Source organism: Pseudoalteromonas luteoviolacea (genome assembly GCF_021654285.1).
Lineage (GTDB): Bacteria > Pseudomonadota > Gammaproteobacteria > Enterobacterales > Alteromonadaceae > Pseudoalteromonas > Pseudoalteromonas luteoviolacea_J.
Genome location: NZ_JAKFZS010000007.1, coordinates 1 through 115343 on the forward strand (window position 1 = coordinate 1; position 115343 = coordinate 115343).

88 protein-coding genes (1 of these 88 running past the window's edge) are annotated in these 115343 nt (G+C 40.7%); 45 read left to right on the forward strand and 43 right to left on the reverse strand.

The annotated features are described in order from the left end of the window. Window positions 1-28: 28 nt before the first annotated feature. The 3 genes from L1077_RS07670 to L1077_RS07680 form a co-directional block, all read right to left on the reverse strand. A complete protein-coding gene (locus L1077_RS07670; RefSeq protein ID WP_237136304.1) occupies window positions 29-1858 on the reverse strand; it encodes a S8 family serine peptidase in 1830 nt (609 codons plus the stop codon). Between the two features lie 1058 nt (window positions 1859-2916). Beyond that, window positions 2917-4758, reverse strand: coding sequence for a S8 family peptidase (locus tag L1077_RS07675; RefSeq protein WP_237136305.1), 1842 nt, complete (start codon window positions 4756-4758; stop codon window positions 2917-2919). Between the two features lie 340 nt (window positions 4759-5098). After that, entirely contained in the window at window positions 5099-6940 is a 1842-nt protein-coding gene (locus L1077_RS07680) for a S8 family serine peptidase (protein ID WP_237136306.1), read from the reverse strand. Between the two features lie 342 nt (window positions 6941-7282). Here L1077_RS07680 and L1077_RS07685 point away from each other — a divergent pair, with 342 nt between their 5' ends. From L1077_RS07685 to L1077_RS07735, 11 genes are all read left to right on the forward strand, one after another. Continuing rightward, window positions 7283-8674, forward strand: a complete 1392-nt coding sequence (locus L1077_RS07685) for a TolC family protein (RefSeq protein WP_237136307.1) — start codon at window positions 7283-7285, stop codon at window positions 8672-8674. Then, the gene (locus L1077_RS07690; protein WP_237136308.1) at window positions 8661-9983 is read left to right on the forward strand and encodes an efflux RND transporter periplasmic adaptor subunit; all 1323 of its coding nucleotides are present in this window, start codon (window positions 8661-8663) and stop codon (window positions 9981-9983) included. The genes L1077_RS07685 and L1077_RS07690 overlap by 14 nt, the downstream gene beginning before the upstream one ends. Then, window positions 9980-13084, forward strand: coding sequence for an efflux RND transporter permease subunit (locus L1077_RS07695; RefSeq protein WP_237136309.1), 3105 nt, complete (start codon window positions 9980-9982; stop codon window positions 13082-13084). The genes L1077_RS07690 and L1077_RS07695 overlap by 4 nt, the downstream gene beginning before the upstream one ends. Window positions 13085-13539: 455 nt before the next feature. Next, complete coding sequence (gene betI / locus L1077_RS07700; protein WP_237136310.1) at window positions 13540-14130, forward strand: transcriptional regulator BetI; 591 nt, start codon at window positions 13540-13542, stop codon at window positions 14128-14130. Between the two features lies 1 nt (window position 14131). Beyond that, window positions 14132-15595 carry a betaine-aldehyde dehydrogenase gene (gene betB, locus L1077_RS07705; protein ID WP_237136311.1) on the forward strand — a complete coding sequence of 488 codons (1464 nt, stop codon included), beginning with the start codon at window positions 14132-14134 and terminating at the stop codon, window positions 15593-15595. Window positions 15596-15603: 8 nt separating this feature from the next. Continuing rightward, a complete protein-coding gene (gene betA / locus L1077_RS07710) occupies window positions 15604-17256 on the forward strand; it encodes a choline dehydrogenase (RefSeq protein WP_237136312.1) in 1653 nt (550 codons plus the stop codon). Between the two features lie 171 nt (window positions 17257-17427). Beyond that, on the forward strand, window positions 17428-18645 hold the full coding sequence (locus L1077_RS07715; RefSeq protein ID WP_237136313.1) for a BCCT family transporter: 1218 nt from the start codon (window positions 17428-17430) through the stop codon (window positions 18643-18645). Window positions 18646-18647: 2 nt separating this feature from the next. Continuing rightward, window positions 18648-19343 (forward strand): TorF family putative porin, encoded by a 696-nt coding sequence (locus L1077_RS07720; protein ID WP_237136314.1) that lies wholly within the window; start codon window positions 18648-18650, stop codon window positions 19341-19343. Between the two features lie 147 nt (window positions 19344-19490). After that, entirely contained in the window at window positions 19491-20045 is a 555-nt protein-coding gene (locus L1077_RS07725) for an elongation factor P hydroxylase (protein ID WP_237136315.1), read from the forward strand. Continuing rightward, entirely contained in the window at window positions 20035-21156 is a 1122-nt protein-coding gene (locus L1077_RS07730) for an ATP-NAD kinase family protein (RefSeq protein ID WP_237136316.1), read from the forward strand. Before L1077_RS07725 ends, L1077_RS07730 begins: the two co-directional genes overlap by 11 nt. 13 nt (window positions 21157-21169) lie before the next feature. Beyond that, window positions 21170-21448: a YfcL family protein gene (locus L1077_RS07735; protein WP_063363102.1), complete on the forward strand. Its 279-nt coding sequence runs from the start codon at window positions 21170-21172 to the stop codon at window positions 21446-21448. A 52-nt stretch (window positions 21449-21500) separates the two neighbouring features. Here the strand turns inward: L1077_RS07735 and L1077_RS07740 are convergent, their stop codons facing one another. Together L1077_RS07740 and L1077_RS07745 are read right to left on the reverse strand one after the other, a co-directional pair. After that, on the reverse strand, window positions 21501-22676 hold the full coding sequence (locus L1077_RS07740; RefSeq protein WP_237136494.1) for an NRAMP family divalent metal transporter: 1176 nt from the start codon (window positions 22674-22676) through the stop codon (window positions 21501-21503). A 133-nt stretch (window positions 22677-22809) separates the two neighbouring features. Beyond that, window positions 22810-23694, reverse strand: a complete 885-nt coding sequence (locus L1077_RS07745) for a LysR family transcriptional regulator (protein ID WP_237136317.1) — start codon at window positions 23692-23694, stop codon at window positions 22810-22812. A 124-nt stretch (window positions 23695-23818) separates the two neighbouring features. On the opposite strand from L1077_RS07745, the gene L1077_RS07750 reads away from it, so the two are divergent. The 5 genes from L1077_RS07750 to L1077_RS07770 all read left to right on the forward strand — a co-directional run bounded on the left by L1077_RS07750 (window position 23819) and on the right by L1077_RS07770 (window position 28742). Next, window positions 23819-24787, forward strand: a complete 969-nt coding sequence (locus L1077_RS07750; RefSeq protein ID WP_237136318.1) for an aldo/keto reductase — start codon at window positions 23819-23821, stop codon at window positions 24785-24787. Between the two features lie 38 nt (window positions 24788-24825). Continuing rightward, the gene (locus tag L1077_RS07755; RefSeq protein WP_063363105.1) at window positions 24826-25314 is read left to right on the forward strand and encodes a phosphatase domain-containing putative toxin; all 489 of its coding nucleotides are present in this window, start codon (window positions 24826-24828) and stop codon (window positions 25312-25314) included. Between the two features lie 415 nt (window positions 25315-25729). Continuing rightward, window positions 25730-26782: a hypothetical protein gene (locus L1077_RS07760; protein ID WP_237136319.1), complete on the forward strand. Its 1053-nt coding sequence runs from the start codon at window positions 25730-25732 to the stop codon at window positions 26780-26782. Between the two features lie 179 nt (window positions 26783-26961). Continuing rightward, entirely contained in the window at window positions 26962-28203 is a 1242-nt protein-coding gene (locus L1077_RS07765) for a hypothetical protein (protein ID WP_237136320.1), read from the forward strand. Window positions 28204-28358: 155 nt separating this feature from the next. Continuing rightward, window positions 28359-28742 (forward strand): nuclear transport factor 2 family protein, encoded by a 384-nt coding sequence (locus tag L1077_RS07770; RefSeq protein WP_237136321.1) that lies wholly within the window; start codon window positions 28359-28361, stop codon window positions 28740-28742. 78 nt (window positions 28743-28820) lie between these two features. Here the strand turns inward: L1077_RS07770 and L1077_RS07775 are convergent, their stop codons facing one another. Further along, window positions 28821-30827: a spermidine synthase gene (locus L1077_RS07775; protein ID WP_237136322.1), complete on the reverse strand. Its 2007-nt coding sequence runs from the start codon at window positions 30825-30827 to the stop codon at window positions 28821-28823. A 135-nt stretch (window positions 30828-30962) separates the two neighbouring features. On the opposite strand from L1077_RS07775, the gene L1077_RS07780 reads away from it, so the two are divergent. Then, window positions 30963-32957: a winged helix-turn-helix domain-containing protein gene (locus L1077_RS07780; RefSeq protein WP_237136323.1), complete on the forward strand. Its 1995-nt coding sequence runs from the start codon at window positions 30963-30965 to the stop codon at window positions 32955-32957. Between the two features lie 65 nt (window positions 32958-33022). Here the strand turns inward: L1077_RS07780 and L1077_RS07785 are convergent, their stop codons facing one another. Then, complete coding sequence (locus L1077_RS07785) at window positions 33023-33892, reverse strand: hypothetical protein (protein ID WP_237136324.1); 870 nt, start codon at window positions 33890-33892, stop codon at window positions 33023-33025. 559 nt (window positions 33893-34451) lie between these two features. On the opposite strand from L1077_RS07785, the gene L1077_RS07790 reads away from it, so the two are divergent. Next, complete coding sequence (locus L1077_RS07790; RefSeq protein ID WP_237136325.1) at window positions 34452-35762, forward strand: cysteine hydrolase family protein; 1311 nt, start codon at window positions 34452-34454, stop codon at window positions 35760-35762. Between the two features lie 145 nt (window positions 35763-35907). Here the strand turns inward: L1077_RS07790 and L1077_RS07795 are convergent, their stop codons facing one another. Next, on the reverse strand, window positions 35908-37107 hold the full coding sequence (locus L1077_RS07795) for a helix-turn-helix domain-containing protein (RefSeq protein WP_237136326.1): 1200 nt from the start codon (window positions 37105-37107) through the stop codon (window positions 35908-35910). 154 nt (window positions 37108-37261) lie between these two features. Between L1077_RS07795 and L1077_RS07800 the strand changes: the two genes are divergently transcribed. The 3 genes from L1077_RS07800 to L1077_RS07810 all read left to right on the forward strand — a co-directional run bounded on the left by L1077_RS07800 (window position 37262) and on the right by L1077_RS07810 (window position 39820). Next, entirely contained in the window at window positions 37262-37696 is a 435-nt protein-coding gene (locus L1077_RS07800; protein WP_237136327.1) for a DUF6326 family protein, read from the forward strand. A gap of 71 nt (window positions 37697-37767) precedes the next feature. Further along, a complete protein-coding gene (locus L1077_RS07805; RefSeq protein WP_237136328.1) occupies window positions 37768-39168 on the forward strand; it encodes an FG-GAP repeat domain-containing protein in 1401 nt (466 codons plus the stop codon). Window positions 39169-39484: 316 nt separating this feature from the next. Beyond that, the gene (locus tag L1077_RS07810) at window positions 39485-39820 is read left to right on the forward strand and encodes a hypothetical protein (protein WP_237136329.1); all 336 of its coding nucleotides are present in this window, start codon (window positions 39485-39487) and stop codon (window positions 39818-39820) included. A gap of 356 nt (window positions 39821-40176) precedes the next feature. Here L1077_RS07810 and L1077_RS07815 read toward each other — a convergent pair whose 3' ends face one another. The 3 genes from L1077_RS07815 to L1077_RS07825 form a co-directional block, all read right to left on the reverse strand. Continuing rightward, window positions 40177-41463, reverse strand: a complete 1287-nt coding sequence (locus tag L1077_RS07815; RefSeq protein WP_237136330.1) for a Xaa-Pro dipeptidase — start codon at window positions 41461-41463, stop codon at window positions 40177-40179. 168 nt (window positions 41464-41631) lie between these two features. Next, the gene (locus L1077_RS07820) at window positions 41632-43182 is read right to left on the reverse strand and encodes a response regulator (protein WP_237136331.1); all 1551 of its coding nucleotides are present in this window, start codon (window positions 43180-43182) and stop codon (window positions 41632-41634) included. A 240-nt stretch (window positions 43183-43422) separates the two neighbouring features. Beyond that, window positions 43423-44265 (reverse strand): HDOD domain-containing protein, encoded by an 843-nt coding sequence (locus tag L1077_RS07825; RefSeq protein ID WP_237136332.1) that lies wholly within the window; start codon window positions 44263-44265, stop codon window positions 43423-43425. Between the two features lie 212 nt (window positions 44266-44477). Between L1077_RS07825 and L1077_RS07830 the strand changes: the two genes are divergently transcribed. Then, complete coding sequence (locus L1077_RS07830) at window positions 44478-46031, forward strand: AbgT family transporter (protein ID WP_063363117.1); 1554 nt, start codon at window positions 44478-44480, stop codon at window positions 46029-46031. Window positions 46032-46082: 51 nt separating this feature from the next. Here L1077_RS07830 and cmoB read toward each other — a convergent pair whose 3' ends face one another. Both cmoB and cmoA read right to left on the reverse strand, forming a co-directional pair. Beyond that, window positions 46083-47051: a tRNA 5-methoxyuridine(34)/uridine 5-oxyacetic acid(34) synthase CmoB gene (cmoB, locus tag L1077_RS07835; RefSeq protein ID WP_237136333.1), complete on the reverse strand. Its 969-nt coding sequence runs from the start codon at window positions 47049-47051 to the stop codon at window positions 46083-46085. Window positions 47052-47061: 10 nt separating this feature from the next. Further along, complete coding sequence (cmoA, locus tag L1077_RS07840) at window positions 47062-47787, reverse strand: carboxy-S-adenosyl-L-methionine synthase CmoA (RefSeq protein WP_063363119.1); 726 nt, start codon at window positions 47785-47787, stop codon at window positions 47062-47064. Between the two features lie 117 nt (window positions 47788-47904). On the opposite strand from cmoA, the gene L1077_RS07845 reads away from it, so the two are divergent. Beyond that, on the forward strand, window positions 47905-48594 hold the full coding sequence (locus L1077_RS07845) for a DUF3334 family protein (RefSeq protein WP_237136334.1): 690 nt from the start codon (window positions 47905-47907) through the stop codon (window positions 48592-48594). A 48-nt stretch (window positions 48595-48642) separates the two neighbouring features. Here the strand turns inward: L1077_RS07845 and L1077_RS07850 are convergent, their stop codons facing one another. After that, complete coding sequence (locus L1077_RS07850) at window positions 48643-52413, reverse strand: PAS domain-containing hybrid sensor histidine kinase/response regulator (RefSeq protein WP_237136335.1); 3771 nt, start codon at window positions 52411-52413, stop codon at window positions 48643-48645. Window positions 52414-52520: 107 nt separating this feature from the next. Between L1077_RS07850 and L1077_RS07855 the strand changes: the two genes are divergently transcribed. The 8 genes from L1077_RS07855 to L1077_RS07890 all read left to right on the forward strand — a co-directional run bounded on the left by L1077_RS07855 (window position 52521) and on the right by L1077_RS07890 (window position 61559). Then, the gene (locus tag L1077_RS07855; RefSeq protein WP_237136336.1) at window positions 52521-53630 is read left to right on the forward strand and encodes an ATP-binding response regulator; all 1110 of its coding nucleotides are present in this window, start codon (window positions 52521-52523) and stop codon (window positions 53628-53630) included. Window positions 53631-53809: 179 nt separating this feature from the next. Further along, window positions 53810-54652 (forward strand): isopenicillin N synthase family dioxygenase, encoded by an 843-nt coding sequence (locus L1077_RS07860; RefSeq protein ID WP_039609055.1) that lies wholly within the window; start codon window positions 53810-53812, stop codon window positions 54650-54652. A 247-nt stretch (window positions 54653-54899) separates the two neighbouring features. After that, on the forward strand, window positions 54900-55811 hold the full coding sequence (gene nagK / locus L1077_RS07865) for an N-acetylglucosamine kinase (protein WP_237136337.1): 912 nt from the start codon (window positions 54900-54902) through the stop codon (window positions 55809-55811). Continuing rightward, window positions 55808-56932, forward strand: coding sequence for an N-acetylglucosamine-6-phosphate deacetylase (gene nagA / locus L1077_RS07870; protein ID WP_237136338.1), 1125 nt, complete (start codon window positions 55808-55810; stop codon window positions 56930-56932). Before nagK ends, nagA begins: the two co-directional genes overlap by 4 nt. Window positions 56933-56999: 67 nt before the next feature. Further along, on the forward strand, window positions 57000-58127 hold the full coding sequence (nagX, locus tag L1077_RS07875) for a transmembrane glucosamine N-acetyltransferase NagX (protein ID WP_211035817.1): 1128 nt from the start codon (window positions 57000-57002) through the stop codon (window positions 58125-58127). A 254-nt stretch (window positions 58128-58381) separates the two neighbouring features. Then, window positions 58382-59176, forward strand: coding sequence for a glucosamine-6-phosphate deaminase (nagB, locus tag L1077_RS07880; protein WP_237136339.1), 795 nt, complete (start codon window positions 58382-58384; stop codon window positions 59174-59176). Between the two features lie 256 nt (window positions 59177-59432). Beyond that, the gene (gene nudC / locus L1077_RS07885) at window positions 59433-60386 is read left to right on the forward strand and encodes an NAD(+) diphosphatase (RefSeq protein ID WP_237136340.1); all 954 of its coding nucleotides are present in this window, start codon (window positions 59433-59435) and stop codon (window positions 60384-60386) included. Window positions 60387-60389: 3 nt separating this feature from the next. Beyond that, the gene (locus L1077_RS07890; RefSeq protein WP_237136341.1) at window positions 60390-61559 is read left to right on the forward strand and encodes a cystathionine beta-lyase; all 1170 of its coding nucleotides are present in this window, start codon (window positions 60390-60392) and stop codon (window positions 61557-61559) included. A gap of 41 nt (window positions 61560-61600) precedes the next feature. Here the strand turns inward: L1077_RS07890 and sbcB are convergent, their stop codons facing one another. Continuing rightward, the gene (sbcB, locus tag L1077_RS07895) at window positions 61601-63070 is read right to left on the reverse strand and encodes an exodeoxyribonuclease I (protein WP_237136342.1); all 1470 of its coding nucleotides are present in this window, start codon (window positions 63068-63070) and stop codon (window positions 61601-61603) included. Between the two features lie 504 nt (window positions 63071-63574). Between sbcB and L1077_RS07900 the strand changes: the two genes are divergently transcribed. Both L1077_RS07900 and L1077_RS07905 read left to right on the forward strand, forming a co-directional pair. Continuing rightward, window positions 63575-64042, forward strand: coding sequence for a hypothetical protein (locus L1077_RS07900; protein ID WP_237136343.1), 468 nt, complete (start codon window positions 63575-63577; stop codon window positions 64040-64042). Window positions 64043-64292: 250 nt separating this feature from the next. Then, complete coding sequence (locus L1077_RS07905; protein ID WP_237136495.1) at window positions 64293-64895, forward strand: hypothetical protein; 603 nt, start codon at window positions 64293-64295, stop codon at window positions 64893-64895. Window positions 64896-65100: 205 nt separating this feature from the next. Here the strand turns inward: L1077_RS07905 and L1077_RS07910 are convergent, their stop codons facing one another. The 10 genes from L1077_RS07910 to L1077_RS07955 form a co-directional block, all read right to left on the reverse strand. After that, entirely contained in the window at window positions 65101-66114 is a 1014-nt protein-coding gene (locus L1077_RS07910) for an alpha/beta hydrolase family protein (RefSeq protein ID WP_237136344.1), read from the reverse strand. A gap of 221 nt (window positions 66115-66335) precedes the next feature. Continuing rightward, on the reverse strand, window positions 66336-66794 hold the full coding sequence (locus L1077_RS07915) for a DUF2799 domain-containing protein (RefSeq protein ID WP_237136345.1): 459 nt from the start codon (window positions 66792-66794) through the stop codon (window positions 66336-66338). Window positions 66795-66804: 10 nt separating this feature from the next. Continuing rightward, a complete protein-coding gene (locus L1077_RS07920) occupies window positions 66805-68166 on the reverse strand; it encodes a tetratricopeptide repeat protein (protein WP_237136346.1) in 1362 nt (453 codons plus the stop codon). A gap of 4 nt (window positions 68167-68170) precedes the next feature. Then, window positions 68171-68830, reverse strand: a complete 660-nt coding sequence (locus L1077_RS07925) for a hypothetical protein (RefSeq protein ID WP_237136347.1) — start codon at window positions 68828-68830, stop codon at window positions 68171-68173. Further along, complete coding sequence (locus L1077_RS07930) at window positions 68830-69240, reverse strand: ExbD/TolR family protein (protein ID WP_237136348.1); 411 nt, start codon at window positions 69238-69240, stop codon at window positions 68830-68832. Before L1077_RS07930 ends, L1077_RS07925 begins: the two co-directional genes overlap by 1 nt. Then, window positions 69237-69620 (reverse strand): MotA/TolQ/ExbB proton channel family protein, encoded by a 384-nt coding sequence (locus L1077_RS07935; protein WP_237136349.1) that lies wholly within the window; start codon window positions 69618-69620, stop codon window positions 69237-69239. Before L1077_RS07935 ends, L1077_RS07930 begins: the two co-directional genes overlap by 4 nt. Continuing rightward, window positions 69613-70914: a MotA/TolQ/ExbB proton channel family protein gene (locus tag L1077_RS07940; protein ID WP_237136350.1), complete on the reverse strand. Its 1302-nt coding sequence runs from the start codon at window positions 70912-70914 to the stop codon at window positions 69613-69615. Before L1077_RS07940 ends, L1077_RS07935 begins: the two co-directional genes overlap by 8 nt. Then, on the reverse strand, window positions 70911-71699 hold the full coding sequence (locus L1077_RS07945; protein WP_237136351.1) for a DUF3450 family protein: 789 nt from the start codon (window positions 71697-71699) through the stop codon (window positions 70911-70913). The genes L1077_RS07940 and L1077_RS07945 overlap by 4 nt, the downstream gene beginning before the upstream one ends. A 319-nt stretch (window positions 71700-72018) precedes the next feature. Beyond that, complete coding sequence (locus L1077_RS07950) at window positions 72019-74553, reverse strand: TonB-dependent receptor plug domain-containing protein (RefSeq protein ID WP_237136352.1); 2535 nt, start codon at window positions 74551-74553, stop codon at window positions 72019-72021. A gap of 122 nt (window positions 74554-74675) precedes the next feature. Continuing rightward, complete coding sequence (locus tag L1077_RS07955; protein ID WP_237136353.1) at window positions 74676-75596, reverse strand: LysR family transcriptional regulator; 921 nt, start codon at window positions 75594-75596, stop codon at window positions 74676-74678. A gap of 97 nt (window positions 75597-75693) precedes the next feature. Between L1077_RS07955 and L1077_RS07960 the strand changes: the two genes are divergently transcribed. Then, the gene (locus L1077_RS07960; RefSeq protein ID WP_237136354.1) at window positions 75694-76062 is read left to right on the forward strand and encodes a cupin domain-containing protein; all 369 of its coding nucleotides are present in this window, start codon (window positions 75694-75696) and stop codon (window positions 76060-76062) included. A 158-nt stretch (window positions 76063-76220) separates the two neighbouring features. Next, window positions 76221-78269 carry a methyl-accepting chemotaxis protein gene (locus tag L1077_RS27570; RefSeq protein WP_237136355.1) on the forward strand — a complete coding sequence of 683 codons (2049 nt, stop codon included), beginning with the start codon at window positions 76221-76223 and terminating at the stop codon, window positions 78267-78269. Between the two features lie 100 nt (window positions 78270-78369). Here L1077_RS27570 and L1077_RS07970 read toward each other — a convergent pair whose 3' ends face one another. The 8 genes from L1077_RS07970 to L1077_RS08005 all read right to left on the reverse strand — a co-directional run bounded on the left by L1077_RS07970 (window position 78370) and on the right by L1077_RS08005 (window position 90614). Continuing rightward, a complete protein-coding gene (locus tag L1077_RS07970; protein ID WP_237136356.1) occupies window positions 78370-80460 on the reverse strand; it encodes a YcaO-like family protein in 2091 nt (696 codons plus the stop codon). A gap of 2 nt (window positions 80461-80462) precedes the next feature. Then, the gene (locus L1077_RS07975) at window positions 80463-81596 is read right to left on the reverse strand and encodes an amidohydrolase family protein (RefSeq protein WP_237136357.1); all 1134 of its coding nucleotides are present in this window, start codon (window positions 81594-81596) and stop codon (window positions 80463-80465) included. Between the two features lie 47 nt (window positions 81597-81643). Further along, window positions 81644-82288, reverse strand: a complete 645-nt coding sequence (locus tag L1077_RS07980; protein ID WP_237136358.1) for a hypothetical protein — start codon at window positions 82286-82288, stop codon at window positions 81644-81646. Between the two features lie 17 nt (window positions 82289-82305). Further along, on the reverse strand, window positions 82306-83061 hold the full coding sequence (locus L1077_RS07985; protein ID WP_237136359.1) for a phytanoyl-CoA dioxygenase family protein: 756 nt from the start codon (window positions 83059-83061) through the stop codon (window positions 82306-82308). Window positions 83062-83064: 3 nt separating this feature from the next. Then, window positions 83065-87120: a TOMM system kinase/cyclase fusion protein gene (locus tag L1077_RS07990; RefSeq protein WP_237136360.1), complete on the reverse strand. Its 4056-nt coding sequence runs from the start codon at window positions 87118-87120 to the stop codon at window positions 83065-83067. 593 nt (window positions 87121-87713) lie between these two features. Continuing rightward, the gene (locus L1077_RS07995) at window positions 87714-88232 is read right to left on the reverse strand and encodes a hypothetical protein (RefSeq protein WP_237136361.1); all 519 of its coding nucleotides are present in this window, start codon (window positions 88230-88232) and stop codon (window positions 87714-87716) included. A gap of 195 nt (window positions 88233-88427) precedes the next feature. After that, window positions 88428-89213 carry a nucleoside-binding protein gene (locus L1077_RS08000; protein WP_237136362.1) on the reverse strand — a complete coding sequence of 262 codons (786 nt, stop codon included), beginning with the start codon at window positions 89211-89213 and terminating at the stop codon, window positions 88428-88430. Between the two features lie 87 nt (window positions 89214-89300). Beyond that, on the reverse strand, window positions 89301-90614 hold the full coding sequence (locus L1077_RS08005; protein ID WP_237136363.1) for a Na+/H+ antiporter NhaC family protein: 1314 nt from the start codon (window positions 90612-90614) through the stop codon (window positions 89301-89303). A gap of 348 nt (window positions 90615-90962) precedes the next feature. Between L1077_RS08005 and dapB the strand changes: the two genes are divergently transcribed. From dapB to ccoG, 6 genes are all read left to right on the forward strand, one after another. Next, window positions 90963-91763: a 4-hydroxy-tetrahydrodipicolinate reductase gene (gene dapB, locus L1077_RS08010; protein ID WP_237136364.1), complete on the forward strand. Its 801-nt coding sequence runs from the start codon at window positions 90963-90965 to the stop codon at window positions 91761-91763. Window positions 91764-91972: 209 nt separating this feature from the next. Further along, window positions 91973-93109 carry a glutamine-hydrolyzing carbamoyl-phosphate synthase small subunit gene (gene carA / locus L1077_RS08015; RefSeq protein WP_039609524.1) on the forward strand — a complete coding sequence of 379 codons (1137 nt, stop codon included), beginning with the start codon at window positions 91973-91975 and terminating at the stop codon, window positions 93107-93109. Window positions 93110-93127: 18 nt separating this feature from the next. After that, complete coding sequence (carB, locus tag L1077_RS08020; RefSeq protein ID WP_237136365.1) at window positions 93128-96346, forward strand: carbamoyl-phosphate synthase large subunit; 3219 nt, start codon at window positions 93128-93130, stop codon at window positions 96344-96346. Between the two features lie 46 nt (window positions 96347-96392). Beyond that, the gene (gene greA, locus L1077_RS08025) at window positions 96393-96869 is read left to right on the forward strand and encodes a transcription elongation factor GreA (protein ID WP_039609029.1); all 477 of its coding nucleotides are present in this window, start codon (window positions 96393-96395) and stop codon (window positions 96867-96869) included. 166 nt (window positions 96870-97035) lie between these two features. Beyond that, on the forward strand, window positions 97036-98475 hold the full coding sequence (locus L1077_RS08030; protein WP_237136366.1) for a sigma-54 interaction domain-containing protein: 1440 nt from the start codon (window positions 97036-97038) through the stop codon (window positions 98473-98475). Between the two features lie 138 nt (window positions 98476-98613). Beyond that, the gene (gene ccoG, locus L1077_RS08035; RefSeq protein WP_237136367.1) at window positions 98614-99996 is read left to right on the forward strand and encodes a cytochrome c oxidase accessory protein CcoG; all 1383 of its coding nucleotides are present in this window, start codon (window positions 98614-98616) and stop codon (window positions 99994-99996) included. 448 nt (window positions 99997-100444) lie between these two features. On the opposite strand, the gene uspE is transcribed toward ccoG, so the two are convergent. The 10 genes from uspE to ccoN form a co-directional block, all read right to left on the reverse strand. Continuing rightward, window positions 100445-101368, reverse strand: coding sequence for a universal stress protein UspE (gene uspE, locus L1077_RS08040; RefSeq protein ID WP_237136368.1), 924 nt, complete (start codon window positions 101366-101368; stop codon window positions 100445-100447). A gap of 95 nt (window positions 101369-101463) precedes the next feature. After that, window positions 101464-102192 carry an FNR family transcription factor gene (locus L1077_RS08045; RefSeq protein WP_063359918.1) on the reverse strand — a complete coding sequence of 243 codons (729 nt, stop codon included), beginning with the start codon at window positions 102190-102192 and terminating at the stop codon, window positions 101464-101466. A gap of 186 nt (window positions 102193-102378) precedes the next feature. After that, window positions 102379-103050, reverse strand: coding sequence for a sulfite exporter TauE/SafE family protein (locus L1077_RS08050; RefSeq protein WP_237136369.1), 672 nt, complete (start codon window positions 103048-103050; stop codon window positions 102379-102381). Further along, window positions 103037-103210: a cbb3-type cytochrome oxidase assembly protein CcoS gene (gene ccoS, locus L1077_RS08055; RefSeq protein ID WP_063359916.1), complete on the reverse strand. Its 174-nt coding sequence runs from the start codon at window positions 103208-103210 to the stop codon at window positions 103037-103039. Before ccoS ends, L1077_RS08050 begins: the two co-directional genes overlap by 14 nt. After that, on the reverse strand, window positions 103207-105579 hold the full coding sequence (locus L1077_RS08060) for a heavy metal translocating P-type ATPase (protein ID WP_237136370.1): 2373 nt from the start codon (window positions 105577-105579) through the stop codon (window positions 103207-103209). The genes ccoS and L1077_RS08060 overlap by 4 nt, the downstream gene beginning before the upstream one ends. A 5-nt stretch (window positions 105580-105584) precedes the next feature. After that, window positions 105585-106076 carry a FixH family protein gene (locus L1077_RS08065; RefSeq protein WP_063359914.1) on the reverse strand — a complete coding sequence of 164 codons (492 nt, stop codon included), beginning with the start codon at window positions 106074-106076 and terminating at the stop codon, window positions 105585-105587. A 126-nt stretch (window positions 106077-106202) separates the two neighbouring features. Further along, window positions 106203-107168 carry a cytochrome-c oxidase, cbb3-type subunit III gene (ccoP, locus tag L1077_RS08070; protein ID WP_237136371.1) on the reverse strand — a complete coding sequence of 322 codons (966 nt, stop codon included), beginning with the start codon at window positions 107166-107168 and terminating at the stop codon, window positions 106203-106205. Then, entirely contained in the window at window positions 107165-107350 is a 186-nt protein-coding gene (locus L1077_RS08075) for a cbb3-type cytochrome oxidase subunit 3 (protein WP_046355371.1), read from the reverse strand. Before L1077_RS08075 ends, ccoP begins: the two co-directional genes overlap by 4 nt. Window positions 107351-107356: 6 nt before the next feature. After that, window positions 107357-107977, reverse strand: a complete 621-nt coding sequence (gene ccoO / locus L1077_RS08080) for a cytochrome-c oxidase, cbb3-type subunit II (RefSeq protein WP_237136372.1) — start codon at window positions 107975-107977, stop codon at window positions 107357-107359. 12 nt (window positions 107978-107989) lie between these two features. After that, window positions 107990-109423: a cytochrome-c oxidase, cbb3-type subunit I gene (gene ccoN / locus L1077_RS08085; RefSeq protein WP_237136373.1), complete on the reverse strand. Its 1434-nt coding sequence runs from the start codon at window positions 109421-109423 to the stop codon at window positions 107990-107992. Window positions 109424-109976: 553 nt separating this feature from the next. Here ccoN and L1077_RS08090 point away from each other — a divergent pair. From L1077_RS08090 to L1077_RS08105, 4 genes are all read left to right on the forward strand, one after another. Then, on the forward strand, window positions 109977-110207 hold the full coding sequence (locus tag L1077_RS08090) for a hypothetical protein (RefSeq protein WP_237136374.1): 231 nt from the start codon (window positions 109977-109979) through the stop codon (window positions 110205-110207). 376 nt (window positions 110208-110583) lie between these two features. Then, window positions 110584-113649, forward strand: coding sequence for a hypothetical protein (locus L1077_RS08095; RefSeq protein ID WP_237136375.1), 3066 nt, complete (start codon window positions 110584-110586; stop codon window positions 113647-113649). A 56-nt stretch (window positions 113650-113705) separates the two neighbouring features. Continuing rightward, window positions 113706-114782 carry a hypothetical protein gene (locus L1077_RS08100; protein WP_237136376.1) on the forward strand — a complete coding sequence of 359 codons (1077 nt, stop codon included), beginning with the start codon at window positions 113706-113708 and terminating at the stop codon, window positions 114780-114782. Window positions 114783-114792: 10 nt separating this feature from the next. Beyond that, a protein-coding gene (locus L1077_RS08105; RefSeq protein ID WP_237136377.1) for a hypothetical protein crosses the window boundary here: on the forward strand, window positions 114793-115343 show its beginning. It continues 1339 nt past the right edge of the window; only the first 551 of its 1890 coding nucleotides appear in the window; the start codon lies at window positions 114793-114795; the stop codon falls past the right edge of the window.

Below are 115343 nucleotides of genomic sequence, written 5' to 3' on the forward strand. Positions count from 1 at the left end.
GAGCTACTTGCGTAGCTCTTTTTTTGGATTAGTGACCGAAGAACGTGATGCTCCAACCAGTCAACTGACCTGGTTTAGTATTGTTAGGCTGCTCTAGGCCAATACGCTGTGGCGTAACTGTTAATGAGTTTTCAACAAACTTACCTGTGCCAAGATCATATACTCGCTCAGACCAAGCGTCTTTGGCATTAGTGTCAATAATACGCAGCTTCCAATCACCTTTTGCTGACTCACCATAGAAGTGGTTTGAAAGAATAGGAGTGCTTATAAAATTTTCATTCAAGAGATCTGAACCTGCAGCTAAAATAACACTGCGTGTATTGCTTGGTGAGATGAGCTCGATGGATAAGTCCCCAGGACGATTGTGAGCGATGTCTAAATTAACGCGTACACCTTCCACAGTCAGGTTTTCAGTTTGAGCATGAATAGACTCAGTACCAGAGAAATCCCCATCGTAAATGAATGCGTCAGCAGCAACTGGCACATCATACGATTTGATTTTTAAATCGCCAAGGATAGGGCCGGTTAGCAGTGCTTTTTCAACAGCAGCATCAACATTCACTAAACCAAAGCCATAGTTATAGTGGAATGCGTGGCCTGCACCGTTAGTCTGCCAACTTGGAATAGCTTCGTAATCGCCAATCATACGCGGCTCAGAATTCGCGTCCACTTTAGTAGCTGTTGTGATCATCAGATGTCTAACATCACGCCATGAAAGCTGGTGGTTAGCTGACATAATCAAGGCTACTGCGCCAGAAAGAGCCGGTGCTGCAGCAGAAGTGCCTCTCATATTAAACGAGTACAGAGGGTTTTCACAATGCGCTTCTGCAGCGTCTGTACACCATTTGGGTAATGTTGTTGTTACAGTTGCAGGGCTGTAGCGGCCCCTTTCACCAGCAGGTGCGGTAAGTAATACTGCTGAACCTGCGGTGGAGTATGATGCGAGACTACCTTTTGCATTCAATGCTGATACCGTTAAGTTCCAGAAGTTTGCATTAGTTGGATCTGTAATTGATGCATCACGAGCAGGCAATGCATAGCCATTTGGATAGATTAGGGTAAGTAGACCATTGTCTCTATCTAGCCAACGAGAATCAGAGAAATGTATGTTACCTGCTGCTTTAACCGCCATCGCCCCGCGGCCACCATGGCTTTCAGTGACAGCTTTTTTAGTTACATTATTTATGTTATCAAAGAAAGCGGGAAAGAGGCCGTACATGCTAGCTACATTAAATGGGTAACCAAAACTTTGGTTGATAACACGTGCATCATTATGTTTGTTCATTGGCGCGACGGCACCATCCATATTCATCGCTGCGCGGATAGCAAGGGGAAGTGTCAAATAATTACGCTCTCTGCCCATTAAGTTAACACCTGTTAATGTTGCTGCGGGTGCAACACCTCGGCCTCCTTGACCATTGTATGCCGAAGCTGCTGCAATACCTGCGACTTGAGTACCATGATCGTCAACCCTCTGGCGGTATTGATAAATATATGGATCAGGGTTAAGTACATCACCTTGCGCTATATTTTCAGCAAGATCTGGGTGGTAAGTAGCAAGGCCATCATCAATAACAGCAATATTGATCCCTTGCCCTAAAATGCCACGACGATGTGTAAAGTCGAGGTTTAAGTCAATACCAGCTACGCCTGGAGTTATGGCACCTGCATGTTGGCCATTATTTTGAAGGTGCCATTGGTGTATAACAAGCGGGTCCCCACCAGCTAATTGATATGTATATTCCCATACATGCTTTGATGGATCATACTCCTGAACATTATTATTAAACGTTTGCGCATTTGCTTGACCTATTACAAGTAATAAACCAGCAGAAATCATATTTAATTGACTATTCATTTTTTCACTCCTTGTTTTTTGTTTTATTGTTAGCTGACTTCGCTTCTTTTGTACATGCTTTTATTTTTAATTTTAACTGTGCTAATAGTTTTATTTTTATTTTATTTTTTTATATGTTTGTTTTTTGGGGTTTTGTTTTTTGTTTATTATATTTTTAATTTTATTTTTTTGTGCTTTTAGTTGGTGATTTCTTAGCCTGTTAACTTGGATTTAAATGGCTTTGGTTTTTATATTTGAGTCTTTATTTTAACTGTTGATTGTCGGGGTTGTAGGTTTTATAAGGATGGAGTGGTCATGATTTCTTGTGTTTTTATATCTATATTAAAACCTACCTTTGCTAAATTCCAAGTTATAATGTTGTTCTGATTAGTTGGTGTATGTCAAAGCAAAATCAATAGAGAAGTTAAAAGGGGAGATATAAATGCCCGGTTATTTTTCAATAAAACACAAAAGGATGGGCTAAATTAAATATGATTTAGTAATGTTAAGGTCGTTATACTTGTAGGGGGAATGGTTTTATAATCTAATGGCCGTTGTAACGAAAATAAAAATCATCTTCTAGATTGAGTGTGAGAGAGGTAATAACTTGGACTCTGGGTACATGGTGATGTGTAAAAGGAAACAAAGAGTTGAAGCCATATTTAAAGAAAAAGATAGTTATGTATAAGAATAAAAGTACACGCGGAGCGTGATATAGGGTTTTATAATGTAATAATTAAAAGGGTTTAATTATAGAAATGAATTTGCAGTAATAAGCTGGGCCTAGGGTGGCGTTTTTATTCATAAATAGGTTGTTTTAAGGTAAAAGTAACTGTGGTTATTAAGAGCCTCTACTCATAATTAAGGAAAACTAAAAAGAAAAGTTTCATGCTGCTTTTGATTTTTGTTAATTAATTGTTTATCTTAAAGTTATAAAGAAAGAAGATAAGAAATGTTGAAAGGGCGCTTAATTTAATAGCGGAAGGGCCTTTATAATTAAGCTTACGTCATGGTTGAATGTTTTAAAAATGGATGTTTAAAACAGGAAAAAGAGCTACTTGCGTAGCTCTTTTTTTGGATTAGTGACCGAAGAACGTGATGCTCCAACCAGTCAACTGACCTGGTTTAGTGTTGTTAGGTTGCACTTTGTCACTGCGCTGTTGCGTTACTGTCAGTGAGTTTTCAACAAACTTACCTGTGCCAAGGTCATATACTCGCTCAGACCATGCGTCTTTGGCATTAGTATCGATAATTCGAAGTTTCCAATCACCTTTGGCAGACTCACCGTAGAAGTGGTTTGAAAGAATAGGGTTGCCATTAAACTGGTTGCCTTCAATATCAGTACCCGCAGTTAAAATAACACTGCGCGTATTACTTGGTGAGATTAGCTCGATTGATAAGTCACCAAGACGGTCATGATCGATGTTTAAATTAATGCGTACACCTTCTACAGTCAGGTTTTCAGTTTGAGCATGAACAGACTCAGTACCAGAGAAATTACCATCGTAAATAAATGCGTCAGTAGCTACAGGTACATCGTATGATTTGATTTGTAAATCGCCAAGGATAGGACCTGTTAGAAGTGCTTTTTCAACAGCAGCATCAACATTCACTAAACCAAAACCATAGTCATAATGGAATGCATGACCTGCACCATTGACTTGCCAACTAGGAATGGCTTCGTAATCACCAATCATACGTGGCTCAGAATCAGCATCTACTTTAGTGGCTGTTGTGATCATCAGGTGTCTAACATCACGCCATGAAAGCTGGTGGTTAGCTGACATAATCAGGGCAACTGCGCCAGAAAGTGCTGGAGCTGCGGCAGACGTCCCATTCATATTAAATGCGTACAGAGGGTTTTCACACTGGGCTTGTGTTTCATCAGTACACCATTTAGGCAATGCTGTTGTCACAGTCGCTGGGCTATAGCGGCCCCACTCACCAGCAGGCGCAGTAAGTAATACTGCCGAACCACCTGTAGAGTATGCAGCAAGGTTACCTTTAGCATTCAGTGCTGATACCGTTAAGTTCCAGAAATTTGCGTTACCTGGATCTGAAAGTGATGCATCATATGCAGGCAGTGCATAACCGTTCGGATAAATTAGGGTAAGAAGGCCGTTATCTCTATCTAACCAGCGGCCACCTATAAAATGATCATTACCAGCGGACTTAACGGCCATGCTTCCGCGACCACCGTGACTCTCTGTAACCGCCTTTTTAGTAACATTGTCAATGTTATCAAAGTAGGCTGTGTAGTTGCCATAAATGCTTGCATCTGAGAACGTGTAACCAATACTTTGATTGATTACACGTGCATCAGTATGTTTGTTCATTGGTGCAACGGCGCCATCCATGTCCATTACGGCGCGAATTGCAAAGTCAAGGTCAGAGTAGTTGTTTTCCCTACCAATCAGGTTAGCACCAGTTAATGTAGCAGCAGGCGCAACGCCACGTCCACCTTGACCATTAAAAGCTGCTGCTGCTGCAATACCCGCCACTTTGGTGCCATGATCATCTATCGTTAAACGGCCTCTTGATTCGTATTGATAAATATATGGATTTGGGTTGTTCGTATTACCTTGAGCCATATTTGGCGCAAGATCTGGGTGATAAGTCGCAAGGCCGTCATCAATAACAGCAATGTTGATGCCTTGGCCTAAAATGCCACGACGATGTGTAAAGTCTAGGTTTAAATCAATTCCTGCTACGCCAGGAGTGATTGCACCGGCATGCTGCCCATTGTTTTGAAGGTGCCATTGGTGTACAACAAGCGGGTCACCACCAGCTAATTGATAAGTATATTCCCATACATGTTTTGATGGATCATATTCTTGAGCGCTATTATCAAATGTTTGGGCATTTGCTTGACCAAGTGCTAGTAGTAAACCAGCAGTTACAATATTCAATTTATTATTCATTATTTTTTCCGCTTTTGTAAAGTGTTCATCCTGTTAAACTGATTTATTAAAATAAAATAACAATTCTCTTAATAAAATTGATTGCTTGTTTTTTAACTTGTTTAAATCGTATTGTATTTAGCGTGAAGATGAGATTCGTTAAATGATATTTATCAAGTTTGACTTGTGATGAGTGGAAGCGTTTTTAGCTGAACTAACGTACTTTTTATGTGTAAATATTTTTTGTGATAGAAATGTAGGCGCCAGTATAATATAGCGCAATATCGTCTTTATGTGCTGGTATAAACTGCAAGCTTAAAATGAATATAGAGAGCTATTTACATAGCTCTCTATTTTTAGATTAGTGACCGTAGAACGTGATGCTCCAACCAGTCAGCTGACCAGGTTTCGTATTGTTAGCCTGAACTTTGTCACTACGCTGTGGCGTGACTGTCAGTGAGTTTTCAACAAACTTACCTGTGCCAAGGTCATATACTCGCTCAGACCATGCATCTTTGGCATTAGTATCGATAATGCGAAGTTTCCAATCGCCTTTCGCTGACTCACCATAGAAGTGGTTTGAAAGAATAACGTTACCGTTGAACTTGTTACCCTCAATATCAGTACCCGCAGTTAAAATAACGCTGCGCGTATTGCTTGGTGAGATAAGCTCAATTGACAAATCGCCCAGACGGTCATGCTCTAAGTCTAGGTGTACTCTTACACCTTCTACGGTCAGGTTTTCTGTTTGAGTATGAACAGACTCGGTACCAGAGAAATCACCATCGTAAATGAATGCGTCAGCAGCAACTGGTACATCGTACGATTTGATTTGTAAATCGCCAAGGATAGGACCCGTTAGAAGCGCTTTCTCAACAGCGGCATCAACATTTACTAGACCAAAACCATAGTCATAATGGAATGCATGGCCTGCACCGTTAACCTGCCAGCTAGGAATCGCTTCGTAATCACCAATCATACGTGGTTCTGCATCGGCGTCGACTTTAGTAGCAGTTGTGATCATCAGGTGTCTAACATCACGCCATGAAAGTTGGTGGTTAGCTGACATGATAAGTGCAACTGCACCAGATAGTGCAGGGGCAGCAGCAGACGTGCCATTCATATTAAATGCGTACATTGGGTTTTCACACTGTGCTTCAGTTGCATCAGTACACCATTTAGGCAGTGCTGTTGTTACAGTTGCTGGGCTATAGCGACCCCACTCACCAGCAGGTGCGGTAAGCAATACTGCCGAGCCACCTGTAGAGTATGCAGCAAGGTTACCTTTAGCATTCAATGCAGAAACAGTTAGGTTCCAGAAGTTTGCGTTAGTTGGATCTGCAATTGAAGCATCATATGCTGGTAGTGCATAACCGTTTGGATAGTTTAGGGTAAGTAGGCCATTATCTCTATCTAACCAGCGTGCGCCTATAAAATGGCTATTACCTGCGGATTTAACAGCCATTGCACCGCGACCACCGTGACTTTCAGTCACTGCTTTTTTAGTTACATCGTCAATGTTATCGAAGAAGCCACGATAATCGCCATAAATGCTAGCATCAGAGAACGCGTAACCGATACTTTGGTTGATAACACGTGCATCTGTATGTTTGTTCATAGGTGCAACGGCGCCATCCATATCCATGACGGCGCGAATTGCAACGTCACGACCTACGTAGTTACGCTCATTACCAATCAAATTAGCACCAGTTAATGTAGCTGCAGGAGCAACACCACGGCCACCTTGACCATTATATGCAGCTGCAGCTGCGATGCCTGCCACTTTAGTACCGTGGTCGTCAATTGTTAGACGGCCTCGAGAGAAATACTCATAAATATATGGGTCAGGGTTAAGTACATTACCTTGTGCCATATTTGGTGCAAGATCAGGATGATAAGTCGCAAGGCCGTCATCAATAACCGCAATGTTTATACCTTGGCCTAAAATACCACGGCGATGTGTAAAGTCGAGGTTTAAGTCAATACCAGCTACGCCTGGAGTGATGGCGCCGGCATGCTGTCCATTATTTTGAAGATGCCATTGGTGTACAACAAGCGGGTCACCACCAGCTAATTGATATGTATATTCCCATACATGTTTTGATGGGTCATATTCTTGAGCACTATTATCAAATGTTTGGGCGTTTGCTTGACCAAGTGCTAGTAGTAAACCAGCAGTCACAATATTCAATTTATTATTCATTATTTTTTCCGCTTTGTTGAGTGTTCCCTTTATTAAAACAGGCGTTTTCGAAAAAAATAACAATCACATGTAAAAAATTAACTTTTTTTATATTTATTCCTAGCAACTTAATTGCAAGGCTTGTGACATAGTTGTTATGAATCACAAGGTAGTTGGTGTTTTTTTGTCGCTTATGTAGTTAGAAAAACCCTGTTATGAAGAAAGAAGTTGATCTCTATGAGTATCAATTCTGTATCAATGAAGAGCTTAGAATGTAAGTCTATGTAAAGTTTATTGTGGCGTTGCAAACCTGCACAGTAAACTAAAATAGTAATTTAGAGTAAAGCTGATAGGAATATAATAATGTGGCTAAAAACCTCGCTTGTAGCAGTTTTGCCAGCGCTGTTACTAGGCTGTCAATCGACAAGTCGAATTGATAGCGATTACCTCTCAAACATTCAGTCCCCAGAATCATGGCAATACAAATATACTACAGGCGAAGTCAGTATGAATTGGTTGGTGCAGCTTACCGACGCTCAAGTACATGGCTTAGTTTCAATAGCACTAGAAAATAACTTAAGTTTGCTACGCAAATCATTGGATGTAGAAGTTGCAAAACAACAGCTTATCATCAGTGGTAGTGCTTTGTGGCCATCCTTATCAGTTGATTTGGATAGTAGTCGGCGCAAATCAACGTCTGAGCAGTATTCTACAAACCACTCTTTGGCGCTGAAGGTGAATTATGAATTGGACTTATGGGGTAAATTAAGCGATGAAGCGCGTCAAGCGAATTTGAATGTGATGGCGAGCATGGCGGAGTATAAGCAACAAACTTATGAGTTAGTTGCAGACGTGGTAATTAGCTGGTTTGCTGTGATTGAGGGTAAGACGCAACAAACTTTATTGGAACGCCGTTTGGAAGTGGTAGCGCAAAACCTCGATATTATTGAGTCAGGGTATAAGCAAGGTCTCAATAGTGCTTTGGATGTGTATCTTGCTCGGACCGAGTTGAGCAACGAGCAAGCTAAGTTGGCGCAGCAAGAGACGCTTGTAACGACCAGAATACGCAATCTTGAGCGGTTAGTTGGAGACTATCCCAGCGGTTTACTGGCGGTTAATGCGCAGTTACCCTTGCTTGATTCAACCATTTCTCTCGGGGTACCTTCGACACTTCTTACAAGAAAGCCGGCACTTATGGCTAGCTGGTATCAGTTATTGGCGCAAGACGCAGCATTAGCGTATGCCCATAAACAGCGTTTTCCAAGTATTAACATCAGCGCCAGTTATGGTCCTGGTGGTGAGCAATTTTCGGATGCGTTTTCATTCTCTGCCGCTGGTTGGTCTCTCATATCAGGCATATCTGCACCACTTTTCAACGCTGACAACCTCGCCGCCAAAGAAGAGCTCGCTAGAGTTGAGTTAAAGTCCAAAGAGTTGATGTACTTAAATAGTCTTCAAGATGCTTTTGCAGCCGTAGAGAACGGTGTAAGCAAAGAAGCATCTTTGAAGCTGCGATATGAGGAGACGCTGGTTGCTCAGAAAAATGCGCAATTAGCAGAGCAACTGTCGTTTGAGCAGTATCAAAAAGGTCTAGTCAATTACACCACAGTACTTGATGCTCAAAAGCGGTCATTTGACGCACAGAGTAGCCTTATTTCAATAAAAAATGAATTAATTAAAAACCGTGTAGAGCTCCATGTTGCACTTGGTGGAGATTTTCAACAGACAGAGGAAGTAAGCAATGATATTGGCTAAGCGATTGATTTTACCCGCAGCGATACTTGCTGTTTCTGCTTTATTGGTTGTATTGATTTCTTCCAATCCTCCTCAGTCTGCAAGAGGGAAGGGAAAACCGCAGGCGAAAATGGTGGTCGATTTTGTCGAGCTTGAAGCCACGCCGTACACCATGGAAATTGAGAGCTATGGACTGGTTCAGCCTAGAACACAGAGCATGCTGGTGGCACAGGTTTCGGGGGAGATAAGCTTTGTCAGTGACAGCTTTAGAGATGGTGGTTTTTTTGAAAAGGGTGAAGTACTACTGCAAATTGATGAAAGGGATTACGTAGCAGAAGTGCAGGTTGCCAAAGCGACACTATTAAACGCCGAACAGGGCTTACTCGAAGAAGAGGCCAGAGGCAAGCAAGCCCTTGTTGATTGGAAGCGCTTGGGGGATGGCAGTGTAGCCAGTGATCTGGTACTTAGAAAGCCACAATTAGCGGCGCAACAAGCAAATGTATTGTCTGCAAAAGCAAAACTGGCAAAAGCTGAACTAGCACTTGAACGAACGCGTTTGGTCGCGCCTTTTGACGGGCGTATATTGAGTAAAAAAGTCGACTTAGGACAAGTGGTATCGAATAATAGTCAGCTTGCACAAATATACGCAACAGACTATGTAGAAATTAGATTACCTATAAACAACCGAGATTTGGCATTTATACGTTTACCAGAGCACTTTAGAGACGGGGAAATCAATGCACCTGCACCTGATGTGCAGTTACGCTCTGATTTAGTGAAAGAGCAAAGTTGGCAGGGCAAAATTGTCAGAACTGAAGGCGCCATTAGCGAACTCTCTCAACAGCTATATGTGGTTGCACAAATAGATGACCCTTTCTCAGTGAATCAAAAAAGTGACTTTGCAATTAAAATAGGCCAATACGTCACAGCGAAAATTTCAGGCAGAACCTTGGCGAATGCGATAACAATGCCAAGTAGTGCAATCTATCAAGGCAGTTATGTGTATGTGCTTGATGAGCAGGATTTACTAATGCGAAGGGATATTTCTATTGCTTGGCAAAATGATGAATTGGCTATTGTCGACGCGGGTGTCGCAGCAGGTATGCGTTTAGTTACCACACCACTAGGACAAGTGAGTTCAGGTACACAGGTTGCGTTGAATAAAAAAACATCACAAGACATTGAACGGCCTCAAGCTGAAGAGTCCCAGTGGCAACAACTATCAGACAAGCAAAAAAGTAGGCTAAAAAAAATCGCAGCAGAGCGGGGCGTGACGGTTGAGCAAGTGCTAGCAGAGCGAGCGCAAAAAACACAGGAGACAGGGATATGATCGCTTGGTTTACGCGCAATCCTGTTGCTGCAAACTTATTGATGCTATCAATTTTGTTTGGTGGCTTATTTTCTATGTCGACCAAGATCCCACTAGAGGTATTTCCTTCTTTTGAGTTGGATGTGGTGAGCATTAATATGTCATTACGTGGTGCAACGCCTGAAGATGTTGAACAGGGAATTGCTATCCGTATAGAAGAGGCTGTGCAAGACCTTGAAGGGGTAAAGCAAATCTCAAGTCGTTCATCGGAAGGAGCTGCGAATGTGCGCGTTGAAGTCGATAGTGGGTATGACCCAAGGGAAATGCTGGCAGATATAAAAAGCCGAGTAGATGCGATAAATACCTTCCCATCGGATGCGGAAAAGCCTGTAATTTCTTTAGCTGAGCGAAGGCGGGATGTGATCACAGTCACTGTTGCTGGAAGTTACTCAGAGAAAGAAACCCGTGAATTCGCAGAGCAAGTTAGAGATGACTTATTACGTATAAACGGCGTAACCCAAGTAGAGCTAGATGGTGTTCGAGATTACGAAATTGCCATTGAGCTGAGTCAAGACAAACTCAGGCAATACGACCTGACAATTAAGCAGGTAGCGAATTTAATTGGACAGTCTAGTGCTGATATTTCAGCTGGCAATCTCAAATCATCTGGTGGGGACATTCTGCTGCGATCGAAAGGTCAAGCTTATCGTAAAGACGAGTTTGCTGGGATCCCGATTAAAACCAATTCGGATGGTTCAGTGGTGTATTTATCAGATATCGCGTCGATTATTGATGGCTTTGAAGAAACACCAGTGAGAACGCGCTTTAATGGCAAGCAAGCTGCTTTCATTGAGGTATATCGCATCGGCCAGCAAAGTGCAATTGAGGTGGCTGATAAGGTTAAAGTGTATATTGAACAGCGTCAGGATTCTTTGCCCAAAGGCTATGAACTCAGTTATTGGGATGACGATTCTGTGATCGTAAAAAACCGTATTTCAACGCTGACTTCAAATGCCCTGCAAGGTGGTATTTTAGTATTGGCATTGCTGACCTTGTTTTTGCGTCCGGCTATCGCATTTTGGGTGTTTATTGGCATTCCGGTCTCATTTATGGGGGCGTTCTTGGCCATGCCACTATTTGGCGTAAGCCTTAACATCATGAGCTTGTTTGGCTTTATTTTGGTGTTAGGCATAGTGGTCGATGACGCCATTGTAACTGGCGAGAACATTTATACGCATTTAAATAGCGCTGAATCAGGAGAGGAAGCTGCCATAAAAGGCACGCAAGAGGTTGCTACACCCGTAACCTTTGGGATTCTAACCACTGTGGCTGCTTTCTTGCCATTAGCCTTTATCGATGGGGTACGTGGTGCTATTTTTGCGCAAATCCCCGCCGTCGTTATACCTGTTTTATTGATGTCATTGGTCGAGTCAAAGTTCGTTTTACCTGCACATTTAAAGCATTTAAAACCCAGAAAAGCAGCACAGCAGCTAGGTCGTTTTAGCCGTTTTCAGCAGCGTTTTGCCGATGGTTTTGAGCGTGCGATTTTAAAATACTACCAGCCCACATTAAAAGTCGCTATTTCTCATAAAGCGGCAACGTTAAGCGCGTTTGCAGGAGTTTTTATTATCATTTTGACTTTGATCACCAGCGGTTGGACAAAGTTTATTTTTTTCCCGCGTATTCCAAGTGAAACAGTGAGAGCTAACTTAACGCTGCCAACGGGGACACCTTTTGAGGTGACCGCCAAATATATTGATTTGATGTCTGATAAGGCACAGGTTTTAAAAGATAAGTATGTAGATCCAAGTACTGGAGAGAGCGTGATCACCCATATTTTAGCGACTACGAGTGGACGAGGCGGCGCATCTAATTCTGGGCGCGTGCGATTTGAGATAACACCGCCTGAAACTCGTTCTTTAAGCGTTGACTCTCGCCAGCTAGTCAGAGAGTGGCGTGGCCTTATCGGTACGATTCCTGGAGCAGAAAGCTTAACATTTAGAGCTGAGATCGGTCGCTCTAGTGACCCAATTGACGTGCAATTAACAGGTACTTCTTTGGTGGTGCTAAAAGAAGCGGCTCAACAAGTGAAAGCGAACTTAGCGACATTTCCGACCGTATTTGATATCACAGACAGTTTAAGTGATGGCAAAGAAGAGCTACAAATTGAGTTAACTCCACAAGGCAAAGCGCTGGGTTTAACTCGTACAGACGTATCAAGTCAGATCCGAAGCGCATTTTTTGGTGCGCAAGTACAACGGATCCAAAGAGGCCGTGATGACGTCCGAGTGATGGTGCGTTTGCCCTTAAATGAGCGCAGCAACTTAGCAACGCTAAATACCTTGCTGATCACGACTCAAAATCAAGGTGCGGTGCCGCTAAATCATGTCGCAACGTTAACACCTGGACAAAGTCCATCTAGCATTTATCGTATTGATAGGTATCGGACGGTGAACATAACAGCCGATATTGATAAAGAAAATACCAATATGACTGTTCTACAAGAAGAGTTAAAGGTTTATCTAGACCAGCTTGTGGCGCAATATCCGGGTGTCACGCATTCACTTGAAGGGGAAGCTAAAGAGCAGCGGGAATCTTTTGGTTCTTTAGCATGGGCGTTGCTATTTGTGTTTTTCATTATTTATGCGTTGTTAGCCATTCCATTTAAATCATATGTTCAACCCTTAATTGTAATGAGTGTGATCCCGTTTGGCTTGATTGGCTCAGTGATTGGTCACTGGATCATGTCTATGGAGCTGACCATTATGAGCTTACTTGGCATGTTGGCGCTAATCGGTGTGGTTGTGAATGATTCATTAGTACTTGTTGATTACATCAATAAGCAACGCGTCAAAGGCACTGCGTTAATGCAAGCTGTGCTCACCGCCGGAGCTGCCAGATTCAGACCTGTAATGCTCACCAGTATCACCACATTTTTTGGTTTAATGCCCTTATTGTTTGAGCAGCAAACCCAAGCACAGTTTTTGATCCCCATGGCGGTTTCATTGGGCTTTGGAATTATTTTTGCTACCTTGATCACGCTTATTTTGGTGCCGGTGAATTATTTACTGGTCGAGAAGCTCAAGGAGTTTGGACGTAGTTTGAATTATAAACCTGCATAGTTGATTGAAGAGCCAGATAGTTTGTATCGTTTTTAATTTTTCTTTGACACAGACTATTTGGGCTCTACTTTTTGAGGTGAGCAACGTTTTTTAGTTTTTGCGTTGAGGCCTCACCCACTCACTTTTAATTTCTATCATGTCTTCCCTTTGATCATTAATCACGATTAATTTTTCTTGTACAAATTACGAACGATAGTGGCTGAATTTTATTTTGAGGACTTAGTTTTTAGAGGTTTTTATGGCGAAAAAAGGACTAATTTAAAAATAGCTTAAAGAGGTTTTTATATTTTCGTTAATATTGTTAGCTTCTATAAAACAATGGGTTAGGTTTGTATCTGTGTTGAACTTATTTTGTTTTTCCACTCTGTTAACTTAAGCAATGCAGATTTGCACATTGTTCTAATAATTAGAACTCTATATAATTTATATTAATTGAACGTTCAATTAAAAAAGTTATGCCTAAAATTGGAATGGAACCGATACGTCGTCAGCAGCTAATTGAGGCGACGTTAGAGTCAGTTGCGGAGCTTGGTTTGCACGCGACGACAATTAACAGTATTAGTAAACGAGCAGGGTTATCTTCGGGGATAATTAGCCATTATTTTGGTGGCAAACAAGGCCTCATAGAGGCCACGGTTCGTTATTTACTAACTAATTTAAAAACCAGCTTGTTATCAAAAACATATTCGAATTGTGACCCCAAGGCACGACTGATGTTCATTGTAGAGGCCAACTTTTCTGTTGTACAACAGCAAACAAATGCAACGAAAACTTGGCTGAGCTTTTGGGCGCAGTCCATGCACGATGAGCAATTACATCGACTGCAAAAAATCAATTCAAAAAGGCTTTACAGTAACTTAGCATTTTCATTTTCAGCTCTTTTGGACAAAGAAGCTGCGCATAACGCTGCTAAATTGAGCGCAGCAATGATCGATGGTTTGTGGCTTCGAGCAGTGTTAAGTAAAGCTGATGAGGCTGCGTTTATAGAAGCTGAGCAGTTGGCAAAACAATACATCTTATCTCTAATTTCATCTCGTGGAGTCTAAAATGACTACTTTGATTTATCAAAATTTTATCCATGGCGCTTTTGTTGCCAATAAGTCGAAAGAAACGTTTCCAGTTATTAACCCTGCAACCGATGAAGTAATGTATCACGTTGAAGTAGCCGACGAATATATACAAAGGCAAGCGATAGGCAGCGCGCAGCAAGGGTTTGCGCAGTGGTCTGCTATGACGCCTGTTGAGCGTAGTCGTATATTAAATAAAGCGGTTTACTTACTGCGTGAGCGTAATGATGAACTGGCTAAAATTGAAGTATTAGATACAGGTAAACCAATTCAAGAAGCGGATTGCGTAGATATTCAAACAGGAGCAGATGTCATTGAATATTTCGCAGGGCTTGCGCCAACACAAATGGGCGCGCAGCAGCCTGTTGGTGACGATTTTTTTTACACACGTAAAGAGCCGCTAGGGATTTGTGCAGGTATTGGCGCATGGAATTATCCTTTGCAAATTGCTTGTTGGAAATCTGGACCTGCACTAGCGGCTGGAAACGCGCTTATTTTTAAACCTTCAGAAGAAACACCGCTGGGTGCGATTAAGCTTGCTGAGATCTTTATTGAAGCTGGTATGCCCGCTGGTGTATTCAATGTTGTTCAAGGTGCAGCTAATGTTGGGCAATGGTTAACTACGCATCCAGAGATCGAAAAAGTGTCTTTCACTGGTGAAGTAGGTACAGGTAAAAAAGTGATGCAGAGTGCGGCATCTAATTTGAAAGAAGTGACCATGGAGCTTGGTGGTAAATCACCTTTGATTGTTTTTGACGATGCAGATATCACCGAGGCTGTGAGCGCTGCAATGCTTGGTAATTTCTATACTCAAGGTGAAATCTGTACAAACTGTACACGTGTCTATGTGCATAAAGATATTTATCAAGCATTTTTAACTGAACTGAAAACACGAACAGAGCAAAACATCATTGCAGGAGATCCACTTGACCCGAAAGTTAATCTTGGGGCGCTTATCTCAAAGCAACACCAGAAATTGGTACTGGATTATATTGAGCAAGGTAAAAATGAAGGGGCAAAACTGCTAACTGGCGGTCATGCTCTAACGCCTGAGTCGGCTCCAAATGGGTATTTTGTTGCACCGACGATATTTGTTGATTGTACGGATGACATGACAATAGTGAAAGAAGAGATCTTTGGCCCTGTGATGAGTGTACTGGTTTTTGAAGATGAAGATGAAGTTATAGCCAGAGCCAACGATACTGAACTTGGACTCGGAGCAGGTGTGTTTAGTTTGAATATACAACGTGCCCACCGAGTGATCCACCAACTAAAAGCAGGTATCTGTTGGATCAATAGTTACGGTAACTCGCCAGCAGAGATGCCTGTGGGTGGTTATCAACAGTCGGGGATCGGCAGAGAGAATGGTGTTGAAACACTCAATAGTTATACGCAGACTAAGTCTGTTTATGTTGGCATGAGCAAAATTGAAAGCCCATTTTAGGGGGTCATATGTCAACGTTTGATTACATTATTGTTGGGGCTGGCTCCGCAGGTTGTGTGTTAGCTAATCGATTATCTAAAAACCCCAAACACAAAGTTCTGCTATTGGAGACTGGTGGGTCAGATAAAAGTATTTTTATCCAAATGCCAACAGCGTTATCAATTCCTATGAATACTGATAAGTATGCGTGGCAATTTCATACTGAAGCTGAACATTTCTTAGATAACCGCAAAATGCATTGTCCAAGAGGCAAAGTACTTGGTGGTTCGTCCTCTATCAATGGCATGGTTTATGTACGCGGCCACGCTAAAGATTTTGATGAATGGGAAGCCAATGGCGCACAAGGTTGGAATTATCAAACTTGTTTACCCTATTTTAAAAAAGCTGAGACTTGGCTTCACGGAGAAGATGCATACCGAGGTGGAAGTGGCGAGCTAGGCGTCAACAACGGGAATGACATGGTTAATCCTTTGTATGGTGCTTTTATTAAAGCGGGTGAGCAAGCAGGTTACCCTGTTACGAATGATTACAACGGCGAGCAGCAAGAAGGTTTCGGACCAATGCATATGACGGTAAAAGGTGGCTACCGTAGCTCAACCAGTCGCGCTTATTTGGATCCTGTGAAAAACCGCAATAACTTAACTGTTATAACTGGTGCGCTAGTGAGTAAGGTATTGTTAGAAGGGAAAAAGGCTACAGGTGTTGAATATTCGTATAAGGGGGAGAGTGTCACTGCGCAGGCTAACAAAGAAGTTATTTTAAGCGCAGGCCCTATAGGTTCTCCACATATTCTTCAATTGTCAGGAATAGGTGATACCGATACGCTAGAAAAGGCTGGGGTGAAGGTAAAGCATCACCTGCCAGGAGTCGGCTTAAATCTTCAAGACCACTTAGAGTTTTATTTTCAGTACAAATGCAAGCAATCTATTACACTCAACGGTAAGTTGGGTGTATTTTCTAAAGGGTTAATAGGCGCGCAGTGGTTACTGAATAAATCAGGCTTGGGCGCAACTAATCATTTTGAGTCGTGTGCATTTATTCGCTCTAAGGCGGGTATTGAGTGGCCTGATATACAGTATCACTTTTTGCCAGCAGCTATTCGATATGACGGCAAATCTGCATTTGATGGTCATGGTTTTCAGGTACATGTTGGTCATAATAAGCCAAAAAGTCGTGGCTCGGTCTTGATTCAATCTGCTGATCCTAAAGTGGCACCTAAGATCCAGTTTAACTATCTACAACACCAAGATGATATTGAAGGGTTTAGAGCTTGCGTGCGTTTGACGCGAGAAATCATTTCTCAACCAGCGTTTGATACGTTTAGAGATGGTGAAATCCAGCCTGGTGAGCACATTCAAAGTGATGAAGAAATCGATGAGTTTGTTCGCCAATCGGTGGAAAGCGCTTACCACCCATCATGTTCATGTAAGATGGGTGAGGATGAGATGGCCGTTGTAGATTCTCAAACTAAGGTACATGGTCTAACTGGCCTTAGAGTGGTTGACTCTTCAATCTATCCGACTATTCCGAATGGCAATTTAAATGCGCCGACTATTATGGTTGCGGAAAGAGCTGCAGATTTAATCTTGGGCAACACCCCACTATCAAGTCATCATGTCAGTGTACACACCCCTCCAAACTGGCAAGAGCAACAGCGCTAATTAAAGTGGTTTCGTCTGGTACTTTACTTTAAAGGTAAGGCATTCGTTTGCTCAGGCGATTGCATGATTTATATCAATCGATGTAAATCATGCAACTCATGCAAACGACACAATAACAACCTTATATAGGGAACAACATGAGTTATTTTTATTTATTTTGGGAGGGCGATAATGACCATTTGGCTTAGCGCAGGTGTTCTTTTTACCCTATTTTCTATTACATTCATCCTTTACAAATGGGGGAGTGTCCAAGTCGTTGGCACGACACCCGTCAAAACTTTTACTTTTATTGCAATATTATTTACTTCGGGGCTTGATGTCGGTTTAGTCATGTTCCCGTTAACTGAGTTTGCTGGTTACGCAGACATAAACACAAGCCCAGAATATGGATTCACCAACCCACTGGCCATTGAGTTTGGTTATTGGGGATTTTTGATCTGGGGGTTTTATTTCCTAACCTGTTTTTATTTCTGCGTAATTGAACCAAAAGTTCGATTTTTTGAAATTCCATTGGTGAAGCTCGTTAACAATGTTGTAATTATCGGCACTTGTGCGTTTACCGCCTATCTTTTGCTGTCAAATCTACCTTGGTATTTACCCAGTGTCGGGGATGGTGAATCAGTTGTTACTGAATTTTATCTTATTGTCTTTGCTGCCATTTCTTTAGCTGTATATTCAAGTACAAACATCAAATATGTAAAGCTATTAAGTATTTCGACTACCTGGGTGTTTATTGGTCTGATTGCTTTACTCTGGTTAGACGCGTTTATCTTTGGTGACAGTCCTTTAGGAGCCTATTTTAATAACTTAGCAATGATGGGTGATTACTTCGCGAATATGCATCAGTTTGTATTACCACTGAATGATTATCATGAATTTTATTTATTTTGGTGGTTTGCATGGAGCATCATGATAGGCCAGTTTACAGCACGGTTTGTCGGTGGCTTAACGACTTATCAGGTACTTGCTGCAATGCTTGTTTTCCCATCTATTCCAATCGCTGCATGGTTTGCCGTCTTATATCACTATCATGAAGCTGGTATTTCAACCGATGGTTTAATTAACTTTGCCATGGTATTTGTGGGTGTAGTATTTGTGATCAATTCGTTAGATTCACTAATCAGGTTATATACAGACAATTTAAACCTAACGGTTAAGCGCTTAGGTAAGCGCAATTATGTGTTAATTAATATTACAGCGCTTTCGTTACTTACACTCTTATTCCAGTTGAATTTTTTACAGATCCAGTGGGTTGGGGCGGTAGTGATTGCTATTTTCTTTGCGTGCTTTGGATTTATCTTGCTGAAAAAGCGCCGTGTGGTTGCAGAGATAGAGAGTTCACCAAAAGATAATGAAATCGATTTTAACAAAATAAAAACAGTGAGTTAATTATGAAAGCGTCAAATAAAGTATCAGCCCTCTCTTTGCTGATATGTTCAAACTTCGCAATGGCGGACTGGAGTACGACGCTGACTGCAGCGTCAGATTACACTTTTAATGGTGTTAGTCAAACGCAGAACGACCCTGCGATACAAGCAAGCTTAGACAAAGCTTTTGAAGGTGGTGTTTATGCTGGTTCTTGGGCATCTAATGTTGATTTTGGTGATACTGACATTGAGTGGGATTTCTATCTTGGCAAATATGTTGAGCTTGACGAGCAATGGAGTGCTGATTACGGTATCGCTTATTACTCTTATCATGGTGCGAGAGAGTCAAGCGACGGAAATTACCCTGAAGCTTATGCAAAATTTGGCTACAGTAACGCATTAGGTCAGACTGAGTTTAACTTTTGGTATAGCTGGGATTATTTCGGTGAAGGTGCTGGTCATGTAATAGCCATGATCGCACATACAATTGAAGTGATGCCTAATCATGCGCTCAGAGCCAGTGTTGATGTCTCTAACTCGTTAGATGGTGACAAATGGTTATGGCAGAACACAGACAAGTCGTATTATCACTATCGACTTGCTTACCAGACTAGCTTGCATCAATTTAATATCGAAATAGCGGCAGAAAATACCAGCTTAGACTTTGATACAGCTGATGAAAGGCTGGTTGTATCGTTATCGAGAGCATTTTCGATGTAACGCCAAAGTTGATTTACTTGCACCAAGGAGGGTGTTTTTGCTCATTTTAGTCATCAGAGCAAACTTTTTAAATTTGTAGCTTTTTACATTCATATCAAAAGTACGTACAATCAGCGCCCATTGAATGACCGCGCTTTATTGGCGTTTATGCACCAAATATCTGACCTAAAAAATATATTCGATAGACAATTTGCAGACTCTCATAATACCCGTTTAGTGAAAGGGGATGATGAGCCTATTTATCTGCCTGCCAACGACACGTGTTCACATCATCAAGTGGTTTTTGCACATGGTTTTTATGCCAGTGCATTGCATGAAATAGCGCATTGGCTGGTTGCGGGTGATGCGCGTCGGTTATTGGAAGACTACGGCTACTGGTATTGCCCTGATGGTCGAGATAAAGCTCAGCAGGCCGAGTTTGAAAAGGTTGAAATCAAACCTCAAGCAATAGAGTGGGCACTCAGTGTCGCTGCTGGTTTCGCTTTTAATGTATCGGTAGATAATTTAAATGGTGAGCAAACATGCCGTTTTAGTTTTCAAAAACGGGTTTATCAGCAAGTGATGATGTTGCTAGAAGGTGGCTTTAATAAACGTACAGAACAGTTATTAAAAGCCTTATCTGCCTTTTATCAGACAACATGGCCATTGCAAAAAGAACAGTTTTCTTGGGATTGCCCACAGGAGTTAGAAGATGTCATTTAAACTTGGTTTAATTGTTAACCCTGTTGCAGGGTTAGGTGGTTCCGTTGCCCTCAAGGGGAGCGATGGTGCTGATACAGCGCAAAAAGCTTTGTCTCTTGGTGCTGAGCCTAAATCGAATAATCGCACAAAGTTAGCACTTGAACAGCTTTTACCATTTAAAAACGGTATTCAAATATATACAGTTTCTGGTGAGATGGGCGAGCGTATTTCCAATGAGCTTGGCTTCGACACCCATGTTGTATTTACTGCCAGTGAAAATACCACAGCACAAGATACCGAAATCGCGGCGCAAAAACTCATTGAGCAGGGCGTTGACCTTATTTTGTTTGCCGGAGGCGATGGCACCGCGAGAAATATTTGCACTGTGGTTGATGATAAAGCGCCTGTGCTGGGTGTACCTGCTGGATGTAAAATCCACAGTGGTGTGTATGCCATTACTCCAAAAGCCGCTGGCCGCGTTGTCGAAATGCTTATAAAAGGAGAGCTTGTCACGCTTTCTGAAGCAGATGTGATGGATATTGATGAAGTGGCATTCAGAGAGGGGACTGTTAAAGCAAAGCGCTATGGTGAAATGCAAGTCCCCAGTGAAGTGCGCTATGTACAAAGCGTAAAAAACGGTGGAAAAGAAAGTGATGAGCTAGTGCTGGCTGATATTGCGGCGTTTGTGATCTCTGAAATGGATGAAGACGTGCGTTATATCATGGGCTCTGGCTCTACTGTAGAGGCGGTGATGGAAGAGCTGGGGTTAGACAATACGCTACTTGGTGTAGACCTGATCCAAGATCACGAGTTGCTGGGGCAGGATTTAACCGCAGCGCAATTACTTGAGCTCACCGAAGACCAGCCGACAAAGTTAGTTATTACGCTTATCGGTGGGCAAGGTCATATTTTTGGCCGAGGCAATCAGCAACTTAGTCCAGAGCTCATTAGAAGAATTGGAAAAGAAAATATTGTAGTCGTTGCGACAAAACGCAAACTTCAAGCATTAAATGGTCGTCCGTTAATTGCAGACACCGGCGACCAAGCACTTGATGATGAATTGAGTGGATATATTAAAGTCGTCACAGGGTATAATGACCATGTGATGTATGCCGTTGGGCATCAAGATTAAATGAGGAGACGGAATGTCATTTGAAACCTATGTAGAGGCTGCACAGCAGTTTTTTGATGAATTAGTCGATCGTGCAGATGATGATGAACTGTTTGCTGGTGGATATTTACGTGGTCATTTTGATTTAGCTGTCGGCTATGCACAAGTTGAAGAGCTTGAATTGCAGCCTGAAGAGCTGAATACGAAAATTGAAGAAAGTCTAGTAAAAGCTTACCGCAATGGTGAGTTAACAGATGAAGACAAAGAGCACGTTGTTAGCATTTGGGAGCAGGTAAAAGCACTTGCAGCCTAATGTGTGATCACTCATGACTCAGTGTCATGAGTGACTTTCCCGCCGTGGCTGGTCATAAGAACCAGCGCCATACGATAAATAATAAAGAAAACGACACAAGGTATATTAAACCTAGTACAGCAAAGACTTTGACAGCCTTTGGCTGAGAGTCGTATATATCACCCCGTATCAAAGACAAATTAAGCCAAGCAAAAAATGGTGTAGTTAAAAATGACATTGTCATGGCAAACATTAGCATGTCTTTTAAATTTCCCTTGAAGAACAAAATGACTATCATGCCAAGTGCTGACTGTATAGAAATGACCACGGACAGACTGTATTTTTTGTTGTGTGATTTGATGATTTTTAATGATTCATCTAACGTCCTTGCGTAGCCATCTAACACAGTGAGTGTTGTGCCAAACATACACAGAAAAGCGACGACAGCAATCAACCAACGGGACCATTCCCCTATGGTAAGGGCATACATATCAATGAGTTGTTTTGAGAATGCGACACCTGCCAATTCAATTTTTTGTTCCTGACCGTATTGCAGTAATACGCCGAGCGCAAAAAACATCAAAGCAAGTATTAATGTCATGGCATAACCTAAATTGAAATCAAATAAGCTTTGCTGCTTGGTCAGTGCACTGTTTCTAAGTTTGCTTTTAAGCCATAAAGAGTTTATCGCTGAAATTTCAATAGGGGCTGGCATCCACCCCATTAAAGCAACCATAAAGCCGAGTAAGGCCAATTCGTACGGTGAAGGTGCAACCTGTGGAGCAGGGTGTGCAGGGCCATTGGCGAGCGTAACGACAAGGGCTGCGGTTGTTGCGACACACAGCAAAGCCATAATGACTTTACTTGCGCTATCTAACACTTTGTAATGCCCAAAAATGAGGATCCCAAGGCATACAAACAGTAACCCAAAGCTCAGTGTCGTGAGGGCCAAGTCGCCCGGTAAAATATATTGGAGTAAAGCAGCGGTAAGGAGCAAGACACCCGCCGTGTTTACCACTGCTGCGAGTAAATTGATGATAAAAAACAAATAGAATAGGGATGGATTTTTATCTTTATAGCCTTGCACCAGACTCTGCTTACTGTGCAAAGTGTATTCAACGCCAAAACGGAAAAATGGGTACTTTAGAACGTTGACTATCACAATAAGCCATAATAGCTGCCAGCCGAATAGGGCGCCAGCCTGTGTTGCAGCCACTAAATGTGATCCCCCTACGGCAGCGGTGGCCATTAATATGCCAGGCCCGAGCGCCTTAGATTTTGAAATTATGCCTGATAACACGTTGTTTCCTTGTTTTTGTTTGCTATGTTAGCGCGTGTAAAAAATTATCCAAGTGAAAACTTTATAAGTACGGCTGTTTGTTTTACTGAGCAGATAACTCTGTCTTGAAATACAATTTCACAAATTGAATAAATGTTTTTAGCTTGTGCGATGGCAATGTACTTTGCGGGTAGAAAAGATACATGCCATTGCTTTTTCGCTCAGTATATTCATCGAGTACGGTGCTCAATAAACCAGCATTCAATTCTGTCTTGATAAAGTAATCGGCAATTCGAATTAAACCGGAGCCTTGCAATGCATATTGTTTGGCTAAGTTGTTGTCATTGCTAGATAGCCACCCAGAGACAGTGACTTTTTCGCTATTAAATGGCCAACAGGACTGCCCATTAACAACAATGCATTCATGGTTAATCAAATCACTCGGGGATTTGATATTCTGATGCGTTGTTATGTACTGCTGTGAAGCAACGATAATATGTTGGTAATCAAATAATTTCGCTGCCACCATATCGAGTGGTGGAGTGGTTGTTGCTCTAAATGCCAAGTCATAATCTTTGGTATTTAAATTGTGTGTTGTGTAACTGGCATCGATATCAAACTCGACTTTTGGGTGCAGCTTTTTAAATTCAGCACAAAGGGTTGGCAGATATATTTGAGCAAACATACGTGGCGCGGTTAGCCTTATAACGCCCTCAACCTTCTCATTGTTTATGTTACGCTCTAAATTAAATAGCTGGGTTCGAATGACTTTTCCTTGCTCGAATACTTGCACACCGTACTGGGTTAACTTTACATTGCGAGTTGTTCTGATAAGTAAAGGGGTATTCAATACCTGCTCAAAGCGTTTAATTTTCTCAGATAACTGCCCTTTAGAAATCCCAAGCGCTTTTGCGGCCTTAGTGTAATTAAGTTCTTCAGCGAGCTTTACGAAAAGCATCAATAATTCAATTCGTTTGTGTTCATTCACAGAGTTAAGTCCAGAATTTATTGTTTGGTATTTTGAACGCAGAGTTCTTAATTAAACTGTTTTATTCAATATAAAGAACAATATCATATAGTCATCTATATATTTCGACTAGCTGGAATAAAGTATGAAAACAATATTACCAATTCAAAAGTATTTTCCAACCGTGGGTCCAATCGCGTATGGGTGTATGGGGCTTGGTGGCCAAGGGCCACACTTAACAAGAACAGATGTCATGCAGGCACATAGCGTGATTGATTGTGCGTTAGAGTCTAATATCTGTTTTTTTGACCATGCCGATATTTATCGTGATGGTCGTGCGGAGCAAGTGTTTGGCAAAGTGCTCTCAGAAAGACCTGATTTAAGAACGAATATGGTGATTCAATCAAAGTGCGGTATTCGTAAAAAAAATGATGACCACGTTGGTCGATATGATTTTTCGAGCGAGTGGGTGACACACTCTGTAGATGGGATATTGTCGCGCTTGAACATCGAATACCTTGATGTACTTATGCTACATCGCCCAGATCCACTTATGCAGCTTGATGAATTGGCAGAGCAAATTTTTCATCTAAAAAAGCAAGGTAAAATCAGATATATAGCAGTATCGAATATGAACTTGCATCAAATGTCTTTCTTACAAAGCGCTTTAGATATGCCCATAATTTCGAACCAGATTGAGATGAGTTTGGCAAAGCTTGATTGGTTGAATGATGGAGTAATGGTAGGTAGTCAGGGTAATCACTTAGTTGACTTTGTAAGTGGGACTTTAGAGTACTGTCAACAGCATGAAATCCAATTGCAAGCATGGGGTAGCATGGCAAAAGGGCAATTTTCTGAACAAGGGTTATACTCAGATGAGCTAAGAGTACGAAAAACCTCACAATTAGTTAAAAAACTAGCGCACAAATATCATGTGAGTGTTGAGGCCATCGTGCTGGCATTTGTATTACGCCATCCAGCTAAGGTTCAGCCAGTGATTGGTACAACCCAAGAGATACGGATTAAAAATGCGGTAGAGGCGATAGATGTTTGTCTTGAGAGAGAAGATTGGTACAACCTATATGTCTCTTCAAGAGGGAACCCTCTACCCTAAAGAAGATACAGTGAAATCATAGAGTAAGGGGTATAACTATGACAACGCACCCATTTGATAAGTTACAGACAGAGTCAGGATACACATTCTTTTTGACGCCCTGCCCAGGGACCAAAGGTGTCGCGTTATTTTCAAGTTTAAAGCAGCTCAAAGAAGCGAATGTCGCAGGCGTGATCACGTTAATGAGTGATGAGGAACTGATCCAAAGCGGAGTAACTGGTTTGGAAGCTGGGTGCGCAAGTGTTGAGTTATTTTGGTGGCAATTCCCTATCTCGGACGATGGTATACCTACAGAGGTATTTAAGCGGCGTTGGCACAAGCACCTACAACACATATTGCATGTCATTACGCAGGGGAAAACGGTTGCTGTGCACAGCAAGGGGGGCTCGGGCCGAACGTGCTTGATGATAGGGTTACTATTGTTAGCACTTGGCCATACCAAAGCACAATCAAGGCAACTGGTCTCGAGGGTGTGGCCAAACGCATTGAATAACCCTCATCAATCTCAGTTTTTTGAGTGCTTCTAACCCTCTTTTTGTATTAGATGGATTTTTCCATCTAATACTTTCCAATTCGCTAAAGAACGTAATTTCTTTCTTTAACTAAATATGTTTTTTAGTACCCCTCTGTTTTTAATAAAGATTTTTTGTATTTCGACGGTTTTTCAATAACTTTTATAAGTGTAAATCTTTCACTCTGGTCGTATCAGTTGTTTATTTATATGAATTTTAAGAGTTTATTCCAACTTTAAAGGTTTTTTGTTCCTTTTATGAGCTAATACCAAAAGCTCATTTTTAGCACGTTTGCTAGAGCTTTTGTTTAGATATTGGTAATAATAAGTGCAACTTTTGACATGGTCACTAGCTTTAACTAGGTACTTTAGTACTGGTTTTCCAGGGATGCTTGCTTATGACAGCTCGATACACACCACTGGAGTGTTTTATGCAACTATTTGAAACTGATACAACTCGCTTTACTAACGGTGCTCGCCCACTGGCTGCCTATGTACTATTCACCTTGCTGCTTTTGTTGCTCACCCTGTTAAGTTTCCCAAGTAAAGCCATGGTTGTGATGTCAGGGGAGTTAGATAAGCATTTAAAGTCTTATAATTATGGAACAAAGGCGGACAACAAATGGGTTCAACCAAGCCATGAATATCAGCAAAAGTTTCACGTTTTATTTGAGGCTTTTCATCAGCAAAATTGGTTATTAGCTAGCGACTTAGCTAATGAATTAGACTATCAAGTTATCCAATTTAATGATGTCGATACAGACAAAACCTACTTTTTATTGCAAGAGAAGTATCAATTACCAAGTGAAAGGTTCATCGGTGGCGGAACTTATGTGTTAAATACTTCTGGTACTAATGCCGTATTACAAGCGCCACATCCAAAAAGAGATTCGTTTACGGGCACACAGGCAATAGACGCATTTTTATATACGCAGACAAAGTTACTTATGTTAGCAGGTACGCGACGTGACAGCAGCCATGAAGTGAGTGAGTGCACAGGCACGAATTATTCAGCCAGTGATGTTGCGCATCAAACAGAGTCATTATTTCAAGTAGTACATGAATATATGAGTGACTTTGACCAAGCAACTATATTTATTCAATATCATGGTTTTGGTAAAACAACGCGTGCAAAACTTCAAGCACAATGCGGCACTGATAATGATCTGATGCTTAATTTAAGCGAAACGGTGCGTTATTCAACGAACCCCCAAGAGCACAGCATCTTGCACTCAATACGCCGCAATGTAGAAAGTGAAGGTGTTATTAAGGCTTGTGTATATGGTAATGACACAAAAAGCTTAGGTGGTACGTGGAATGTACAAGGGCGTCATAGCAATGATTCTGTAGACAGCTGCCATAAAAGCGCAGATGCATCTTCTAAGCGTTTTATTCATCTTGAACAAAGCTATGGGGTTAGGAAATATCACAGGGCTGCAATGCAAAGACACCTCAAAGACGCACTAGACGAATATTTTCAGTAATCAATCTCCCACCTCAGTAAACCAAGTTGCTAAAGAGAATAGTCGCTCTTTAGCAACTTTTATGATCTAACACTTTGCTTTGAATAAAAAATTCTGTAAAGTTTTCTGGTCTGGAATTTAGGTGCTACAGTGGACATGTATACCAGCCCAGCACTTTCTTTATTTATTTGGAGTAAACAATGAAGTTTCCATTTATTATCTCAGGGCTTGCTTTTGTTACGTTATCAGCACATGCTCAGTTGAATATTCAGTTAACAAGTCAAACAGAAAACCCCTCAATTAGGAAGGAAGGTGGCGTTCTTGAGGTTCAAAAAACGCTAAACAACAACGGTTCGACGAATGTTGCCGTCAAAGTATACAGTCATGTTACTTTCCCTGATGGCAAAACTTTTGTTGATGCGATTCCAACTGAATTATATCTTTCACCAGGAGAAAGCTTTACTGACTCGAATTCAATGTTAGAAGTGCCAGCCAGCTTTCCCCGCGGCAGTTATAGCTATCATTACAGTGTTTATAACCAGGATAATAGTCAAATACTCAGTGACAGTATTACATTTGAAAAGAAAAGTCGCATTATTGATGTGGCTGTGAGCCATGATAGTGCATGCGGTACTGACTTGACAGGTACCTTATGCTGGAAGTTAACGGATGGTCGGCTTTATACCCCGGCGCCTGAGCCAATATACGATATTAAAGATATAGCAATAAACAGTAAAGGTGGCTGTGCGATTGTTGGTAAAGAAGTGAAGTGTTGGAGTAACAGGCATTACAGAACGCATGTTCAGTCATTTTGGAAGGCTTTACCTTCGGCTGTGACCTTTACAGATCCACAAAAAATATTTGTGGCGCACACTTACGATAATTATTGTGCTATTGATGGCGGTGAGATTATCTGTTGGAGTTCTGGAAAGTGGAACCCAGGCGCTGTAAACACTGCTCCACCTAAATACTCTGAGCTAAAAAACCCGAGCAAAATTGAAATTGGTCGAGCTGCTGCCTGTATTCGACATGATGATGGTATTGACTGCTGGGGTGCCAAGAGCTCTCCGACAGTATCGGATGTACCTACCTTTACTAACCCAACGCACCTTATTGTCGGGTTAGATTATGCGTGTGCTAAGGGCGATGAAGGAGTAAAATGCTGGGGTAAGGCGCCAGCTTCTGAGCTCAATGCGCCTGAGTTATTGCCACATACAGAGCTGAGATTCGGCTACCCAGGGATATATTCTTATGATGAACGTGGCATGTCGGGTTGGTCTACTCGTCCTGCACAGATAGGCCCATATCAAATGCAAGAATTGATTAATCCTATAGATATTGACTTTGACTACGGATACGTATGTGCATTGGACGATACAGGTATCGTTTGTGGGGGGCGAAATAACGCTGCTAACACTGTGCCTGAACGGTTTAAATATTAATTTTCATTAAAGCCGTGCTCAAGTAAAGTTGGGCATGGTTTTACGCTTGTTTGGGAGGACAAAGTCCTCTTTTGTTAACCCTCACGTTGCTTTTTATCTTCTATCATGTAGCTTAGTATTTGTTCAATCAAATAAAAATATATAAGAAAGTAAAAATGCGAGAGAGCGAAAAAGCTGCACTCATAAACCAATATATCGAAAGCTATAACGTTTTTAATATTCAAGATATGCTGTCTTTATTTGATGAGAGCATTGTGTTTGAAAATGAAGCTAATGGTGAGGTGAATGTAAGGGCAGAAGGCAAGCAAGAGTTTGAAAGCCTTGCCAAAGAGTCTGCAAAGTTATTTAGCCATAGAAAGCAAACAGTTACGAACTTGATTGTGAACGACACGACTGCCCAAATAAATATTGATTATTTGGGGGGGCTGGCTGTTGATTTACCTAATGGCATGAAGGTAGGGGACGAGCTGACAATACAGGGCAAATCTTACTTTGAGTTTAAAAATGAAAAAATTAGCTATATTAAAGATATAAGCTAAGTACAAAGATACAAACACGACTTGTGTAGTCAAATATAGCATCGGCTACACAAGGTAATATCGAAATAAATTGTAAGCTTATAACTTGATATAGGGCAGTAAGCTGTGCTTTTCATCTGTCCATTGTGCGGTTGATTGGTTTGTAAATGCATATCTATCTATGAGTGTGGATACTGGCATTGACCGTAGGAATTCTTCATTACTTGTCATGATGGCCCATTTTGATCCCAACTGTGAATTCTCATCTCCTTGATAATCAAAAAGCAATAGAGACTTATCAAAACGTAAACTTTGACTTGCCATAATAGGCATGAGATCAATATGATTATTGGAAATATGCATGACTAAAACACCATTATTGTGCATTCTTTGCCAATATAGTTCAAATGCTTCAACAGTGAGTAAATGCGTTGGAATAACATCACTGGTAAATGCATCAATAACAATCGCATCTTGTTGAAAGATGCTTTGGGAAATCTCTTTAGCAACTAATTGTCTGCCATCACCTATTTTCACGTTGATACTAGCTAAACTATTATCTAGATAGCTGAAGTACTTTTTAGCAACGTCGAAAACAGCCGGATTTAATTCATAAAAAGTTATCGTATCATGCTTTTTGCCATACTGTGCAAGTACACCTGCACCTAAGCCAATAATCCCCATGTTTATTGGACCATTCGCTTGTAAGATCTCAATTGCTTTAGCGATACCTGTACTTTGGTGGTAATAGCCTTTATCTGAACTTATATCATTCATAAGTTCGTAACCGTGAATTGTTGTTCCATCTATAAGGCGGCGTTCAATAGTATTATTAATTGTAATGTCTTTAACTGTTAGCATGCCATAGAAGTTCCTTTCGGTTATTACGTTAAGGTTTGTATATGCATTATTTAATAGTCCGAAGCCACAAATAGTTGACATGAATACACTCATGTATCCGAACTTTATGTATTTAGATACAGAGCTTTGGGTGCAGAGATATATATGTAAAGAAAAAATTGCGATCAGGGTAAGAGGGTACTCTATTGGCAGGTTAAAGGTTGCTGGCGCTATAATTGAACTTGTTAAACTGCCAAGTACACTGCCAAAAGCAATGCAAACATAGAAAGATGTCATTGAGTAATGGTTTGGGGCAATTCGTCTTAGCTCTCGGTGGCAGCTAAATGTACAAATTAATAATATGAGTCCGTACATACTAAACTGAGCAACGGCATTAAATTTACTACCTAGGAAATACATTAAAATGCCCGCCAAAGTCGCAAATATTAAAGCGGAGTAGGAATAAAAACTGCGATTTCTCACAGGAAGTGAAAAAGCAATGATAAAGGTGATCAAGTAAATTGCTAAAGGCATAAGCCAAGTCAAAGGCATTGGTGGAATGTTAACGTTAATCATAAATGTGGTAGAGCTCAAAAGCAGCGAACTCAGAGCTGCCAAACTGATACATAGAAAGTGATTATTGAAAATAACTGTGGCCGGCTTTATTTGGTTTATGCATTTTCCTTGAAATATTTTTTGAATGAGCAATGTCTTAAGTAGGAAAAATAACGTCACCAACACGAGCAAAGCTAAAAACCAGAATTCTTTGAGTGTGGTAAGCCCGAAGTAAACTTCAAATATAAAAGGAAAAGTAAGTAGAGCGACAAGTGAACCAAAATTAGAGATCGCGTACCAGTGGTAAGGTACAGGGCTTTGATTTACTAAACAGTACCATTTTTGTAGCAGTACGGATGTGGTGCTTAACATGATAAAAATTGGGCCTATTTGAGCAGCAAGTGCCACAACGACCGACCACGTAGGGGGTAGCATATCGAGAATGCTTTTCTCAACGTGTGTATATGTAACGGTCATAGCCATGATTAACAAAGTTAGGTGTAGTGCAATTTGCCACTGTAGTCGTAAGTGACGGATTAAGTGGATGTATAAGTAGCCCAATAACACGCACGCCTGAAAGAAAAATAGGCCAGCTGACCAAACAGACGCACCTCCGCCAAATTGAGATAATTGTTCTTTAGATAAAATAGGTTGGATTTGAAATAATAAAAATGCACTAAGTAAAATTATTAAGGTAAAGAGTACTGCCATTATTCATTCTTGTAATTTATTGAGTGGAAGGGCAGCGTGCATTAAATCGTTTTATCGATGCTATAAAATCTAGCTAGAGATTGTCTTAAGAAAAGCTTAGTATATGAATTGTAAGCTTATTTAGGAGTCGTTAAGTTGAAGTTCGAAATAGGGAGTTATCACGTAGATGTTAAACGGTGTCAAATTACAGGTTTTGGCGACGTCACTAACATTGAGCCGAAAGTGATGGAAGTGTTGGTTTACTTGTATTCCCATAAAGGGGAGGTGGTAAGTCAGGAAGAAATTTTTAACGCAGTGTGGCCGAAAGCAATATTTAACCCCAGCTCCGTTCAACGTTGTATTGCCATACTAAGAAAGGCATTTGATGACGACGCTAAGCAGCAATCCCTATTAATTACTCACCCCAAAAGAGGGTATAGCTTAGAAGTACCAAACCCTAAATCAAACACGTTTAAATTTGTATTGGTGGGAGGAACCGCTTGTTTGATAATTGCAGCGATGTTTATTTCTCTTTTTTTAAATCATTTTTCTCATAAAAATGACTTTTCTAATTTGTTGCCTATCAGCAGTAGTTCAGGAAATGAATTTGCTTTTATGGCGTCACCAAACGACGTGTATATTGCTTTTATCCGTGCTGAGGAAAACACTAAACATATCTGGATTAAGCAGCTTGATACAGGAATGGAAAAGCGTATTTCACACCAGCCGGCAGATTATTTAAGCTTAGGTTGGAGCCCAAATGGTAATGGGTTGGTTTTTGCAGTGAGAGAGCAGGCTGGCACGTCTTTGCAATTTGCCACATTGGATTTGGTTTCAATGGCACCCCTCGAGCAAGAGGAAGCGTATCGCACCACAGATTATCTGATCTCAAGCCATAGATTAGACTGGAGTAATGATAATACGGTTTACTTTACTGAAAAGCACCGGGAAAGCAGTGATACGCAGCTGGTGTCATATAACCTAATCACAAAGAAAAAGCATGTTTTACACCAATCAAAACAAACTGACTGGCTCTTAATGCAATCATTATCCCCTGATCACACCCACATAGCATTAGGTTTTGAAGCGGGTCAAAATAAGTACCGAGTGGACTTACTCAACCTAGATAGTGGACAACTGAAAACGCTTGTCACGATTGAAGATGGATTAAGTGGGCTAAGCTGGCATCCGGATAAACAAAGCATACTGATGAGTAAGCGCAATGAAATACTTTCCGTTGATCTGCAAGGCCGAGTTTCTAAGTTACCGTTTAAAAATTATCAAATTGTGCGAGATGCAAGCTACTCGTATAGCGGTGAAGAGATTTTTATGGAGCTTGTGAAGGTAGATGTCGATATTCTAAGCGCAGAGCGAGAAAACATTAAGAGCTTAAAACCTTTAGTTAACTCCTCCTCAGTAGACTTTCTGCCTGTATTTTCGCCAGACCCATCTGTGTTTGCATTTGAGTCACATCGTTTTGGCCAAAAGCAGCTATTTATATATGAGCAGGGTCAAGAGCGGCTACTATTTAAAAACTCAGACAATGTTGAGCTGTTTGGGATTGCATGGTCAAAAGATGGTAAATCCGTCTTTACGGCTAGTAAAGATACAATATTCCACATAGATGTTGCGTCAAATAAAATGGAAGCGATCCCACATAAACACAGTTCTTTTTATCTTCGCGAAGCATATCATCATAGTGATGCTTTATTGGTATCTTATCGTTCATCAGATGGAGTTGGGTTCCATGTTGCGAAGTTCGATATAAAAACGGGTGAGTTGCAAGAGTTCGAAGCAAAAGGTGAGAGATTGTCCTGTTATTCAATGGGGTTGGATGAGTCGGATAATATTTACTTCTCTAATGCATCAGAAGTATTTAAGCGCAGCGACACTGGTGAAATTGAACGTGTTTGGCAATCACAAACATCAGGGATTATCGGAGTGACGACGGAGTCAAATATGCTTTTTGTCACTTTGGAGCAGGATAACCACTACAAACTGGTAGAGCGTGATTTATTGTCTGGTGAGACAGATATCACATGGATAGGTAATAAAGATGGCAAAATGCTTATCAATGCTGCACATGACTACTCACAGTTTTTATATCTCACTGAGCCAACTCGTCAAAAACAATTAGCTAGGTTGAGATAAAGTCATATGGCCGCAGCCAGCTGCGGCCATAGTGTGTTTTCAGGCTTTGTTTATCTCAATAGTTATTAACCTTTGGACCTAAGTGTTTCAATAAACTCAGAATCTATCCAATATATGTCACCATTTCCCATGCTCGTCGTTCTATTGAAAAAGAAGTATTTACCATCTGGAGACATATAGCCGCCAGCTTCACCAGCGGTTGTATTCACTGTTGGCCCTAAATTAAGCGCTTTACCCCAACTTCCATCAGACTTACGAAAACTGATATAAAGGTCTGTATCACCAAAGCCTTGGGGTCTTTCACCATCCCATATAATATAGCTGTCATCAGGGGCGATAAAAGGGGGCGCATTCCATTTACCGGTATTAATATGTGCAGGTAATGGTTTTGGCGCTTGCCTAACACCATTTTTTACCTCAGAGATCCTCAGTAAATCACCATTTTTATAATCATCGAGGATATAGGTACCTGAAGACGATGAAGATAAACGCATTATGCCCCAATTCTCGTTATTGAACATTGAACCTAAGCTTTTGACTTGTGACCAGTCGGAGTCTGTTCTACTACTATATTGATTGCCAAGATGTAAGGTATTACCATCTGGTGAAAGAGTGGGGCGGCCAACTCTTGGCGCTAATGTGGAACCATACCAGCGATTGTCTTTTTGCTTGTACGTTATTGTCCACCACTCATTAGTATTGGCGTTCATGCGCGTAAAATAGAGTTCCTTTAAGTCTGGCGTAAACGAAATAGTGTATTCTCGGTCTTTTGGTGTGCTCAATAACCCTGGCGCAAAGACTTTGGCAGTTTTTCCTGGTGGTGTTTGTCCTAAGTAAGGGCCATGCAATCCAGTGTCGACCTCCTTTGCTCCAACTAAGTTGCTGGCAATAATAGTGCTTGTGGCAATCAAAAAGCAGTTTATTGTTCTTATCATGTGTTCTCCGGTTTTGTAGTGTTGATTTCGCTTTCAATAAGGAGAATTTACCTGAGTTGACTTTAATGACTTGAAGAAAGAATGACTTTTGGTTGATGTTAAGATTATTTAAAAGTAAGTTTAATTTTCAATTGGTTATGTTTTTTTGAGGCTTAAGCTAGGAGTAGGTAGGTAAACCTTGCTAGGAAGAAATACAATGTTTTATAAAGATTTGATTTATCACTAGTATTTGAAAATAGATTACTCAAATACCAAACTTTTCAACTATTCCAGATATCTCTTCTATTGTCTTTAAGTTTATCACAGAGCCGCTGAAAATATTTCTGAGCTAGCGTTATTGCAAGATCAAATACAACGTAATGTGCCATTACCCATACTCATTTCAACACGATACCACTTAACCTTTAAAAATTTTGCAATGCCACAGTTATAAGTGCAGATGAAATAATCGCTTGATTTATCCTTGCTTGACTTTGTTAACAAAACGTTTAAGTATCGATGGTTGTGTAAAAATTAACCGTTAACTTGCTTTGAAAAGGATAATTAAATTAGGTGATTTATGAAAAAGTCTTTATTAATACTTTCATTGGCGCTTGGGCTGTCCGCTTGTAACATTGATGAGAGGCTGCAATTAGCTCATGAAACAAAAAAGAGTGAACACGTTCATTTGAGCGCCCAAAATACGGGGTTGCTCATCATTGACGCTCAAAAAGGGTATGTGATGGATAGTGACGACTTTTGGGTCAAAGTCTTCTATCCCGAGTTGGAAATACCGGCGCAAAATGTTGATCCTCAATTACATTCTAGCATTGACCGTATTGCACAATTGGCGCAAAAAGCCAATGATTTAAATATGCCGACTGCGATTACGTATGAAGCATTCGAAACCGATACAGGTTTAGATTATACGCCCTACATAACGCGCATTGAGCAAGTGCTTGACGAAAATACCCAAAGCTATTTCAAGCAAACGTTTAACTCAACATTAGAAGCTGATATTTATGCTGCAATGGAAGCTTGGACAGATACTGGCATTTCTCGCGTGGTAGTTGCTGGTGCTGAAACTGATGTGTGCGTTATGCAAACTGTGTTAGGCCTTAAAAAAATGGGGTTTGATGTCTACCTGGCAAGTGACGCGACGTTTTCGACAGAAATTTATGAGCGGCCCACTTTTAAGCGTTTGCAGCAAGCTGGGATTAAGTTGGCAAAGGCCAGTGAAATTATGGAGTCGATGGAGTCTAAAGACAAATTGGTTTATAGCCCACGCTACGCAGTTGGTAAACGAGATGAATTATATCAAGGTGATCGTCATAAAATGGCAATGATCAATTTTAATATGGATGACACAAGCTTGAGTAAGGCAGAGCACGACAATAAACTTGCAACAGAGCCTAGGTTCACATTTTTAGGACTAGAGCAGGAGTTTTTGTTTAGCTACATGCCGAGTTTTCACGTGAATAAAAAAGGGAAGCCCTACACATCCAAATATCGCAAAAATGCCAATGTTGTGAGCTATAAAAATATTGACCCTGTGATTGCTGACATTAAAGCGTCTGGTAAGACGCAAGCAGTGATTTCAGGTGTGGTCTCTCAGTTAGGCTTGTATGACGCGGTCTATAAATTAATTGCAGCAGATATTACCCCAATTATTCTAGAGGATGCGTTATTAGGAGCAGATGTAGACCCAATTCACTATTTAGATTATATCTATCAACTGGGCGCGGTGCCAAGCACACAAAAGTCACATGGCTATGAGATGTATGTCGAGATACAACTCGGGGACTTTACTGAAGAAGAAATAGCAGCGTACTATGAAATGATATCGCTGAATGAAGCCGTGATCCCTGAAGTGTACCCGCGTTTGCGTTAGGCCTTTTACGTTTTATTTAGAGCGCCAAAGTGCGGCTCGTAATTGGAATTAATTAGTGTCGTATAACGCGATGCTAATTAATTTTATGTAGCGTATTAAAAGCTTGCGTAAACTATAAATTTAAGAATTTCCTCGACGTGGTTTTTTAACTATTCACTTGCTCCTTACGGTACTCGCTTGGGGTTTGCCCTGTTACTTGTTTAAATGCTTTATAAAAAGAGGAGCGCGCGTTAAAGCCAACATCTAAAGCAATATCGAGTACGGTGCTGCGATTTGCCAATATCTGAGGTTTGGCTGCTTCAATACGCCATTGATTCACAAAATCAAAAAAGCTCATGGATAGCGTTTCATTCAATGTCTGAGATATGTAGTTTGGCGAAATATTGAGGTGCTTAGACAGTTGTTGTAGTGATAGATTTGAGTCTAAATAGAGCTTGTCTTGCTCCATTGCTGAATTGATCTTTGTTGCAATCCGCACCGACTGTGTTTTATCTAACGCCGAGCGTTGATATTTTTTGGCTGCAACGGGTTTGCCATTTGCGTTATTTCTGTCTGAGCTGTCGCTATGATCAATGGAAATGCCTTTTGCATCACTACTCTCTAACGTAGCTAACACAGGTTTTTGTTGCAGGCCAAAGTGGCTCATGCACCATATTAGCAGCAAAGATAGGAGCATCTCTGTATTGCTATTAAATAAGGCTTGGTCGAACAAACTCGAAGAAAAAACGGTTACCAAGGAGCATAACCACACACTTACTGCAATTAAAAGCAGCCAATTCATCCAGTTGAGTTCTTTTTTATCGTGATTTGAAAAAATGTCTTTGAGTCTTTTACGGTATTGATTCAGTCGCCGCACAATTTTTATCAAGGTATAGACACATTGAGCTAACCAAAGCAGCATTATGATTAAAAGCCCTATGAATAAAGTACTGACAAAAGGGCTGTTTATTTCTTCGTCATGGATGAAAACAGCAGTATGAACATCGCTTGGCAAAGACAAGATCATGCCAGAAATCAGTAAAGCGGGGAGCACCAAGATGTAGCGATAAAGCTGTTTTTTATGGAACTGCCAAGGAATATCGGCTGTAAGCCCCTCGACATAACACCATAGTGATGGACAAAGCAAAAAAAGGGCAGGGAACGCAATGGCTGTGTACACAGCATAGTATTCAGGTAGTAAAGAGGAGGTCACAGAGTTTAACGCTAAAATACCACTGGCGAATAAAAACAATGCCAGAGGCCAGTTTAGTGCACTTTTCACTGCACGTGATAATAGAATTGGCACACTGATACAAACTTGTCCAACAATCATCATCGTTAGAATTATTTCGATAGGGTCAGCCAAATTCTGTTCCTTTTATTGCGTGTCCTTGAGTGACTTTAATTTAAAAAAGTGTCCGCACTTATAGTCTCGGACGACCTAGCTATTTATAAATTATATCGTTTAGCTTCGTCAACCACCCCATATCATGGGCTTAATTTAAAACAACGGAGCTAATATGAATACGACAAAGGATATCTCCTTGCCTTTTGAGGATTACCAAATAAACGTTAAGTTGAAAATCTCAGCACTTTGGATTGCAGTGATGTTTTGCTATGTCTACGGTGATTATATTGAAGTGTTTGTACCAGGTGTTATGTCTGAGGCGTTGCTCGTCAGCGCAGATAGGAAGGGCATTCAATATGAGTTTTTTGCCGTCGCGCTGCTCATGTCCATACCAAGTGTCATGATTTTTCTAACATTGGCACTCAAACCTAATCTCAATCGAAAATTAAATATCATCATTCCTGGTTTGTTTATTGTGCTGCTAGTGTCACTTAATTTAGAAACCGGGTGGGGTTTTTATTTATATCTCACTGGGCTCGAAATTTTATTGTCTTTGATGACAATCCGGTATGCATGGAAATGGCCAAAGGCAGAAATCATGCGCTAAGCGTAACCGTGATATTAAACTTTATCTAACTATTACAGATGAATAGCACGTATTTTTAATGGACTTATAATATGAAAAAATTACTCACTTTAGCTGTATTTAGCAGCTTAACTTACGCAGGCGACTCAATTGATTTACAACATAAAGCCGATGACAGACTTATTATATCAGACACAGATTCTGCCTTTGTCGCTGGTAATGGTGACTCTGCTTTTTTACAAAAAATAGACCTTAAGACTCAACAAGTCACTTTATTAGCGCTACCCGAAAAGCCGATTATCTATAGTCTTGGCAAACTTAAAAGCCATCAAGGGGCGCAAGCATTTGTGTTAACTGAGCAGGGCATTTTTCACGTTAATGACACTGAAGCACGTAAGCTTATAAATATTGACTCTGTATTTAAAGCTGAGGCTTTTTCGCAATTTCAACATCAAGCATTTACGCTAGATGCGAATGGTGATGGATTGACTGATTTTTATTTACCGGGCATTGAAAAGCAGTATGTTTATATCCAGCAGAAATCAGGCAAATTTTCCCAAACATCACTGCCTTTGCGTGCCAAAACAGTGACGCATTCTACCGAGAAAAATTTGACCATCAGTCACACATTGCCTCAATTTCCAATATTGGCTGATGTGAATGGGGATGGTATCGATGACTTGATGTTCTATGAGCAAAAAAGGGTTCAGTATTTTACATCGACAGACCATGGTCCTAGCGCTAAAGGGCAAATACTCGTTACGTTCGATGAGAGCGGCAAACAGCGTATCGAGAAACTAAGCGACTTTAATAATGATGGCTATCCTGACATCCATACGATAGAAAGCCTGTCAGAGGATACTGGCAAAGAAAAGGACTTGGACAGTGAAAGTATTCATCGGGTCTTTTTTTCACAGCAGACAAGCAGCGGGTTGGTTTTTAAAGATAGCCCTGACATTGAGCTTACGTTGGAAGAAACGAGCGGCATCGCTAATATCAGCGACTTCGATGGCGACGGGCTAGATGATTTGGCAGTGATCTCTTTTGATATTGGTTTTATGGATATTCTTTCAATCGCCAGTGCTGCGATGGACAATAAAGAAGTGATGCTCGATAGCTCAATTAGTATCTTTAAAGGAAAAAACGACAACCAATTTGCAAAAAAAGCGGCGGCAAAGAAAAGCTTTGAAATCGCAATGAATATGAATGAATCAAGCAGCGGTGCAGGCAAAGGCATTATTTTTAAAGATTTCAACGGTGACGGCTTAACAGATCTATTAATTAGAGCTGATACCAATGAACTTAAAGTTTATTTTGGTGATGCTAAAAGAGGATTATCGCGCAGAGCAAAGCGCATAAAGCGCGCTTTGCCAGCATCTTCAACAGATATTTATAGCCATGATATTAATCTTGATGGTAGAGAAGAAATTGTATTGAAGGTAAACGACAAAAAAGCAGGTTTTAGGTTAGATACGATTTTACTTGCTAAGTAGGGGGCTCATAGTGATTAACTGCCTGTTATTGAACTTACAAAAGATCGACGGGCAGTTTTTTATCGTAATGGCGGTTTATATAAATAATTTTTATATTGTTGATTTTATTGGTTATATTTTTTTAATCAGTAGAGATTTATAAGCATGCAGTTGAATTTGTCTTAGATAAATTTACAGGGAAATTCAACTTGTTTTGATTTAACTGTTTACATACGTTGGATATGAAATAAAATTAGCACCCTTAGTGGGTAACTCAGCACTTGTGCTGTGAGAAACCTGTGATGTTGCGTTAATTTACGGTTGAACAAGCAGAAATATGATCAAATTTATTGAAACCACGCCTTGGTGGTTCTTAATACTTCTTTATGTCACAACATTGGCCCTTGGAACCTTAATCGGGGCCCCTCTGGTGATCCAAGCTTATGATTTGCCTAATCCAGTTGAAGTAACTCGACTGTTTGTATTAGTACCGTTAATCAAAGTACACTATTTACTCCCTTTACTGTTGGCGGTCACTTTTGGCTTGAAGTTTGTTAAAAGCAAAGGTCAGAAACCACTCACGCTATCATTTATTATCGCAAGTATTATTCTTGTGCCTGTTGTATTTTATGGCTTACAACTTTCAGATATTTATTTGTATGCAGAAGCCTAAAAAATCATTTTACCTCTTCACGCAAGCGTAAATGTTTGCTGTGGTTATGCTATCGACACTGTACTTTAAGCGTGCAGTGTCATATCTGATATGGTTGCTTGAATTCAATTAAATGGCTTTTCGGCAAAAAGAAATCAATTTTCAGTTATTCGTAAGTCTTCAAGTTACTATGTCACTATTTTGTCAGGAAAGGATCTCACTGGACCTCCATTAATGGGACGCAGCAAACATCATCTTTACAGTGAACGAAAATTAGCGCTAGGTTTTAGAATTAGAGGCCCCATTGGGGATTAATAAAGCGGTTAGGGCGGATAGATACTTCTGATATCTATCCTAAGTTCCTAAAGGTTCAATACTTATTTTAACAAGCGTTTATCCACTTCAACTTTGCCATCTTTTATGACTAAAGTGACATTTTCCATTACTTGGATATCATTGAGTGGGTTACCTGGGACGGCCACAATATCCGCAAGTTTACCGGGCTCTAAAGAACCAAGATGTTCTTGTAATTTAAGTAGAGTTGCCGAGTTTATGGTAGCGGCTTGTAATGCTTGCAACTCGGTCATGCCAAATTGGACCATTCGGCTAAATTGCTTAGCGTTATTTCCGTGTGGGTAAATACCGCCATCGGAACCAAAAACCATATTAACGCCTGCTTTGACTGCTTTAGTAAAACTATCGCGCTGAATTGAGCCAACTTTACGCTCTTTCTGCAGGCTCTCTTCTGGTATACCTGCTTTTGCACCTTCTCCCAATATGTACTCAGTTGTGTATATATCCATAGAGAAGTAAGTACCATGTTTTAGTGCAAGCTGTATTGCCTCATCATCTAAAAAACTGACATGCTCTACAGAGTCAACGCCTGCTCGGATCGCCGATTTGATCCCATTCGTACCATGAGCATGTGCTGCGACTGTCAGCCCTCGCATATGCACTTCATTCACAAGCGCTTCCATTTCTTCAAACGAGTATTGCTGAGCGCCTACTTTGGTACCTGTTGACATAACACCACCAGTTGCGCAGAACTTGATAACATCAACACCATATTTCACATTTTCACGTACTTTATGTCGAACTGCCCATGGCCCATCTGCGACACCTTCTGAGACAACTTTGTGCTCATGAGTAAATGCATTAATATCACAATGCCCACCGGTAATACCTATTGCAGGTCCTGATGCAAAAACCCGAGGTCCAGGGATATCTCCATCATAAATGGCATCACGGATAGCAAGATCTGCATAGCCAGACGCGCCTAAGTTTCTAACTGATGTAAAACCTGCTTCTAGCGTACGCTTTGCGTTTATAGCTCCTGTAATTGCCGAGCGAGGAACAGTTCGTCGCAGCCTTTCATAACCATGCACGGATGCATCACCTGTAAGGTGAACGTGCATATCAAATAATCCTGGCACCAATGTATGGCCTTTTAAATTAATGACTTTGGCATCTGAACTGACGGTATCTTTAGGAGTATGCTGAGAGACTGAAATAATGGCTTTATCCTCAACGACAATAGTTGCAGGGGTGATGAGCTGTCCCGATTTCACATCAAGTGCTGCGTCCGCTTTGAGTATCAGGGTGTTTGCGAACGCGTTGCTAGTAGAAAAAATGAAAGCTGAAGCTAGGAGTGTTTTATTGAACATATTTTCTTCTTATGATTATTTTTTTCAAAAATAGTCTAGGCAGGCTAGCAGAACCCTCGCAAGTATTTTACGACTGAGTGCACAATTTACCTGATGAATTTATAGGCAAGTAAAATGTAAAAAGCTTTTGTAACAGGGTGTTAATGAGAAAATAGGCTTTACTAGTTGTTAGCTTACAACTGTTTGCCTTAGTTTTGATTGCTGTAAATAATGAATGTAGTCTTGCTCTTTTAAACCTGCTTCACGGCTTGAACGCAATAATAAGTCATTCAGCGCTTGGTCATTAATGCCACTTCTGAGCGCTTTACTACACATTTTTATGGTGTCTTTATATTCACCAGAATCAAACAGCCGAGAGGCAAATTGCATATAAGCCTCCTGTTGCTCTGATTCCTCTTGGTAAATTTTAGCAAATACTTCTCTGTGCATTAATCCCGCTAACACATAGTGGCTATTCCTATGTTGCTTGCCAAGTGCTCTATGGGCGTTAAATAGCATTTCTCTGGCGTGTTCCATATCCTTAACGAGGAAGAATAAGTAAGCAACAAGCGTCGCTGCACTTGGATCATCTAACACACTATGGCTAAGTTGCAAAAGCTTTGCGCTGGCATCAGCCTCTTTGCTCTCTAGTAACATCATCATGATCAACAGCAAATTAAATTCATCAGAGCAGTATTTTTGCATGTTTGATGCATGTCGTGTAATGGCAGTTTTCAAATCAGTTTGAATTGATTTAAGTACTTTAGGGTCAATCGCCTCTTTATTGTCTAATGTTTCTAAGAAACGAATTTTAATCGATAAGGCAGATAGTAAAGTAGACAGAGCAGGATCTTCACTGTAAGCACGCTCTTTGCGTCTAATTAAATTATCTATGGCGTCATGCTCTTTGCAAACATGCAAAACCATCAGGCTTAGCCGGAACATGCTCAGTGACATATCTTCAATAGGAAATGCAAGCACTTGAGCTGTCGCAAGATCTCGGTTGTCTGTCTGAAATGCGATGTATATTTGCCAATAAAAAACACGCACAGGGTAATCTTGCCGTGTTTGAGGCTCTGATAAAAAGCTTTTACAGGCTTCAAAATCTTTTAGCTCATAGTTGACATGGAACAGTGACCATTTAGCCCATTGGATGTTGCGCTCAGCCAAAGGTAAAAGCAGTTTCTTTGCTAATGAATAGTGCCCAAGTTTAAGTAGTAAGTTGACAAGTAGTTGATTACGCGACTTTTTTAAATAGTTTGGATACTCTTGATTACGTAACTCTTTGAGTTTTAATAAGGCATTTTTGAATTTTTTTGCCCTAATGAATTGGTAAGCTAGTTTAAACTCTTTAACTTGAAGCGTATGTTCTTTCAGAATGGTCGCGAGGTCTTGTGGAGTATAAGGTACTTCCAGCAGTTGGTTACTGTGAAACGGATACTCACAAGCGTAATCAAATGCACTTTGCCTTTTTGCCATATACACAAGCCTGGTCATGGGTGGCAATGTTTCGTTGTACACGAGCTCGCTGACAAGATCATAAAGGTTTTTTATGGTATCAACTTGGTTATCTAAAAAAACAATATCATAAGTATTTTGCTTAGCCGAACGCTCAAAAGCACTACCAGAGCGGTAAGATCGAACATGAGACACGCCTTGCTTGTTTAGCAAAGCTTCTAAAAATCTAATGTTGTCGCTGTTATCGTCGACTATTGCAATTTTTAGGTCTGAATACTGCACGCTTTTTCCTTTTATCAGCCGTCGGAGATATAACCGATGCTGAAAAAAACACCTGTCTTGTAGTTAAATTTGGAACTCGCTATTCTAATCGTTTTAAACTCATAATCATAGAGTTAAATGCACTTTCATTTACATTTATTTAAAGTTTGGCTGTTGGGGGATAAAACAGGCGGTTTTTGGTTTGGGCTTTGGCATGTATGTGTCAAAAATTAGCACGCAGCATGCCAAAGTCGTTGGCAATTAATTGAATATTTCTTCCACGTCATCTTTTATGTCTTGATATGCGTCTTCATCTAATTCTAAAACATGAAGCACATCTGTTTTTATATAGGCCCAGTCGGGCACTGATACAAAACGTTTATTTACTTGTACCAAATGTTCTGCCATTTTTAGGGTTGCCATAGTGCATACGTGTTCTATATCGTGGTTTTCTTTAAAAAACTCCATATCATGGTGTCTAAGTATGAGCTTGCAGATGGGCTTGGGCAGATTCCAGCTATTGGCAAGAAAATACCCAATGGTTGCGTGATTGGTACTATATATAGCTTCTTCTTGTTCTACCAGTAACATATCATAGTTGCTATTAGCGCAAGAAAGTACATTGGCATAATCATCAAATTTTAATGCCATAGCAGGAATGCCTGCATCATGAAAGAGCCCGAGCATATGCAGACTTTCCAATGGGATTTTAACTGGAATTTTGCGGCCAATGATCATCGCGACTTCAGATATCTCGTTTGCAGTGTCCCAAAACCTTTCCAAGCTTATACAGCAACGAGATTGATCAAATGCTTGTTTTAGCAAAAAGCCTGTAACAAGATGAGTCACACTGTTTAATCCGAGAAACATTACTGCTTGACGGATATCAGTGATTGTCCGTGAAAAACCATATGATGAGGAGTTAATCACTTTTAATACGGCCGCAGAAGTCGCCACGTCTGTGGCAATAAGATCTGCAATTTGGCCAAGTTCTGGCTCGCTTGATTGTAGAAGTTCATGTAAGTGAGTAAGTAATTCTGGTTTCGGCGGAAGGGAAAAACCTTTTTCTACATCATTAAGAACAACATTGTCTATTTCTATCATAGTTCTTCCATCTCGATGCTAAACATCAAATTTAGGTGATTGCACTGACGTTAGATGAGTATAGTAGTACCTGCTAAATTTTGTGCTGATGGTATTAAATTTGTATTTTTTGCCTGTAAAGTAATCAACCAGTTGGTAATTCAGGGACGTTTTATTGCTTTCATTCGCTTTGTTAAGTTAAGGTTAGATAATTTTACTGTTTGGGAATAATTATGAGTCAATCACCAGAAGCGGCAGCGCCGAGTGGGGCAGTTGCACGTTTTCTTAACGGGATCGAACGTGTGGGGAATAAACTCCCTGATCCTGCTATTATTTTCTTGTCAGCGATGCTGCTGATATGGTTCCTTTCTTGGATTTTTTCAAGCACGACTTTTGATGCGATAGACCCGCGTACTGGTGAAGCTATCGTTGTTCATAATCTACTAAGCGGTGATTCACTCGCCAGTTTCTTAGCCAATATGGTTAAGACGTTCACAGGATTTGCACCTCTAGGTGTTGTATTAGTTGCGATGTTAGGTGTTGGTGTTGCTGAGCACTCTGGTTACATTAACACTGGCTTGAAATTAATGTTGAAGCGCACACCTCAAGCTTTATTGACACCTTCAATCATTTTAATTGCGATTGTGAGCCACACAGCAACTGATGCAGGGTATGTATTGGTTATTCCATTGGCTGGTGTAATTTTCTATGCCATGGGCCGTCATCCTCTTGCAGGTATTGCAGCAGCGTTTGCAGGTGTAAGTGGTGGATTTAGTGCTAACTTCATCCCATCAGGTATCGACCCGTTACTGCAAAGCTTTACACAAAGCGCAGCGCATATTATCGATCCTGAGATTGCAATTAACCCGCTGAATAACTGGTTCTTCACCTCAGCTTCTAGCTTGTTCATTATTCTTCTTGGTTGGTACATCACGGATAAAATTATCGAGCCTCGTCTTAAAAATACAGAGATCGATGGTGACACAAACAGCTTACCTTCTTTTGATGAAGTGAACGCAAAAGAAAAACGTGCATTTTTAGCTGCATCTGGCGTGATGCTATCAGGTATTGCGTTATTGGTTTACGCAGCAAGTGGTGAAGACTCGGCTCTACGCAGTCCAAACGGCTCGCTGACTGAATTTACAGCGCCGCTTATGCAATCTATTGTACCGCTTATTTTCTTACTGTTTTGGGTACCTGGTGCAGTGTATGGCTTCTTGGTTGGTACTTTTAAATCATCTAAAGACATGATTGATGCCATGAGTAAGTCAATGGGCAGCATGGCTTACTATATTGTAATGGCATTCTTCTGTGCGCTATTTATCAGTGCATTCAGCCAATCTAATTTGGGTGCATTGCTGGCGATTGAAGGTGCAGAGGTACTTAAAGCGCTCGCATTACCAAGTTCAGTGACGGTGGTAGGTATTATTTTCCTAACTGCGTTTGTGAACTTATTTGTTGGTTCCAGCTCTGCTAAGTGGGCGTTGCTAGGTCCTATCTTTGTTCCAATGCTGATGCAACTTGGTCTATCACCTGATTTGACGCAAGCCGCTTATCGTGTTGGTGACTCAAGTTCGAATATTATCACACCGCTTATGCCATATTTCCCACTTGTTGTGGTTTATTGTCAAAAGTATGTGAAGAACACGGGTATCGGTACTTTGATAGCACTGATGATCCCATACTCAATCGCCTTCTTAATAGGTTGGAGTATCTTCTTGTTGGCTTATTGGGGTTTGAGTATTCCACTAGGTCTACAATCAAGCTACATTTATCCTGCTGGATAAATAAAAAAGCCGCTCAATTGAGCGGCTTTTTAATCTCGATAACTTAGCAGATTATGCTTCAGCTATGAATATAGCGCGCAATGGAGCAGGGTAACCCTCAATCGTTTTGCTTGGGTCTAGTGGGTCTAAGAAATCTGCAAGTGACTCAGTTTCCATCCACTCAGTCTTACGCTGTTCATCTAATGAAGTGGTGTCTTTGTTGACAACACGAACGTTCTTAAAGCCAACGCGCTCTAACCACAGCTTGAGTGCATCACAGCTGGGGATATACCAGACATTACGCATTTTTGCATAGCGATCAGTCGGTACTAGCACAGTATTTACATCGCCTTCGATCACTAAGGTTTCAAGCACAAGCTCGCCACCTTTACGCAGTTGTGCACGCAATTGGCTTAAAAAGTCTATCGGTGAGCGTCTGTGATAAAGCACACCCATAGAAAATACTGTATCAAATGCTTTAAGCTCAGGTAACTGCTCTACGCCTAATGGCAGTAAATGCACATTTGGGTCTGGATTAAAGTGTTTAATCGCTTGGAATTGACTTAAAAACAGATCCGATGGGTCAATACCAACGACAAAGTCAGCACCAGCGCCTTTCATACGCCACAAGTGGTAACCAGAGCCACAGCCAATATCTAAAACGGTTCTACCGTGCAGGTCGCTAATGTGTGGCAGTAGTCTGTCCCATTTCCAATCACTTCGCCATTCAGTGTCAATGTGAATACCATGGATATGGAAGGGGCCTTTTCGCCATGGCATCATACGCTTTAATAAATGGGTAAGCTGCTTTGTATGGCCTTCTGAAAACTCATCGCTTAAGCCAAATTCGACTCGATCAGCGGTGTTGATGTGTGTTGTCGTTGACTCAGGCAAGTTTTTAAGGACCTTTTCCCACTTTGGCCAATCACCATGTTGTGCTTCTTTTTGCCAGTGTGTTAACTGGGTAGGCAAAGTATCTAACCAATGACTGAGCTGGTTTTTAGCAATGGCTGCGTAAAAGTCATTAAACCAAGTATTCATAATATCCTCGTTATTTTATTGCGACCATAGAGCAAAAGTTAAAGCACTGATACCACACTTGCGTGTTTGAAAAACCGACATTGCTCAGCCTTTCTCTATGAGTGCTAAGGGCATCAGTGCGCATGATGTTTTCAATTGCGGTTCTTTTTTGGCTTATCTCTAATTCTGAATAGCCATTTTGGCGTTTGAAATCATGGTGCAGGTCAATCAACAAGTTATCTTTGATATCGTTTTCGCCTTTGATCTTTTCTGATAAAAGCAAAACACCACCGGGTTTTAAGCCTGCATAGATTTTTTCAAGTACAGCTTGTCTTTGATCTTGCGGGATGAACTGCAGCGTGAAGTTCATTGCAACCACACTGGCATTTTCAATTTGGATGTCATTAATGTCACCCAGTTGAACATTAACAGGCACTTCGGATTTAAAGCCTTTTAGGTGTAATTTACAGCGTTCAACCATAGGCGCAGAGTTATCAATGGCGATTATCTGGCAGTTTTCTTTGTCGATGTTACGACGCATACTGAGCGTCACAGCGCCCAAAGAGCACCCTAAGTCATACAAATTTGAATTACTTTGCGCAAACTGACCTGCAAGTTTACCCATCGTACTGACCATTGTGGCGTATCCGGGAACTGACCTTTGGATCATGTCTGGGAACACTTCGACGACATTTGCGTCAAATGTAAAGTCTTTTACTTCTTGCTCTGCGGCATAAATACTGTCTTTGCCAGTCACAATACTACTCTCATACAAAAATAATCTCGCTATTTTAGCATTTTATACTGGATAGTCAGTGATAAATTGAGTAGCTTGGCTACTATTAGTCATAAGAAGTAAAAAATGAGATAAAAAATGGCGAAAAATAAAGTTGTCAGTACAGAAGATATCCTATCAACCTTGTGTCACTCAGTGACTGAAGTGCTTTCATCAGCGAGTGGAAACCAAATTTCATATTCGGCGATGGTTCAAAAGATCACGCGTACCTGCATGCGACCGGATATCGGCTGTTTTGTGTTGTTCGATGGCGGGTTTACAGGGCTTGTTGTGACTAACTTCACAGCTCAGGCAGCGATGGAAATCTACCAAGATTACATGCGCAACATGGGCATGCCGGAGAGTGAAATTGCACAAAGCCACCTATCTGACGATGTATCAAACGTCATGGGTGAATTGATGAACCAAATTGTTGGTGATTTTACAGGTAAAGTAAGAGAGCAATTACATACCTCAATTACGCAAAACCAGCCGAAAATGATGGCAATTAATAAGCAGGTGCAAATCTCGGTTGATACAACCATGGACAGACCACAAGCAAGACGAGTGACATTCACGACGCAAGGGCAGAATATATTCTATCTTGAGCTAGCAATGGATAAGACTGAGTTTATTAAGCTCCATGATTTTGATATTGCAGAAGCGGTAGACCCGGACGATATTATTGCAAACCAGAGTTCTTCATCTGCAAAAGCGAAGGCAGCAAAACCAGCTGAGCCACAAGAAGATGCTGCTGATGATGACTTTATGGCAGAGCTAGGCTTATAAGCTCTTTGGTGTAAGACATCATGTAGTCAAAATAAGCTGCATGATGTTTTATTCGCTCTCTAACTCACCCACCGTATTTTGCAGTAGGTTATATGCCTCTGAGAATTCAAACCTAGATATCATCACTTTGAGTTCTTTAACTGTTTTCTCATCTAGTGCATCGTTGGCTTCAAGTTGTTCAACCATATCCGTCGCTTTTGAGTCATACTCTTTTAATGCCTGAGCAAATTCACCGATTGAAAATGATTGTGTTGGCGTATTCTTGTTGTGACTTTGTTGAAGCAGTAAGGCGGCTTTATTTTTTGTATCACTGATATAGTTTGCCAGTGTTTCGAGCCGTGCTAAGTCGATATTCTCGGATTTAACTTGCTCTTCTATATCAGCTGCTATTTCTGAGAAGTATTCCATGGACAGGTTTGCTCCAGCCCCCTTCATGGCATGGAGTATGTCCAATGCAAGCTCCTTATTCCCCATGCTAATTGACTGCTGTAAGTTGATGACTTCTTCGACTTGCTGTGAAATAAATTTGTTTAAAAGCTTAAAATAAATGGCTTCGTTATTTGCAGCTCTCTCTACGCCTTCTTTAATATTGATACCGGTTAAAACAATATCTATGTCTTTTTCAGAATATTCTGGTATATCTTCAACCTCAATCTCTGGTGTGTTTGATGTTTGCAGGGCAAGTGCTTCAAGAATTGAGTTAATAAGGCCGTCCACATCAATCGGTTTAGCGACATGGCCATTCATACCTGCCTCTAGGCACAATTGAATATCCGGGCCCATTGCATTTGCTGTCATTGCTAAAATAGGAAGGTGGGTATGAGGGATTGATTGGCGGATTGCTTTTGTTGCCTCTACGCCGTCCATAACTGGCATTTGCATATCCATAAGCACGATATCAAATTGATTATCTTGTACTGCTTTGAGTGCCATTTCTCCATTACACGCGACGCTGACCTGTGCACCATGAAAGCTTAAAATCTCTACCGCAATTTCTTGATTCACAGGCTGATCTTCAGCAACCAGTATTTTTAAGTCTTTAAGCGCTTGTTGATTATCAATAGGCTTTTTCGTTGCTTGGCTTACTGTGTTCGCGCCAAAGCACTCCTGTAAACAGTCAAGCAGACTTGAAGGGTTAAAAGGCTTGAACAGCATGCTATCTATCATGCTTTGATGCGCCTCTTTAAAGCCAACCTCATGGCCATGAGCGGTCACTAATACAAAGTAATTTTGTAAGCCGCTTTGTTTTAAGTACTCAATGGTATCTATGCCATTGATGTTGGGCATATGCCAGTCCACGAACATAATGTCGTAGCGACTGGTCGAAGGACTTAACTTGTCTATAAAATGTTTACCGCTCTCATATAACGTCACTTCAAACCCTAGCGATTCGAGCATGGTTTCTAATATATCTCGTGCATCTTCATTATCATCAATAACACTGGCTTTTTTACCACTGAAGGTATGCGACTTTTCAACAGATTTTGAGGCATAATTGTTGATCTCCATTGGTAAGGTAAAATAAAACTGTGAGCCACAACCAAGTTCACTCTCGACGAAAATCTCTCCGCCCAGTAGCTTCACTAATTGTTGAGAAATCGTTAGCCCGAGTCCTGTACCGCCATATTTGCGTGTGGTGGATGTGTCGGCCTGAGAAAAGGATTGAAAGAGCTTAGTTTGTTGCTCTGCACTCATACCAATCCCAGTATCTTTCACTGAAAAAGTTAATTTCACTTGATCTGATTGCATATTTAAAAGAGTAATCGTTAAGGTCACACCGCCTGTTTCGGTAAATTTAACTGCATTTCCAGCCAAATTAATGAGAATTTGTGAGAGCCTAAGTGGATCGCCAATAAAGTTGTTAGGCATGTCTGTTGGCACATTAAATACTAGGTCGAGCTGCTTTTCTTGTGCTTTAAGACCAACTATGGTGGTGACATTATCGAGAACTTTATCCAATTCATATGGAATATGCTCGATTTCGACTTTGCCAGCCTCAATCTTAGAAAAATCTAAAATGTCATTTATTAGCTTAAGTAATTGTTTTGCCGCATAATCGATTTTTGTAACATAGCCGAGTTGCTTCGGATTTAGATCTGAATTGATCGCTAAATGCGCCATACCAATAATGGCGTTCATTGGGGAGCGGATCTCATGGCTCATATTCGCTAAAAACTCGCCTTTAATTTGCGCATTTTTGTCAGCTTCTTCTTTCGCAGTGAGCATTTGTCGCTCTAATTCATTGCGCTCAGTGACATCTAAAAAGGTGCCAACAACACCGCCAACTTCACCCGCACTGTCGAAAAATGGTGCCTCATACACTACTAATTCTCTGGGTTCGTTAAGACTGTTTTCCATTGCAAGCGCAAAGGAGTGTGCGTCTTTTTCTTCAATCGTCCGCTGTGATTTGGCATCTAGATAAGTCGCAGTTTGCTGGTCAAAAACATCATTTAAATGAGAGTCTGTGACTTCGACTTCAAACTTATCAATAAAAGCTAGAAAAGCTCTGTTAACCCCCATAAAAATCCCTTTTTTATCTCGATAATAAGTAGGATTAGGAATGGCGTTAATAATATGAAGGGTTAATTCTAAATGGGCTGCCAGTGCATTTTCTGCCTCTACTTGCTTTTGGCTGTTCTCACTGAGTCGTAACTGAATACTTAAGTCTTCACATAAAAGTTTTAAACAGTGATTTTGCACCTCTTTTGGCGGACTTGTGAATGTAATAACGACGGCGCCTGAAAGTTCTTCGTTGATGACCAAAGGGATATATAAAATAGTGTGCACTTCAAGTGTTAAGCCGTCTTTGTGCAATACTGCGTTTTGTCCATCACTGATAAAAGCTTGCGAACTTTGGTCTGAGACAAGCTTTTTTACTTGAATTGATTGCTCGTCAAAATATGCAGCAAACCCCACTAAGGACTGCTGAATAAAGTGTTCATCTTCATACCGATATATGGCTACACTGGGGCTGTGAAAATGCTCCGCTAGAAAGTTTGCCGCAACGGTTCTCATTTGACTGGGAGAATTGCAATGGCGAATATCTTCGCTGAATACATGTCTTATTTTTGCCGTATCAGCACGTTCATCCAGCTTTTGGTAGGTTTTGGAAACCGCTTGCACAATATCTGCTACTTCACCGCTAAGCTCTGCTGGTAAGGAGATACTGCGACCGTTGTAATTTTTGTCTATACAAAATACGCGATGAAGTAATGTAAAGGGCGTTATTAAGCGCTTGTTTAAGTAATAAAAAATGAAAAGTGCGAATAGCAATAAGGAGATTAAGCTCACCCAAAGATAAAATAAAAGGCTACTACTACCGTCGTGCAGTTGTTGTTTGGCATTTTGTAGCTGATTTTTAGTCGACTTTAGAGCTGTGTTTATGGCCCTTGTTGTTTGTTGGTGGACTTCAAGCAACGCGGTGTTTTGGGCGCTAGCTTTTTTTGAGTCGAGCGCTTCATATACAGACTGCATGACGACATAGGCATTGAATGCTGATGTTAAGTCACTTTGTTCCGGGTAATTCGCTGTTTTTGATTGTAGCGCTCCTAATGATACTTTTGAGCTAATGAGCTGTTGTTTAATTGATATCGATGTTTGTTCGCTTGATGTGCTATTAAGGTAGCGATTGATGTTAAAAAATAAGGAAAGGTTCATCATGTTGAGTTGATTCAACACTTCAAATTGCTCATTGAGCTGCTCAATATGCTGCTCATGAGATCCCATTTCGTTTTCCCAATTAGACATCACTACGAGGCTGATAATAAGAAGAGCGGGGAGTAGTACGAAAAACGAATGGAACATTGTTTTTATTGACATAACTTACTTTCCGAAACTTGACTAATATTAACCATAGTCGTGCTCTCGTAATTAACAAGCGCGGTACTTTGGCTGAGGGAACAAGTTAAATCAAGAAGGTGGCGAAGATGGCAGATATTCTCATTGTTGATGACATTGCTGAAAACTTACAAATACTTCAATTGATATTACGTAATGAAGGTCACAAAGTGTATGCCGCCATTAGTGGTGAAGTAGCAGTGACGATTGCTCAAGCACATTTACCAGAATTAATTATTTCTGACATTAATATGCCGAATATGGATGGATTGGAATTATGTAAATTGCTCAAGAAATCATCAGGTACAACTCATATCCCAGTTATTTTTGTCAGCGCAGAGCGAGAAACAGATCAGATTGTTGAAGCGTTGGAAGTTGGCGGAGTTGACTACATCACTAAACCATTTAAACCTGCTGAGGTACTTGCGAGAGTAAATACCCAGCTTAAGTTAATAGAAGCCAATAAGTTAGCTATAAGACAACAGCTATCTCAAGTGATGAATCAAATGGTGGTGGGCATTGCCCACGAAATAAATACACCTTTAGGTGCCGCAATCACGGCATCGACGCACTTCGATGGCGTATTGACTCAGTTAATTGAGTCATTTGATAACCAAACGCTCAGTGCTGATCAGCTCAAAGATGGATTAGAGGAGTCAAAGCAAGGCGTTGCTTTGTGCGAACGTAATCTTCAGCGCGTAGCAAAATTCGTAAAAGTACTCAAAGATATTGCGCAAATTGAAAGGCCTACTTCACCTGAACCGTTAAATACCATTTCTTTTTTAAACGATTTAAAAAGTGCTTGGTCAAAAAAAGGCGTTATGCTCGAGATAAGTGCAGTAGAGATGAACTTTGTTGCTGATAAAGACATTTTATTGAGTGTATTTGATAGTCTATTAGATAATTCTTTGGCGCATGCAGACTTAGTTGAAGGCAAGGCACTTACCATCGAAGTATCAATAAAGGGTCAGCACATTTGCTTTTTGTATTATGATCATGGCAATGGGCTGCAAGGTATCACGATTGATGAATTGCTCAAGCCTTTCATTACCACCAAGCGTGGCAATAGTGGCCATGTTGGGTTAAGTGCGTCCGTTACAGCCAATTTAATTGACAGTGCCCTTAATGGTACTTATCACCTCAGTGAGCAGGGGAGGGGGTTGGAGTGGCAGATTGAAATTCCAATAAATTCAGGTTGATCTGAATCAAGCTAAGAGAATTATCACTATCAATGAGGACATAAGTCCTTATGTGGGAGGCTTTATTTCACTAAGCTCGCGGGCAAAGATATTATATCTTTGTTCGAGTATTAATTATAAATAATTCTTATGATTAATGTTTTGAATTGAAGTCACGCAAAAAAATTGGTGGAACCATTATGCAACAGCTACCTACAGTTGACTATAAGTCATCTACAGCAGCAAAAGAATTTGTTGAGTCTCTTCGTAACACAGGTTTTGGTGTACTTAAAAACCACCCAATTCCGAAAGAGCTTGTAGAGTCTATATATAAAAACTGGCAAGAGTTCTTCTACACAGAAGAAAAGCACGACTTCCTATTTGACAAGGACACTCAAGACGGCTATTTCCCACCGGAAGTTTCAGAAGTCGCTAAAGGCTTTACTGTAAAAGATATTAAGGAATATTTTCACGTTTATCCAAAAGGTCGCGTTCCTGCTCAGCTTGAAGCTGAAATCAGAGAATACTACCGCCTTGCAAACGAGTTTGCAGCTGAGCTATTAAGCTGGGTTCAAGCGGAAGCGCCTGAAGATGTACGTGCTAAGTTTTCGATCGATCTTAAAGATATGATCAAAGACTCAGATCAAACGCTATTACGCGTTTTACACTACCCACCAATGACTGGAGACGAAGAGCCTGGCGCAATTCGTGCGGCAGCACATGGTGACATTAACCTATTGACGGTATTACCAGCTTCAAATGAACCTGGTTTACAAGTTCAAAGAGGTGACGGCAGCTGGTTAGATGTACCATGTGATTTTGGTTCATTGATCATCAACATTGGTGATATGTTGCAAGAAGCATCAGGTGGTTACTTCCCATCTACAATTCACCGAGTGATCAACCCCACGGGTAAAGCGAGTGATAAATCTCGAATTTCATTACCGCTGTTTTTACACCCTAAACCAGAGGTTGTACTATCAGAGCGTTATACTGCAGACTCATATTTGCAAGAACGCCTAAGAGAGTTAGGTGTTAAATAACTAGCTGATTTTAAAAATAAAAACGGTCTTTTTTAGGCCGTTTTTTTGTATCTGAATATGGCTGTTTTTTGAATTTTTCCTGACAATTAGTTCAAAGTGTGCAATATTAAAATTTCTCAAACTGAGAAAAAATAATAAAAAACTTAATGACAACGCTGTCATTTATTGTGTAACATCAAATCAACATGACTGAATACTGTGTCGCGGATAAATTCGCGTTCATATCTTATTTTTTAGGGGTCGCTTAATGATGGCTAAACAGGTTGAACAAGACCAGTTGTATATAGGTATTGATGGAGGCGGTACAAAATGCCGAGCCACCATCTACTCAATTAAAAACGGCGTTTTGGGAACTGGTCTTGGTGGGCCTGCTAATCCTCTTCATGGTTTTGAAAGAACCATTGAATCGATAATGGTATCGACTCAACTGGCACTGCAGGATGCAGGACTAAGAATTGAAGCAGTTCATAATCTCTATGCAGGCCTTGGCCTAGCAGGTGTTAATTTGCCCGCACTGCATGAAAAAATAATGCGCTGGGATCACCCATTTAAGCAGATGTTTTTAACAACCGATCTTCATACTGCTTGTATTGGCGCTCATGAAGGTGGGGATGGGGCTGTAATTATTACAGGTACAGGCTCCTGTGGCTTTGCAATGGTTGATGGTGTCTCCGTGAATTATGGTGGTCATGGTTTTGCACAAGGTGACATGGGCAGTGGCGCGTGGATGGGGCTTGAAGCTGTTAAATCTGCATTGCTTTCTATCGATAAGCTTGGTCCAACAACCTCATTAAGTGACACACTTAAACAGCACTTTAATACCACAACAGCTATGGGTATTGCCGAGCAAATGGCCGGTAAACCGTCGAGTAGTTACGCACAATTAGCAAGGTTTGTGCTTGCTGCAGCTGAAGATAACGATGAAGTTGCATTGAGTATTGTTCGAGATGGTGCTGACTACATTAGCAAATTGGCGCATAGATTGATGGAAAATAACCCACCACGACTATCTATGATCGGTGGATTATCTGAACCATTACGTAAGTGGCTAGACCCTGAAATTGCAAAGATTGTTGAATCTCCAAAACAGCCTCCTGAGATGGGCGCAATTTTCTTTGCAATCCAAAGTGTCGAGCAGCAGTCTGAAAAGGCGGTATGAGAATGAAAAAATATTTGGCGAGTCAATTTTTTGATGGGCACAAATTAAAAAATAATGTTGAGTTTTTGGTTGTTGATGGAAAAATTTCCTTTGCGACCGAAAGCTGTGAAGAAAAAGCCGAAATTCTTGAAGGGTTAGTTGCTCCTGGCTTGATTGATGTTCAAGTAAACGGTGGCGGTGGTGGCTTTTTTAATGCAGAACAAACAGTTGAATGTTTGAGAACCATTGTTACTGCGCATGCTAAGTATGGTTCGACGGCGCTGATGCCTACACTTATCACAGATAAAGTTGAGGTAATGGCACGTGCAGCAGATGCAACAGCTCAAGCTATTGCACAAGGTGAGCCCGGAGTTGTGGGGATTCATTTTGAAGGGCCGCATTTGTCGCACCCAAAAAAAGGAACTCACAGCGAGCAATACATCAGACCAATTTCTGAAGAAGAATTTGCAATTTACGCGAGACAAGATCTTGGTATAAAAATGGTCACATTGGCACCGGAAACGGTACCGCTTGCAGACATAAAACGCTTAATTGACTTAGGTGTTAAAGTGAGTGTCGGCCATTCAAATGCAGATTATGAAACTACCATGGCTGCACTTGAAATTGGTGTTGATGGCTTTACGCATTTATTCAATGCAATGTCGGCTTACACATCAAGAGAGCCGGGGGTTGTTGGCGCTGCACTTTGGGAAGATAATTCGTGGTGTGGTCTTATTGTGGACGGTCATCACGTACATCCCGCATCTGCAAAGCTTGCTATTCGCTCAAAGCAACGTGGTAAAATCATGTTGGTGACGGATGCAATGCCACCTGTTGGCACTAATGATATGGAATTCGACTTTTTTGATGGTCGTAAGGTCATTAGAACGGGTGATAGATTGAATTCAACAACGGGTGAGTTGGCGGGCAGTGTACTTGATATGGCAAGCGCTGTTAGGAATACAGTTAACACTCTTGATGTGACATTGACTGAGGCTCTTAGAATGGCCTCACTATATCCTGCTCAATACTTAGGGTTATCTGACAAAGGCCACCTTTTAGAAGGGGCTGATGCAGACTTTGTAGTATTAAACAACAGTCAAGAAGTTCTGAGTAACTTCATTGGCGGAAAAGAAATTTAAAGTTCCCTGGGTAAAAAACCCCGCTGCAGTTTAGCGGGGATTTTTTGTTTTTACAGGAAAGGTATTGATGACGAATAAAAAACAACGATTGGCTTCATTGGATGCACTGCGTGGCATGGACATGTTTTGGATCCTAGGCGGTCAATCTATTTTCGCGGCACTGTTTGTGTTGACTGGGTGGCAAGGCTGGAAACTATTTGAAGCACATACTGTGCATAGTCCTTGGCATGGGTTTACATTTTACGACCTAATATTTCCTCTATTTATATTTCTATCTGGTGTTGCCATGGGCTTGAGCCCAAAGCGCATTGACCATTTACCTCTAAGTGAGCGCAAGCCTTATTATCAAAAAGCAGTGAAGCGTTTGTTTTTACTGTGTGGCTTGGGCATTATGTACAACCACGGCTGGGGTACAGGCATTCCTTTAGCGCTTGATGAAATTAGATATTCTAGTGTACTAGGTCGGATTGCCATCGCGTGGTTCTTCTGTGCCATGTTGGTGTGGCATACAAGCCTCAGAACGACGGGTATTGTCGCTGGTGGTATTTTAGTTGGGTATTGGGTACTACTGAACTTTATCCCAGTCCCAGGTGGCAGTGCTGGTCAATTAGCCGCACCAGGTACGCATAGTTGGAATGCTTGGTTTGATCAAAACTTACTACCTGGTATTACTTATCAAAATAGACCGGTAGATCCTGAAGGGATACTGTCGAGTGTGCCAGCCATTGTGAATGCGATTGCCGGAGTGTTTGCAGGGCAGTTGATTGCACGTGCAGATAAGCTTGGGCAGTGGAAAACAGCTGGATGGTTATTTGGTGCAGGTGCATTGAGTGTTGCTCTTGGTTGGTTGTGGCATTTACAGTTCCCAGTGAACAAAGAGTTATGGACAAGCTCTTTCGTGCTTGTAACTGTCGGTTGGAGTGCGATTTTACTCGCAGTATTTTTCGCCTTGGTGGATATTTTGAACGGTCAAAGGTTTGCGTATCCATTTGTGATCATCGGGGCTAACTCGATCATTATTTATTTAGCATCGAGCTTGGTAAATTGGGAATTTGTCAGTAAGAGTGTGTTTGGTGGCTTTATCAATGCGGTAGGGCCTGATTGGCAGCCTCTGTTTGCTGTTATCGCGCTGCTACTTGTGCAATTACTGGTTTTACACTGGATGTATAAACGCAAAATATTTGTCAGCGTTTAACACGTAAAATATTAAGAAAAACGGCCATCTTTTGATGGCCGTTTTTTTATTGGCTCAAAAAAAATACAAATTTTTCTTCACTTTTACTTTACAAAGGCTTTTTTTCTGATAATAATGACAGCGTTGTCATAATGGTAATAACCTAATACAGTGTATCCCAATTAGGTTTAGATCTGACCTTGTTTTGATTGCACGCGAAGCAGGGCTCAGATCCCATTTTTCTTATTTCAAACTCAACAACGAGCTTTAATATCATGCAAATAGTAATTTTAAAAAATGCTGCTGAAGTCGCTGCTTATGGTGCAGATATATTTGAAAAACAATTAAATCGCAAAGCAGAGTCGGTGTTGGGTTTAGCAACAGGATCGACACCTGTTGCTTTGTATCAAAACCTTATCGAGAAGAACAAGCAAGGCGATATCAGCTTTAAAGATGCGATTACGTTTAACCTAGATGAATATTTAGGTTTAGAGGGCACACACCCACAAAGTTACCGCTTCTTCATGAATGAGCAATTGTTCAATCATGTTGATATCAACAAAGACCATACTCATGTACCACCTGGTAATGCTAAAAACCCAGTTGAAGCATGCCAAGAGTACGAAGCGCATATCGCTGCTGCTGGTGGCATCGATGTTCAATTGCTAGGTATTGGTCGTAACGGACACATTGGTTTTAATGAGCCGTCTTCAGGTTTGACCTCAAGAACGCGTGTTAAAACTCTAACCAAAGAAACGATTGATGATAATGCACGTTTCTTTGGTCCAGATGAGTACCAACCGCATCTATCGATTACGATGGGAATAGGTACAATCTTAGATGCTAAAAAAGTTGTGTTATTAGCGACTGGCGAAAATAAAGCTGAAGCAATTAAAGCAACAGTTGAAGGCCCACTAACGGCGTCTTGCCCTGCATCAGCACTGCAATTGCACCGTGATGCAGTTATTGTGATTGACGAAGCTGCGGCCAGTAAGCTAGACAATATTGAGTTTTACAAACACATCGAAGCTGAGAACCAAAAGCTTCAAGCACATCTTGCCTCTCTGTAGTGTGAATTCACACTGTAGTTTAAAGCCCGAAAGGGCTTTTTTTTTGCCTAAATACTTGGCAAACAACGTGACTATTGTTAGCGTGACAGCATAGAAACTAAAATTAGTTTTTGTACATTAATAGTCGTGTTTTCTTTGATTAAATAATGACTGCTTGGCTGCACTTAATATGCTTTTTTGTAGCGCAGGACTCAGTCACTTAATCAAGAATGGGCTTCTGCTTTGATTAGGTAACCCACATTAAAGGACAAAGTGCTTGTTGTACTATACACAAATGACGCTAGATAGAGCGTCAGCTCAGCGTAAAGATAAAAACTGGCTTTTAACTCAATATGGAGAGAAAAGCCGTTGGTTGCTCATTCATCATGATCAAAATCTATTCTCAGCCGACCTAACCGAGTTGGCCTTTATTCAGCAGTCACAAATAGAACACCTTGATAGGCGAGACGCTATTTTTTTAGGTAAAGATGAGCAGTTTTCCTATTTTGCTTTAGATGTGTCCAGCATTGATTTAAGCGAGTTACACAAACAACTAGATGTTTGTACAGAAGACCATAGCGATGGGCAGTATCGCTTTGCTGATATGAGAAAAGTAGGTCCTAAGCTTGAGCGCGTGAGTGGCTCTGTTGGGGTGTTAGCTCGGGGGTTAAGTTATTGGCATAAAACCCATTGCTATTGCGGCCGGTGTGGTCACAAAAATATTCCTGTCGAAGCGGGTCACGCTAGGCTATGTACAAACAAAGCGTGCAAGCATATGACATTCCCAAGAACGGACCCCGCTGTGATCATGCTGGTTACGCATAGATTTAAAGATGGTGTAGAACGTTGCTTGTTAGGTCGTCAAGAGGCTTGGCCAGAAGGGGTATATTCAACGCTTGCAGGGTTTGTTGATCCAGGTGAGACATTAGAGCAAGCCGTCGCCAGAGAAGTAGAAGAAGAGGCGGGTGTTATTGTAGACGATGTACAATATTTGGCATCTCAGCCATGGCCTTTCCCATCGTCATTGATGCTGGGTTTCATCGCAACTGCCAAGACCACAGATATTTTTGTTGAGCAGGATGAACTAGAGCAAGCACATTGGTTCTCAAGAGCCGACCTTGATACTTTTGGTCAATGGGGCGATGAAGCGCCCGGTTTTAAATTGACTAGACCTGACTCAATATCACGTTTTTTAGTTGAACATTGGCGTCAACTTCCAGAAAAAGAGTAACGAATGAAAAAAAATACCAGATTAGCCAGTGCAGGCCGAAAATCTCAATATACTCAAGGAACCGTGAATCCGGTTGTGCAACGTGCATCGACTGTGGTTTTTGATTCTGTTGCGGATATGCATGAAGCGATTAAAGAGCGCGGCAATCGCACTTTGTTTTATGGTCGCCGAGGCACAAACACCCATTATGCTCTGCAAGATGCCATTACTGAATTAGAAAATGGTGCAGGGTGCGCTTTGTATCCAAGTGGTGCGGCGGCCATTAGTCAAAGCTTACTGTCATTTTTAAAAGCCGGTGATCACCTATTGATGGTAGACACTGCTTATGAACCAACTCGTGACTTATGTGACAAGATTTTAGCTGGCCTTGGGATCACCACAACCTATTACGATCCTATGATTGGTGCGGGTATTAAAGCGCTTATTCAAGATAATACCAAGGTGCTGTTTTTAGAATCACCGGGTTCAATTACCATGGAAGTGCAAGATGTCCCAGCACTGGTTAAAGAAGCCAAAGCTCATGGCTTAATGACCATGTTAGATAATACATATGGTAATGGCTGGCATTATCGTCCACTTGACCATGGTGTTGATATCAGTATTCAAGCTGCGACTAAATACATTGTTGGCCACTCTGATGTGATGATGGGTGTTGCGGTCGCCAATGAAGAATATTGGCCTGTACTTAGAGAAAACTCTTACTTGTTAGGTCAGTGCACCTCAGCAGATGATGCATACCTTGCACTACGAGGCCTACGCACGATGCCAGTGCGTTTGCTGCAGCATGAGAAGAGCGCACTCGAGGTTGCAAAGTGGGTGGCGCAGCATCCACTTGTAGATCATGTTCGCCATCCAGCATTGCCTTCAAACCCTGGTCATGAACACTTTATGCGTGACTTTGATGGCAGTAATGGCTTGTTTTCATTTGTAATGAAAGACGGGAATCAAAAAGCCATTAATCGCTTCTTAGATAGTTTGCATCACTTTAAAATGGGCTTTTCCTGGGGTGGGTTTGAGAGCTTAGTGACAGCGAATCGCTCAATGACCGCGTTAAGAACAACCACAGGCTGGGAGCATGGACCTATTATTCGTTTGCATATCGGTCTGGAAGATGTTGAAGACTTAATTGCAGACTTAGAGCAGGCGCTCGCGGTGTATGAATCACACCTATAAATGAATGTAAAAGAGGCTGTTTTTTAACAGCCTCTTTTTCTTTATAAGCTTTGTGCGTAGTGATAAAGCGCTTTGAGTATGGTGACTTTTTTCTCATTGCCTTCATGCTCGTAAACAAGGTTTTCAAGTGTCAGCATAAAGTCTTGCGCATTGATTGATGGGTTGTCCTCACCGTGCATCAACTTGCCTTGGCAATATTTTCTCCATGTGTCTAATTCAGACTGAGATAGGCTTTCAGGCCAGTTTCTCGCACGATATCTAAATAATAAAGTATGGAATTTCGGATCTTCAAATTCGAGCGCTAAGCTGCCTAATTCAACGGGTGAGGCATTGCGAACAATCGCCAGTTTGGCTTTGTCCGCTTTACTGATAAAGCCATTGTAAAGCTGGTAGTCAGGGTTGGTTGTATCACTGAAGTCGCCTTGCTCAGCAAATACTTGAGAGACTTTATCACGCAGTTCTGGGTGTGCTTTTAAAAACTTTAAATGCTCTAAACATTGCTCTCTATCAATACCTAGCCTTGCTGCATTTTCTGGCAGTAAGGTTTTTGCAGGGGCAATGATTGGACACTTGTTTAAATGCACAAGCTTAAGCCCAACAGGCAACATGCCTTCTTCCAGCTCGGCGTGTTTGGTATAGAGTCGCTCACGCAGCTCTTCAACAGATAAGTCAACTAACACGCTGGGGTCATGCGTAAGATTAAAGCACACCACGGCATTTTTATTAACCGGGTGAAAGCTCATTGGCGCAATCCAAGTCGTGCAGCCTTGTGTTGCAGGAATGCGTGATGAGGTATGCACTAAAGGCTGCATGTTAAACACATCAACAATGTCAGTGAGCGCCTTTTTGGTTCTTAAGTTAAAGAAAAACTGATAAAGCTTTGGCTGTTTTTCTTTGATCAGCTTAGCCAGCGCAATGGTTGCAGTGACATCGCTCAAGGCATCGTGTGCTGCACTGTGTTCAATACCATTGGCAACGGTGAGCTCTTCAAGCCTAAAGCTTGGTGAACCATCTTCTTTCAATGGCCATTCAATGCCTTCTGGGCGCAGTGCATAGCAAGCTCTGACTAAGTCAATAATATCCCAACGGCTATTGCCATTTTGCCACTCGCGCTCATAAGGGTCATAAAAATTACGGTAAAGGCTGTAGCGCGTTACTTCATCATCAAAGCGAATGCTGTTGTAACCCGCAACACAGGTATTTGCTTTACTAAACTCGGCGTGAATTTTTGCCATAAATTCGCTTTCAGGCAAGCCGTGTTTCAGTGTGTGTTGCGGTGTAATACCAGTGATCAAACACGCTTCTGGATGCGGCAAATAATCTGGTGCAGGTTGGCAATACTCAATAAGCGGCTCGCCAATGATGTTTAAGTCGTAATCGGTTCTGATACCTGCAAACTGACTGGGTCTGTCTTTTTGAGGGCTAGCCCCCCAAGTTTCGTAATCGTGCCAATAGATTGTGGGGATGTTTTCGTTATTGTTTTGATTCTTCATTTGGTCATTATTTGTCATAAAATCATTGGCTTATATAAAGTATGCTGCTTTACTCAATCTGTTCATCACGCTTACAACATCACATCAGCGTGTATAAATGTGTGTATAAAAAACTTGTAAGTGTGTATATGGCCGTAAAATGCTATTAGATGCAAAATGCGCAAATCTAGTAAATAAGAAAACGACCAGACGGTATTATCTCATAGAGATGGACTAAGGGTAAGGTGTAATAATGATAGTTGTAGGCCTTGGTTCAACATTGGCAAATTACAGACTAAATTAGGTACTTAAAGATCCATATTGGTCAAGGGCCATCAGAAAAGCACCGGTAAGGTTTGGATATTTATTTTTTTAGTCAGAGCCTTCAACGAAGGAGTATCTAAAAAAGCAAAATTCTTGGAGCTTATGCCTAAATAGATAGGGCGTTGGAATACGTTTGAGTGAGTCTAGTTTTATTACATACGAGGTTAATTAAGCAGCAAGTTAAATGTGAATATCGAAAATATTTAGAAGGATACTGACATGAACAATGAGATAAAAGCGGCACTATTAGGGGCTATAGTTGGTGGTGTTTTTGCTACAGCAGGGTCATTACTAACTACATTTATTACGTTAGAGAGTCACATTGAATCTTTAACTTTAGAACATAAGTTAAACCAAGATAGGATGATGCAGAAGGACTTACAAGATGCCTATGTCCGATTTGTAACTCGCTATGGTCATGCTGAGAATGCGGAGCTTGATTTTAGGCGAGGTAATGCTCAATTCTGGGGAGAATATAAAGGGATTCAATTGCAATTTAACTTGAATGGTCATGAAAATGTTGTAAATGCGATGGATGCTCTAATTCAAAATCTAAATGGTATAGATGAGCCGAGCTTGATGCATACTTCAGGACAGTTAAACTTCAGATCCAAATATAATGAGAAATTACCGCCAGTCATTGACAGTATGCAGACCGCACTTTCTAAAGATAAAGCAAAAATTTAAATATTGGAGTAAAGAAGTTTTCTGTTATCAGAAAAATAGGACGAAAGAACTCCATCATGTCTGAAGGTGACAATTGTTCATTTGCAGATTAACGTGACTTGAATACTCATGTAATTACTCATCTTAAAAATTTGGTGATTTCGTCCGTTGTTGCTAGGTAAAAAATTCAGTAAAAATGTCATTGATTCAATTCACCTGAAAACCATACTTTAATATATTTAGATACTAACAAGGAATTAGATAATTGAACGTGTTTTCTTATGTTGTGGCCAATGATTATGGCTTTGCGCCAAATCCATATGGTGGTGTACTGACCCTAGTTACGTGTAAGCCTGTCATTAGAAGGACTGCGAGAGTAGGGGACATAATTATTGGGTTGGGCTCAGTGCGAACGGTAGGAAGTGACAGGCTGTTTTATGCTGGGATCATAAGCGAAGTTGTGACCATGAGGGAATATGGGCAAAGCAAACGATTTGCTAACAAAAGACCTGAAAATATGGAGTCTGGCGATTGTATTTATTATTGGGATGAAACTGGCGTTAAGCAAAGAGCTAATCAATTACATGGACAAGGTGATATTGAACGAGATACGAAAGGAAAAAATGTTCTTATATGTGATAGGTATTGGTATTTTGGAAATAAAGCAAGGTCAATTCCTCTTGAAGTATTGAGCGCGATTAAAATAGTGAGAGGGCATAGGCGGTGTAGAGACGAAAAAGTTATTTCTAATGTTCTTCGGTTTATTGAATGCTTAAATGAAGAAACTGACTTTACACCATACCATGAAATACCCCGTTCAAGAGGTCATTGCACTAGCCAGAAGCTTAAAACAAATACTTGTGGAGCTTGCTAATAATAGAGAAAGTGTACTTATGAAACATGGTATTTAATCGCATCCAGTTAGCCCTATAGTTTAGCGTATTTTTGGAAAGGTTTAATTGCGGATAAAATCAAATGTTCATGACTTTAACTCGGTAATCTCTTTAAATAGGTATTTAGCTGCAATGGTATCAGGAACTATTGAAGCCTGTACTTATTTAAACAATATGCGCACTTAATCATAAATGCGCATTAAACCAATTTACTAACTCCTCGAGTGACTCTTTTTTATTCAATCTCAAATTATGGTAATCGTCTGGGTAAAGAATGAGTTTATGCTCAATATTGTGCAAGGCAAACGCTTTGGCCAATTCGACGGATTGTTCATGGGAGACTCGTCTGTCATCGGTGCCGTGTAAAAGTAGGATTGGCGTATTTTTTGGTAGTGTGTTTGCAAAGTGCAGTACTGAGCGCTGGTTCAGCGCTTGTTGCTTGTTGTCTTTATAATTAGGGATCCTATATTTGTAAACGCGTTCCATTTCAGGTCTTTTTTCAAGCTGTTTTGTGAGGTCAGAAACCCCAGCAATGGCGGCAAGGGCTTTTATGTTGGGCATCTTTTTGACTGCAAGGTAACTTTGCATTGCCCCTCGGCTTGCGCCATACATGCCTATTCGTTGACTGTCAGCACCACGAATATGAGGGATCAGCTCGTTAAGTGCGACGACGTCATTGACATCTGCTCCGCCAAATTCATCTAATGGGGCCTGTGGCTTTTTACTCTGTCTATATTGACTGCCAATGATCACAAACCCCTTATCAGCAATGGGAAATAAATTCGCCACGAGGGGACCCAGAGTCATGTTACCAAAGCTGCCATTACCTCCACGATTGTAGATCAAGACAGGAAGCTTACCTTTGTGGGACTTGGGTTTAATGACATAACCGTCGACTTCTAAGCCGTCGACAGAATACGTAAAGTGCTGGCAAGCCAAGTTACTTTTATATTCATCAAACTGATTTTTTGGAAACCATTTAACAAACCGCTTCATGGCCTTATCAACTTTTTCGTCTGACTTTAACCGCTTGGTGTATTTCTTTTTCATGGTTGCTTGCCACGCTTCATAACTAAAACCAAAACAAGTACTGTGCGCTTTTACATTGCTGTGCTGAATAAGAGGAGAAATTTGTGTTTTAGCCGCATATGAGTTGCCAGATAACATCATGAGTGCAGTAAAGGTGGCGAGCTTTTTCAATTGCTTATACTCCTTTCAAATTGAAGTAGCGAATTATAATGGGCCTAATTAAACCAAAGCTGAATTTAGGTGTTTTATTTTATCTATAACTTCAATCTTGAATGTCGCATTTTTTCTAAAACAGAGAGGTTTTTTTGGGTGCGGAGTTAAGTTATGCTTCGGTATTGAGAGGGCTAGCTGACTAATCAATATTGATCGTCAGCAATTGGTAGCCCACTGAATTACTTCATGTTTGGTTTTGGTGCTTTTCTGGTTATTTCACTTTGTTTATGTCGGTATACTTCTCGTTTTTGTCTCGCGATATATTCTTCAATTTCTGAGCGTTTACGCTGTCCAAGTGCAAACCCTTTTTGATAATCTTGTTGTAAATCAAATGGACAAATATCGGTCTGGGAATTCCCTTCTGTTGCGTGTTTATAGCCATTGTCATAAGTACAATATTCAATTAAACCTGCGCTATAACCACTCACAAATTGATTTTGTGCATTGGGATTTAGGGTATCTCCACAAGTTTGCTTTACAGCATCAAAAAACCTGACATTGTCGCCTGACAGAGCCGTTTTATGGCCAAGTGCTTGCCAGTCTTGTGAACCACAATTGGCGTAGTCGAATGTATACTTAGTCGAGCTGCATCCGGCGATTAATATGATAAAAATAGACCAGAGTGTGATACGAACCATCTTATTCTCCTTATAATGTGCTAGTACTTTGAATATCGATAATATTTGCTAGTAAGTTTATTTTTTCTTGAATACCCAGTGTATTTGGGTATGCGCGTTTTGCATCAATGAGTAATTGGTAAGCGGCCTTTAATTCATCGGTATTGATATAAAGTTGGGCACGTCCTAATAGCGCTTGTAATTTTATTTCCTCAAATGCTTCTGCACGAATATACGCTTGCTCGGCTTTTATATGATGCTTTTGCTGGAGAAGTAGGTTTGCATAGCTGAGTAATGCGTTTTGATTGTTCGCATCTAGATCTAAAGCATTTTGATAATGTGTCAATGCTTCATTAATACGGTCCTTGGCTTGGAGGATCTGCGCTTGTGTTGACAGCAATAGGCTTCTACTTTGCGCACTGAGTGTGCTTTTATCATTAAGTTGTTTAATTAACCATTCGCTATCTTCCCATCTATTTACTTGATTTAACCACAGCAGGTAATTACTTATATCTGTAAATTCGAGACGCTGACTTTTTACTTGTGTTTTAAGTAAAGCGATGGCGCGATCAAACTGTGCTTGTTCAAAATGCAGATTAACCATAGTTAATAAATTTTGTTGGGAAATATCACCAAGTAACAGCGCGAACTCTAAAGATTGCAAAGCCTGATCATAAGTATTTTGCTCAATATGAATTGCAGCCTTGGTTAACCAATATGATTGGTTGTTTTTGTCTTGCTCGATGAGCTCTTCAAGTAATGCAAGTGCTGAAGGGAACATTTTGGCTTGCACAAAGGCTGTTAATAGCCCTTGCTGCCATTGCGTATTTTCGGGTTCGAGGCTATACGCTTTTTGATAAGCATAGACCGCACTAAGCCCGCCATGCTGGTGAAGGTTAAGGTAACCTAAATGCCCATGCACTGTTGCGTTATTAGACCCATAAGCGATTGCTTTTGCAAAATGCTGCCGAGCTTTAACAAAATCTTCTGTGATGAGAAATAGCAGCCCAAGCTCTTCATGTGCGCGAACTAGCTGAGGTTTCCGATTTAGAATGAACTGGTAAAGGTGAATGGCTTGGGGGTATTCCTTGAGTGAGAAGTACACTTGAGCCTTGATCATTAAAAGTGCGGGACTCAGTTCAACATCATAGTAAGTCTCGAGCTCTAATTTAACCTGTTTGAAATCTTTTCTGCCAAGTAGTGACTTTAGTTTTTCAGCAAGCTCATATTCTTCAGGGGCAAGCGAGACTTCCCGCTCTAAATACTGCTCGCTGAATCCAGGGATGACAAATTTTACGGGGTCAAGTTCAAGCTCATAACTTTGCGCATTCGCTTTAATCATGCCTGCCATGAAGATTGAACATAATAAAATAAACGCATTTTTTTTGATCATTATATTATCCATAATTAAAGTTTATGCCGTACAGGTAGACAGCTTGAACGGCTTTGCCTTCTTTTCTGGGTACTTCGAATTTAGCGTACTTTACCCAAGTTTTAATGGTTTCAACCATTTCTGGAAAAGCAGGGTCGATAATTTTCTTGATAAAGGGCTTTCCTGATTGATCGATAATGAGCTCAACGGTGGTCTTGATACGCTTTTGTCCATATTTGCGAACTGATTTTGGTGGTCTCACATAACGTTGTGAGACGACTTTCGGTACTTTGTCTAACTGTTCTACTTCGAGCATTGGGACTTTGGAAGTATAGAGCTCGCTAATTTCAAATCTGTCAAATGAAAACTTGGGCATGGGTAAGTCTTCGATTTTAGGTGTGGCCATTTTATTCTTTACGCCGTAATTTACCTTTATTGAGCCAGTGAGACCCTGCACATTAAGTGTACTGGTGTCGCTGCTGGTATCAGTAGCTTTTTTTGTTTGGGGCGGTGGAGGAGGTGGGGGAGCGACCACCGTCACTTCAAGTTGATTGATTTTTACCTTGTTTGGTGGAGGGGTCGTTGTGTTATCTAACACGATTAATAGACCAAACAAAGCGAAAGACAGGGTCATGGCAGCCAACATCAATGCAAACCGTTCCAATGTGAATGGAGCTGAGTACATTATTGAGTTTCCTCTGTTGCTAAGCTTATTTTGGTGATACCAGCTAATTTCGCTTGGTCAATCACCTTGACGAGCAGCTCAGTAGTCACTGTTTTATCCGCTTGGATGATAAGGGGTCTCTCGTCTTTACGGTTAAGGTGCTCAAGCGTGCTTCGGATCCCATTTATTCCAATATTGGTGCCTCCATAAATAACTTGGCCGTCGTTGGTAATGGCAAGCAAAAACACATTTTTTGCAAGGCTTTTACTGGAGAGCGAGGCCGGTTTATCTATTTCAACGCCTGTTTCTTTGACAAAGACTGTTGTGACAATAAAAAAAATAAGCAAGATAAAAACCACATCCAGCAGTGGCGCTAGGTCGATATCATCGTTTTTTTCGCTTTCAACACGTTGTTCAAATGATGATTTCATGGTTGCGCTCGCTGAGTATGGTATTTAAAAAGTAAAAGCTGACGAAAAATAAGTGCTGGTACGGCTAAAACGAGTCCTAATTTAGTGGTGATGAGCGCACTTGAGATCCCCCCAGACATCACTGCTTGTTGATTTAGCGCATCAAAAATGGAGATGAATTCAAAGGTATCCAGTAACCCTGTTATGGTACCGAGTAAGCCAAGCAACGGCAGTGAAGCGGTAAGTGCTAGCAAGGTACCTTGGCAATTCTTAAGATCATCTCTTTTGTTATCTCGGTGCAAACCCCAGTAAAGATCAAAGATAAGATAGTAAACTGCACTGGCGACACACAGTAGCGCCAACACAACACCATTAGAGAGCAATTCAGTCATATCAACCATATGCTTGCTCCGATTGGTTGATCTCAAGTTTACTTAAGTGCAGTGCCAGTGACTCAATGGAGGATTGAAAGTTTTTGACACGTTTAGTAAGTAATGCACTAACGATGAGTGCAGGTATCGCAACAATAAGCCCTAATTCTGTCGTGATCAGCGCTTGTGATATGCCACCTGATACGACTGACGCATCTCCTGAACCAAAAATGTTCATCATCATAAAGGTATGGATCATGCCAGAGACGGTACCCAGTAAACCGAGCAAGGGCGAAACGGTGGCGCAGGTTGTGATCACACCAATATATTTTTCGTTATGCGCTTTTTGTTTAGCCAGCTCAGCAAGTAACAGATCGTCTCTTTTTTGAGAAATTGCGTTGTGTTGCACAATATCAAAAAGTACACGCTCATTGGATGCGAGAGAGCCATATATTGTTTTTAACTCTGCTTGAGACATCGGTATGTTTGAATATTTAATGATTTGGCTTGTCACTGGGTTGATGCTTGGGAGCTTTGATAGCTGTATGGCTTTTAAAAGGCCAATAATAAGTGCAGCAAGTGCAAATGAGACGATTGGAATGGCCCACGTACCACCTTGTTGAAGGTACTCAATTAAACTAAATTGACTTTGATTTAGTTTGTCAGCATTTCCCAAGGTGGGGTCGAAATGAATAAGCCCATTACCGTTTTTCTTCAATGCATTTAGGTCATCAAATAGTATATCTTGCTGGCTTATCTGTTTTAATAGCGGCGTAGTGTTATTAATATTGAAAGACACTACCCCAGCTTCGATGTCATTAATCGCGTATTCGATCGGCCCAATTTTGATAACATCAAACGTGTTTAGCTTGTTGTCGCTGCCTATCAAATTTTTTTGTTCAAAAGCAGGGGTAAGCTTTTTATTTAAAGCGGTAATAATCTGCTCGATATTAATGGAGCCATCAGCATTAGAAATACGGCTTTGAGTATTCTTTTCAAATGCTGATATAAGTTGTGATTGGTAACTATGTTGGTTTTGCCATTGTTGGTTACGTTTTTCCAACTGATTGATGTTGAGGAGTTGTTCATCCTCTAGACGACGAATATTTTTAGCCTCGTTACGCAGCTTTCTGAGTTTGGCTAACTGCGCGTTAAGTTGCTTGGCCAGCTGTTTGTGCTCTTGATCTATGCGCGCTTGAGTTGCAAGGAGTTGCTGTTTTGCTGTTGCAATGCGGCCAATAAGCTGATCAGCATGATTGGACTCTAGGGCCAACAAGGGAAAACATATAACACATAATAAAATCTGACAAATATGCTTTATCATAGTGCACCACCATTACTTGCGGTAATTGCTAGTGGAAGCTGAACATATTTTGCGCTGGTGGGATTTTTTAAGATGTTAGTGAGTTCAGTTAGGTGTGCTTCAGTAAGCACAATAGACATTTGATCTTTGTGCTGCCATTTAAATATATCGTCTATGCTTTTTCCGTAACCAAGGTGCTGTTTGTTTTTTGAAATATACCAACCGTGGGCTAATCCTAGAAAAACCTGTTCAGCTAAAATAGATTCATGCTCATTTATCTGGATCAAGCCAGTATGAAAAACGACCCGCTGATCAAAATCATGAGCCTGTTTTATCAATTTGAGTGCGGCCTCTAATCTAACAGAGTTAGAATCTGCATCTAGTTTCGACAGAGTCTTTTCCCATTGTTGTTGAAGCGGGTATGGAAGCTTAGTGACAACTGATTTAAGGTACTCGGATAGAGAATTTAATTGCGTGGTTAGCTTTGCATTTGACTGTTCAAGCTTTATCTTTTGAGAGGCGAGTAGCTCACGTTGTTCAGACACGGAAGATTGATTTTTATGATTCTTGGCAATAAGTTGTTTTAATGATGTTTGCTCTTTTGAGAGTAAAATAATTTGTTGTTCTAAGGTCTCTTTTCTTTGTTGCCATGCCGCAGTTAATGCACTTTTCTGCTTTTCAAGGTTTAACCACTGTTCAATCAGCTTTGTTTCATCATTTGCTTGTACTGAGCATGTGCTAAATAGCAGTATTATTATACTTAAACACCTTTGTTTAACGCTCAAAGGAAAAATCTGAAATGTCATATCAAGTACTTTTTGGTTAAGTTTTGTTCGTTTTGTATATTAGGAACAATGACGTTTTTTTGTCAAACAGCCAGATTTGCTTGGATTTTTTAGTTGAAAAATATTGAAGTGATAAGCCGCAGAATTGAATTAAATTGGTAAAAATGTTGATAGTTGAGTATTAGACACTGTGTAATGGTTGTTTATTTAAAATAAAAACTTACTCATTATTTTTTGTGAATATGGCGTTTTTTCAATCAGAAAAATAGTATGAATGAAATATATAACAAATTGAAATGTCCATGTATTGATTAAATGGTCAATACATGGACTGTATTATTTAAAAGCTAAAATTAATTTTTGCGTAGTAGGTCATTCCATCAAAGCCGTATGGTAAAGCCCTGAGTGGATAACGCATTGCGCCGTTGGTGATAAAGTTAAGTACTTCATCTTCGCCTAACTCGTTTGGTGTTTTATCAAAGATGTTGTCTATACCGACCGATAAATCCAAGTTGTCATTAATTTGATATCCAAAGTTCACATCAACTAATACCGCTGACTCAACAACGCTATTTTCTTGCCAGTGATTGGTTGGCGATAAGAAGTCAGGTAGTACAATATGTTTACCCGCAAAGTAAGAGACTTCGGTTTTTCCGAAGTAATTTAAACGCAGTAGCGATGACCATTTATCCTTTTTATAGTCAAAAGTAAGCGTTGCACGTTCTTGCGGCTGTCCGTGGGTCAGGAAAGACTGAGTTTGTTCATCTAATGCGATGTCTTCGGATATGCCTTGTGGTGTATTGATTTTATCAATCGTGGTTTCATTTTTATTTGCAGCAAACGTGACTTCCAGCTCACCAGCAGCAACCTCGGTTGAGTATGAAGCGATTAAATCAATCCCTTTGGTTGTTGAATCAAGTGAGTTAGAGAAGAAATTAGCTTGCACTGCGCCAGATGCTTTAAGCGCGGCATTGGCTTCTGGGAAGTTTGTCAGCGCTTCGCTATCAATACCAATGAAACTGCCTAAATTTATACGGTCATAAATCTTGATTTGATAGAAGTCTAACGTAATGGATAGATCATTACTGGTGTCCCACGCTAAGCCTAAGTTTAAGTTGTCAGAAGACTCAAGCTTTAAGCCATCTATGCCTAAAGCACTTGGGAATGGAGAGCCAGCTGTTGCAGTGAAAGAAGTCGCAAGTGAACCGTCACCACCTAAACTTGTTGTAAATGCACTATAACCAGCTTGTTGTAAAGACGGTGCTCTAAACCCTGTTGATGCAGCTGCTCTAACAGCAAAGTCTTCAGTGACTTCATAGCGTGTAGCGAGCTTCCAAATGGTTTCGTCTCCAGAATCCGAGACATCTTCGTATCTGAGTGCACCACTTACTAACCAATACTCGTTCAGTAGCGTTTCTGCTTCAACATAAATCGCATGGCTAGAGCGGTCAGCTTTGTTAGCGGCATCTGGTCTCAAACCTTGGTAAGCTTGGAATCCACAGTCAGCAAATACTCTTGAGTCTATCACTGATGGGAATGAGCTCGAAGCATTTGACGCGCCACATGCGTAAGATGAGACTTCACCTGGTACAATTTCGTAATTTTCTTTACGATATTCCGCACCAATTGAAATGTAGATTGGCTCCGCATCACCGCGCTCAATTACGCCATTTACGTCAAAATTTGTTGTCCACTGGTCAAACCTAAAGCCACCAGAATATCCACCGTGAGGCCCTGCATTATCTCTGATCTGTTCGTCGCTCGCGTTGGGGTTATTAGCTAAGTACTCAGCTGCAAAGGAGGCGTTGATCGTGTTCGACGACGAGTAATCGTACTTGTTTTGGCCATATACATTAGAAAAGTCAAAACTCCAATCTGGATTGATATCTCCTTTAAGGCCAACGGCAAAAGACATGTCATCCGCTTCGTTATCTATACGAGGTAAAAAGCCGTCAGGGTATACCTGAGGAACGTTACGCTCTGCTTTGTTAAAATCACGATAAAAACCATTACCAAATGCCGTTCTGTTAGAGTATCCGCCAAATGAATACAGCTCTTTATCACCAACAGGCAGTGCGGCGTTAAAAAAGATTGAGGTGAACTCACTGTCAGAGTTGCCTTGTCGCCATCTCACCGTATCGGATAATTCACCTGCTGGGATTGTCGATGAGCCACCAGTATCGCGCTCAGCGCGGTTAGTGCCTTCAGCATCTCTATATTCTAATGATAAGTTGACAAAGCCACCTTCATTACCAATATCAAAGCCTCTGTTTAACCCAAATGCATACGTATCGCCATCACCTTCGCCGGTCGCACTGCCTTGGAAAAAGCCCGTTGTTACGCCAGTTGTATCATTTAAAGATAAGTTAATTACGCCAGCGATAGCGTCTGAGCCATATCGAGCTGCGGCCCCATCTCGCAGGATCTCAACATTTTTAAGTGCCATCATTGGAATTGAGTTCATATCTGTGCCGGCAGCGCCTGCACCGACTGTTCCCGTTAGACCAAAAATGGCTTGAGTGTGTCTTCTTTTACCGTTAATAAGTACTAATGTTTGGTCTGGTTGTAATCCCCTAAGTGTTGCCGGGCGGAATAAGTCAGAGCCATCTGATACTTGCGTTCTACTAAAGTTAAATGAGGGCGCAATTGACTGTAAGCTTTGCCCAAGCTCTGTGTAGCCCCCTTTGTTAAGCTGCTCAGTATCAAGAATATCAATGGGTGATGTTGATTCAGTTGCCGTGCGGTTTGAAACTTTTGACCCTAATACTGAGATGGTTTCGATTTTTGTGTCTGTTGATTCTGCTTGAAGCGCGAAAGATGCTGTGCTTGCTAACAGGGCAAGCGCGATTGGTGATAGTTTGAGAGATCCTGTCATAACTTACTACTCTATATTTTTATTTGTTTTAAAGGCTTAGCCTAAGTTCAAGTTGTCATAAAAAAATCTCAAGCGCAACAGTTTTGTATCTATAATGTAAACTTTATGGTGTTTTTCATTGTTTAGTCTGATTGTGTTGCGATTGCTGCAATCTCATGAAGTGTGTTTTTTAGCCAGCTCAGACCTGGGTCTAAATTGAAAGCTCGGTACCACGCCATATACAAGCGATAAGGTGGTAAAGAGATTGGTGGAGAATAAATATTAACTAGCACCTTGTCATTAGGCGAAATAGATAGCGTTGGAACCGTTGCTATCAAGTCACTAGTTGCTACTAAGTTGACAGCCTGCATAAGGTGGGGGGTGATGGCTGCTATGTGTCTTTTTGTATTAATTTTATTCAACTCAATATCTAAGCTACCATATTCTTGTCCCCAAGGTGATATCAAAATGTGGTGTGCTTGCAAATAACAAGCAAGTGAGAGTTCGTCGTTAATGAGTGAATGATTTTTACGTGCAATTACGCGGTAATCGCCGCTCAATAACATTTTATATTCAATATCGGCGCCAAGGTCATCAGCGTGATTGAAGGTTAAAACGAGATCGATTTCATTGACTGCCAAAGCACCGTGAGGCAACTGTGATTCCAAATCTACCACTTTAATTTTTATGTTTGAGCGTGAGGCGCAAAGCTTGGCAATTAGAGGGTATACAAAAAGCTTAGTTATGAAATCAGTGGTAGCTATAGTGAATTGTCGCTCTGAGGTTGCGACATCGAATTTATCTAAACTATTGGCTACTTGGTTAAGCAATGCCACACCTTGCTGAGCAAGCGGCTGGATCATGAGTGCTTTTTTTGTTGGTTTCATCTCACCTTGTTGGCGCACAAATAAGGGATCATCAAATGCAACTCTGAGGCGCTTTAACGCATGGCTCATAGCTGACTGGCTTAAGTTGAGTAACTCAGAAGCGCCTGACACACTGCGAGTTTGGTATAAGGCGTCTAAAACAAGCCATAAGTTTTGGTCAAATTGTCTTAAGTTCATAACTATGCATGTTGTTCATATCAATCTGAAAAATGTACATTTGATTCATGCTTGTTGGCAACATATTCTTGGTGAAAAGCAATAAAGGGGGTAAGTGATGAAGAACTCAAATGTAATTAATTTTGCGCAAAAGTTGTCATTATTTGATGATTATTGGTCACCCAAAGTGGTGGCGCAAATGAACGACTATCAACTTAAACTTGTGAAAGTCTCTGGTGAATTTACTTGGCATCAACATGACGATACGGATGAGGTGTTTATCGTCATAGAAGGGGAGCTGGATATTCATTTTAGAGATAGAGTTGAGCATTTAAGCCGTGGCGAAATGTACGTTGTGGAAAAAGGCGAAGAGCACAAGCCTGTGGCATCGCAGGAGTGCCATATCTTGATTATTGAACCTAAAGGAGTAATTAATACAGGAGATGCCGGAGGTGAATTAACTGCGGACAATGATGTCTGGATATAATAAACAAGTTGAAATAGCACGTATAAACATGCATTTTCACTGCTGTTTTAAACTATTTACAGCCTAAATTGGTGATTTTATCTCTACTAACTAAACTGTCTAAATAGAGTTTTGATAGTTTCCACCAAAGCATAAAACAAAGCTTGTGTAGGTTTTATGTGTTAGTAGAGGCTGGGTCTGGCATGCTTAGACGGTTATCAATTAAACAGAAAATTATCATGGGTTTTGGCGCGATTGGTGGCTTATTGATCATCGCATGCACACTGGCTTATATTGCGCTATCTCACATCAGCGATTCAAACAAGCAAGTGCGTGAAGTGACGCTGCCCAGTCAACATGCGGTGGAAGCGCTCAAGTTGCAAGAATTAAGGTTGGCAATGCAAGTAGCTCAAACCTTCAATATGCAAACGCACGATGAAGTGACCAATGCCTCTTCTCAAATTCAATCCACTTTAGTGCAAAGGCATGAACTGACGAATCAATTAAACTCAAAATTAGCTCATGCACCTGAATTAAAAGCCTTGCTCGTAAAAACTGAAAAGAATATGTCTAAGCTCGAGCAAGCGGTAAATGATATGTTGTCGCTTAAATTATCGTTGATTGAAACCCAAAACAGCCTTGACTTAACGCTTCAAAAGTTGATAGGCAACAGACAAAAAGCCAGTGACGCCATGTTAAGCATTGAGTTAGTTGAAAATGCGCCACAAGTGCAATTAGAAGAGATGATAGGGACGGGGTTTCGTATCGATGATGCACTGTTCACCCTAGACAATAACATACAGCAAATTATTAACTTGCCAAAAGAAAAAATAGAATCGCACATAAGCGACGTGTCTTTCATCATCAAGGACATTGAAAATAATTTCGTTTTTTTGCAGCGTCAATCACAAGGGGTAGATATTGGCGGGGTGTTTTCTGAGTTTAGTGCAGCGTTAAAATTACTCAATCAGTTGTTAATCAACCCAGGTGAAGCCTATGATTTGCTGAATGAGAGGGCGAGGCTTGAAGCAGACGTGGTGGTGAAGTACCGAGAGGCTGAAAGTTACTCTCAAAGCGTGCTTAATTCACTCAGTAAAATGAGAGATAAAACCAAGCTGTCTTTAACTATGTCGCAGCAATCCACTGAGGAGCTAATTAAGAATGCTAAAACGGGTAGTATCTTAGTGGTTTTAACTCTGGTTGGGCTCGCAATTATTATTGCGACATCGACTAGCAGGGCAATGTTGATACCCTTGTTATCAGTTAATAAAGTATTGAATTACCTCGCTGTTGGTGACTTTTCCCTTGATATCAAAAAACGTAGTGACGATGAATTTGGCAACTTGGTCGATAACATCAAAAAAGTACAAACGAGTTTGAGTGATCTTCTTCATGACATCAACCTTAAAATCAGTGAGTTGAACGCATTTTCTGAGAAGTCATTACAAGAAAATAATGGCCTTGCAGGGCGCTCTTCATCCCAAATGGCTCGCATGGACGATGCGACGAATTTGGCGCAAGCGGTTTCTAAATCCGCTGTGCAAGTTTCACTGAGCGCGAAGCAAAGCTTGGATAGTCTGATGCAGGCCAATGAGTTTGGCGCACAGGCCTCGAATGTGGTGGTAGACAATCAATCTCATATTCAGTCGCTAGAAAATAAAATGAATCAGGCTGTTGAAGTCATGTCTAGCTTAAGTGAACACAGCGATAACATAGGATCTATTTTAGATACAATCGTCTCGATTGCAGAGCAGACTAATTTACTAGCTTTAAATGCAGCAATAGAAGCGGCAAGAGCTGGTGAACAGGGAAGGGGGTTTGCAGTGGTTGCAGACGAAGTTCGCACTTTGGCTTCAAGGACGCAGGATTCAACGGAAGAGATCAATAAGATGATTTCATCTTTACAACATGATACAAAACGCGCAGCCGAGATCATTAATAGCGGGCAGGCAGATGTATCGGAGTGTGTAGCGCAAATAAAAGTGCTAGCAATGGATATTGATCAGATAAGTAATTCGTTGGTAGAAGTTAATGGCTTGAGTAAGCAAGTGGCTGAATATGCGCACTTGCAAGAAGAAGATTGCCAGCGTATCGAAACAGTGATGTTGGAAGCTAAAGAAGTGGCAAGCTGCAATGTGTCATCGACAAAAGCGTTGGCAAAAGACGCTGAGTCTTTAACGAATTTAGCGCGGTTTTTAGCTCAGCTGGTGGCGCGGTTTAAGTTGTAACACCGCTGAGTGGTTTGAGTGAGATTTAACTGCTAAGACTGTGTGTCTATTAATTAGAATTGAATAGAAGGCACTTGCACCAGCGAGTGCCTTCTAGCGTTTAAATGTAGAGGCCTTGTTGGTTAATTGTATTTTCATTTAATTGCTCGTCTCGCAAGCCAAGTTTAACCGGCGTACTATACAGCCTTTGATTACCTAGCTGAGGCCATATATGGCAAAGACCAGGTACAAACACTTTCGCTGTTTTGATTGGGAGCCCTTCCCTTGAATAGTTTAATACTAAAGTGTCAAAGCCCAAAGATTTTAAATGTCCAACAATCGACTCGATGTCTTGTTTTAAATCGCCGGTGTCTTTCAATTTTACAGGTCTGTTTTTTACATCAATGTGAGGGTAAAGATAATTCCCTTTTTGAACAGCATCAAAGTCAAATGGAGCTGCATTTTGATCACGAATTGGGATTAATTGACATAACTCGGTAAGTGCTCGTTGGGCTGCCATTATTGGATTTAAATGACATCCAAACCCAAAAATGTATCCATCATTATCCTTGTGCTTACCGATAGCAGCCATAACTGGTATACCGATATCAGACGTGATGTTTAATACCCAATAATCGTGTGTTCTAGATAGACTATCGTTCAACTTAGTTAGATAAACAGGGTCTATGTTTGATAATTCAAATACTGGACAAATTAATTTATTATACCACCATATGGCGGTTGCATCTCGCTCAATAAGTTCAAACAAGGCCTGTAAAATAGCTTCTTCCAGGTTGTTACCAGCAGCACATCCATTTGAATTCCATTTGCCGAATTTTTCGTCTTCAAAAGGAGTGTTTGCGAAGCAATTAACAGTAGGTACATACATGGTCTTTTGGCATGATAACGACCAAACAGCTTGCCAATGTATTGCCTCACCTGAGTACCGTTCAACAGCTTGTTTACGTTGTGCCTCTGGACTATGGGGATCAGAAAATGATTCGTATTGGCTAGTACTATATGCACAGAGTGATTGAAAAGTGTAGCTGGGAGCTGATAATTGATCCTGCTTAGCATAAATGCTGTGCTCTTTCCCTGTATACTGCGCATTTCTTCTTTCTATGGCTTCACATAATGCACTTGCACGAGACTGCTCTGGTGATACCCCTTTACCGAGGCATACTTGAACAAAGCTATTTTCACTGACTTTATCAAGAGCGTTTGGTTGAGGGGTTTTATAGAAGGCTGTTCTGAAAATTTTAATAGGTTGATTGAGAGTTTCTTCTACCGGTTCGCAGTGCGTGATCACTCCGGTTATGGGACTAATAAATGGTTTTATTTTATCAAGTGTCTCGTTTACAGGTGCTGTTCTTGAGCCTCCATCATTAGAGTAATAAGCTTTTTGCTCTGTAAGAATTATTTCATTACTGGCAGCAGATAAAGCTTCTATGTGTTCTAAGTCTGCGAAGTCGTGCTTTTGAATTTTTCCTGTGTTTAAAGAAATCTCTGTTAAAGTATGTCGACAGTTTAACGCTATTGACTTTAATTTATGATAGTGAAGCGCTAATTTTTCAAGGTATTTTTCGTAGCCCAAAAAGTGCGTAGGGCTGCGATAGTAAGTGGATAACTGAATCATCTCGACAGCCTGTAAAACAGGTTTATTTGCCTTAAGCCTTGTTATAAGTAAATCAAAATCATTAATTGAAAAGATTCTTGATGTACACCACATATGCTGATTTTTTAAAATGACTATTCTACAAGATTCATGATTAATTAATTTTTGAACTGTAATGTCTCGTAATTTAGAGGCAAAAAAGTCATAACAAACAATTATCTTCTCATTTTCAAAAATATTTTCAAGAAGGTTAGTAAATCCAGCAACATTCATCTTCTGGGAATAAATTATTGTGACATTTCCAACTTCATTGAAATCAAAAATGTTATATTCAATTTCGCTAGATTGGCCTAGTGCTAAAAACTTTCCCGAATTTAAAAAATGCTTTACTAAATATAAAAATAAGCTGTTTTTTTCAATGCTATCACTAAATTTACAAATATCAGCTAAAGTCTTTTTTCCATCTATTTTATTAAATAACGGAAAATCGTTAGCAGACAGAAAGAGCTCCTCGGCTTCATCTATCAGAAGCAAATCACCATTTTTAAGCAGTCGAACATCGTAAGATGGTTTCCAAGATACAATTTCATTAATCATTATCAGAAACCAAATAGCTTTTTAGGATTATTTTCAAGAACATCTCTAAGCTGTGATTCGCTCAGATCGGGTAATTTTTCTGAAATTTTTGTTAAATCGAAATGTAAATGGTCTGGGTGAGGGTAGTCACTACCAAAGATCAGTTTTTCATGCCCAATAAAGGAAAGAACATCACTCAACGGTTCACCAATTTCTATTCCTACCCAACAATTTCTTACGAAGTATTCAGAAGGTTTCATCTTGATATTTTTATCTGTCAGGCTAGGAAATTCCTCATAGCAAATGTTATCAAGTCTCCATAACCAATGAGCAACCCACGAGCACCCAGCTTCTAAAAAGGCAATTTTCAGACGGGGATATCGTTCCAAAACACCACTTTCTAATAATGTAATGAAGGCCATTTGTGCTTCCATAGGATGTGAGCAAGCATGAAGTGAAAATCTTGATGTAAACCTATCCATGCCAACAGTTTGGCCCTGTAAGTGCGTGCCTCCATGAAAGCAAACAGTGAGATCATTTGATTCACACGCATCCCAGAATGCCTCATAATCCGGATGGCCTAAGTTTTTGCCAAGAATAGGTTCCGGTCTGAGGACAACTGCTTTCCACCCGAATCTGACAATTTCATTTACTTGCTCAACAAGGGTGTTTGTATCATGTCGACTTAAAAGACCCACTGGGTATAACTTTTCAGGGTACTCAGAACAATAATCTTTCAGCCAAGCATTATAATTTTTTGCACATGCGAGAGAATAAGTTGCATCTATTTTCTCATGGTTGACGACGTAATTAGCAAAAGTCGGAAATAGCAATGCTTTAGAAATATTTGTTTCTTGCATTGACTCCACTTGATCCATTGGGTTTGTTGCTGATTTACGTTCTTTTAAACTCTGAGAGTTGACAATCGCTGATGCAATCTGTTGTTCCAAATCCCAATTACTTAAGATCGGATATCCTTGGACTTTATACACTGGAGGGAGAGCCAAGTCTGGGTAGCCCGCCTTTATTCTTTGCGTACGCTTTTCTTCATTATCAAAATCCAAAGTTACACCATTACTATGCACATTGTCAGAATATACGTCCCACAAGTGCTGCGGCTCAATTACGTGCCTATCACAATCAATTATTTTGAACATAGAGTTTTCAAGAAGGTGTGAAGTTCATACCTTCTTGCCTTTTAACTTTAACAGGTAGTAAATGGATAGTCTTTGCCCAGAGCATTGTAGTCTGCCAGTGCAAACGCTTTTTGTGATTCAGGACACTTAGGGATGGTCATTACAATCTCAGTTGGCATCCCTATTTTAGATAGCATCCAACCATTTACCGGTACTGGGAAGCTGTTCTTATTCACATCTAAAGGCGCAGGCTCTTTAAAGTTACAAATTTCAAAGACTTTTTTATGTTCATATTCATCTAAAGAAATTTCAATGATTTCCTTCTTTGAATTGGCTGAACCTAAAGTGATAGTTGTCCTGTTTTTAACTAATAAATCAAAATCAGGGATCTCTTTTTCATGACGTGTTAACTCTATGTAGTCATCACTACCTTCGACTAAGTAGAATTTTTTAGGAAAGTTAGGAGTACTGATCATTCCATTCGTATTGCACAGGTATCGTACTGATAAGCAAAGGCCAAAAGGCGGTACATAATCAGAGATAGCGATCAAGTATTTAGCAGGATCTTTAACAATTGAATCGATTTGCTCAGGGTTCTCCCATAAATATGAAACGAGCCTGCTCCAAGCCAGTTTCCAAGCTTGATCACCATTTAAGCCCTCAAGGTAGTTTTCATCCCCTGCGGCGTTGTCTAAAATCATGTTTTCTGGCATTTTTGTTTCCTTAAAGTTTAATATATTGTTGGGTGGTGAATTTCACTATTAATATTTTGTGCTAGCCCGAAATCATCCAGACCAGGTACTATTTTGACGTTTTCTGTCATAACGTGGATTGCAAAAGCGACTCTGGGAGAGTCTGTAGTATTATTTCTACTACCATGTACGGAATTTCTATGATGAATGGAAAATCCACCTTTTAAGATATTACACTTAACTATTTTACTTTGGTTTATACTGTAGCAGTTCTCTCTAGTCTGCATATTTGTAAGGTGGACATCATCTTTTGAGAAACTGTGCGTATCTTTATGAGACTTTTGAACGTATTCTAGCGTCCCTGTTTTTTCATTTACATTAGTCAATGGAACCCAAATGGTAAACACCTCACCTTGAAGGTAGTTCCATACACTGTCATCAGTATGCCACCCAATATTAGCCCCCTCTGAATTTGAAGGGGGCTTTATAATAAGCTGAGTGGCTAGAACTTTTAGCGAGTTCGAACCTACGAGGGCTTGCAAACGTATTTTTAGATTCTTACATTTTATTAATTCATAAAAAGGAATGCTGCTACGGTGCACCTGGTCGTATTTTATAACTTTATCTGGTTGCCCTAAGTTATGAACTTTGCGAGGCGGAATGCCGGTTTCGTATATGTTATTCATCAATAGAGGTATTTGATTCATACAAGAGTCAAGGGTTTGAGATTCAATTACACCTTCATTAATTATTACAAATCCATCTGATTTATATTGTTCTAAATAATTATTCATCTTTCAGCATACCTTCGACTTGGCGTAGTTATAAAGGCTTGACCCCTCAAGTTTGGGAATATTGTACATAAGATCTTGCAGTCGATTGATTGCGTAACTTTTCCCCTCAGGTGTACTTTCTATACTTTCCCATTCGTTACATAACCCTAAAGCTACTAAATAAGCGCCTTGACTCTCACTTAAAGAGATTGCATCCAGAATATCTTCTCTATCTTTATTAGTTAGGCCATTGTTCATTGCAGATTGTGCTTTGGCCAATTCAAAAATCGAAAATGGCAATGTAGATAAATTATGCGTGGCTCTATTACGTTCAACCCAGTATTTACATGCTTTGACGGAGGTCGCTGCATTTTCCTTAGTCAGTATAGAAGTGAGAAAGTGAACCCAAATAAACCCATTGATATCCGTGTCAATTAGTTCATTAATGTATCTTTTTGTGTATTCTGAATGTGATGTAGACCACTCATATACAGCAATAATAAATTTATCCATCCATTGTAATTCGGCTTCAGGAGACAGGGTTTTTACATGTTGATCAAGCGCGCTTTTAGCTTCCTTTTTATCTCCGTCGTGAAAATGAATTACAGCTTCATGTAAAATAGAGCCATTGATAGAGAGCTCGCAACCAGATTTTTTAGCCCATACTCTTGACTCTTTTACAAGCTCTTTTGCTTTTTGTACTTCACCCATATATGTATATATGTGAGAGAGGACCCATAATGTGCTACTTTTAGACTCGAATCCATATTCTTTCCAAAGATTTAAATGCTCAGGTTTGTAAAGAGCAAGTGCTTGTTCACAAAGGTTAACTGCTTGATATAATTTGCCTTGCCAATGGCTGTTCTGTGCCAATAATGGTAGCACAAGTATCTTGGGTATCGACTGATCAGTTAATCCGTAGTCTGCCTCAAGCATGTTATTACCCAGTTTTTCTGCTTCTAAACATTTGCCTTTTACATGAAGCTCTTGAAACTTACCCCAATCGGTTATAAAAGAGTCTTTTTTTAGTAGTTGAGCTCTATCAGATAGCTCAATTAATTCTTGGCTACCTAGCCCATAATAACTAAAAAATGCAGGGTATATTTCTTGGTACAATTGAGACTCTAAGAGAGCCATCTCACTAGAAGAATGCTTTTCGAATAACTCAATAGTCGAGTTAAAAATACTAATAGCCTCAAAGCTTGAGGACATTGAAACTTTTATTTCAATTAGTTTGCGGCTTTGTTCGACTGCTTTAAGCCATAAATGTGCTGATTTATAGTGTTGATAGGCTTTAAATATAGTTAAATAGTTGTTGTTTGAGCACGTAGTTGTCATTAATTCTAAGGCTTGTGCCAGCACCTTATGACTGCGCAGTAACGTTTCAATTTGCATACTTTCGTACGCAGCATCACGAACCAGTGCGTGTTTAAAAATATAACTATTAGCTGATGAGCGCCTCTGTATAACAATCACGTCGTTGTCAATTAATTCTTGCAAATCATTTTGTATTTGGTTTTCGCTTAAGTTACTTGACAAAACAAGTAGTTCATAGTCGAATTCACGTCCAATGGTTGCTGCTAATTGTGCGGTTTCTTTAGCATGATTTAAATTGCTGAGTTTTTGCTGTAATGACTCTCTCAAACTTAGAGGCACTTGAGCTAGTTTATCAGGTGATATAAATTCAATTTGTCCATTAATTATTTTGACTAATGACTTTTGCTCAAGCATTGTCGCGAGCTCTTCAATAAAAAGAGGAATGCCATCGGTACGAGTAATTAATGTCTCTATTACTTGTTTAGAAACCAGTTGATTATTAAACAGCTTAATAATAAAGCTTTCGGTGTCTTGCTCTGTTAGTTTGTGAACATGTATTGGCTCTAAAATGTTTTGTGCAAATTTTGAAGGCGCAGGAGTTCGAGAAGTACTCAATAGTACTTGACCATTATTTAAACTACTTCCAAAATAAGCTAAAAATTCGATAGATGTTGTGTCAGCCCAATGAATATCTTCAAAAATAAATAGCTTAAACTCATTTAAACTATACTCATTAAACAAAAGGAGGCTTGATAAACCATTAAAAAGGAGCTTTTTTTGCAACTCTGGTGATAGTGTTGAGGGCTTCTGCTCGTTGTTCAGCTCAACGTTTAGCCAAACCATTAATATGGATAGGGTATTTTCAAACTCTGAACTTTCCGGCCTCATTTGAGGTTTAAGTATACTTGTGAATAAGTCAACTATTTTTCTTGTATTAAGGCTATCGATGTTAAATAAGTGTCGAACTAAGTTTAGAACAGGGTACAGTGCACTGTTCTGATGTTCAGGCAAACATTGGGCAACTAATTGTTGATGTTTTGTCGAATTTGCCCTGACCTCTTGTATTAAGCGTGATTTACCAATGCCCGCTTCGCCGAAGATATGGGCGACTTTTATTTTTGAAGCTGGGTTAGTTATGAATGTCATGAGCTTATTTAGCTCTTTACGTCTTCCAATTAGCTCATAGTTATTTCGAGTACCTCGCATAAACCCGAATGCTTCAACTCGACGTTCACCTTTGAGCTCAAAAACTGGCTCAGGCTTTATTGACTGTCCTAGCTTTAGTTCCACAAAATTTTCAAATTCACTATAGGGATCGAGAATTGAACGTGCGTTTAAACTACATAAAATTTGTTTTTCTTTTGCTGTACGGGCTAGTGCCATTGCGACATTAGCAACATGCCCTTCAGGGGTTGAATTTGAATAGGTAACAAAAACACCAGTATGAATGCCTAAATGTACATTTAATATTGCGCCATGTGCATCTTGCATAAGCGCATTACGCTTGCTAATTTCACTAATGATTTCTAAAGCACTACGTGCACTTAAACGGGTGTCATTTTCGCTTGCAGTGGGGTGACCAAAATAAAACAAAGAAGTATCCGCAACGCTTCCAACATGAAATGCGCCAAATCTTACTGCAACATCAATACAATGGTTACGTTGTGATTTAAAAAGTGTATCTATGACATCTAAGTCATGTTCACGCTGATCAGTAAACGTTGTGCTAAAGCGCAATGCCAAAACAGTTATTTGTTTACGTTCGGTAAGAGATGTATAGCTAAATGCATGAGATTGTTGGTTGTCACCATCAGCACGCATTATTAAAGTTTCATCATCTGCCAATACTTGAGAATTATCTACAAGTATACCGACTAAGTTTGAAACATTTATCGCTTTAAGTTCATTAAACGCTTCCTCTCCCGTGATCACACGCTCAATGGCATTTTTATTTAACACTCGGCGTAAGAGCCCAGATAAAGGGTGGCCGAGCAATGCGCTAGGCATTGGAATATGGGCGTCACTCAATTGTTTGTGATAGATAGAAGCGACGCTAGTACCATTCATCGCTGGAGAGCCAGTCAGGCATTCTAAATAGACGAGGCCCCAAACGTATAAATCGGTTTTGGTTGTAGCTGGTTCGCCTCTCAACTGCTCTGGCGCGCTATATGAGGGAGTCCCCAGTGTTTCTTGCGTGAGCGTTAATGTACGAAAATCGGCTTGGCGGCTATCATGAGTGAGCGTGCCAATACCAAAATCAAGGATTTTTGCATGTAGCTTAGCTCCTGTTTTGCTTAGCATGATGTTGGCCGGTTTTATATCCCTATGCACAATACCTTTACTGTGTGCGTGAATAAGCGCATCTAGCACCTGAGACATAATGTCAGTTGCCTCCGGCGCACTAAATGGCCCTTCTAATAATAGGTGCTCACGTAGCGAACGCCCTTCGACATACTCAAAAACCCCGAAAAGTAAGTCGTCATTAACTTGACCTTGGTCGAGTAACCTGACGATATTGGGGTGCTGTAATTGGCTGCTTAATGATGTTTCTCGCTTGAATCGCTCAATGTAGCGTTGTTTTTTTTGTTCTTCACAGTGCGGTTCAATGGCAAGGAATTTGATAGCGACCATTTGACCGGTACTTTTTTGCTTAGCTTTAAATACTTTACCGAAGCCGCCTTCACCAATTTTTTCGAGTAACTCGTAATATGAGGACTCAAAGCTGTCGAGTATGTATGAATCAGAAAATTGCGTTAATGACATAATAGTAATGAGCTTCTCTAAATTAATATCCGTTTATGGCATATATATGTTACTAATTTATACATTAGCAATGGATTAATAGCTAACTTATAAACCTGGCATCCACATTATAACTATTGTTAACACTAAAACCAGAATTATTCGATAATCGGTATAATCTGGTTTTTTGTGTTAATTTTTTGGTTTTGAAATGCGGGAAAATAAATGTGTGAAAAACTCACTATCCTGATTTTTGCAATTTATTGTCATGGATATAGCCTGAGATAATAGTACTTAGATTCAAGAGAGTAAATAGAAGTGTAATAGAGTGTAATATTTGATTGAAAATGAATCTGTAAGGTTAGCGTATAATCATTTTAGGCTCTGAAAAGCCCATTAATTTGGGCTTTATTGCATTGTAGGGACCTAAAGTGCATGCTCTTGAGGTATTGTGAATGCTTTTTGAGGTTGTGCTATTGTCAGCAGAGTTATCTAAGTGATTATTTATATAATCGGCATTAATGAAAAAGGATTGGTTTTACATTGATACATTAAATATGTAGCTTTCCGTTGAAAAAAATTGAATAAGTAAAGGCGGTTTATAGCTGAATTAGTTAAGCAATGGCCTTTATCAAGATACTCATGTCAGTAATACCAGCCTCTTTCATTGCATCTTTTACATTTTCTATTGTTTCAAAATATTGCAATTGCAATTGCATGAAATATTGATTTCTTGAGTCATAATAGGCTTTTTGCGCTTCGTCATCATGATCTGTTGTTGCGTTAAGTTCAGCGACTTCTTGCTTGACCAGATCTAGTTCTTCTTTCATTTCCTCTAATCGCTCTAGCATTCTTCGAATATGGTCTGGAATATCGCCATACTTGTCTTCTGCTTTTTCTCTGGCTTCTCGACCAGATAGCTTTTCTTTCTCTTTATCTGAGAGTTTATGAGTGCCTTCTAGCTCAGAGGTATCGTCAGTTTTTTCGGCAGTGTTGCCATCATTTTTGTTTACTTCAGAGGTCTGTTTATTCCCTTCTTGGGTTTTTTGCTCTATGTATCTAGCTTTCTCATTCATTTCTTTTATAGCCTGATAACCAGACGCAGAATTGGCCTCATGTATAACAATCATCATAAAATCCTTGGTATTACATTACCTAAAAAACAATTTGAACCAGAAGTACAAGCATTTATCGGCATGTACATTATAAACATTAATACATTTTTCTTATTTAATATAATTATTTGAGACGAGAAGCATAACTACTGATATGAGTTAATGTAAGGGTTTTTAAAGGCGCTTATTTGCGCCTTTATGTAAGTTAAGCGGTTAGAATGTCCAAGCAATGTGCATCTGAGGCACTGATTCATTGGTGTCAGTGCCTAATTTGTTGCGCCAATACTGCCACTCGAAGCCTAAATAAAGTTGACCTTCAGACATTTCAAGCGCGTGACCAAGATCCCAGCGAATAATAGGTTGTGCAAGTAGCCAGCCTTTCACATCAAAGCCTAATTCATTTTCTCTTTGAGCAATGTATTCAACATGCCCCGTAACTTCAAACTTCTGGTTGCCGATATTAAAAGGGTAACCCCACGCGATATCTATCATCCAGCTGTTTGATTCTGCTGGTGCGCCGTTTCTAGCAACCCCTTCGTTGTCATCAATGTACGCTGTGAATAAGGTAGATAAGAAACTAAAGCCTTCGGCATTCCAAGAGACTTTTACGCCGGGTAAGTATTTCATTACTTTTGAGTCACCGGCCATATTAAAGCCTGCAACTAATCCAATGTGTTTTATCGCCCCATTTTGAAACTCAAGCCCAGCAGTTTTTGATAGGCTGAATGTTGAGTACCATTCTCCATAAAAATCTCTATCTTGATAGTCATCGTCTAAGTCATCGACGAGGTAGTCAATGAAGAAAAAATTATCCCCGTATTGATAACCAGAGCTGTGCTGCAATGAATAAACCGTGGTATTGGCCTCATTTTGTGAGAAAGGGTTTTTGAAATCTCCGTGATTAATATGAAGCTGAGTATTGCTCCAATCTGCAGCATATGCTGAAGATGTGATACAAGTGAGGGCAGTGGACAGTGCCAGAGAGAGTTTATTGTTCATTAATATATCTTCAAAGTTGAGGAACTTTGTAATTATATATTAATTCAGGGGGTTATGTGCACCCGAAAAACAGGTGCACAGATCAAGTTAGGCTTTATTACGACGTAAAATAATCACAGCAACTGCAGTGAAAGCCAAAATAAAGCAATAGAATGAAGATGTAGATACATCCCAAGGGCTAATGCTGAAAGTCGCGCCTAGCAATAACGCTTGTGCGCCATATGGTAATGAACCTTGCATTACACATGCGAAGATATCTAATAAACTTGCTGAACGCTTTGGTGATATATCGCTATCGTCTGCTAACTTTTTAGCGACAGGCCCTGCAACGATAATACTTACCGTGTTGTTTGCAATACACATATTACTGGTCATAACCAAGGCAGCAATACCAAGTTGATCTGCTACTTTACTGTTCAATTTGCTTAGCTTAGATATGATTTTATGAATTTTAGTTGCGATATACTCTAAGCCCCCATTAATACGGATAAACTCAGATAGGCCACCAATAAACATCGACAGTAAAAAGATTTCCTGCATGTCAGTGAAGCCTTTATATACGTCTTTAACGAATGCGCCGCCTTCATAATCACCGGCAAAGCCGACCGCTGCCGCAAAAATAATACCACTGAAGAGCACTGCGAATACATTCAAGCCCATCACGGCAAGAATAAGAATAAATGCATAAGGCAGTACCAATAACCAATCGAAATCTTTAGTTTCAACAGCTTGAGGCTCAGGGGTCAAGAATACCAATAGCAGCACAGTGAAGAAGGCTGCAGGTAAAGCAATTTTTAAATTCTCTTTAAACTTGTCTTTCATTTCACAGCCTTGCGTACGTGTCGCTGCGATTGTGGTATCAGAAATAATAGACAAGTTGTCACCAAACATTGCACCAGAGACGATTGTGCCGGCCATTAGGGCAGGGTCAATGCCTGTTTTTATGGATACCGCGTACGCAATCGGGCCTATGGCACCAATAGTACCCATAGATGTACCCATGGCAGTTGATACAACTGCAGCAATCAAAAATAAGCCAGGTAACAAAAATGCTGGTGGAATTAGTGATAGACCCGCGTTTACAACCGCATCAACACCACCTGTGGCTCCAGCGACTGCCGAGAAAGAACCAGCAAGCAAGTAGATAAGGCACATGGTGATGATATTACTGTGTCCAGCGCCTTTAATAAAAGTTTCAACGCTTTGATTGATTGACGTTTTGTTTAACCAAAAAGCAAGCACAATCGCTGGTAAAATAGCTACCGGTGCAGGTAATTGGTAAAAGGCATAGTCAACGCCTTGTGATTGTAGGTATAAACCTGCGCCTAGAAATAGGGCAACAAAGGTAAGTAAAGGTAACAAAGATAACTTTGCACGTGTGTTGTCAAAAGATGGCTGCATAGCACTCCCCAAAAAACAGTATCTACTTAAGTTGCAGTGTAAGTAGACATAACCACAGCCAACAGGGCTATTATTAGCTGTATTTAAACTTCTACGCCCGCAATAATTAAATCGGCGAAGGTGGAAGTTTAAATGTTTAGACGTCTAAAGTCTATGGTCTTTATTATAATTATTGAATAACTGACTATGGCATAGAGATACGCTAAACTCTAGGCCGGTACAAGCATGTGATAATTAGTTGTTTACTCGATTAAGTGCTAGAAGAAAATGCGCATATAGAATGAAGAGGGTGAATTGATTATCGTCTCCCCATCTGAAGCGTTGATAAAAATTAGGAATGAGAAAGTAATGACAAAAATAGGTGTATTTGGTGCAAACGGCAGAATGGGACAGGCACTGATTGAAGCGGTAGAAATTGAAAAAGAGGTTGAACTAGCAGGCGCATTTGTAAGAGAAAGCTCGCAATATTTAAATACGGAAGTTAAGGCACTACAACCTGTTCACACATCAAAGCTTAAATTTAGCGCTGAAAACAGTGAAGACCTGCAAGCTGATGTACTCATCGACTTTACGTTGCCTGAAGGCATGTTGTCTCATTTAAATAAGGCAGTAAGCAAACAAATCCCCATGGTGATTGGTACAACCGGTCTATCTGATCCAGAAATGGCACAGTTACAAGAAGCCAGCAAGCACATCCCCATTGTATTTGCGCGCAACTTTAGTGTCGGCGTAAACCTGTTATTAAACTTGGTGCAAACGGCAGCGACTAAGCTTGCTGATGAAATGGACATTGAAATATTTGAAGCCCACCACAGAAATAAGATTGATGCGCCGTCAGGTACGGCATTAGCAATTGGTGAAGCCATTGCAGAGGCGAAAGGGTGGGATCATGACACTGTTGCAAGGTATGACCGTAGTAATGTCCATGAAGCGAAAAGTCAAGACGAAATTGGCTATTCAGTCCTCCGAGCAGGTGACATAGTTGGTGAACATACAGCTTACTTTGCAACCATGGGTGAAAGGCTTGAATTAACCCACAAAGCTGCATCAAGGTTAACGTTTGCATCAGGTGCAGTAAGGGCTGCACAGTGGTTGAAAAACAAACCAGCAGGACTTTATGACATGCAAGATGTCCTAGGTTTGAAGTAGTTTGTTTATTTTTTTGGCGGTTTCACTTGAAAATGACTTTTAAGTGCTTATTTTCAAGTTTTTTACTCTAATCATTAGACGAATCTCAGAAAGTGCTGTAGACTATAACGAATTTGCCAAAATTTAATTACTGCGTGTTACCAAGCGCTTTGTAGACGGGAAAAAAGCGTGTTTGCTTATCCCGTTTTTTTATATCTATGGAGGTTAACTTGACTAAATCCGCTCTGTTAGTCCTTGAAGACGGTACGGTGTTTCGCGGTACTGCCATCGGCGCCGACGGTATTTCTGTTGGTGAGGTAGTATTCAATACGTCTATGACAGGATATCAAGAAATCTTGACCGATCCGTCTTACGCGGAACAAATTGTCACCTTAACTTACCCGCACATCGGAAACACTGGTACAAACAGTGAAGACGAAGAAGCGGACAAAATCTGGGCTAAAGGCCTTGTGATTCGTGACTTACCATTACTAGCAAGTAATTTCCGTAACGAACAATCGTTAAGTGATTATTTGAAAGAACGTAATATTCTAGGGATAGCGGATATCGATACGCGTAAGCTGACGCGTATCCTACGTGATAAGGGAGCTCAAAACGGCTGTATCATCGCTGGTGATGACGTTGACGAGCAAAAGGCGCTTGAAGCGGCTAAGGCATTCCCTGGCCTAAAAGGAATGGATTTAGCAAAAGTTGTAACAACAGAATCTTCTTTCCCTTGGAATGAAGGCAGCTGGACACTGGGCGAAGGCTTTAAAACGCTTGAGCAAGGTGAAGAGCAGTTCCATGTTGTTGCATACGATTTTGGTGTAAAGAAAAATATCTTACGTATGCTAGTTGACCGTGGCTGTAAGCTAACGGTTGTTCCTGCAGAAACCTCCGCTGCAGAAGTACTGGCATTAAACCCAGACGGCATCTTCCTTTCAAATGGACCTGGTGATCCAGAGCCATGTACTTATGCAATCGATGCTATCAAGTCTTTCCTTGAAACAGACACTCCAATTTTTGGTATTTGTCTTGGTCACCAATTACTGGCATTAGCATCTGGTGCAAAAACAGTAAAAATGAAGTTTGGTCACCACGGTGGTAACCACCCGGTTAAAGATTTAGACCGTGACGTAGTGATGATCACAGCGCAAAACCATGGTTTCGCTGCTGATGAGCAGAGCTTACCTGACAATCTTCGTGCAACGCACAAGTCATTATTCGACGGTACGTTACAGGGTATTCACCGAACTGATAAGCCAGCTTTCAGTTTCCAAGGTCACCCTGAAGCAAGCCCAGGTCCACACGACGCAGCGCCGTTGTTTGACCACTTCATTGAATTAATGCAAGCACGCAAAGCCTAATTTATTACTGGAGTAACAATGCCAAAACGTACCGACATAAAAAGCATTCTAATCTTGGGCGCAGGCCCAATTGTTATCGGCCAAGCATGTGAATTTGACTACTCTGGTGCTCAGGCCTGTAAAGCGCTTAGAGAAGAAGGTTATCGAGTCATTCTTGTAAACTCGAACCCTGCAACGATTATGACTGACCCAGAAATGGCTGATGCAACGTACATCGAGCCAATTCACTGGGAAGTTGTTGAAAAAATCATCGAAAAAGAAAAGCCAGATGCGGTTCTTCCTACCATGGGTGGCCAGACTGCACTGAACTGTGCGCTTGATTTAGACAAGCACGGCGTGCTTGCTAAGTACGATGTTGAGCTGATTGGTGCAACTGCGGATGCAATCGACAAAGCAGAAAACCGTGAGCGTTTCGACATCGCGATGAAAAACATTGGTCTTGAGTGTCCTCGAGCAGAGATCGCACACTCAATGGACGAAGCAAAAGACGTATTAACGCGTATTGGCTTCCCATGTATCATCCGTCCTTCTTTCACAATGGGTGGCACCGGTGGTGGTGTTGCTTACAACATGGAAGAGTTCGAAGAAATCTGTACTCGTGGTTTAGACCTTTCACCGACCAATGAGCTTCTAATTGATGAGAGCTTACTTGGCTGGAAAGAGTATGAGATGGAAGTTGTTCGTGACAAAAACGACAACTGTATCATCGTATGTTCTATTGAAAACTTTGATCCAATGGGTGTACATACAGGTGACTCAATCACGGTTGCACCGGCACAAACTCTGACTGATAAAGAATATCAGCTAATGCGTAATGCTTCGATGGCGGTATTGCGTGAGATTGGTGTTGAAACAGGTGGTTCAAACGTTCAGTTTGGTGTAAATCCAAAAGATGGCCGTATGGTTATCATTGAGATGAATCCACGTGTATCTCGTTCATCTGCACTTGCATCGAAAGCGACGGGTTTCCCAATCGCGAAAATCGCAGCAAAACTGGCTGTAGGCTACACGCTTGATGAGCTTCAAAATGACATCACTGGTGGCGCAACACCAGCATCATTTGAGCCATCAATTGATTACGTTGTGACTAAGATCCCTCGTTTTAACTTTGAAAAGTTCGCTGGTGCAAATGACCGTCTAACGACTCAGATGAAGTCTGTTGGTGAGGTTATGGCGATTGGACGTAACCAGCAAGAGTCTCTTCACAAAGCACTTCGTGGTCTAGAAGTGGGCGCGACGGGTTTCAACCCAATCGTTGCACTTGATGACCCTAAAGCAAAAGAGACCATCATCCGTGAACTACGTGAGCCAGGTGCAGAGCGTATTTGGTACATTGCAGATGCAATGCGTCACGGTATGAGTGTTGACGATGTATTTGAGCTAACTAAGATTGACCGTTGGTACTTAGTTCAGATTGAAGACATCATCAAAGATGAAGCTAAAATTGCAGAAGCAGGTCTTGCCGGTCTTAACAAAGATTTCCTTCGTCGCCTTAAGCGTAAGGGCTTTGCTGATGCACGCATTGCTGAAATTGCAGGTGTGTCTGAAAAAGAAATCCGTAAGAAGCGTCATCAGTTAGAAATCCTACCTGTTTACAAGCGTGTTGATACATGTGCTGCAGAGTTCAGCTCAGACACAGCTTACATGTACTCTACATATGACGAAGAGTGTGAAGCAGCACCGTCTGACAAAGACAAGATCATGGTTATCGGCGGTGGCCCTAACCGTATCGGTCAAGGTATCGAATTCGATTACTGTTGTGTTCATGCGGCGCTTGCAATGCGTGAAGATGGCTATGAAACTATCATGGTTAACTGTAACCCTGAGACAGTTTCTACAGATTATGATACGTCTGATCGTCTATTCTTCGAGCCAATTACTCTGGAAGATGTGCTAGAAATCGTACGTGTTGAGAAGCCAAAAGGCGTTATCGTTCAGTATGGTGGTCAAACACCACTTAAGCTAGCGCGTGACCTTGAAGCGAATGGTGTGCCGGTAATTGGTACTTCTCCTGACGCAATCGACCGTGCAGAAGACCGTGAGCGTTTCCAGCAACTTGTTGAACGTCTTGACCTTCTTCAGCCTGAGAACGCGACAGTTACTTCATTAGAAGAAGCGGTTGCTAAGTCTCAAGAAATCGGTTTCCCATTAGTTGTTCGTCCATCATACGTACTAGGTGGTCGTGCGATGGAAATCGTATATGACGAAGATGACTTACGTCGTTACATGACTGAAGCGGTATCTGTATCTAACGAAGCACCAGTTCTTCTTGACCGCTTCCTAGATGATGCAATCGAAGTTGACGTTGATGCTATCTGTGATGGTGAAAACGTGATCATTGGCGGTATCATGGAGCACATCGAGCAGGCGGGTGTTCACTCAGGTGACTCAGCATGTTCATTACCAGCACACTCTCTATCGCAAGATATTCAAGACGTTATGCGTAAGCAAGTACGTGACATGGCGCTAGAGCTTGGTGTTGTGGGTCTAATGAACACTCAGTTTGCTGTGAAAGATGGCAAAGTATACCTAATCGAGGTTAACCCTCGTGCAGCGCGTACAGTACCATTTGTTTCTAAAGCAACAGGTGTTGCACTTGCGAAAGTAGCTGCACGTTGTATGGTTGGCCAATCTTTAGAAAGCCAAGGCGTAGCAAAAGAAGTAATTCCTCCTTATTACAGCGTGAAAGAAGTTGTACTTCCTTTTGCTAAGTTCTTAGGTGTTGACCCAATCCGTGGTCCAGAGATGCGTTCAACGGGTGAAGTCATGGGTGTTGGTGAAAACTTCGCCGAAGCATTCGCAAAAGCTCAATTAGGTGCATCAAACGCTTTACCACGTGGCGGTCGCGCGTTACTATCTGTCCGTAACAGCGACAAGTCACGCGTTGTCGAGCTTGCTAAAACGATGAAAGCTATCGGTTTTGAGCTTGACGCAACGAACGGTACAGCTAAAGCATTAGAAGAAGCTGGTATTGAAGTTCGCCGTGTGAACAAGGTATTTGAAGGTCGTCCTCATATTCTTGACCGTATCAAGAATGGTGAGTACAGCTACATCGTAAATACCACTGAAGGTCGCCAAGCGATTGAAGATTCGAAGGTGTTACGTCGTGGTGCACTTCAGCATAAGACTAACTACACCACCACGCTAAATGCAGCGTTTGCAAACTGTACTGCGCATGCCGCAGATGACAGAAGCTCTGTAAACTCTGTACAAGAATTACACCAGCGATTGAACTAATGGATATAAGCCAAGGCCTTTGGCCTTGGTGGTAAGTGAGAGACTTATGCAATCAATTCCGATGACTGTACGAGGCGAAGAGTTGCTTCGTGAAGAACTGAACCATCTGAAAAAAGTGGTTCGCCCCCAAATTGTTGCCGATATTGCCGAAGCGCGTGAACACGGTGACTTAAAAGAAAACGCTGAGTATCATGCTGCGCGTGAACAGCAGGGTTTTTGTGAAGGGCGAATTCAAGAAATCGAAGCTAAATTATCGACTTCTCAAGTAATTGACGTCACAAAGATGGCTAATAATGGCAAGGTTATTTTTGGTAGCACAGTAACGATTGTTAATGTAGATACTGATGAAGAAGTAACTTATAAAATTGTTGGCGACGACGAAGCAGACATTAAAAACAATTTAATTTCTGTAAATTCACCAATTGCTCGTGGCTTAGTCGGCAAAGAGCTAGATGATTCAGTTAATATTCAAACTCCAAACGGTACTGTTGAATACGAAATCATCGAAGTTGAATACGTCTAATTAGTCTAACCTAAAGATCAAAAGCCCAGTTCATTGTAACTGGGCTTTTTTATTTCTTACGCGAATAAATCCCGTTTTTGACCAAGATCATCCTTTCTATGAACACTTCTCGCTAGATAAAGCTGATTGACGTACTATCAATCGTGAAATATCACGAGGAATGATAATGTCATCTGTTATTAAGCACTTCTTAAATGACCCAAAACTCTTACTCAATGCCGTCGGCGAAGGTATCTATGGCTTTGACTTATCTGGTAATGCCGTTTTTATCAACCCTGCAGCAGAAAAAATGACAGGGTGGGGAGCTGATGAGTTACTCGGTAAGAAAATTCATCAGTATCACCATCATAGCCACCCAGATGGTAGCGAATATCCCGCCGATGAGTGTCAAATTTATAAAACCATGTTTGATGGTGAAACGCGTTATGTTAAAGGAGAGGTTTTTTGGCGTAAAGATGGGAGTTGCTTTCCGGTTGAATACACATCAACACCTGTGTATCGAGATGGTCAAGTGATAGGGGCTGTGGCGATATTTCGCGATATTTCACAACAGGAGGAAACAGAGCAAGCACTTCGTGATGCGCTCAAACAAGTGCAGTCTTTATCAGAGCAATTAAAAGACGAAAATAGCTATCTGTTGTCTGAAATTAATCAAAATTGGCAAGGTTCTGGTTTGGTGGGCCAAAGCCATGTTTTCAACCGTATGCTTGAGCAAATCAAGTTAGTCAGTACAACTGATAGTACAGTGCTTGTTTTAGGTGAAAATGGCACAGGTAAAGAGCTAGTTGCACGAAACCTACACGCTTTAAGTGGTCGATCAAAAATGCCTTTTGTGCGTGTGAATTGTGCTGCATTTTCGCCAAGTTTGTTAGAGTCAGAATTATTTGGTCATGAAAAAGGTGCGTTTACAGGCGCGCATGATAAGAGAAAAGGCCGTTTTGAGCTTGCACACAATGGTACCTTGTTTTTAGATGAAATTGGTGAGCTTCCTCAAGAGGCACAAAGCAAGCTACTACGTGTGTTGCAGGAGCAAGAGTTTGAGCGTGTTGGCGGCACAAAAACCATATCCGTTAATATACGAGTAATTGCAGCGACAAACAGAGATCTGTGGCAAATGGTGGAAGAGGGCGCGTTTAGGATGGACTTATATTATCGATTAAATGTATTCCCTATTAAAGTGCCTCCGCTTCGTGAAAGAAAAGAGGATTTACCTATGCTGTGTGCCAACATGATTAGTAAGCTTAATGTTAGATTGGGTAAGCAAATCAAAGGGATAGCAAAATCATCTTTAATCAAACTAGAATCCTATGATTGGCCTGGAAATATCAGAGAACTTCAGAATATTTTGGAGCGTGAAGCCATTTTAGCGAGCGGTTACACATTGCATTTGTCACAGCCTTTACACATAGATGAGAATGTTGCCATTAGAGGTGAAGCTGCAGTTCGTTTGGATGAGGTTCAAAAACGACATATTATTAAAGTGTTAGAGATGAGTGGTTGGAAAATTTCAGGTGCGCAAGGTGCCGCTGAAAAGCTTGGATTAAATGAAAGTACACTGCGCTCTAAGATGAAAAAGTTGGGGATCTCGAAAAAACGCGATATTTAAAGAGGTTTCGTGAAATATCACGTACAAGTAGAATGGGTTTAATTTAAATTCATTAAATATCAGATGTTTAAATATCTTTCAGTTTGGTCTGAAAGTTGCAAAACACTCTTTGTGTTCCACTTACCGTAAGCAAGTAATATGAAGTTTGATATTAAAGAAGAGGATATGATTATTAAGCCCTACAAGCAAGAAGGGCCAATTTATATCCGAGAACAAAAAGGGTTCTTTCAGAAAATTCGTCGTAACCTTGGCTGGATATTGATGTTGGTATTTATCGCTATTCCTTGGATCCCCTACAAAGGCCAGCAAGCTGTCCTTTTTGATGTTTCAAGCCAACAATTTAGAATATTTAGTCAGACATTTTTGCCGCATGATTTTATGATTTTAGCTTGGGTATTTATGGCCGGTGCTTTTGGTTTATTTTTTGTCACCAACTGGTTGGGCCGAGTTTGGTGTGGCTATACCTGCCCTCAAACCATTTGGATGCTAATGTTTACGTGGGTAGAGCATCGAGTTGAGGGAACTCGTAATCAGCGTATTAAACTAGATAAATCGAATTGGAATTCACAAAAAGCACTGAGAAAAACAGCGAAACACACGATTTGGTTATTGATTTCTTTATTTACCGCGACTTCTTTCATGGCTTATTTTGTGCCAGCGAAAACCTTATATATCGATATGTTCACTTTAGAGTGGTCTGGTTTAGTGAGTTTCTGGGTGTTTTTATTTGCTTTTTGTACCTACGGAAATGCAGGTTTTTTAAGAGAAAAAATGTGCAATGTGGCATGCCCATATTCTCGCTTCCAATCAGTTATGTTCGACAAAGATACCTTGTTAGTTACTTACGATGCAATACGAGGAGAGAATCGTGGGCCACGTAAGCGCAAGTCTGATCACAAAGCACAAGGGCTTGGAGATTGCGTAGACTGCAACTTGTGTGTTGAGGTGTGTCCTGCGGGCATAGATATACGAAATGGCCTTCAATATGAGTGTATTAACTGTGGATTATGTATAGATGCATGTGATGACACCATGTCTAAATTTGGTTATCAAATAGGTTTAATACAGTACGTTAGTGAAAATCAAACAGCTGGAAAAACATCTAGCCCTTTCAGGCTCAAGCTTATCGGCTATGCAGGCTTGTTTGCGGTTATACTTGCGACCATGGCAATTTGGGCGTTTAATCGCACGCCAATTGAAGCATCCGTGATCCGAGATCGTAATGCGCTTTACAGGGTTAATTACGAAGGGTTAGTCGAAAACCCATACACGTTAAGTATCATTAATAAAACGCAGCAAACATTGCAATATAAAATAAGCTTCCATGGTTTGGATAACGCTAAACTAACAGCCCCGCAAGAGATTGAAATACAAGGCGGTAAGATGTTACTCGTCCCTGTGACGATTGCCGCTGTTGGCTATGATATTCAAAGTAAACGAACGCCAATTCAATTTACTATTTCCGCGAATGAAGATAGCAGTATTTCTATCACGAAAGACAGCTATTTTTATAAAAACTAGTGTTTTAGTAGAGCACTGGGTTATTCCTCAAAGGGCCAATTGGCCCTTTTTTACTACCTAGTTAAAGTATGAGAATATAACGGACTAAACTGCGTAAAATTTTCCTGTCATTTGGCGTCGTCGAGTATGGTAAGAGGTTAATATGTTTTGGTATCGAAGTTCTGATTGTTCACCATGCGAGCGTTGTGGTGTGTCTTTGAGTGATGAACTTGATGAGTGTCCACATTGTAAAGGTTTATCAAATAGAGAGGCCTTGAATTTGAAAGCATTTAGACAATATGAAATGCCCAAGTCTAACCGTTTTCTAAGGTTCGTCATGTTATGTTTGTTTGGGTTGTGCTTTGTTGGAGTGGTTTATCTCTTTATGCTGTAGCTTTTAATGCACGTATAAGCTTGCACTTGATGCATTGAAGAAAAGTCCGATACTAAATATCGGACTTTTCAGTAGCTAGTTTTCCAGAGGGCTTTTGTAACCGTCAGGTTTGAGTGCTAAGACATCGCAATCTAAGCTATCAATAACATGTTCTGCCGTATTACCAATTAAAGCGGCACTCAATCCAGTTCTTCCTACCGTACCAATAACGACAAGCTCAGCTGACTTCTTGTCTGCAACAGAAGGGATAACATCTTCAGGTAGACCTTCTTCGATAATACAGGTCTCTTTTGCTATGTTAAACTTACTTGCTAAAGACCATGTCTCATCCTCATGATGCTTTTTAACCGCTTCACTGTATTGCGATGGGTTGAATTCAGGAATTTCTATCGCGATGTTTACCGGGGTAGCAGGATAGGTATTAACCAAGCTCAATGACGCATTTGCAAGGTCACAAATAAACAGGGCGTCTTTGACAATTCGTTTGTTGAGCTCTTGGTGTTGCTCATTGTCACTGACCGAGTTAACCGCTGCGATGATCTCTCCATGCTCTGGCCAGGCTTTATCTTTAACCAAAAGCACTGGAGTAGGGCATTTGCGTATTAGATGCCAATCAGTAGGGGTAAATATAACTGATTTTAACGTATCGTGTTGATGTGTCGATTTGATAACGATATCGAATTGCTCGTCGAGCACTTCTTCAATAATTGCTTCATATGGTCGGTTGTGCCATACCACCTTTGCTTGGATGTCTAAGTCGGTATACTTTTCTATCTGTATATTTATCCATTCTTCTCTATCTTTAATAACTGCGAGGCGCATCGCTTCGCGCTCTTCTTTGGAAAGCATGGTTGTCATTTCGTATGAAAAGTCATAAATAGAGAGGAAGGCTGTTATTTTTGCCCCTGTTTTTTGGGCGAGACTAATAGAGCGTTCAAGGCTATTTTGCTGCTCTTTTGTGGGGTCAATAACAGTGAGGATTCTCTTTATCTTGTCCATAAAAGCCTCCTATGGCACTTGGCTAATCAATATACTTTGAGTGTAACTGATATAGCCAAGGTATAAAGCGAATTCGGCAGAAATATTGGTTTAGATCAAGTAGTAATACCAGCTGCCGCAGCTAAGCCTTCAGGTTCTAAAATGGTAATGAATTTACCTTCAACTTTGATTAAGCCTGCTTTTTGAAAGCGGCTTAACAGGCGGCTGATAGTTTCAACTGTCAGGCCTAGGTAGTTACCAATTTCGCCTCGTGTCATTGTAAAGCGGAACTCTTTACGAGAGAAACCACGTTCGCCAAATCGGTTAGACAAGTTGAAGATAAATGTTGCGAGCCTTTCTTCAGCCGTTTTTTTGTTGAGTAACAATAGCATCTCTTGATCATAGTTGATCTCGTTACTCATCAGTCTCATGATCTGCTGTCTTAATTTTGGTAATTTGCCTGCAAGTTCATCAAGTGTTTCAAACGGGATTTCACATACCATTGAAGTTTCGAGTGCTTGTGCAAAGCTTTGATGTTGCATTTTATTGATGGCATCAAAACCAACCAAGTCACCAGCGAGGTGAAACCCAGTTATTTGCTCATCACCTTGCTCAGACAGGGTATAAGATTTAAATGAGCCAGATCTAACGGCGTAAATTGCTTGAAGTGCTGTGCCAGATTCGAATAAGAAGTCACCTTTATGCAAAGGTTTCTTTCGTTCGATGATTTCATCTAGCTTATCCATCTCATTACCGTTGAGTGAATAAGGCAAGCAAAGCTGACTTATACTGCAATTTGTACAACTGATTGTACACTGACTTTTGGAGCGATTATTTAAATCCATAATTAATCCATTACTCTTAGACGCACATAAAAAATAAATTCAAAAATTGCCAAAAACAAAAACTTAAATATTATTATTAAGTTAAGTACTTCGAAATTTTCACCATAATAAGCCCGTAAAAACTCCTGCTTTTAAGGACTTAATCTATGCTTGCCATTATCTAATATTAGCAAGCATAAAACTAGATTAATCTACTAGTTTATTACTAGTGATGATAATCAAATAAAATCCATACCATACAAAGAGATTACCAAGTGCCACTCTCGTTACCGTATGGTTTAAAAATTTGTTGAGTATTTGCGCTGATTGTCCTGCAACAAGTAATGCAGGAAAGGTCCCCAGAGCGAAAGCCACCATGGTAAGTGCGCCATACAGGGCACTTTTTGCTTGAAGGCTCCATATCAAAGCACTATATACAAGGCCACATGGTAGCCACCCCCATAAAGCGCCATAAGCAAGCGCTTTTGCTTTGGTATCAATCGGTAAAATGTGTTTATTTAGCTTGACTATACGTTGCCAAATTACAAAGTTTCCGAGTTTTTCTAGCCAATTTAGTGTGCCAGCAAGCCGCATAATGTATAGGCCAACGAGCAGCATAAATACGCCACTTAAATAGGATAAAGCAATAGCAAAACCTGTGTGTTGCTTCGCTAAAGATGCGCCCAGTGCAGCAACCAGCAGGCCTGCGGTAGCATAACTTAAAAGTCGGCCAAAATTGTATAAAAAAGCGACGAGAAGGGGAGCTTGCTTTGATTGGGCAAGCTGTAAGCTTGATGCTATTCCACCACACATAGCTAAGCAGTGGCCACTGCCCATCAGTCCCATAAAAAATGCACTGGCAAAACTAATTTCCATCATTACTCTTGTTATGTTGCTCTTTGTCATCTTCAAACAAAATGCTGTGCGCTTGCTTGTTTAGATCAGAGAATTGCTCGCTTTTTACAGCCCAAAAAAACACCCCGATGGCGATAACCACAAATAAAATAGCGATGGGGATCAATACATAAATTATACTCATAGCTTCAATAACCTTAATGAGTTGGTAATGACCACAATAGAGCTTGCTGACATGCCAATTACAGCGAGCCAAGGTGGCACGAGCCCAAGTGCAGCTAATGGTAAGATAGAGCCGTTATACAGCAGCGAAATCGTCAAATTTTGCTTAATGATTTGCTTCGTTTTAATGGCCACACTTTGTAGCGTTTTCAGTGAATTTAGATCACTATTTAACAGTACTACATCAGCCGTGTTTTTTGAAATATCTGCGCCAGTTTCCATTGCAATAGAAAGGTGGGCGCTATTAAATACTGGGCTATCGTTTACGCCATCGCCAACCATAGCTACGATGTGACCTTTATCAGACCAGTGTTCAACTTCATTTTGCTTGTCTTTTGGTGCACACGCTTGTTTATAAGAATCAAGTCCAAGTTCGTTAGATAAATCGCTGGCAGCTTTTGAGCTATCACCGGTTAACATATGGCATGTGAGCTGATGAGATTGTAAATATTCGACGACTTCGGGCGCACTGGTTCGTACTTTATCTTGAAGGTAAAAGTCCGCGATAGGCCGCTTGTCAACAAATAGGGTTGCCTGCGCAAAAGAGGCATGACTTCCAAACCAGCTAGGTTTGCCAATTGCGATGTGTTTGCCTTCAAATTGGCCGCTTACACCAAGGCCTGTTGATACCTTCGCTTTATTTATCTCTAAAAAGCTGACTTTTTCGTCAGCAAACGCTTTCGCGATTGGATGCTCGGAATAGCGCTCCAGTGCGCTTGCAAGGGCTAAAATCATCGACTCTGCATATTGCTCATCTAGAACAGTGACATTCGAAATGGTAAAGCGCCCTTCTGTAAGGGTACCTGTTTTATCAAATGCATACCGACTTACCTTGGGCGCAGTTTCTAATACATGCGCTTCTTTGATCAAGATGCCTTTTCTGGTAAGTGTCGCAACGGCACAGGTTAAAGCTGTAGGGATAGCCAAGCTTAATGCACATGGGCAGGTGGCAACTAAAACAGCGATTGTGATCCAGAATGCATGCTCGGGTTCGACATGGTACCAACCAATTGCTGTGATGGAGGCAAAGATCAGTAAGCAGGCCACAAACCACTGGGCGACTTTATCGGTTACTTCAACAATTTTGGGCCTTTTCATTAAAGCGTTATGTTGAAGCTTAATGATCTGATTGAGTAGTGTGTTTTGCCCAACTTTGTTAATTTTTAAAGTGATGACGCCATCGTGATTCAGCGTGCCTGCATAGACTTGGTGATTGGTAAATTTTTTAATCGGGAGATGTTCACCTGTCATCATCGATTCGTCGACTGTACTCGTACCATCAACCACAATGCCATCGGCGGGAATTGTCTCGCCAGGTTTAACCAAGATTAAATCGTTTAATGTTAGGCTTTTCGCCGCAATGACTTCCTCTGTTGTACCAGATAATCGCCTAGCGGTAAGAGGCAAAAGTTTTTGCAAGTTAGCAGTAAACTCGCTTGCTTTCATTCGTGCTCTAAACTCTAGATACTTTCCGAGTAGGAGCAGAAAAGTAAACATGCAGATGGACTCAAAATAGACCTCGCCCACAGACATGACAGTCGCATAGCAACTTGCTCCATATGCGCCAAAAATTGCCAGTGAAACCGGCAGATCCATATTCAGTTGGCGGCTTTTAAGGCCTTTTACTGCATTGGTTAAAAAAGGCAGGGCGGAATAGAGAATGACAGGCGAAGCTAAAATTAAACTAATCCAGCGGAAATATTGCTCAAACCCTTCTTCCATACCTGAAAACATGCCAAAGTACATGGCAAAAGCGAACATCATGACTTGCATAGTCATTAGCCCAGCAACGCCTAAGCGACGCATATAAGCTTTAGCAGCAGCTTGTTTTTGCGCGGCTTCTTCATCTGCTTGGAATGGATACGTTTTGTATCCGATTTGCATCAGTGCAGCGATGATTTCACTGAGCTTGGTCGTTTCATCTTGCCACAAGATCATCGCTCGATGGGTTGAGGTATTAACATCGACACGTTTAATGCCAGGGATTGCAAGTAACTGTTTTTCGATCAGCCAGGCACATGCTGCACAGCTGATCCCTTCAACACTGAGTAATACTTCTTTCAAATTACCTTGTTCAGCCACAAAGTCTTTTTGAATATCTTTGTTATCGTAGCTGAGCAGTTCTTTTAATTGTTCTGGTACTAACTCTTCAACTTTGCCGCTGGACTCTGTGCGAAATTTATAATAGTCACTCATTCCCTGCGCAAGGATTGTTTCTGCAACAGCTTGACAGCCTGTGCAACAGACTGGATTGGCGATTCCTTCGAAAACAACTTCACCTTGAAATCCTGAAGGGACAGCTTCAAGGCAATGAAAACAACTTTTTGCCATAAGAATTACTTGTATTGAGGTGTAATAGAAACAGGCTTATCAGTTGGTAATTGCAAGTTCTCCTTCATTTTCCAACTGCCGTCCATAGGTTCAATGAACACGGTAAATGCGCCGCTGTGTTCTTTATCGAGCAACGCGGTGTATGTACCGCTGGCATTGGCAAGTAGGGTCGTGGAGAAGTCGTATTCTTTAATTGTTCGGTGATAAAACGATACTTTTAATGCGTTGACATTACTGCGATCGCCTTTGGTGAAATCAAAGCTGATTTTGTCATTTTCAACAATCAAATCGCCATGTAGATATAGCGCTTTTGCTTTATTGAATTTGCTCAACTCGAGGTTGATTGCTTTGCCTTTTTTGTAATAATCATCGACGACCATATCAGGACCGTTACCAACAGCATAAGTCACTAAAAATACGCACGCAATGATGGTGACGAGTGGGAAAAACATTAAAAACCAAGGCCAAAAATTCTTATACCACGGAGTTGGATTCATAATTATTCACTACTTTACATTGTTGTTTGTTTTGCTGCCTAACTAGGCGAGTCTTATATTAAATTTACGTTAGTTTGTTACTATAAGTAAGCCTCCATTATGGAGGCTTACATGTTTATGCCATGCTTATTTCTCTTGAGATAAGCTATATACATAGGCAGTTAAAAGATGAACTTTATCTTCACCTAAAATGTCTTTCCATGCCGGCATCACACCTGCGCGTCCATGACGTATTGACTCTTCAACAGCGCGTTTTGAGCCACCGTATAGCCAAATATTATCGGTCAAATCAGGTGCACCGAATGGTAATCCAAGTGCGACAGAGCCAGTACCGTCAGCACCGTGACATGCTGCACACATAGCAAATTTAGCTTTACCAGCGTCAGCATCTTTTTGGTTTACTGTACGACCTGATAGGCTCAGTACATAAGCGGTCATTTCTTTTACGCCTTGCTCACCTAATGCAGCTTCCCAACCTGGCATCGCTGCAACTCGACCATTTAGCAGTGTCTCTTTGATTTGATCCGGTGTACCGCCATATAACCAGTCTTTGTCTGTCAGATTAGGGAAGCCAAGGCCACCACGCGCATCTGAACCGTGACACTGTGCACAGTTTTGAGCATACAGCCTTTGCCCGATTTCCAACGCGTCTGAATCTTTTGCAAGTGTTAATACATCTTGCTCTGCAAACGCTTTAAAGATAGGACCAAAACGTTCGTCTGCGGCTTCAAACTCTTTGTCTAGTTTCACCCAAAGACCGCTTTCTTTGGCGTCTATAACAGCTTGTCTAGACTCTTCTAATGATTTAACACCTTGGTTAGAGCTAGTCCATTTTGCCAAACCAGCAAAATTACCTAAGCCAGGATACATTGCAAGGTAGTACACAGACCAAACGAATGTTGCGAAGAACATGTAAGTCCACCATTTTGGCAGTGGGTTGTTTAGTTCTTCGATGCCGTCAAACTCATGACCACAACTGGCACCTTCTTCGACACCTGTGTAGTTTTTCAGGTTCCAAATTAACAGGCCAAAAATGAGAGCCAGACATGCTAAGGTCAATACGATGACCCAAATACTCCAAAAGCTAGTCATTTTTCAGACTCCTTTTCCTCTTTTGAAATTGTGTTGTCGTGTTTTATTTCATCGTCGAATATGGCTTTTGCAGCGTCATCAAACCGACTTTTGGTTCGTTTGCTGTAAGCCCACACAACAATCACAATGAACAGTACTAAAATTACCAGAGTTAAAATGCCTCTGTATGTGCCGTAATCCATAATAAATTACTTCAAATGTGTGCCAAGTTGTTGCAAGTAAGCGATCAAGGCTTCCATTTCGGTTTTGCCTTGGACTGCTTGCTGTGCATTCTTGATATCTTCGTCGGTGTAAGGCACACCGAAGTTTTTAAAGACTTCAAGCTTCTTAGCGGTTAATTTACCATCCAGTACGTTCTCTTCTAGCCAAGGGTACCCTGGCATATTTGATTCAGGAACTACGGAGCGAGGGTCGATCAGGTGCGCATAATGCCAGTCGTCAGAGTAACGACCACCAACACGCGCAAGATCAGGTCCAGTTCTTTTAGAACCCCATTGAAAAGGGTGGTCCCAAACAGATTCGCCAGCGACGGAGTAGTGACCATATCTCTCAACTTCATCCCTAAATGGGCGGATCATTTGCGAATGACAGTTGTAACAGCCTTCACGGACATAAATATCTCGGCCTTCCATCTCAAGTGCGGTTAATGGGCGTAACCCCTCAACTGGCTTTGTTGTGTCATCTTGGAACATCAGTGGCGTTATTTCTACTAATGCACCGAAGCTAATCGCAAACACGGTGAGAATCGCCATCAATCCAACGTTCTTTTCTACTATTTCGTGTTTATTTGTCGAGTTATTATTGCTCATAGTCGATACCTCTTAAGCCATTTGCGTGTTTGCATCAGTAGCAAGAGAGCCACTTTTTGCTGTAACAGTGCGGTATACGTTATAAGCCATTACTAGCATGCCGACTACGATGAACACACCGCCTAGGAATCGCATGATATAGAATGGATATGAAGCCTCTAGAGATTGCACAAAGCTGTACATCAATGTACCGTCAGAGTTGACAGCTCTCCACATCAAGCCTTGCATTACACCTGAAATCCACATTGCAACGATATATAAAACAACGCCCACAGTGTGTAACCAGAAGTGTGTGTTAACCAGTTTCACGCTATACATATTTGCGTGGCCAAATAATGCAGGGATTAAATGGTAGATAGCACCAATTGAAATCATTGCAACCCAGCCAAGTGCACCAGAGTGAACGTGGCCAACAGTCCAGTCAGTGTAATGAGATAGGGCATTTACAGACTTGATTGCCATCATTGGGCCCTCAAATGTTGACATACCGTAGAAAGACAGGGAAACAACTAAGAAACGTAATACTGGATCAGTACGAAGCTTATGCCATGCGCCAGATAGCGTCATAATTCCGTTGATCATGCCGCCCCATGAAGGAACAAATAGAATGACTGACATAACCATACCTAGCGACTGCGTCCAATCAGGTAAAGCTGTATAATGAAGATGGTGAGGGCCAGCCCAAATGTAAAGAGAGACCAGCGCCCAAAAATGCACGACTGACAATCTATATGAATATACAGGGCGGCCAGCCTGCTTAGGAACGAAGTAGTACATCATACCTAAAAATCCAGCGGTTAGAAGGAAACCTACCGCGTTGTGACCGTACCACCACTGTACCATTGCATCTACCGCACCTGCGTAGATTGAGTACGATTTAGTAAGTGATACCGGAACAGCCATACTGTTAACGATGTGAAGGACAGCAACAGTGATAATAAATCCTGCATAGAACCAGTTTGCGACATATATATGAGATACTTTACGGTTAATCAATGTGCCGAAAAAGACGACTGCGTAAGTGACCCAAACGACTGTAATTGCAATATCAATGGGCCACTCTAGCTCAGCATATTCTTTAGAGCTTGTAATACCCAAAGGTAGTGTAATCGCGGCTGCAACAATAATTGCTTGCCAGCCCCAAAATGTAAATGAAGCTAATTTGTCGGAGAAGAGACGCGTTTGACACGTGCGTTGCACGACGTAGTATGACGTTGCAAATAATGCACTAGTACCAAAGGCGAAAATAACAGCGTTCGTATGTAACGGACGAAGTCGAGAGTAAGTTAACCATGGAATGTCGAAGTTTAAAGCAGGCCAAGCAAGTTGCGCTGCGATAAATACACCTACACCCATGCCAACGATGCCCCAAATCACTGTCATAATAGCGAATTGGCGTACAACTTTATAATTGTACTCAGTTTGTGATGCTACTGTTTGGCTCATTTTCTGGATTCCGCTGCAGTTAATGCGTTTAGAAATGATTAACCTGTAAAACAGGCCCTCTTTTATATTTCAACAGTCCCGCTTTGCGTACGCTAAATAAGCCAAAGCAAGCCTGAGAAACCCTTATTTTTGCAAGGAAATAATAATTTTTTTGCAAAACAAAAGATACCTAAAACACCCCAAAGCATGACATCAATCAAGTTTTCAGCAGGTAGTTTAAAACCGTCCAGTTTTCATGACCACGGTCAATTCAACCGAGATTTATTCTAACCTTGGCTGGCCCTCAAAGCTTGATAAGCGTAGTATCATAGGCACACAATTTTGACTCTAGTCAGCTTAGATTATGCGCTATTTTTCAACATTCGCTTTGATAATTTCAATTTATTTACTTACGTCTTGCTCAGAGCTATATATAAGTATACATGAAAGTTCAGAAAAAAGTGAAAGTTCAGTCAAAACTAAAAATTGCACTTTAATTGAGCCTTGTAGATTGGGGGAAGATACAGAGTTTTGGGTTTCTAAAGAGGACTTGAAAGCCGAGGAGTCATTTAAAGTGTACTTAAAAAATCATGCAATCCAGTCTATGGGCTTGGCACACATAGAAGGGGTCTCTATGTACATGGGCAAAATTCCAATTTCATTCGAGTTGCATGAGCAGGGTCTTTGGGTAGCTGAAGCTATGGTTGGCGCATGTAACCTAGAACAAATGAAATGGAAGATCGTACTTTCTGCTGCAAGTGACGGGCTGGATGCCTCACCTCCCATTTTTTACACGAAACGTTAGATCTTAAACACCTTCGATACGGGCTGGCTTTTCTTGTATCAGGTCTTTAATGCAACCTTGCATAGAGTATCTATTGGATCTGTGCTTAGTGTAGTTCGTGTAAATCAAAGTGTTAAATTTTAATTAATATTTTGATTTTATCTTTTTTGAATTGATGAAAATTTTACCTATATTTTCAACTAAAAATTGCTCTGAAACAGGCTTTAGTTGGGCTTTTCTTGCTATATACCATTCCCAATAGCACACTCTAAGTGTGCATTAACTAACAAGAAATTTTGATAAAAATTTAATCAATTCACTAGAGTTTTGGCCTGTAGCAACTACGCTTATGTTGTATAAAAGAAAAATTCTAAGGCATTTAAGGAGGCCTCCTGTGGTGAATAGAAAAATTTACCGTTCCTATCTTTCAGTCTCAGTCGCACTAACACTTGGGTTAACTGGGTGTAGTCTTTTTGATAGCGAAGATTCTTCAAGTACGGTTCCTGTGGAGCCTTTGCCATCTAACATTGAAGGTAGTGCTTCTATCGACTTTAATGTTTTTATTTCAGGAAAAGCTGTTAAAGGGACACTTAGAGGTGCAGAACTCACTGTAAAAGAATTAAAAAATGGTCAGTTGGTAGATGTTGCCTTTCGAAGTGAGTTAGGAACAATAGAGAAAACAGCAACGGGTACCAGCGAAGCTGTGGCAGTTGAACTCGCTAGATCTCAGATATTAAGCGAGAGCCCTCAGTCACTTCTTACAGCAGATGACGGCACATATGGCTTTTATATAGATCAGCAGTTTAGCGGTGCGTTATACATTACCATCAAAACGACCAAAGCAAGCGGTTTTATCAAGTGTGATGCGATTCTAGGCTGCGGTGATTTCTCAGAGAGTTCTGAAAATGACTCAAACTCTAACTCAAAAATTGACTTTGATGAGTGGTATCAAGATGACTTGACACTCAATGTGGTAAAAGAAATTACAGCGCAAGCAAGTCGTCAAGCTAGAGGTGCCGAAGGTACGACCAAATCTTACACTGCAAATGCCACAATTTTCACTACATTGGCTTCAGAGCTATTACAAAAAGCATCTCAAGACGGCGAGGGTATAAACTCTGAAACTGTAGCTAATGCTAGTTTGAATACTTTGCTTATTTTACTCGGCCCTGAAGCTGCGAAAGATGCGGTGTTGTTATCCGGGGATATATCTTTAGGTGGTGCCGTTGATTTCACAGACGTAACGTCTGAGGATACTATTGATTCAGGTACTTTAGCACTTATAAATGTCGCATCTACGCTGCAAAACATTGCTTCTAATTCTGGTGAAAATTCTTCATTGAGCTCTGTACTTGAGACTCTGAAACAAGGTGTTTCTAATGGAAATCTGAAAGGCAGTGAAGACGCAGCTGTAGCTCAACTCGCCGCTACTCTTCAAGAAGAAGTGAATAAAACGGCTACTGTATTTGTAGCGATAGCAAGTGGTGATATTGAAGCGATCAAAGCAGCTTTAAAAGAAGTGGCTCCTGAGCTTGATGATGAATCATTGAATGATCTTGCTGATAAAGCGAAAGATGCGCGAGATCAAGCTATTGAATCGGGCGCAACGGATGAAAACGCACTTGAAGACGCCGCAGAAGACTCAAAAAATGCAGTTGAAGATTTAGGCTGTGAGGGTGATGAATGTAATGCGGATGACAGTAGTTTGATTAGTGATAGTCTCACCGAACTTTTAGCTTCATTGAGTCAATCTCAAACACAACTTACTTCCTTAAATCAGGCCTACAACGAATTGACTTCCGGTTTGCAAGCAGTAATAGCACTAGGAGAAGCTGCGCAGACTCAAGAAGAAAAAGAGAACTATTTGAAAGCAGCTGACGACTTTATCGCTGAGTTCTCTGTCTCTAATATAGAACAAGAAACTGTTGTATTGGTTTCAAGGGTTGGGCAGATTCTAGCAAGTGCTGAGGGGCTGTTGGCACTGACTGCGGACGCTCAATCTGCAGTGACTGATTCACAGGCACTCGTTAACAATACGGCTTCACTGAGCTCGAACGTAACTGGCATGATAGCAGGTGCAAACGCAGAGAGAGAAAAGGCTATTGCCTTGTTAGATGATGCATCAAGTGCTGCGAAAGTGCTTGCTGAAGCGGCTATTGAACGGGCCAAAGAAAGCGAGCAAACGTTTAATACTGCAAATGTTGATGTTCAATCGCAAGTGGCAGACGCGACTAATTTATTTGCATCAGCGGGTACAGACCTAGTTGCATTAGAAGCTGCATTGACAAGCTCTCAAAGCGCTTTAGATAAGTTTAATACACTAAATGCGTTGACTACAGATATTTTGAGTAATGTGGAGCTGGCAAAAACACGTGCTGAAGAATATTTAGCACTGGCGACAACCGATGCGCAAAGAGCAGAAGCCCAGCAGTTTGTGACAGAGTCAACGACAATACAACAAACAATTACTGAGAGTGTTACAACATTTAAAGCAACTGAATCAGATATTCGTACTTTAAATAGTAATGTGTCATTTGCGGTTGACAATGCCAGAGGAAAATCAGGCACAGATAAAATGACATCAATTGCTTTTGTGACCAGAGAAGGTGCTGATGCTGTATTTAATGCTGGTGAAGTTGTCTATGACGTGTTAAGGGATATTTGGGACCAAAACTTGGATTCCGGTTCTCATACTGGTACAGCTCCAAACTATCCAGAGTGGACGTATAGATACAATACAGATACATACGCAATTGAACTTACTAATACTCAAGGTGATGAGGAGATCTTGGCTAATGCACAAGTCAATTCAGGCGCAACGAGTAAAATTATTCTAACATGGACAGGTACATTAAAATCAACTGACGGACAAACGGTATTAGTTAAATCACCTGACTTGGCAGAATGTGAACGTTGGTCACTTGATTTAATAGCACAGCCAAATGCATCCTGCTCAGTTGTGTTTATTGATGGCAGTATTACAACCATTGAAGATGCAAGAAATTTTGATGCTTCCAGTGCTAGAACATTCAATATCGTAGAGTTTGTTGATGGACAATATGGCTTTAATGGCACGCTTTCATCTGAATTAACCTCAACAGATAGTGCTGGAAACACGGTCCCACTGTTTGTTAGCGATGCGATTGAAAACTTAAACGTGGTTATTTCGGGTACAACTGCGGAGCTAATATTCACAGCTGATTTTGAGCTTAAAAATGAAGATGATAATGACGATCTTGGTCTAGCCAAAATAATGTTAAATGAGTTCAATGGCTATGTGTTTAATGTCAACTTATTAGACACTGACGGACCATTAGTTGGTGACGTAACTTTATACAGCGATTCGACACCAGTTAAGGTGGGTGATGTTCTTGAAATAACAAATGGATTTAGAGTCACTTATATTGATGGCCAAGTAATTGATTACACTGATATTGACTTTTTAGGACAAAACATCAACTAACCTTTACCCACAATAATAAAGGAAGGCGGTATTTTACCGCCTTTGAACTAATAACTATGACAAAGCCAAATGTACTCCTTCTTGCTGTATTTTTTACGAGCTCTACTTATGCTAATGATTTTGAAGTAATAAATACATTTGATTCAGAAATATATACAGAAGCACAGCCCGTTAAATCTTTTCTAGATGAGTTTGATAAGCCCCTAAAACCGGGAGATAGCGCTTTTACATTTAATGTCTTTGAACTTGGAGTGAAATACAAAGGTATCGCTGTTGGTGCTCAGAGCCGATACAACTATGCACTTGAGTATGACCCGGATACTGCGCTTTTTACTTACCTAGAAAAAAACGATTTGCCATTTGAGGAAAGAAATTATCGTTATTATCTAAAGGGCAAGCAATCTACCTCTCATGGTATATTTTTTTCTTATGACTTTAACCTCTTTGATGAAACACTTACGGTAGTACCGAAAGTTATCTACTATCAAAGTGCTCACTTTCAAGATGCTATAGTTGATGGGACAGTTTTTAGTGATGAAATAAAGGGGGCATTGCAAACACAATATTTCTTCTCAAAAGATATCTTGTTTAAGTCATTTACACCTGAACAAAACCCTGAAGGTGAGGGGTACTCGGTTGATTTGGCAGTTAAATGGCAAGTAAATGACGCCCTTACTTTATCTATCAAAGGACTAGACTTAATCAACGAGACCCAATATTCAGGTGTTGGCTTTGTAAATGGTATAACCACAGATGTACCATTTACTGAACAAGGCGATAGTATTAAGACCTCTCCCTCCATCCGTTTACGAACTTCGGCATTTGGTCGTGAAATAGATTATTCGTTTGAACATGACGCTAGATATTACTTTGATGTGCAGTATCGTTTAAATGAACGAGTGTCGTTCGATTTGAACACTCGACGTTTTTATAAAGATACTTTTATACAAGGAAATATAAGTTATCACTTTAATGACAGTTGGCGCGTATTCTCAGGGTATGAAACAAACTCTAAAGCTATTGAGGTAGGGGTTGCCAGCGACTATTTTGGGTTTTCTGTCAAGACAGACCGTTTGGATCTGGATGATGCGCACTACGCAAACATTAATTGGTTTATCCGCTTAGTGTTGTAGGAGAAGAATAATGAAAAAAGTAAGAGGTTTATATTTATTGATGGCATTGATAGCCGGTTGTGGTGGAAGTGGTGGAGATGCCCCGCAAGTTTCTGACGTTCAACCTGGTTTTGGGAATGATATAGCTGAGAAACTTGAAGCAAATATGCGTTTTTATTTGCCGGATTTTGTGGATAAAAGTGGTAAGTTAACGGTGACTAATCTTAGTGATAGTTCACAGGAAACTCATAGTGTTGAATCACTGAATCAATTTTCGTTGACAGTCTCGGTTGACGGGCAATATAACTTTATGTATACCCCAAACAGTGACACAGTGACATGCCCAAAGCTATCAGGTTGTGGCCGCTCATTATTAGATGACCCCAATGATCTGGATGGCAATAACGAAATCGACTTTGGTGAGCCCATTAATGCAGAAGTTCATTTTGAGTTGATAGTATTACCCACGCCAGGCATTAACCAAGTCTTTTTTTCCAGTTTTAATAGCGCATTAGTCAATTCTACATTAGATAGCTCAATTTGGTCACTAACAGCTGCTCCAAATAACCACTTGACACAAAG

Bases quoted from the DNA above. Each gene is read 5' to 3' on its own strand.
- sbcB (WP_237136342.1), bottom strand. From the start codon at position 63,070: ATGACAAATAATGACCAAATGAAGAATCAAAACAATAACGAAAACATC.
- L1077_RS07800 (WP_237136327.1), top strand. From the start codon at position 37,262: ATGAATACGACAAAGGATATCTCCTTGCCTTTTGAGGATTACCAAATA.
- L1077_RS07960 (WP_237136354.1), top strand. From the start codon at position 75,694: ATGAAGAACTCAAATGTAATTAATTTTGCGCAAAAGTTGTCATTATTT.
- L1077_RS07955 (WP_237136353.1), bottom strand. From the start codon at position 75,596: ATGAACTTAAGACAATTTGACCAAAACTTATGGCTTGTTTTAGACGCC.
- L1077_RS07690 (WP_237136308.1), top strand. From the start codon at position 8,661: ATGATATTGGCTAAGCGATTGATTTTACCCGCAGCGATACTTGCTGTT.
- L1077_RS07670 (WP_237136304.1), bottom strand. From the start codon at position 1,858: ATGAATAGTCAATTAAATATGATTTCTGCTGGTTTATTACTTGTAATA.
- L1077_RS07980 (WP_237136358.1), bottom strand. From the start codon at position 82,288: ATGCCAGAAAACATGATTTTAGACAACGCCGCAGGGGATGAAAACTAC.
- L1077_RS07755 (WP_063363105.1), top strand. From the start codon at position 24,826: ATGACAACGCACCCATTTGATAAGTTACAGACAGAGTCAGGATACACA.
- L1077_RS07740 (WP_237136494.1), bottom strand. From the start codon at position 22,676: ATGGCCACCGCTGCCGTAGGGGGATCACATTTAGTGGCTGCAACACAG.
- L1077_RS07890 (WP_237136341.1), top strand. From the start codon at position 60,390: ATGAAAAAAAATACCAGATTAGCCAGTGCAGGCCGAAAATCTCAATAT.
- L1077_RS08000 (WP_237136362.1), bottom strand. From the start codon at position 89,213: ATGAACAATAAACTCTCTCTGGCACTGTCCACTGCCCTCACTTGTATC.
- nagK (WP_237136337.1), top strand. From the start codon at position 54,900: ATGATGGCTAAACAGGTTGAACAAGACCAGTTGTATATAGGTATTGAT.
- L1077_RS07760 (WP_237136319.1), top strand. From the start codon at position 25,730: ATGCAACTATTTGAAACTGATACAACTCGCTTTACTAACGGTGCTCGC.
- L1077_RS07855 (WP_237136336.1), top strand. From the start codon at position 52,521: ATGGCAGATATTCTCATTGTTGATGACATTGCTGAAAACTTACAAATA.
- uspE (WP_237136368.1), bottom strand. From the start codon at position 101,368: ATGGACAAGATAAAGAGAATCCTCACTGTTATTGACCCCACAAAAGAG.
- L1077_RS07900 (WP_237136343.1), top strand. From the start codon at position 63,575: ATGAACAATGAGATAAAAGCGGCACTATTAGGGGCTATAGTTGGTGGT.
- betA (WP_237136312.1), top strand. From the start codon at position 15,604: ATGTCAACGTTTGATTACATTATTGTTGGGGCTGGCTCCGCAGGTTGT.
- L1077_RS07735 (WP_063363102.1), top strand. From the start codon at position 21,170: ATGTCATTTGAAACCTATGTAGAGGCTGCACAGCAGTTTTTTGATGAA.
- L1077_RS07680 (WP_237136306.1), bottom strand. From the start codon at position 6,940: ATGAATAATAAATTGAATATTGTGACTGCTGGTTTACTACTAGCACTT.
- L1077_RS07945 (WP_237136351.1), bottom strand. From the start codon at position 71,699: ATGACATTTCAGATTTTTCCTTTGAGCGTTAAACAAAGGTGTTTAAGT.
- carB (WP_237136365.1), top strand. From the start codon at position 93,128: ATGCCAAAACGTACCGACATAAAAAGCATTCTAATCTTGGGCGCAGGC.
- L1077_RS07990 (WP_237136360.1), bottom strand. From the start codon at position 87,120: ATGTCATTAACGCAATTTTCTGATTCATACATACTCGACAGCTTTGAG.
- L1077_RS07750 (WP_237136318.1), top strand. From the start codon at position 23,819: ATGAAAACAATATTACCAATTCAAAAGTATTTTCCAACCGTGGGTCCA.
- L1077_RS07675 (WP_237136305.1), bottom strand. From the start codon at position 4,758: ATGAATAATAAATTGAATATTGTAACTGCTGGTTTACTACTAGCACTT.
- L1077_RS07790 (WP_237136325.1), top strand. From the start codon at position 34,452: ATGAAAAAGTCTTTATTAATACTTTCATTGGCGCTTGGGCTGTCCGCT.
- L1077_RS08045 (WP_063359918.1), bottom strand. From the start codon at position 102,192: ATGGATTTAAATAATCGCTCCAAAAGTCAGTGTACAATCAGTTGTACA.
- L1077_RS08005 (WP_237136363.1), bottom strand. From the start codon at position 90,614: ATGCAGCCATCTTTTGACAACACACGTGCAAAGTTATCTTTGTTACCT.
- L1077_RS07925 (WP_237136347.1), bottom strand. From the start codon at position 68,830: ATGTACTCAGCTCCATTCACATTGGAACGGTTTGCATTGATGTTGGCT.
- ccoS (WP_063359916.1), bottom strand. From the start codon at position 103,210: ATGAGTATAATTTATGTATTGATCCCCATCGCTATTTTATTTGTGGTT.
- L1077_RS07695 (WP_237136309.1), top strand. From the start codon at position 9,980: ATGATCGCTTGGTTTACGCGCAATCCTGTTGCTGCAAACTTATTGATG.
- L1077_RS07970 (WP_237136356.1), bottom strand. From the start codon at position 80,460: ATGATTAATGAAATTGTATCTTGGAAACCATCTTACGATGTTCGACTG.
- L1077_RS07940 (WP_237136350.1), bottom strand. From the start codon at position 70,914: ATGATAAAGCATATTTGTCAGATTTTATTATGTGTTATATGTTTTCCC.
- L1077_RS08075 (WP_046355371.1), bottom strand. From the start codon at position 107,350: ATGGATTACGGCACATACAGAGGCATTTTAACTCTGGTAATTTTAGTA.
- L1077_RS07815 (WP_237136330.1), bottom strand. From the start codon at position 41,463: ATGTTCAATAAAACACTCCTAGCTTCAGCTTTCATTTTTTCTACTAGC.
- L1077_RS08050 (WP_237136369.1), bottom strand. From the start codon at position 103,050: ATGATGGAAATTAGTTTTGCCAGTGCATTTTTTATGGGACTGATGGGC.
- L1077_RS07775 (WP_237136322.1), bottom strand. From the start codon at position 30,827: ATGGCAGTACTCTTTACCTTAATAATTTTACTTAGTGCATTTTTATTA.
- betB (WP_237136311.1), top strand. From the start codon at position 14,132: ATGACTACTTTGATTTATCAAAATTTTATCCATGGCGCTTTTGTTGCC.
- dapB (WP_237136364.1), top strand. From the start codon at position 90,963: ATGACAAAAATAGGTGTATTTGGTGCAAACGGCAGAATGGGACAGGCA.
- ccoP (WP_237136371.1), bottom strand. From the start codon at position 107,168: ATGACTAGCTTTTGGAGTATTTGGGTCATCGTATTGACCTTAGCATGT.
- nagB (WP_237136339.1), top strand. From the start codon at position 58,382: ATGCAAATAGTAATTTTAAAAAATGCTGCTGAAGTCGCTGCTTATGGT.
- ccoG (WP_237136367.1), top strand. From the start codon at position 98,614: ATGAAGTTTGATATTAAAGAAGAGGATATGATTATTAAGCCCTACAAG.
- L1077_RS08065 (WP_063359914.1), bottom strand. From the start codon at position 106,076: ATGAATCCAACTCCGTGGTATAAGAATTTTTGGCCTTGGTTTTTAATG.
- greA (WP_039609029.1), top strand. From the start codon at position 96,393: ATGCAATCAATTCCGATGACTGTACGAGGCGAAGAGTTGCTTCGTGAA.
- L1077_RS07725 (WP_237136315.1), top strand. From the start codon at position 19,491: ATGCACCAAATATCTGACCTAAAAAATATATTCGATAGACAATTTGCA.
- L1077_RS07715 (WP_237136313.1), top strand. From the start codon at position 17,428: ATGACCATTTGGCTTAGCGCAGGTGTTCTTTTTACCCTATTTTCTATT.
- L1077_RS07935 (WP_237136349.1), bottom strand. From the start codon at position 69,620: ATGGTTGATATGACTGAATTGCTCTCTAATGGTGTTGTGTTGGCGCTA.
- L1077_RS07805 (WP_237136328.1), top strand. From the start codon at position 37,768: ATGAAAAAATTACTCACTTTAGCTGTATTTAGCAGCTTAACTTACGCA.
- L1077_RS07720 (WP_237136314.1), top strand. From the start codon at position 18,648: ATGAAAGCGTCAAATAAAGTATCAGCCCTCTCTTTGCTGATATGTTCA.
- L1077_RS07860 (WP_039609055.1), top strand. From the start codon at position 53,810: ATGCAACAGCTACCTACAGTTGACTATAAGTCATCTACAGCAGCAAAA.
- L1077_RS07765 (WP_237136320.1), top strand. From the start codon at position 26,962: ATGAAGTTTCCATTTATTATCTCAGGGCTTGCTTTTGTTACGTTATCA.
- L1077_RS07920 (WP_237136346.1), bottom strand. From the start codon at position 68,166: ATGATCAAAAAAAATGCGTTTATTTTATTATGTTCAATCTTCATGGCA.
- L1077_RS07985 (WP_237136359.1), bottom strand. From the start codon at position 83,061: ATGAATAATTATTTAGAACAATATAAATCAGATGGATTTGTAATAATT.
- L1077_RS08030 (WP_237136366.1), top strand. From the start codon at position 97,036: ATGTCATCTGTTATTAAGCACTTCTTAAATGACCCAAAACTCTTACTC.
- L1077_RS07930 (WP_237136348.1), bottom strand. From the start codon at position 69,240: ATGAAATCATCATTTGAACAACGTGTTGAAAGCGAAAAAAACGATGAT.
- L1077_RS07995 (WP_237136361.1), bottom strand. From the start codon at position 88,232: ATGATGATTGTTATACATGAGGCCAATTCTGCGTCTGGTTATCAGGCT.
- ccoO (WP_237136372.1), bottom strand. From the start codon at position 107,977: ATGAGCAATAATAACTCGACAAATAAACACGAAATAGTAGAAAAGAAC.
- cmoB (WP_237136333.1), bottom strand. From the start codon at position 47,051: ATGAATACTTGGTTTAATGACTTTTACGCAGCCATTGCTAAAAACCAG.
- L1077_RS07685 (WP_237136307.1), top strand. From the start codon at position 7,283: ATGTGGCTAAAAACCTCGCTTGTAGCAGTTTTGCCAGCGCTGTTACTA.
- L1077_RS07830 (WP_063363117.1), top strand. From the start codon at position 44,478: ATGAGTCAATCACCAGAAGCGGCAGCGCCGAGTGGGGCAGTTGCACGT.
- ccoN (WP_237136373.1), bottom strand. From the start codon at position 109,423: ATGAGCCAAACAGTAGCATCACAAACTGAGTACAATTATAAAGTTGTA.
- L1077_RS08060 (WP_237136370.1), bottom strand. From the start codon at position 105,579: ATGGCAAAAAGTTGTTTTCATTGCCTTGAAGCTGTCCCTTCAGGATTT.
- L1077_RS07810 (WP_237136329.1), top strand. From the start codon at position 39,485: ATGATCAAATTTATTGAAACCACGCCTTGGTGGTTCTTAATACTTCTT.
- L1077_RS08100 (WP_237136376.1), top strand. From the start codon at position 113,706: ATGACAAAGCCAAATGTACTCCTTCTTGCTGTATTTTTTACGAGCTCT.
- L1077_RS07850 (WP_237136335.1), bottom strand. From the start codon at position 52,413: ATGTCAATAAAAACAATGTTCCATTCGTTTTTCGTACTACTCCCCGCT.
- L1077_RS07845 (WP_237136334.1), top strand. From the start codon at position 47,905: ATGGCGAAAAATAAAGTTGTCAGTACAGAAGATATCCTATCAACCTTG.
- betI (WP_237136310.1), top strand. From the start codon at position 13,540: ATGCCTAAAATTGGAATGGAACCGATACGTCGTCAGCAGCTAATTGAG.
- L1077_RS07950 (WP_237136352.1), bottom strand. From the start codon at position 74,553: ATGACAGGATCTCTCAAACTATCACCAATCGCGCTTGCCCTGTTAGCA.
- L1077_RS07770 (WP_237136321.1), top strand. From the start codon at position 28,359: ATGCGAGAGAGCGAAAAAGCTGCACTCATAAACCAATATATCGAAAGC.
- L1077_RS07785 (WP_237136324.1), bottom strand. From the start codon at position 33,892: ATGATAAGAACAATAAACTGCTTTTTGATTGCCACAAGCACTATTATT.
- L1077_RS07915 (WP_237136345.1), bottom strand. From the start codon at position 66,794: ATGGTTCGTATCACACTCTGGTCTATTTTTATCATATTAATCGCCGGA.
- L1077_RS07730 (WP_237136316.1), top strand. From the start codon at position 20,035: ATGTCATTTAAACTTGGTTTAATTGTTAACCCTGTTGCAGGGTTAGGT.
- L1077_RS07975 (WP_237136357.1), bottom strand. From the start codon at position 81,596: ATGTTCAAAATAATTGATTGTGATAGGCACGTAATTGAGCCGCAGCAC.
- nagA (WP_237136338.1), top strand. From the start codon at position 55,808: ATGAGAATGAAAAAATATTTGGCGAGTCAATTTTTTGATGGGCACAAA.
- L1077_RS07825 (WP_237136332.1), bottom strand. From the start codon at position 44,265: ATGATAGAAATAGACAATGTTGTTCTTAATGATGTAGAAAAAGGTTTT.
- nagX (WP_211035817.1), top strand. From the start codon at position 57,000: ATGACGAATAAAAAACAACGATTGGCTTCATTGGATGCACTGCGTGGC.